This window comes from Nocardiopsis quinghaiensis (assembly GCF_008638365.1).
GTDB classification, from domain to species: domain Bacteria; phylum Actinomycetota; class Actinomycetes; order Streptosporangiales; family Streptosporangiaceae; genus Nocardiopsis; species Nocardiopsis quinghaiensis.
Map to the genome: position 1 here is coordinate 1 of NZ_VWVU01000017.1, position 115343 is coordinate 115343.

The 115343-nt window shown below is 70.7% G+C and carries 88 protein-coding genes, 2 tRNA genes and 1 pseudogene (1 of these 91 running past the window's edge); 52 read left to right on the forward strand and 39 right to left on the reverse strand.

Annotation, left to right across the window (positions count from 1 at the left end; translation table 11 throughout):
* Nucleotides 1-133: 133 nt before the first annotated feature.
* Complete coding sequence (locus FYX01_RS18820) at nt 134-940, reverse strand: SanA/YdcF family protein (RefSeq protein WP_223830538.1); 807 nt, start codon at nt 938-940, stop codon at nt 134-136.
* Between the two features lie 135 nt (nt 941-1075).
* Here FYX01_RS18820 and FYX01_RS18830 point away from each other — a divergent pair, with 135 nt between their 5' ends.
* Entirely contained in the window at nt 1076-2644 is a 1569-nt protein-coding gene (locus FYX01_RS18830) for a DUF885 family protein (protein ID WP_150243221.1), read from the forward strand.
* Nucleotides 2645-2737: 93 nt separating this feature from the next.
* On the opposite strand, the gene FYX01_RS18835 is transcribed toward FYX01_RS18830, so the two are convergent.
* Nucleotides 2738-3775 (reverse strand): N-acetylmuramic acid 6-phosphate etherase, encoded by a 1038-nt coding sequence (locus FYX01_RS18835; protein WP_150243223.1) that lies wholly within the window; start codon nt 3773-3775, stop codon nt 2738-2740.
* A gap of 96 nt (nt 3776-3871) precedes the next feature.
* Nucleotides 3872-4861, reverse strand: a complete 990-nt coding sequence (locus FYX01_RS18840) for a MurR/RpiR family transcriptional regulator (protein WP_150243225.1) — start codon at nt 4859-4861, stop codon at nt 3872-3874.
* 201 nt (nt 4862-5062) lie between these two features.
* Between FYX01_RS18840 and FYX01_RS18845 the strand changes: the two genes are divergently transcribed.
* The 6 genes from FYX01_RS18845 (at nt 5063) to FYX01_RS18870 (ending at nt 9525) form a co-directional block, all read left to right on the forward strand.
* Nucleotides 5063-6748 carry an AfsR/SARP family transcriptional regulator gene (locus FYX01_RS18845; protein WP_394350485.1) on the forward strand — a complete coding sequence of 562 codons (1686 nt, stop codon included), beginning with the start codon at nt 5063-5065 and terminating at the stop codon, nt 6746-6748.
* A gap of 223 nt (nt 6749-6971) precedes the next feature.
* Nucleotides 6972-7157 carry a hypothetical protein gene (locus tag FYX01_RS18850; protein WP_150243227.1) on the forward strand — a complete coding sequence of 62 codons (186 nt, stop codon included), beginning with the start codon at nt 6972-6974 and terminating at the stop codon, nt 7155-7157.
* 156 nt (nt 7158-7313) lie between these two features.
* A tRNA-Lys gene (locus tag FYX01_RS18855) sits at nt 7314-7387 on the forward strand.
* A gap of 196 nt (nt 7388-7583) precedes the next feature.
* Nucleotides 7584-7657: transfer RNA gene (locus FYX01_RS18860), tRNA-Lys, on the forward strand.
* A gap of 420 nt (nt 7658-8077) precedes the next feature.
* Nucleotides 8078-8581: a septum formation family protein gene (locus FYX01_RS18865; protein ID WP_150243228.1), complete on the forward strand. Its 504-nt coding sequence runs from the start codon at nt 8078-8080 to the stop codon at nt 8579-8581.
* 341 nt (nt 8582-8922) lie between these two features.
* Nucleotides 8923-9525: a septum formation family protein gene (locus FYX01_RS18870; RefSeq protein WP_150243230.1), complete on the forward strand. Its 603-nt coding sequence runs from the start codon at nt 8923-8925 to the stop codon at nt 9523-9525.
* Nucleotides 9526-9595: 70 nt separating this feature from the next.
* On the opposite strand, the gene FYX01_RS18875 is transcribed toward FYX01_RS18870, so the two are convergent.
* Nucleotides 9596-11284, reverse strand: coding sequence for an alpha/beta fold hydrolase (locus FYX01_RS18875; protein ID WP_223830539.1), 1689 nt, complete (start codon nt 11282-11284; stop codon nt 9596-9598).
* A gap of 273 nt (nt 11285-11557) precedes the next feature.
* On the opposite strand from FYX01_RS18875, the gene FYX01_RS18880 reads away from it, so the two are divergent.
* The 18 genes from FYX01_RS18880 (at nt 11558) to FYX01_RS18965 (ending at nt 46213) form a co-directional block, all read left to right on the forward strand.
* On the forward strand, nt 11558-12649 hold the full coding sequence (locus FYX01_RS18880; RefSeq protein ID WP_150243232.1) for an ABC transporter permease: 1092 nt from the start codon (nt 11558-11560) through the stop codon (nt 12647-12649).
* 92 nt (nt 12650-12741) lie between these two features.
* Nucleotides 12742-13620 (forward strand): ABC transporter permease, encoded by an 879-nt coding sequence (locus tag FYX01_RS18885; protein WP_150243234.1) that lies wholly within the window; start codon nt 12742-12744, stop codon nt 13618-13620.
* Nucleotides 13621-13625: 5 nt separating this feature from the next.
* Complete coding sequence (locus FYX01_RS18890; RefSeq protein WP_150243236.1) at nt 13626-14684, forward strand: ABC transporter ATP-binding protein; 1059 nt, start codon at nt 13626-13628, stop codon at nt 14682-14684.
* Entirely contained in the window at nt 14677-15723 is a 1047-nt protein-coding gene (locus tag FYX01_RS18895; RefSeq protein ID WP_150243238.1) for an ABC transporter ATP-binding protein, read from the forward strand. The genes FYX01_RS18890 and FYX01_RS18895 overlap by 8 nt, the downstream gene beginning before the upstream one ends.
* Nucleotides 15724-15726: 3 nt before the next feature.
* On the forward strand, nt 15727-15915 hold the full coding sequence (locus FYX01_RS18900) for a hypothetical protein (RefSeq protein ID WP_150243240.1): 189 nt from the start codon (nt 15727-15729) through the stop codon (nt 15913-15915).
* Nucleotides 15912-17714 carry an ABC transporter substrate-binding protein gene (locus FYX01_RS18905; RefSeq protein ID WP_150243242.1) on the forward strand — a complete coding sequence of 601 codons (1803 nt, stop codon included), beginning with the start codon at nt 15912-15914 and terminating at the stop codon, nt 17712-17714. Before FYX01_RS18900 ends, FYX01_RS18905 begins: the two co-directional genes overlap by 4 nt.
* Nucleotides 17715-19218: 1504 nt before the next feature.
* Nucleotides 19219-21714, forward strand: a complete 2496-nt coding sequence (locus FYX01_RS27080; RefSeq protein WP_263363769.1) for a sensor histidine kinase — start codon at nt 19219-19221, stop codon at nt 21712-21714.
* A gap of 99 nt (nt 21715-21813) precedes the next feature.
* Complete coding sequence (locus tag FYX01_RS18915; protein ID WP_073702711.1) at nt 21814-22239, forward strand: roadblock/LC7 domain-containing protein; 426 nt, start codon at nt 21814-21816, stop codon at nt 22237-22239.
* A gap of 45 nt (nt 22240-22284) precedes the next feature.
* Nucleotides 22285-22644, forward strand: a complete 360-nt coding sequence (locus tag FYX01_RS18920) for a DUF742 domain-containing protein (RefSeq protein WP_082768466.1) — start codon at nt 22285-22287, stop codon at nt 22642-22644.
* Between the two features lie 22 nt (nt 22645-22666).
* Nucleotides 22667-23224 (forward strand): GTP-binding protein, encoded by a 558-nt coding sequence (locus tag FYX01_RS18925; RefSeq protein ID WP_150243244.1) that lies wholly within the window; start codon nt 22667-22669, stop codon nt 23222-23224.
* 60 nt (nt 23225-23284) lie between these two features.
* Nucleotides 23285-24547, forward strand: a complete 1263-nt coding sequence (locus tag FYX01_RS18930) for a styrene monooxygenase/indole monooxygenase family protein (RefSeq protein ID WP_150243246.1) — start codon at nt 23285-23287, stop codon at nt 24545-24547.
* A 502-nt stretch (nt 24548-25049) separates the two neighbouring features.
* Entirely contained in the window at nt 25050-33176 is an 8127-nt protein-coding gene (locus FYX01_RS18935; RefSeq protein ID WP_150243248.1) for a type I polyketide synthase, read from the forward strand.
* On the forward strand, nt 33166-36492 hold the full coding sequence (locus tag FYX01_RS18940) for a type I polyketide synthase (RefSeq protein WP_223830540.1): 3327 nt from the start codon (nt 33166-33168) through the stop codon (nt 36490-36492). The genes FYX01_RS18935 and FYX01_RS18940 overlap by 11 nt, the downstream gene beginning before the upstream one ends.
* Nucleotides 36493-36527: 35 nt before the next feature.
* Nucleotides 36528-42773 (forward strand): type I polyketide synthase, encoded by a 6246-nt coding sequence (locus tag FYX01_RS18945; protein WP_150243250.1) that lies wholly within the window; start codon nt 36528-36530, stop codon nt 42771-42773.
* A 52-nt stretch (nt 42774-42825) separates the two neighbouring features.
* Nucleotides 42826-43716: a 3-hydroxyacyl-CoA dehydrogenase family protein gene (locus FYX01_RS18950; protein ID WP_223830541.1), complete on the forward strand. Its 891-nt coding sequence runs from the start codon at nt 42826-42828 to the stop codon at nt 43714-43716.
* A complete protein-coding gene (locus tag FYX01_RS18955; protein ID WP_150243252.1) occupies nt 43713-43994 on the forward strand; it encodes an acyl carrier protein in 282 nt (93 codons plus the stop codon). Before FYX01_RS18950 ends, FYX01_RS18955 begins: the two co-directional genes overlap by 4 nt.
* Complete coding sequence (locus tag FYX01_RS18960; RefSeq protein WP_150243254.1) at nt 43987-45096, forward strand: acyl-CoA dehydrogenase family protein; 1110 nt, start codon at nt 43987-43989, stop codon at nt 45094-45096. The genes FYX01_RS18955 and FYX01_RS18960 overlap by 8 nt, the downstream gene beginning before the upstream one ends.
* Before the next feature lie 31 nt (nt 45097-45127).
* The gene (locus tag FYX01_RS18965) at nt 45128-46213 is read left to right on the forward strand and encodes an HAD-IIIC family phosphatase (protein ID WP_150243256.1); all 1086 of its coding nucleotides are present in this window, start codon (nt 45128-45130) and stop codon (nt 46211-46213) included.
* A 46-nt stretch (nt 46214-46259) separates the two neighbouring features.
* Here FYX01_RS18965 and FYX01_RS18970 read toward each other — a convergent pair whose 3' ends face one another.
* Nucleotides 46260-46922, reverse strand: coding sequence for an O-methyltransferase (locus tag FYX01_RS18970; RefSeq protein ID WP_150243258.1), 663 nt, complete (start codon nt 46920-46922; stop codon nt 46260-46262).
* 212 nt (nt 46923-47134) lie between these two features.
* On the reverse strand, nt 47135-47710 hold the full coding sequence (locus FYX01_RS18975; RefSeq protein ID WP_150243260.1) for a TetR/AcrR family transcriptional regulator: 576 nt from the start codon (nt 47708-47710) through the stop codon (nt 47135-47137).
* 200 nt (nt 47711-47910) lie between these two features.
* Here FYX01_RS18975 and hrpA point away from each other — a divergent pair, with 200 nt between their 5' ends.
* On the forward strand, nt 47911-51918 hold the full coding sequence (gene hrpA / locus FYX01_RS18980) for an ATP-dependent RNA helicase HrpA (RefSeq protein ID WP_150243262.1): 4008 nt from the start codon (nt 47911-47913) through the stop codon (nt 51916-51918).
* Between the two features lie 232 nt (nt 51919-52150).
* Here hrpA and FYX01_RS18985 read toward each other — a convergent pair whose 3' ends face one another.
* On the reverse strand, nt 52151-52411 hold the full coding sequence (locus FYX01_RS18985; protein WP_150243264.1) for a type II toxin-antitoxin system RelE family toxin: 261 nt from the start codon (nt 52409-52411) through the stop codon (nt 52151-52153).
* On the reverse strand, nt 52408-52593 hold the full coding sequence (locus FYX01_RS18990) for a hypothetical protein (protein ID WP_150243266.1): 186 nt from the start codon (nt 52591-52593) through the stop codon (nt 52408-52410). Before FYX01_RS18990 ends, FYX01_RS18985 begins: the two co-directional genes overlap by 4 nt.
* A gap of 246 nt (nt 52594-52839) precedes the next feature.
* Here FYX01_RS18990 and FYX01_RS18995 point away from each other — a divergent pair, with 246 nt between their 5' ends.
* From FYX01_RS18995 to FYX01_RS19025, 7 genes are all read left to right on the forward strand, one after another.
* On the forward strand, nt 52840-53916 hold the full coding sequence (locus FYX01_RS18995) for a lactonase family protein (protein WP_394350486.1): 1077 nt from the start codon (nt 52840-52842) through the stop codon (nt 53914-53916).
* 604 nt (nt 53917-54520) lie between these two features.
* The gene (locus tag FYX01_RS19000; protein WP_150243268.1) at nt 54521-55219 is read left to right on the forward strand and encodes a glycoside hydrolase family 11 protein; all 699 of its coding nucleotides are present in this window, start codon (nt 54521-54523) and stop codon (nt 55217-55219) included.
* A gap of 673 nt (nt 55220-55892) precedes the next feature.
* Nucleotides 55893-56171, forward strand: coding sequence for a hypothetical protein (locus FYX01_RS19005; protein WP_150243269.1), 279 nt, complete (start codon nt 55893-55895; stop codon nt 56169-56171).
* Between the two features lie 231 nt (nt 56172-56402).
* Nucleotides 56403-57038 (forward strand): biotin transporter BioY, encoded by a 636-nt coding sequence (locus FYX01_RS19010; protein ID WP_150243271.1) that lies wholly within the window; start codon nt 56403-56405, stop codon nt 57036-57038.
* The gene (locus FYX01_RS19015) at nt 57038-57718 is read left to right on the forward strand and encodes an energy-coupling factor ABC transporter ATP-binding protein (protein ID WP_150243273.1); all 681 of its coding nucleotides are present in this window, start codon (nt 57038-57040) and stop codon (nt 57716-57718) included. Before FYX01_RS19010 ends, FYX01_RS19015 begins: the two co-directional genes overlap by 1 nt.
* Entirely contained in the window at nt 57715-58329 is a 615-nt protein-coding gene (locus FYX01_RS19020) for an energy-coupling factor transporter transmembrane component T family protein (RefSeq protein ID WP_150243275.1), read from the forward strand. Before FYX01_RS19015 ends, FYX01_RS19020 begins: the two co-directional genes overlap by 4 nt.
* A gap of 137 nt (nt 58330-58466) precedes the next feature.
* Entirely contained in the window at nt 58467-59441 is a 975-nt protein-coding gene (locus FYX01_RS19025; RefSeq protein ID WP_394350487.1) for a serine hydrolase, read from the forward strand.
* Between the two features lie 80 nt (nt 59442-59521).
* Here the strand turns inward: FYX01_RS19025 and fabG are convergent, their stop codons facing one another.
* Nucleotides 59522-60280, reverse strand: coding sequence for a 3-oxoacyl-ACP reductase FabG (gene fabG, locus FYX01_RS19030; RefSeq protein WP_150243277.1), 759 nt, complete (start codon nt 60278-60280; stop codon nt 59522-59524).
* Nucleotides 60281-60605: 325 nt separating this feature from the next.
* On the opposite strand from fabG, the gene FYX01_RS19035 reads away from it, so the two are divergent.
* Both FYX01_RS19035 and FYX01_RS19040 read left to right on the forward strand, forming a co-directional pair.
* Nucleotides 60606-61103 carry an ATP-binding protein gene (locus FYX01_RS19035; protein WP_150243279.1) on the forward strand — a complete coding sequence of 166 codons (498 nt, stop codon included), beginning with the start codon at nt 60606-60608 and terminating at the stop codon, nt 61101-61103.
* 260 nt (nt 61104-61363) lie between these two features.
* Nucleotides 61364-62206 carry a helix-turn-helix domain-containing protein gene (locus FYX01_RS19040; RefSeq protein ID WP_150243282.1) on the forward strand — a complete coding sequence of 281 codons (843 nt, stop codon included), beginning with the start codon at nt 61364-61366 and terminating at the stop codon, nt 62204-62206.
* 297 nt (nt 62207-62503) lie between these two features.
* Here FYX01_RS19040 and FYX01_RS19045 read toward each other — a convergent pair whose 3' ends face one another.
* The 5 genes from FYX01_RS19045 to FYX01_RS19065 all read right to left on the reverse strand — a co-directional run bounded on the left by FYX01_RS19045 (nt 62504) and on the right by FYX01_RS19065 (nt 67364).
* Entirely contained in the window at nt 62504-62737 is a 234-nt protein-coding gene (locus FYX01_RS19045; RefSeq protein ID WP_150243284.1) for a DUF397 domain-containing protein, read from the reverse strand.
* Between the two features lie 298 nt (nt 62738-63035).
* A complete protein-coding gene (locus FYX01_RS19050) occupies nt 63036-64037 on the reverse strand; it encodes a metal ABC transporter substrate-binding protein (protein ID WP_190394390.1) in 1002 nt (333 codons plus the stop codon).
* Between the two features lie 80 nt (nt 64038-64117).
* Complete coding sequence (locus FYX01_RS19055) at nt 64118-64789, reverse strand: potassium channel family protein (RefSeq protein WP_150243286.1); 672 nt, start codon at nt 64787-64789, stop codon at nt 64118-64120.
* A 27-nt stretch (nt 64790-64816) separates the two neighbouring features.
* On the reverse strand, nt 64817-66277 hold the full coding sequence (locus FYX01_RS19060) for a TrkH family potassium uptake protein (RefSeq protein ID WP_150243288.1): 1461 nt from the start codon (nt 66275-66277) through the stop codon (nt 64817-64819).
* A 172-nt stretch (nt 66278-66449) separates the two neighbouring features.
* On the reverse strand, nt 66450-67364 hold the full coding sequence (locus tag FYX01_RS19065) for a cation diffusion facilitator family transporter (RefSeq protein ID WP_150243289.1): 915 nt from the start codon (nt 67362-67364) through the stop codon (nt 66450-66452).
* Between the two features lie 119 nt (nt 67365-67483).
* On the opposite strand from FYX01_RS19065, the pseudogene cmtR reads away from it, so the two are divergent.
* From cmtR to FYX01_RS26265, 4 genes and pseudogenes are all read left to right on the forward strand, one after another.
* A pseudogene (cmtR, locus tag FYX01_RS19070) lies at nt 67484-67792 on the forward strand (Cd(II)/Pb(II)-sensing metalloregulatory transcriptional regulator CmtR); the annotation flags it as partial.
* Nucleotides 67793-68443: 651 nt separating this feature from the next.
* Nucleotides 68444-71635, forward strand: a complete 3192-nt coding sequence (locus FYX01_RS19075) for an efflux RND transporter permease subunit (RefSeq protein ID WP_190394395.1) — start codon at nt 68444-68446, stop codon at nt 71633-71635.
* Nucleotides 71636-72202: 567 nt separating this feature from the next.
* Entirely contained in the window at nt 72203-73051 is an 849-nt protein-coding gene (locus tag FYX01_RS19080) for a SigB/SigF/SigG family RNA polymerase sigma factor (RefSeq protein WP_150243293.1), read from the forward strand.
* A 128-nt stretch (nt 73052-73179) separates the two neighbouring features.
* Nucleotides 73180-73350 (forward strand): hypothetical protein, encoded by a 171-nt coding sequence (locus FYX01_RS26265; protein ID WP_190394391.1) that lies wholly within the window; start codon nt 73180-73182, stop codon nt 73348-73350.
* A 64-nt stretch (nt 73351-73414) separates the two neighbouring features.
* Here the strand turns inward: FYX01_RS26265 and FYX01_RS19085 are convergent, their stop codons facing one another.
* Nucleotides 73415-73879, reverse strand: coding sequence for an ATP-binding protein (locus tag FYX01_RS19085; RefSeq protein WP_150243295.1), 465 nt, complete (start codon nt 73877-73879; stop codon nt 73415-73417).
* A 685-nt stretch (nt 73880-74564) separates the two neighbouring features.
* Here FYX01_RS19085 and FYX01_RS19090 point away from each other — a divergent pair.
* The 6 genes from FYX01_RS19090 (at nt 74565) to FYX01_RS19115 (ending at nt 84018) form a co-directional block, all read left to right on the forward strand.
* Entirely contained in the window at nt 74565-76172 is a 1608-nt protein-coding gene (locus FYX01_RS19090; protein ID WP_223830544.1) for a family 2 glycosyl transferase, read from the forward strand.
* Between the two features lie 634 nt (nt 76173-76806).
* The gene (locus FYX01_RS19095; protein ID WP_150243297.1) at nt 76807-77787 is read left to right on the forward strand and encodes an ABC transporter permease; all 981 of its coding nucleotides are present in this window, start codon (nt 76807-76809) and stop codon (nt 77785-77787) included.
* A gap of 94 nt (nt 77788-77881) precedes the next feature.
* Nucleotides 77882-78811, forward strand: coding sequence for an ABC transporter permease (locus FYX01_RS19100; protein ID WP_150243299.1), 930 nt, complete (start codon nt 77882-77884; stop codon nt 78809-78811).
* A complete protein-coding gene (locus FYX01_RS19105) occupies nt 78801-80999 on the forward strand; it encodes a dipeptide ABC transporter ATP-binding protein (RefSeq protein WP_150243301.1) in 2199 nt (732 codons plus the stop codon). The genes FYX01_RS19100 and FYX01_RS19105 overlap by 11 nt, the downstream gene beginning before the upstream one ends.
* Before the next feature lie 75 nt (nt 81000-81074).
* Nucleotides 81075-82775, forward strand: coding sequence for an ABC transporter family substrate-binding protein (locus FYX01_RS19110; RefSeq protein WP_150243303.1), 1701 nt, complete (start codon nt 81075-81077; stop codon nt 82773-82775).
* A gap of 205 nt (nt 82776-82980) precedes the next feature.
* A complete protein-coding gene (locus tag FYX01_RS19115; protein ID WP_150243305.1) occupies nt 82981-84018 on the forward strand; it encodes a pectate lyase family protein in 1038 nt (345 codons plus the stop codon).
* On the opposite strand, the gene FYX01_RS19120 is transcribed toward FYX01_RS19115, so the two are convergent.
* From FYX01_RS19120 to FYX01_RS19130, 3 genes are all read right to left on the reverse strand, one after another.
* Nucleotides 84011-84862 (reverse strand): hypothetical protein, encoded by an 852-nt coding sequence (locus tag FYX01_RS19120; RefSeq protein ID WP_223830553.1) that lies wholly within the window; start codon nt 84860-84862, stop codon nt 84011-84013. The genes FYX01_RS19115 and FYX01_RS19120 overlap by 8 nt on opposite strands.
* A gap of 221 nt (nt 84863-85083) precedes the next feature.
* A complete protein-coding gene (locus FYX01_RS19125; protein WP_223830545.1) occupies nt 85084-85440 on the reverse strand; it encodes a hypothetical protein in 357 nt (118 codons plus the stop codon).
* Between the two features lie 96 nt (nt 85441-85536).
* Nucleotides 85537-86634, reverse strand: coding sequence for a VldE C-terminal domain-containing protein (locus FYX01_RS19130; protein WP_150243309.1), 1098 nt, complete (start codon nt 86632-86634; stop codon nt 85537-85539).
* A gap of 419 nt (nt 86635-87053) precedes the next feature.
* Between FYX01_RS19130 and FYX01_RS19135 the strand changes: the two genes are divergently transcribed.
* Entirely contained in the window at nt 87054-88046 is a 993-nt protein-coding gene (locus tag FYX01_RS19135) for a hypothetical protein (RefSeq protein ID WP_150243311.1), read from the forward strand.
* A gap of 82 nt (nt 88047-88128) precedes the next feature.
* Here the strand turns inward: FYX01_RS19135 and FYX01_RS19140 are convergent, their stop codons facing one another.
* From FYX01_RS19140 to FYX01_RS19160, 5 genes are all read right to left on the reverse strand, one after another.
* Entirely contained in the window at nt 88129-90555 is a 2427-nt protein-coding gene (locus FYX01_RS19140) for a glycosyltransferase family 4 protein (protein WP_150243313.1), read from the reverse strand.
* 379 nt (nt 90556-90934) lie between these two features.
* Nucleotides 90935-91609: an aggregation-promoting factor C-terminal-like domain-containing protein gene (locus tag FYX01_RS19145; protein WP_150243315.1), complete on the reverse strand. Its 675-nt coding sequence runs from the start codon at nt 91607-91609 to the stop codon at nt 90935-90937.
* Nucleotides 91610-91636: 27 nt separating this feature from the next.
* On the reverse strand, nt 91637-92161 hold the full coding sequence (locus FYX01_RS26780) for a hypothetical protein (RefSeq protein ID WP_223830546.1): 525 nt from the start codon (nt 92159-92161) through the stop codon (nt 91637-91639).
* Nucleotides 92162-92173: 12 nt separating this feature from the next.
* Nucleotides 92174-93196 carry an OmpA family protein gene (locus tag FYX01_RS19155; protein WP_223830547.1) on the reverse strand — a complete coding sequence of 341 codons (1023 nt, stop codon included), beginning with the start codon at nt 93194-93196 and terminating at the stop codon, nt 92174-92176.
* 87 nt (nt 93197-93283) lie between these two features.
* Entirely contained in the window at nt 93284-93514 is a 231-nt protein-coding gene (locus FYX01_RS19160; protein ID WP_150243317.1) for a hypothetical protein, read from the reverse strand.
* A gap of 543 nt (nt 93515-94057) precedes the next feature.
* Between FYX01_RS19160 and FYX01_RS27085 the strand changes: the two genes are divergently transcribed.
* Nucleotides 94058-95197 carry a TIGR04222 domain-containing membrane protein gene (locus FYX01_RS27085; protein WP_150243319.1) on the forward strand — a complete coding sequence of 380 codons (1140 nt, stop codon included), beginning with the start codon at nt 94058-94060 and terminating at the stop codon, nt 95195-95197.
* A 144-nt stretch (nt 95198-95341) separates the two neighbouring features.
* Here FYX01_RS27085 and FYX01_RS19170 read toward each other — a convergent pair whose 3' ends face one another.
* Complete coding sequence (locus FYX01_RS19170) at nt 95342-96349, reverse strand: LLM class flavin-dependent oxidoreductase (protein WP_150243321.1); 1008 nt, start codon at nt 96347-96349, stop codon at nt 95342-95344.
* A 180-nt stretch (nt 96350-96529) separates the two neighbouring features.
* Between FYX01_RS19170 and FYX01_RS19175 the strand changes: the two genes are divergently transcribed.
* The 3 genes from FYX01_RS19175 (at nt 96530) to FYX01_RS19185 (ending at nt 100601) form a co-directional block, all read left to right on the forward strand.
* Nucleotides 96530-96880, forward strand: a complete 351-nt coding sequence (locus FYX01_RS19175; protein ID WP_150243323.1) for an ArsR/SmtB family transcription factor — start codon at nt 96530-96532, stop codon at nt 96878-96880.
* 296 nt (nt 96881-97176) lie between these two features.
* Nucleotides 97177-99267: a serine/threonine protein kinase gene (locus FYX01_RS19180; protein WP_150243325.1), complete on the forward strand. Its 2091-nt coding sequence runs from the start codon at nt 97177-97179 to the stop codon at nt 99265-99267.
* A 407-nt stretch (nt 99268-99674) separates the two neighbouring features.
* Nucleotides 99675-100601: a nitroreductase/quinone reductase family protein gene (locus tag FYX01_RS19185; RefSeq protein WP_150243327.1), complete on the forward strand. Its 927-nt coding sequence runs from the start codon at nt 99675-99677 to the stop codon at nt 100599-100601.
* Between the two features lie 147 nt (nt 100602-100748).
* On the opposite strand, the gene FYX01_RS19190 is transcribed toward FYX01_RS19185, so the two are convergent.
* The 8 genes from FYX01_RS19190 to FYX01_RS19225 all read right to left on the reverse strand — a co-directional run bounded on the left by FYX01_RS19190 (nt 100749) and on the right by FYX01_RS19225 (nt 108300).
* Complete coding sequence (locus tag FYX01_RS19190) at nt 100749-101660, reverse strand: type II secretion system F family protein (protein WP_150243396.1); 912 nt, start codon at nt 101658-101660, stop codon at nt 100749-100751.
* Between the two features lie 28 nt (nt 101661-101688).
* Nucleotides 101689-102621 (reverse strand): type II secretion system F family protein, encoded by a 933-nt coding sequence (locus FYX01_RS19195; protein ID WP_150243329.1) that lies wholly within the window; start codon nt 102619-102621, stop codon nt 101689-101691.
* A gap of 52 nt (nt 102622-102673) precedes the next feature.
* Nucleotides 102674-103999, reverse strand: a complete 1326-nt coding sequence (locus FYX01_RS19200; protein ID WP_150243331.1) for a TadA family conjugal transfer-associated ATPase — start codon at nt 103997-103999, stop codon at nt 102674-102676.
* A gap of 48 nt (nt 104000-104047) precedes the next feature.
* Nucleotides 104048-104416, reverse strand: a complete 369-nt coding sequence (locus FYX01_RS19205) for a TadE/TadG family type IV pilus assembly protein (RefSeq protein ID WP_223830554.1) — start codon at nt 104414-104416, stop codon at nt 104048-104050.
* A 110-nt stretch (nt 104417-104526) separates the two neighbouring features.
* Nucleotides 104527-104964: a pilus assembly protein gene (locus FYX01_RS19210; RefSeq protein WP_394350488.1), complete on the reverse strand. Its 438-nt coding sequence runs from the start codon at nt 104962-104964 to the stop codon at nt 104527-104529.
* The gene (locus tag FYX01_RS19215; RefSeq protein WP_150243333.1) at nt 104948-106369 is read right to left on the reverse strand and encodes a CpaE/TadZ family protein; all 1422 of its coding nucleotides are present in this window, start codon (nt 106367-106369) and stop codon (nt 104948-104950) included. The genes FYX01_RS19210 and FYX01_RS19215 overlap by 17 nt, the downstream gene beginning before the upstream one ends.
* Nucleotides 106366-107145 (reverse strand): RcpC/CpaB family pilus assembly protein, encoded by a 780-nt coding sequence (locus tag FYX01_RS19220; protein WP_150243335.1) that lies wholly within the window; start codon nt 107143-107145, stop codon nt 106366-106368. Before FYX01_RS19220 ends, FYX01_RS19215 begins: the two co-directional genes overlap by 4 nt.
* Nucleotides 107146-107214: 69 nt before the next feature.
* Entirely contained in the window at nt 107215-108300 is a 1086-nt protein-coding gene (locus tag FYX01_RS19225; RefSeq protein ID WP_223830548.1) for a hypothetical protein, read from the reverse strand.
* 604 nt (nt 108301-108904) lie between these two features.
* Between FYX01_RS19225 and FYX01_RS19230 the strand changes: the two genes are divergently transcribed.
* The gene (locus FYX01_RS19230) at nt 108905-109330 is read left to right on the forward strand and encodes a YkvA family protein (RefSeq protein WP_150243337.1); all 426 of its coding nucleotides are present in this window, start codon (nt 108905-108907) and stop codon (nt 109328-109330) included.
* A 186-nt stretch (nt 109331-109516) separates the two neighbouring features.
* Here the strand turns inward: FYX01_RS19230 and FYX01_RS19235 are convergent, their stop codons facing one another.
* Nucleotides 109517-110119: a TetR/AcrR family transcriptional regulator gene (locus FYX01_RS19235; RefSeq protein WP_150243339.1), complete on the reverse strand. Its 603-nt coding sequence runs from the start codon at nt 110117-110119 to the stop codon at nt 109517-109519.
* A 102-nt stretch (nt 110120-110221) separates the two neighbouring features.
* Between FYX01_RS19235 and FYX01_RS19240 the strand changes: the two genes are divergently transcribed.
* Nucleotides 110222-110650, forward strand: a complete 429-nt coding sequence (locus FYX01_RS19240) for a VOC family protein (protein ID WP_150243341.1) — start codon at nt 110222-110224, stop codon at nt 110648-110650.
* Between the two features lie 61 nt (nt 110651-110711).
* Here FYX01_RS19240 and FYX01_RS19245 read toward each other — a convergent pair whose 3' ends face one another.
* The 6 genes from FYX01_RS19245 to FYX01_RS19265 form a co-directional block, all read right to left on the reverse strand.
* A complete protein-coding gene (locus FYX01_RS19245; RefSeq protein ID WP_150243343.1) occupies nt 110712-111008 on the reverse strand; it encodes a YciI family protein in 297 nt (98 codons plus the stop codon).
* 147 nt (nt 111009-111155) lie between these two features.
* The gene (locus FYX01_RS19250; RefSeq protein WP_150243346.1) at nt 111156-111845 is read right to left on the reverse strand and encodes a class F sortase; all 690 of its coding nucleotides are present in this window, start codon (nt 111843-111845) and stop codon (nt 111156-111158) included.
* Entirely contained in the window at nt 111842-112612 is a 771-nt protein-coding gene (locus FYX01_RS19255) for a hypothetical protein (protein ID WP_150243348.1), read from the reverse strand. Before FYX01_RS19255 ends, FYX01_RS19250 begins: the two co-directional genes overlap by 4 nt.
* A gap of 853 nt (nt 112613-113465) precedes the next feature.
* Entirely contained in the window at nt 113466-114077 is a 612-nt protein-coding gene (locus tag FYX01_RS19260) for a hypothetical protein (protein WP_150243350.1), read from the reverse strand.
* A 580-nt stretch (nt 114078-114657) separates the two neighbouring features.
* A complete protein-coding gene (locus FYX01_RS26270; protein ID WP_190394392.1) occupies nt 114658-114831 on the reverse strand; it encodes a hypothetical protein in 174 nt (57 codons plus the stop codon).
* Nucleotides 114828-115343: the final stretch of a TRAFAC clade GTPase domain-containing protein gene (locus FYX01_RS19265; RefSeq protein WP_223830549.1), read on the reverse strand. It continues 1095 nt past the right edge of the window; only the last 516 of its 1611 coding nucleotides appear in the window; its start codon lies beyond the right edge, outside the window; it ends in the stop codon at nt 114828-114830. Before FYX01_RS19265 ends, FYX01_RS26270 begins: the two co-directional genes overlap by 4 nt.

The following is a 115343-nucleotide window of genomic DNA, read 5'->3' on the forward strand; positions in this document are numbered from 1 at the left end:
TGGATCTGGACCCGCTCATCTCGATTCAGTCGCTTCCCTGCCACAACCCTCTCCCCTGACCAGGAACGTTGCAACAAACACTAGAAACCACCCCGTCGAGCACGCCGGTACGGGCAAGATCATCGGGGAGGGGTCATTCGCGCTCTAGGGCCAGGGCGTCGTCCACTCCCGTCTCGTAGTCGCCCAGGAACGTCGGATCCGGCCGCAGCACCACCGTGCCCAGCGCCGCCACCGCCGCCGGGACCTCCCGGAACCACCCGTACACGGTGGCGAAGGTGCGCTCCCGCAGGCTGGAGTCGGCCACGCCCACCGCGTCGATCCCCGCCGCCCGGCACAACCGCACCGCCCGGGGCAGGTGGAAGTCCTGGGTGACCACCGTGGCCTCCTCCACCCCGAACACCTCGTGGGCCCGCACGCACGAGTCCCAGGTGGAGAACCCGGCGTAGTCGCCGACGATCCGCTCCCGCGGAACCCCGGCCGCCACCAGGTAGGCGCTCATCGTGTCGGTCTCGTTGTAGTGCTCGACGCTGTTGTCCCCGGTCACCAGAACGGCGTCCGCCTTCCCGGCGAAGTACAGTCCCGCCGCGGTGTCCAGGCGCCGTGCCAGCAGCAGGCTCGGTTGGCCGTCGGGTCGCACCCCCGCGCCCAGCACCAGTGCCACCGGGCGCTCGGGCACGCTCTCGGCGGTGTGGCGGTGGTCGGAGGTGGAGGAGAGCACCCACAGGAACGGCGCGCACCCCGCCACCATCGCGAACACGGCCAGCAGGGCGAGGCGCCGCGGTCGAGGTCGGCGCCGACGCTTGCCGGAGCCGCTGGAGCCGCTGGAGCCGCTGGAGCCGCTGGAGCCGCTGGAACCGCCGGAGCCGCCGGGATCGTCGGGGTCGCTGGAACCGTCGTCGGGAACGGAGGGCCGGGGGCCGTCGGAGTCTGAGGTCGTCACGCCAGGGAAGACGCCCGGACCCGCTCCGGAGTTCCGGCACGGCACAGGGGAGGTGCCGGAACCCTCCGTCCACCGCCGGCCCGGAGACCGGAAACCGGCTGTTCTCCCGGCGCACGACGCGGCTAGAGTCGCCGCATGTCCTTCCAGCCACAGCACGACGACCTGCCCGCACGGCTCAGGGCCCTCGCCGACCTCATGCCGGGGAACATGCGCGACGGCTCCGGCATGCACGAGTACGACGGGAAGGTCGCCGACATGTCACCGGACGGAGTCCGGGACGCACTGTCCCGCCTCGGCGGCGAACCCCTCGACGACCCGCACGACGAGGCCCACCTGGCCGCCTTCGAGAGCGCGCTCCGCTACGAGCTGGGCGAACTCCTGCTCCACCGCGTCAACCCCCTCTACCACCTGGGCGAACTCGACCTCTCCGGTTACGACCGCGGGTACGCCCCGAGGGTCGACCGAGACGCCGCGCGCACCGCCCACCTGGTCGAGTGGCCGCGTGTGGCCGACAACGCGATCGCGGCCCTGGACCGCGTGCCCGCGCCCGTCGCCGAGGCACTCCTCGGCGCCGTCCGGGGAGTCGCCGACGGACTCCCCGACGACCTGTCCGCCGACGTCCGCGAGGCCGCCCTCGCCGCGCACGCACGGCTGGTCGCCCACATCGAGCGGGCGGCGGAGGAGGGGCCCGAGAGCGCCGGGCTCGGCGCCGAGGCGCTCGGCCGCCTGATGGGCAGCGGTGAGGCCGTCGAGGTGGACCTCGAAGACCTGGCCGCACGCGCCGACGCCGAACGCGACCGTCTGCGGGCACGCCTCGCCGAGGCGGCCGGACGCCTCGCCCCCGGCCGCGACACCATGGAGTTCGTCCGCGAGCTCACCCGTCAGCACCCCGGCGCCGACGGCGTTCTGGACGCCGCCCGCCGCTGGACGGAGCTGGCACTGGAGTTCACCGCCGAGCGTGACCTCGCACCCCACAGCGACGGCGAGTGCCGTGTGGACGTCTCCCCGCCCTCCCAGCGCTGGGCCACCGCGATGATGGCGTGGTCCGGCCCGTGGGAGGCCGACACGCCCTCGTTCTACTTCATCACCCCGCCCGACGCCTCCTGGACCAAGGAGGAGGCCGACGAGTGGCTGGAGATGTTCAGCCACACCACCCTGCCCGCCGTGAGCGTGCACGAGGTCGCCCCGGGCCACTTCTCCCACGGCCGCGCCCTGCGCCGGGCACCCGGACCGGTGCGCCGCGCCCTGCACTCCATGACCTTCGCCGAGGGCTGGGCGCACTACGTGGAGGAGATGTGCGCTGAGGAGGGCTTCGGCGCCTACGCCGCCGAACGCCTGGGCGACGCCGCATGGACCGCCGACCACTACGAGGCCGGCGTGTGGGTGGAGGCGCTCATCCGGGTCACCCGCCTGTCCGTGGCGATCGGTGTGCACAGCGGCACCATGACAGTGGAGGAGGCGGCCGCCCGCTTCGCCGAGGACACGCCGCTGCAGGGGCCCGCGGCCCTGTTCGAGGCGCGCCGCGCCACCTTCGACCCCACCTACGGCCGCTACACCTGGGGAAAGCTGGAGATCCTGCGGCTGAGGGAACAGGCACGTGAGCGCTGGGGCGACGGGTTCACCCTCGCCCGCTTCCACCGGGCGCTGCTCGGCCTGGGCTCCCCGCCGCTCGGCCTCATCGACGCCGTGCTCGACCACGGCTGACCCGGCGGCCCGGGCCGGTGGACCGCCCCCTCCGGCCCGGGCGGCCGCCGGACGGCCCCGCTTCCTCCCGGAGGCGGGGCCCCAGCGCCCGGCCTACTCCGGGGCGGCCGGGCCCGCCGCACCCAGACGGGCGAGCGCGGCGCGTACCCGGCCCCGCGCCGCGCCCAGCGCACGCGAGGCCGAAGCAGCGTCCACGTCGGCCAGCAGCGACACCAGCGCCACCCGGGTGTCGCCCCCCGCAGCGTTCAGCGCCTTCGCGCACACCGCCTCGTCCATCCCCGTGGCCTGCGTCAGGATGGTCACCACCCGGCCGCGCAGCTTGCCGTTGGTGGCGTCCACCCCCACCATCAGATTCGAGTACGTGCGCCCCATCCGCACCATCACCGCGGTGGAGAACGCGTTCAGCGCCAGCTTCTGCGCGGTGCCCGCCTTCATCCGGGTGGACCCGGCGATCACCTCAGCGCCCGTGGACATGCCCACGTGAACGTCCACGCTCCCCGCCAGCGGCGCCCGCGGGTTCGCGCTGATCAGCACCGTCGACGCCGAGCGCTCCCGCGCGGCCTCCAGGGCGCCTCCCACGTACGGGGTCCGGCCGCTGGCGGCCAGCCCCACCACCAGTGAGCCCGGAGCGATCCCGGCCGCGTCGGCGCGCCCCGTCTCCCAGTCGTCCTCGATCCCCTCCACGGCCCGCGCCAGCGCCTCCCCGCCGCCCGCGTGGTGGGACACCACCCAGTCGGCGGGCACGCCGTAGGTCGGCGGCAGCTCGGCGGCGTCCTGGGCGGCGATCCGCCCCGACGTGCCCGCGCCGAAGTAGTGAATGCCCGCACCGGCCTCCAGGGCGGCCACCCCCAGCTCCACGGCCCGCGCCAGCTCCGGCAGGACCGCGCCCACCGCGGCGGGGACCGTGACGTCCTCGGCGTTGATCTGACGCAGTACGTCCAGTGCCGGAAGCAGGTCGATGTCGTGGGTACCGGAGTTGCGGGCCTCGGTGGGCGCGCGCACGATCACGGCCCCGTCGTCCTCCGTCCGTCCGGAGGAGGACGGGGCCCCGTCCTCCCGCGGGGTGTTTCCGCCGTTCGGCGGGGCGTCTCTCCCGCTGTCGTGCACAGCGCTCTCCTGTTCGATCCGCACCCGTGCCGTTCCTTTCCGCCGGTCCGTCGGACGAGCCCGAACGCGTCCGGTCCCGCCGTCGGACGGATCCGGACGGCGGGACCGACGCGTACGGGGTCAGCCGTCGTCTCCGTCCGTGCTCCTGCCACCGGAGCCCTCGCCCCTGCGGCGCCTGCGGTCGTCGCTGATCCGCAGCCCCCGCACCGCCTCGAAGGTGGTCTCCAACGCGGTGCGGCTGTCGGTGTAGCGGCTCTGCGCCAAGCCCACGAACAGGCAGTCCACCACGGTCAGCTGTGCCAGCCTGCTCGCCGTGGCCCCCGAACGGAACGTGGTCTCGCGCGCCGCGGTGGTCAGCACGTGGTCGGCGAACCCGATCGACGAGCGGGGGAAGTTCGTGATGGCGACGGTCCGCGCGCCGCGCCGTCCCGCCTCGGTCAGCGCCTGCACGGTGTCTATGGTCGTGCCGCTGTGGGAGATGCCGACGGCCACGTCGCGCTCGTCCAGCAGCGCCGCGCTGGTGAGCATCACGTGCGCGTCCGACCACGCGAACGAGGTCAACCCGATCCGGTGCAGCTTCTGCTGCAGGTCGGCGCCGACGAACGCGCTCGCGCCCACCCCGTACACGTCGATGCGCCGGGCACCCGCCATCGTGTCGATGACCGTGCGCAGCACCTCCACGTCCAGGGAGGCGCCGGTCTCCTCCACCGCGCGCGCGTCGGTGTAGGCGATCTTCTGGACCACCGTGACGAGGGTGTCGTCGGGGTTGATGTCGCTGGACAGCTCTGGCGAACCGGAGCGTGCGCCGCGCGCCTGACCGGCCTCGGTGGCCAGCGCCAGGCGCAGCTCCCGGTAACCGCTGAAGTCGATGGTGCGGCAGAACCGGATCACCGTGGCCTCGGAGGTGGCGCAGTCCTTGGCGAGCTGGGTGATGGAGGAGGCGGCGGCACGCTCGGGATCGTCGATGACGTGCTGGGCGACCCGCCGCTCGGCGGGTGCGAGGGAGGGCAGGAGCGACCGTATGCGCAGGACGGTCGTGGGAACGGGCGGCGCGGAGACATCCTGCTTGGTCTCCGGCCGGCCGTCCGCAGCCTTCGGAATTTCCGCCATGGAGGAAAGTTTCTTTCGGTCGTGGTGCAGAGTCAACGAGGTGGTGGGAAAAATCGGGAGAATCCAGGATTCCAAGGGACGGCCGCAGCGGCAAGTACCTAAGCCCGATTGCGCTACCCCAGCTCAGACGGCACCCTGGCACCAGGGGGCGCCGCGGTTCACCCGCATCACACACGCCCGCCTCGCAGGGGGGATGGTGCCGTGCCGCTGAGCGACCCGGCAGGGCGGCGCGACGCGGCCGCCGGGGCCGGACACGCCGCCCCCGGGCTCCGTGTCGGACTGCTCGGACAGTTCGGCGTCGAGATGGACGGCGTCCCGCTGCGCCTGCGCGGGGGCAAGCGCCGCGCCATGCTCGCCGCCCTGCTGCTCAGCGCCGGACGTACCGTCACCACCGCCCACCTCATCGAACGCGTCTGGGGGACCCCGCCCTCCCCGTCCGCGCGCAGCGCCCTGCAGGTCCACGTGGTCCGCGCCCGCGCCATCCTGGACCACCACTGCGGCACCCCGCTGATCAGAGGCGGGGACGGCGGCTACCGGATCGACCTCGCCGAGGAGCAGTCCGACCTGCTGCGCTTTCGCTCCCTGGTGCGCAGCGCCGCCGACGCCGCCTCCCGTGGGGACACGGCCGCCCGTGCCGAGCTGTTCGTCCGCGCTCTGGGACTGTGGCGGGGACCGGTCCTGGCCGACGTCGCCAGCCCCGTCCTGCACGAGCGCGACGTCGCGCCCCTGAACGGGGAGCTCCTCCGTGCCGCCGAGGAGGGGTTCGGCGCCGCCCTGGCCCACGGCGACCACGAGCGGGTGGCCGACCGGATCGGCCCCATCGCCACCGACCACCCCGAGCGCGAACCCCTCGTCCGCGTCCAGATGGTCGCCCTCTACCGGGCCGGCCGCCCCAGCGAAGCGCTGCGCGTGTACGCCCGCACCCGCGACGTCCTGGCCGAGCGCCTCGGGGCGGATCCGGGGCGCGAGCTCCAGGAGACCTTCCACGGCGTCCTGCGCGGAGACCTCGACCGCGCCCGTGTCCCGCACCAGCGCGCCCCGGCCGAACTGCCCGCCGCGCCCGCCGCCCTGGTGGGACGCGAGGAGGCCGTGGCCGAGCTGGACCGGCTGGTCGACCCTCGGGGCGCCGCCCCCGGCAGTGTCCTGGTGCGCGGTCCCGCCGGTGCGGGCGCCAGCGCCCTCGCCCTGAGCTGGGCGCACGCGGTCGCCCCGTACTTTCCCGACGGACAGCTCTACGTCGACCTGCGCGGCGGCGACGGCACCCCGCGCGATCCCGTCGAGGTGCTGCGCCGCCTGGTGCGCTCCCTGTCCTCCCGCGCACACGACGTCCCCGCCATGGACGCCGAGGAGGCGGCCGCGCGGGTCCGCACGCTCCTGGCGCACCGGCGCGTCCTGCTGGTCCTGGACAACGCGGCCTCCTCCTTCCAGGTGCGCCCCCTGCTGCCCGGCGGGACCGGCTGCGCGGCGGTGGTCACCAGCCGGTACTGGCTGACCGACCTGCTGGTACGCGACGGCCTGCGGGCCGTACCGGTGGGGCCGCTGCCCCCGGACGCCGCGGTGGAGCTGCTGCGCGCGCACGCGGGCCCGGGCCGCTGCGCGGAACCGGTGCTCCGCCGCATCGCCCACCAGGCAGGACTCCTGCCCCTGCCGCTGCGGATGGCGGCGGTCTGGCTCGACACCCACCCGCGCCGGTCCGCGACCGACCTGGTGCGGCTCCTGGAGGGGGTGGACCCGGCACGTGGAGGCGCTCCCACGGCTCGTATGGCCGCCGTGCTGCGTGCCGGGCCCGAGGAGGGCCGACACGGCCGCGGGGAAGTACCGGCCGTATCCCGTCCTCCTGGCACGAGTGTCGGCCAGGGGTCTTACGTTCGGCTTTCACCCGGATGAGGAGCGGTGACATGCCCGAGCGCCCCCGCGCGCGGGACCGGGACGAGGGGCGGGCGGTGTGAGCGAGAGGATGGCCTGCCCCGATCGCCCCCGCGCGCGAGGGACGAGGGATACGGCTCCCTCTGACGCGGATGCCCGCGCATTCTCACTACAAGGTCATGAAATCGGTCGGATCTACCTACGGGGGTGCTCATCACCCACAGGAGTCGCTAGTGTCAACCCCATGACACAGAACAACGATCCCAACATGGACCCGGCGGGCAACACCCAGCACTTCCGCCGCTTCGTCGACGAGAACCCGGAGCCCGAGGAGCCCGCGCGCCGCCCGATCCTGCCGATCCTGCTCGCGGCCGTCGGCGTGGTCCTGGTCATCGCCGTGATCGTCGCGCTGTTCCTGGCCTTCGCCTAGGCCTCCTCCCAGGGAGGTCCTCTCCCGGAAGGAGAACGCGCGGCATGGGACCGGCTTCCCGGCCGGCCCGAAGCGGTTCGCGGCTACCTCGTGGTCCTGCTAGAGTTAACGACGTCGCCAGGTACGGCCCACGGGGCCGACACCGGCGAGCGGCGGGCGCCATTAGCTCAGTTGGTTAGAGCAGCTGACTCTTAATCAGCGGGTCCGGGGTTCGAGTCCCTGATGGCGCACAGCGGGAAGGCCCCGGGAGAGGACATCCTCCTCTCCCGGGGCCTTCTTCGTGTCCGCCCCGCCGCGAGCCCCCGGTGGTGCGGGGGCGTCCCCGGTGGCGTGCCCCACATCGGGTGCTTCGCGGCATCGGTGGCTCCACGGTTCGGGTAGAGTGACACCGTTGCCGCCGGCGAGCAGCCGTGCGGTGAACGACAGGCGTCATTAGCTCAGTTGGTCAGAGCAGCTGACTCTTAATCAGCGGGTCCGGGGTTCGAGTCCCTGATGACGCACACGAGGCGAAGGCCCCGGTCGATCGGACCGGGGCCTTCGTGCTGTCCGGACGTATTCCGCTGGAAATCTCCTCCGAGTCCTTTGTCCCACCCCGTTACCCAGCGCATTTCGGCGGGAGCATTCTGTTTCCTTTTCGGAGGGGGAGGAACGGGGTCCCGCGCATGCGGGGCGGTTGCCCTCCGTGACGTCCGGAAGGGAGGTGTGCCGCGGCGCGTAAAGTGTCGTAGCCGTGTGGTGTGCTGATTCGCGCCACGGAGGCGGGGCCCGAGCGGGTCCTGGCACGGTGAGTGACTGCGGCGTCGCATTTCGCATTCCGTGAATGAGATTGACATAAACCCCCGAATGGTGAACCGTTACCTTTCCGCCACCCCCACCTCATGCAGGTGGCAATCCCCATGCATAACTTCCGGAGTATTCTCATGTCTTCTGTCTCCCCCGTCCTGCGCACCGTCGGTGTGTCGGTGCTCGCCGCCGGTGCCGCGTTCTCCCTCAGCGGCTGCGGTGTCCTCCTGTCCGCTCTCGGCGGCGGCAACGTGATGGAACTCAACGTCGGCGAATGCTTCAGCGAGGCCGAGATGAACGCCGCGCTCGGGAGTGAGGAGGAGGTCAGTGACGTCCCGCTGATCGACTGCGCCGAGGAGCACGACTCCGAGTTCTTCTTCTCCCACGAGATGACGGGGGACGAGTTCCCGGGCGCTGCCGCGATCAGCACCGAGGCGGAGGAGGTCTGCTACGGGGACAACTTCACCGACTTCGTCGGGGTCTCCTATGAGGAGTCGGAGATCTTCGCCGCCTACCTCGCCCCGACCTCGCAGACCTGGGACCAGCTGAACGACCGCGAGATCCTCTGCTACGTCACCACCGTCGCGTCCGGCGAGACCGGCGAGCCGGTCACCGGCACCCTGGAGGGCGCGAACCGCTGACCGCGGGTCGTCCGGCCCGGCGAAAGGCCCTGCCCCGCCTCGGTTCTCCCTGTTCCCCCGCACCCCACACCTGCGGCGACGCATGACGCGTCGTGCCCGGGACGCACGGGAGGACCTGATTCGTCCGGGCCCCGGGTGAAACCTTCTCCGTGCCCCGTGCATCTGGAACAGGTGTCGCCGACGTTGTCCCCCGAGTCGGCCTGAGTACCCCAGCGATCCAGTGGAGTCCCCATGTTGTCCGAAACGCGTCGTCCGCTGCGTGCCCCGTGCATCTGGAACAGGTGTCGCCGACGTTGTCCCCCGAGTCGGCCTGAGTACCCCAGCGATCCAGTGGAGTCCCCATGTTGTCCGAAACGCGTCGTCCGCTGATCGGCCGTGTCGCCCCCGGAGCCCTGGCCGTCGGCGCTGCCCTGGCACTCACGGCGTGTGGTCCCCTGCCCCTGCTGCCCCCCGCCTTCACCGACGCCGGGGAGACGGTCTCGCCGGAGCCCGTGGACACCGGGACGCCGACCGAGCCCGTGGAGACCGAGCCCGTCGAGCCCGTGGAGACCGAGCCCGCCGAGCCCGTCGGCCCCGAGGACACCGACGTCTTCTCGTTCTTCGTCGGCGACTGCGTCAACGAGATCACCGCCGAGGGCGAGTTCTCGGAGGCGCCCAAGATCGACTGCTCCGAGCCGCACGACCAGGAGGTCTACCACTCGGAGGACCTCCGGGAGAGCGGTGCCTACCCGGGCCTCGACCAGGTCTCCGCGATGGCCGATGACGTGTGCCACGCCGCGTTCGAGGGCTTCGTCGGTACCGCCCCTGAGGGCTCCGGCCTCGGTTTCACCCCCTGGTTCCCCACCGAGGAGGGCTGGACCGGCTACGACGACCGAGAGGTCCTCTGCCTGGTCTTCGACCCGGCCGGCCAGACCACCGGCACGCTGGCCGGTTCCGCGCTCTAGACTCCCTCCCACGGGCGGCGGCCCGCACCACCGGAAGCCGGTCGGTGCGGGCCGCCGTTGTCCGCGGGGCTCAGATCCCCAGACCGCTCGGACCGGTCGTGTTCCTCAGGCGCACGAGCTCCTCGGCGTCCAACTCCGGTTCGGTCTCCGTCAGGACCTCCGGAGTCACCTCCGCCGGGGGGCGCCCCTGGCAGGTGAGGTCCTCGGGACCCTTCCCGTCCACCAGGTAGGCGTCCACCGCTTCGGTCACGCAGTCCAGGCCCTCGGGGACGTAGAAGCCGTGGCCACCGGAACCGGCGACGGTGAGCAGGGCACTGTCCAACCGCTCGGCCATGGCCACACCGCCCTCGTAGTAGGTGTTGGCGTCGAACTCACCGGCGATGACCAGGGCCTCGGAGTAGCCGTCGCGCTCCAGCTCGACCGGGGGCTCGGGCCGGTCGAGGGTGCTGAAGGTGCACGGCTGGGGAACGGCCCAGTAGGCGCCGCTGCCGTACGGGTGCTCCTCCCGGTACTCCCGCGCGTCCGCGTGGTACTGGCTGACGCGGGTGGGCCACTCCGCCTCGCACAGCACCGCCGTCTGGAGGCCGACGGTGGAGATTTCGCGCTCGACGGGAGCGAAGAGGCTGATGGACGCGAACCCCTCGGGTACGGGCTGGTCGTTGACGAAGAAACCCAGGTAGGTGGCGAGGAAGTTCCAGGAGGCCTGGAAGCGGGAGTGGTAGCCCACCTCCATGTCGAACATGTGGTTGTCGTAGAGCTCCACTGCGGGATGACTCCGACTCGGCTCCTCACGCAGCCGCTCGGAGGTCGCGTCGATGGTCGCGTACACCTCCTCCTGGGTCGCCCCGAAGCCGAAGGTGTCGTCGTGCTCCGCGAGCCACGCGGTGTACCGGTCCATGTTGGCGCTGTAGGCGGGCGCCTGTTCCAGGAAGGCGTCGCGCCAGATGCCGTCGGGGGACACCGCCGAGTCCAGGACGCTGCGGTCCAGCCGCTCGGGGAACAGGCTGCCGTAGACCGCGCCCAGGTAGGTGCCGTAGGAGTAGCCCAGGTAGTTGGTCTGCTCCTCGCCCAGCGCGGCCCGGATGACGTCCATGTCCCGGGCGGTGTCGGCGGTGGTCATGTGCGTGAGCAGGTCACCGTACTCCTGCTCGCAGGAGCGCTGGTAGTTGATCGCGGCCCGGGTGGCCCCGGAGATCTCCTCGTCGTTCGGGCGCGGGTACAGGGGCGGGGGCAGGGTGTCGCAGACGATCCGGGGTGAGGAGCCGCCGGTGCCGCGCGGGTCCATGCCGATGACGTCGTACACCTCGGAGGCCCGCGAACCGCCGAGGAACCCGGTGCCCGTCTGCGGGTCCAGCGGGAGGGGCATGTAGCGCCCGTGCCCGCCCGGTCCCCCGGGGTTGGTGAGCAGGATGCCGCGCCGCCGGTCGGGGTCGCTCGCCCTCGCACGGCTGATGGCCACGGTGACGCGCTCACCGCCGGGGTCGGAGTAGTCGAGCGGGACCTCGACGCCGGCGCACTCCAGGCCCTGGAGCGCCTCCTCCGTACAGGGCGCCCACGCGAGTTCCTGTTCGTGGAACCCGGCGAGGGCGGATTCGTCGGCGGGGGAGTCCGGGGGGTCGGCGGCGGCCGGGGAGGCCGCCGCGAGGGATACGGCCAGGGCTGTCACGAGGACACCCGAAGCCATGGGGATCACGCGTGCTGTGCGCACGTGGGTCGCCTCCGCGATCTCGGCCCGTTCGGGGAACGGGGACGTGTGCATCGGAGCAGCAAACGTACGAATCACCCGTGCGAGCACAACACCAACAAAAGTCATGTATGTGCGGAGGTGGCCGGATGCGGCCAAGCACTGGCAGCTTTATGTGATGGTTTATCGATTTTTGTTCTTTTTGTGATGCCGATCCTGTCGCGCGCAGGATGCCGTTTGGTCACGGGGGTGGCGTGGGCCACAGAAGGCGGGCTACCGTGCTCTTCTATTAGGAAACTTTACTAATAGAAACGTGGTTCCCCCAGCCGTACCTCCCGAAGGAGCCCCGTGGCCACCGAAATCGCGGCCTCCCCGCCACCGCCGGAAGCCGGGAACGCCCCGTCGGCCCGCGCCGACGCCCGCGAGCCCCTACCGCTGCGGATCTGGCGACACCACGCGCTCGTCAAGGTCCGCAAGGCCGTCGTCGTGGTGTTCGTCGTCGCCAACGTGACCTTCTTCCTCGGCCGCGCCATGCCGGGCGACCCGATCGACGTGATGGCCGGGCGCCTCACCCAGGGCGGCATGACGATCGAGGAGGCCCGCGCCATCGCGGCGAGCTCGTTGGCCTACGATCCCGACGCCCCCCTGTACCAGCAGTGGTGGGACTTCCTCGTCGGCCTGGCCACCCTCGACATGGGCATGACCATCAACCGGCCGGGCCAGAGCGTCATGGAGGCCATCGGCGCCTACCTGCCCTGGACGCTGTTCAGCATCGGCGTCGGCACCGTCATCGCCATCTCCCTCGGGCTGGCCCTGGGCATGGTGATGGCCTACCGGCGCAACCGCTTCCTGGACCACGTGTTCAGCGTCCTCGCCTCGGTCCTGGGGGCCGTCCCCAACTACCTCATCGCGATGGTCCTGGTCGTGGGCGGCGGCATGTACCTGGAGTGGTTCAACCCCATCGACCTGCGCGGCACGATCAGTCCGGGTGTCGCCCCCGGCCCCACGGCGGAGTTCGTCGGCGACGCCCTCTACCACGCGGCCCTGCCGATCCTCACCTACGTGCTCGCCATCATCGGCACGTGGATGCTCATCATGAAGGCCTCCACCACCGAGGTGCTCAGCGAGGACTACGTCACCGTCGCGTACGCCCGGGGCCTGCACGACCGCCGCATCGCCCTCTCCTACGTCGGACGCAACGCGGTCCTGCCCCTGGTCGCCCAGATCGCGATCTCCTTCGGCACCCTCGTCGGCGGCGCGATCTTCGTCGAGCAGGTCCTGGTCTACAAGGGCGTCGGCGGCCTGCTCCTGGACGCGGTCAACTACCGCGACTACCCGCTCCTGCAGGGACTGCTCGTCATCATCACCTCGTGCGTGGTGATCGCCAACCTCGCCGCCGACCTGCTCTACAGCCGCCTCGACCCGCGCATCCGGAACTAGGGCGTGTCCGGCGGACACGCCCCGGGGCCCACTCCGCGGACACCGGACCCGCCGGGTGACGCTCGCGGAACAGACCCCGAGGAGCCCCTCACATGACAGCCACCACCACCGCCCCCGCAGCCGGGGTCTGGGGAGCCATCTGGCAGGGCGTCACCCGCAGCACGAGCGGGTTCGTCGGCCTGTGCCTCGTCCTCAGCGTCCTGGCCTTCTCCTTCGTCGGACCGTTCCTCGTCGATTCCCACAACCCCACGGACGTCACCAGCATCTGGGGTCCGATCAGCGCCGAGCACTGGCTCGGGACCAACCACGAGGGCAAGGACACCTTCGTCCAGCTCGTGCTGGGCGGACGCGAGCCCATCTGGGTCGGCTTCGTCGCCGCCCTGATCACCGTGGCCATCGCCGTCGTCCTCGGCGGCGTCGCCGGGTACGTCCGCGGGCGCGTCGACCACTTCCTGCTCCAGGTCACCGACATCACGATGACCATCCCCTTCATCGTGCTGATGCTGGTCATCGCGTCGTTCTACCGCACCGCCTCACCGCTGACGGTCTCGCTCATCATCGGCCTGGTCACCTGGCCCTACCTCATGCGCTCCATCCGCGCCCAGGTGCTCACCCTCAAGGAACGCGAGTTCGTCGAGGCCGCCCGCATCCAGGACCTGGGCACCGCGCGCATCCTCTTCGTCGAGGTGCTGCCCAACATGGCGGGCTACGTCTTCATCAACTTCATCATCGCCGTCACCAACGCGATCTACGCGGTGGTCGGCATGTACCTGCTCGGACTGCTGCCCAGCACCGCCGACAACTGGGGCCTGATGATCCAGCAGGCCTGGGACAACAACGCCTTCCTGCTGCCCCGGGCCGCGCCCTTCCTCATCGCCCCGATGGTGATGATCATGCTCTTCCAGATCGGCCTGGTCACCATGACCCGGTCCCTGGAGCAGGCCCTCAACCCACGACTCCGGGACAGGTGAGCCACGTGACCGACCATCCCGCCGCCCCACCCGCCGAGAGGGCGCTGCTCTCCGTACGCGGTGTCGACGTCGGCTACCGCACCGGCCGCAGGAGCCGGGTCACCGCGGTCCGCGACGTCTCCTTCGACCTCTACCCCGGCCAGTCCATGGCCCTGGTGGGGGAGTCCGGCTGCGGCAAGACCACCCTGGGCCTGGGCCTTCTCCGGCTGCTGCCGCGCAACGGTGTCGTCTCCGCCGGGGAGATCCTCTTCCGCCGCAAGGACGGCCGCCTCGTCGACGTGCGCTCCCTGGCCCGCGAGGAGCTGCGCCGCTTCCGCTGGAGCGAGGCCGCCATGGTCTTCCAGGGCGCCATGAACGCCTTCAACCCCGTGCTCAGGGTGCGCGACCACTTCCTGGACACCTTCCGAGCCCACGCCGGCGGCCGCCGCCCCCGTGCGCAGCTCCTCGAACACTCCGCCGAGCTGCTCCGGATGGTCCGGCTCGACCCCGTCCGGGTACTGGACAGCTTCCCGCACGAGCTCTCCGGCGGCATGCGCCAGCGCACCCTCATCGCGCTCGCCCTGGCCCTGGAACCGCAACTGCTCATCCTGGACGAGCCCACCACGGCGCTGGACATCCTCACCCAGCGCTCCATCGTCGAGCGCCTGGCCGAACTGCGCGAGGAACTGCGCTTCGCGATGGTCTTCATCACCCACGACCTGGGGCTGGCCGCCGAACTCGCCGACCGGGTCGGCACCATGTACGCGGGCCGGATGGTCGAGACCGGCACCACCCGCGACATCTTCCACCGCGCCCGGCACCCCTACACCTCGGCGCTGATCAACTCGGTGCCCCCGGTCACGGGCGACCTGAGGATCCCCGAGTCCCTGCCCGGCGGTCCCCCCGGCATCGGAGCCCTGCCTCCCGGATGCTCCTTCGCGCCGCGCTGCGCGCACGCCGTCGATCGGTGCGCCTCCACCCGGCCCGCACTCGACGTGCTCAGGACCCGCCCCGAGGGCATGAGCCACGCCGCCGCCTGCCTGCGTTCCCACGAACTCTTCGCCGAGGGGGTCACCCGTGATTGACCGGACCGTCCCAGCCGACCAGCAGCCCGCCCCCGGACCCCCCTCCGCTCCCGACCCGGGCACCGGGGACGCCGTGCTCAGCCTCCGGGGCGTGCACCAGGTGTTCCCCACCCCGCGCGGTGACGTGTCCGCCGTCTCCGGGATCGACCTGGACGTGCGCCCCGGACGGGTGCTTTGCCTGGTGGGGGAGTCCGGCTGCGGCAAGACCACCAGCGCCCGCGTGGCCGCGGGGCTGGCCGCCCCCACCCGCGGCTCGGTGTCCTTCCGGAGCGGGGACGTCGCCGCGATGGACGGGAAGGAGCGCGCCCGCTTCCGCCGCTCGGTCCAGTACATCCACCAGGACCCCTACGCCTCCCTCAACCCCGTGCGCACCGTCTACTCGACCGTCTCGGCCGGGCTGCGCCGCCACAAGCTGGTCCGGGACCGCCGCGAGGCCCGGCGCGCCACCGCCGAACTGCTGGAGAGGGTCGACCTCACCCCCGCCGGGGACTACCTCGACAAGTACCCCCACCAGATGTCCGGCGGCCAGCGCCAGCGCGTCGCCATCGCCCGGGCCCTGGCGATGGAACCCGAGGTGATCATCGCCGACGAGTCCACCTCGATGCTGGACGTGTCCATCCGGGTCAGCCTGCTCAACACCCTCGGCGGGCTGCGCGACGAGCTCGGCGTCGGCTTCCTGTTCATCACCCACGACCTGGCCGTGGCCAAGTACTTCGCCTGGGACGGCGAGATCGCCGTCATGTACCTGGGCAGGATCGTCGAGCACGGATCCACTCCGCGCGTGGTCAACGATCCCCGGCACCCCTACACCCGCGCGCTCGTCTCCGCGGTGTGCGAACCCGACCCCGACCTCGCCCGGACCCGCGACCGCGTCAGGCTGCGCGGCGCCGACATCCCCGATCTGACCGACCTGCCGCCCGGGTGCGACTTCCACCCGCGCTGCCCGCTCTACGAACAGGGTGACTGCGACACCGTCCGGCCCCCGCTGGTACCCGGTCACGACCGGCTGCTCGCCTGCCACGTCGTCGGCGGGGGGTGAGGGGTGCTCCTCGTCGTCGGCCGCTTCGGGCTCCTCGCCGGAGCCTTCCTCACCCTGGCCAGCGCCCTCACGACAGTTCTCACTCCCCCCGGCACAGCCGAGTCCGTCATCAGCGCCCTCACCGTCGTGATCGGCCTGGTGGTGTTCTCCCTCGGTCTGCTCGCCGTCCTACTGGAAAGGAAGCGTCAATGACCTCCACCCCCCACCCCCTGATGCGCGGCCTGAGCCGCAGGCGCCTGCTCCGAGCGGTCGGCTTCGGCGCGGCGGGCGCGGCCGGAGCCGGTCTGCTGTCGTCCTGCGCGGGCGGCGACACGGGCTCCGGCGGGGCCCGCCAGTTCACCGGCGTCTTCGACTTCGACCTGGACGCCCAGACGCGCAACGTGGCCGTGGAGGACGGCGCGCTGCTGATGAACTCCGTCTACGCCGACCTCTTCCTGCCCGCCGGCGCGTTCTACAACTGGGAGACCCACGAGTGGGACTACCTGCTCCTGGAGAGCAGCGTCTGGGAGGGCGACGACCTCATCGTGACCCTGCGCCCGGGCCTGAAGTGGAGCGACGGCACCGACCTGACGGCGGAGGACCTGCACCAGAACTACGCCATCCGGGTCCTGGAGGCACCCGCGTGGTCGGTGGGCTTCCCGCAGGTCACCGAGCTGGAGCAGCTGGACGGCCTCAGCGTCCGCGCACGCTTCGACAACCCGTTCCCCGGTATCGAGCTCCAGGTCGTCAAGCACCGCATCTTCTCCAAGTCCACCTACGGGGACTTCGGCGAGCGCGCGATCGCCATGGTGGCCGACGGGGTCCGCCAGGGCGACGACGAGCACACCGTGTTCAACGCCGAGTTCATCGAGTTCAACCCCGAGAACATCATCACCAGCGGCCCCTACAAGTTCGACCGGGCCCAGATGTCCGACGCCCGGATCACGCTGGTGCGTGACGAGACCGGCTACCAGGGCGCGCAGGTCGGCTTCGACGAGGTGGTCGTCCACAAGGGCGACAACCGCCAGGCCTCCCTGCTGGTGCAGCAGGGCGAGGTCGACTACTCGACCCTGGCCACCTCCGCGGCCGACCAGCAGGCCTTCCAGGGCGTGGAGGGGTTCCGCTGGATCGAGCACCCGGGCTACGACGGCTGCGGCCTGATGTTCAACTACGAGGCCAAGCCCGAACTGAGGGACGTGCGGGTGCGCAAGGCGCTCAAGCACATCCTCGACAGCGACCAGATCGGCCAGGTGGCGCGTGGTGAGGCCTACAGCCGGGTCGACTACTACGCCGGGCTGGTCGACCTCCAGGCCGAACAGATCTTCACCGCCGACGAGCTCGCGGAGTTCGAGACCTACGACCAGGACCTGGAACGGGCCGCCGAACTGCTGGAGGAGGCGGGCTGGACCAAGGAGGACGGGATCTGGCACACCTCGGATGGGGAGGAGGCCGGCTACGAGATCATCGGCGTCGCGGGCTGGGGCGACTTCGAGTTGACCGCCACCCAGGTCGAGGAGGCCTGGAACGGCTTCGGCATCAGGACCACCGCCCGCAACGTGCCCGCGGACAACCCGTGGGGTATCTGGGCGGCCGGGGACTTCGAGGTGGCCGTGCGCCACTGGGGCAACCCGGAGATCCCCAGCTACTGGGGCGCCTTCCAGATGAACTACCTCGTGGAGAACGCGGGCACCGACGACTCCCCGGGCCAGTCCTTCGACCTGCGGGTGGAGAGCCCCAGCCAGGGGGAGGTGGACCTGGCCGAGCTCGTCGAGACCGCCAAGACGGCGCGGAGCGAGGAGGAGCAGACCGAGGCCCTGAAGACGATGGCCATCGTCTTCAACGAACTGTTGCCGCGTATCCCGATCTGGACGTACAAGTACCTGGCACCGGCCCTGGAGGGGGCCCGGGTGGAGTCCTTTCCCGAGGAGCACCCCGCCGACCAGAACCAGATCTACATGGACAACCACATCATGCTGGCACTGATCCGGGGCGGCCTGAAGCCGGTCGAGTAGTACGCGGGCGGAAACGGTCGCCGACCAGGGACGTTTCCCCATGTGAGGGGCGGGGCCGCATGGCCTCGCCCCTTCCCTTCTTGTGCGCGCTCTCTCCTTTCGCCGGAACAGCGCCCGTTCATATCGGTGGGGGATGTGGGCAGGTATTCCCTGCCGCATCACGCGGACTGGGGGCGGCCACCGTCCGTTTCGGCGGAAAAGCCTCCCCCCTGGAACTCCCGAATCCGTCCCCGGTGGTGCGGAAACGCCGTGTCTCCCACCGCCCCGGTGGTTTGTCGGTGCGTCCGATTTCGGTCTGGAAAGGCCGGAGAGTGTGTTGGGTTCCCAGCTCAGCGCTGGTTTCGGAACGCATCGGACACGGCGAGGAGCAGGGGTGGCGGGAAACCGGCGGGAGAACCGCGCCCCCTGCTCCCCGCGACGCCTTCTCCCGTGGGGCCGTCCCCGTGCCCGGGGCCCGGTCCGGACGCGTCCCCGTCCACACGGTGGCCGCGGGTACCGACCACGACAACGCCTGGGCGGCCAGGGGCCACCCGGTCGACGTCATCGCCGCGCGCGAGGGGGCCGGGGCCGCCGGGGCCCAGCGGCAGCGCGGAGACGGTGGTCGTCTGCGGAGCGCCCCCGGATTTCCGGGCCGGCGTGGACCTGCGGTTCCTGTGGACGGGTCTCAAGCGCCTACGGGGGCCGCACTTCGCCTCCCCGAAGCAGTGCCGGATGGTGGTCGGCCTCGCCGGAGGCGGCCGGCTCGTCCCGTGTGTGACAAGAATCGTGGAATTCGACGAGATCGGGGACGCGCACCAGCCGATCCGGGACGACGCACGGCCGTCGGAAAACATGTTCGCGCTGGTCAACACACATGTCGGACGGGCGGGGTTCGACCTGCAGTACCGGAAGTACGGGTTGCTGACACGAGACCGTAAACAGACACGACTCCATAAAACTCACAAAAGGAGCTGTATACTGGTCTCTCTCGTGAGGGTGTCCGCGCACGTCAGAGGGGTTTCCCCAGATGCTTTGCCGGTGCTTCCCCGATTCGTCTGCCAAGTCCGCCGTCCTTTGTTAGTCTGACGAACCGAACGACGGTTCTCGGTGGAAGTACAGGAATTGTGCGGGACAAGGATGCTTGTCACCGGATGGGGTGTCATGTCCGTCTGGTCCCCGCCCGCGCGGGGGCGCGCAGTCCCCGCAGAGGCGTTCCCCCGGCGTACGGGGCTCCCGGCTGCCACGGGCCCCGCCGCGGTCCCCGAGAAGGCCACCGCCACCTCCCAGGTCAGGGCGGTGGTGCGGGACCACCGCCGATCCGCCCACCCGCACACGAGGAGACGAGATTGTGGCAGAGGCGCCGTCGCCGCGAGACAGCTCCGCTCCCCGCCCTCGCGGGGACGGGTCGAGACCATCGGCGGAGGACGGGCAAGGAGCCAGACGAGAGGGCAGGTTTCGCCGGGCCATCTCCCGCATGATCAGGGCCCAGGAACACCTCTCCCCGGAGACCGAGCAAGGAAATCCCGTGCATCATCCCGTGCATCCGCACTCTCAGGACCCCGGCCGTACCTCGGACCGGGAAGGCGGCCAGCACACGGCCGGGGACGCTCCCGAGGCCAGTGCCACGGAACGTGGCGGAGACCCCGTCCCGCCTGCCACCGGTCCCTTCTCCGGCTCCGCCGAGAACGGATACCGCCCCTCCACGAGGGCGAGCGTTCCCAACCCCTACACCACCCGGCGGGTGAACGTCGACGACGTCGACACCGGAACCACCCCGGTCGGCCAGTGGCGTGGCGTTGGCCTCGACGAGCCCGAACCACGCCCCTCGCCCATCCCCGCCACCACGGACGCCATGACTGACACTCCTTCCCAGCCGGAGCGCGCGGAGCGGCCCGAGGCCCCCGCGGCGCACACACAGCCGTTCGCGGCGGCTCCCGCCCCGGAGCCCCCGCAGCCCCAGGACCGGCAGCCCCAGGGCCAGGGGCCGCAGCCTCAGGGCCGGCCCCAGGCTCAGCAGCCCCAGGGCCCCGAAGCGCCGACCGCTTCCCAGCGGCCCGGCTCCCAGCAGGAACCGGGCGGAGCACCCCGAGGAGGAGAGACGTACCAGCAGCCTCCGCGGGCGGCCGCGTGGAACGGACAGGAACACGCGCCCCAGCCCTACCAGGCGCCTGGGGAGCGGCCCGCGGCTCCCGCGCCCCCGCAGGTCCAGGGACAACACGGGTACGCCGCCTCGCAGCCGCCAGGCGCCGGCCAGATGGGCCACGACCCCTACGCGGTGTACGGAGGTCCCTACCAGCAGGCTCCGGGCGCGCAGTACGGCAACCCCCACGAGCAGCGCTGGCAGGAGCAGCACTACCACCCCCAGCAGGCGCCCCCTCCGCAGGCGCCCCGTCCGGAGGGATACGCGCCCGCGCCGCCGCAGTACGGCGGCTACGCCCCCTACCCGGCTCCCTACCCCCAGCAGGCTCCCTACCCGCAGGGGCAGCCCGGCCCCTATCCGATGCCGTACCCGCCCCAGCCCCAGCCCCAGCCCCTGGTCACCTACCAGGGCGCCTACCCCGCGCCCTTCCAGCCCCCCGGCTACGTCTTCCAGGGGCAGCCGGTCTTCTACCCGGGCCAGCACAACCCCTACGGCCAGCCCGTCCAGCACGTCATCGTGCTCACCGCCGGACAGCCGCCGAAGGTGGTCAGCGCCGAGTCGGCCAGCATGCTGTTCGCCGAGCACGCCGAGACGACCGGATCGGAGCCGGAGGACGCGCGCGAGGACCGGGCCCTGACCCGGGCCGAGCCGGACGACGAGGCCGACACCGGAAGGAAGCGGGAACTCGAGAAGGCCGCCGACCCCCGGTCCGAGCCGGAGGAGCCCGCCGCACCCGGACCCGTCACCGAGGAGCCCGCGACCGAGGCAGCGCTCTCCGAAGCGGCGGAGAAGAAGGAGGAGCTCCAGGCCGCGCTCTCCGACGGGGGGCACACCCTTCTGAACGAGGCCCTCGCCGGCCTGGCCATGCGCGACCTGTCGCTCGTGGACGCCCTGCTGGAGATGGTCGAGGACCTGGAGACCGACTCCCAGGACCCCGATCTGCTCGACAAGCTCTTCCAGATCGACAACTTCGCGACCCGTATGCGGCGCAACGGGGAAAACTTCCTGGTGCTCACAGGACATGACGGTGGCGAGTCCGACGCCCACGACGAGATCGTTCCGCTGCTCGACGTGGCCCGCGCCGCCACCTCCGAGATCAAGGACTATCCCAGGGTCCGGATGGGCAAGATCCCCCAGACCTCCATCACCGGTATGGCGGCCGACGACATCAGCCACCTGCTCGCCGAACTCCTGGACAACGCCACCGCCAACTCGCCCGAGCACTCCCAGGTCGTGATCAGCGCCCAGGAGATGGACGACGGACGGCTCATGGTCGTCGTCGAGGACGAGGGCGTGGGCATTCCCGATGCCCAGCTCGTCGAACTCAACAAGCGCCTGGGCGGCGAGCCGGTCCTGGACGACGAGGTGCCCCGCCACATGGGCCTCTACGTCGCGAGCCGGATCGCCAGGAGACACGGGCTGGAGACCAGGCTCGAGTCACGCTCCTTCCGAGGGGTGAACGCCTACACGATCATCCCCAAGGAGCTGCTGCGCGTGGCCACTCCGCGAACCCCCGGACAGGCCCGCACGTCGACCGTTCCGGCGAGTGCCCCGATCGCTCCGGCTCCGGTGGCCCCGGCCGCTCCCAAGCCCCCCCGCCCCTCCGTCAACGGATCGGCCAAGCCGCCCGCGGGCGACTCCTCCGCGGTCACCTCCGCCGGTCTGCCCCGGCGCAGCGCCACCCCGCACGGTTCCCCCCTGCGGATGATGCCGCGTCCCGGGCAGGGCCCGGACGAGCCGCCCAAGGCCCGCGGCAACACCCCGCCCAGACTGAGCGGTGACGCCAGGGCCGAGCAGATCCGAGACGAGCTCGGCGACTTCTTCGACGGGGAGCGTGAGGCGCGCGAGGGCACCGACGAGCCGGAGGACGACAAGAAGTGACGGACCTCCCGACCCCGTTCGGGGGTGCCCCTCCCGGTGCGCCCCCGCAATCCGACCTCAGCGAACACCACACTCGTCCCAGGCAGGTAAGGCACAGCGATGACTGAATCCGTGAATGACAGTGTTGAGAACTTCTCCTGGCTCATCGACCGGTTCGTCCGGGACGTGCGCGGTGTCGAGCACGCCGTCGTGGTCTCCTCCGACGGCCTGGTCCTGACCCACTCCAGCGACTTCCCCGAGGAGCACGCCGAACAGCTCGCGGCCATCGCCAGCGGGCTGCACAGCCTGGCCGTCGGCGGGGCCAGCCTCTTCCAGCGGGGTGAGTGCGAGCAGCTCCTCGTCCGCTTCAACCACGGGCACCTGTTCATCATGGCGATCAGCGACGGCTCCTGCATGGCGGTCCTCACCGCCCCGGGCACCGAGCTCAAGATCGTCGGCTTCCAGATGACCAAGCTCGTCGAGAACGTCGCCCATGTGCTTACGCCGCAGCTGCGCTCGCAGTTGCGCGAGGTCATCCAGAACTGACGACGGTGACCGTAACCGTTCGGGAGGAATGAGGTTGCCTCGGCTATGAGCTTCCGCAGGCGAAGGAGTAACCGTGTCCGCCCGTTCACCTTCACTGGTGGGCGGACACGGTCACGGCATCCGCTGATGGTGCAGACCCTGGTCTCGACGTCCGAGCCCGGGCAGGAGCCTCCTGGCACCCTCATGCCGGAGTCGATCAATATCTACAAGCTGTGCCGGGAGACCCGGTCGCTGGCCGAGGTCTCGGCCGAGCTGAACATCCCCCTGGGCGTCACCCAGGTCCTGGTCAGTGACCTGGCTGAACAGGACCTGGTGTACATTCACCCGACCATCACCGGCAGCAGTCCATCGGAAAACCAGGTTCTGGAGAGGGCTCTTCGTGGTCTCGAACGACTTTTCCAGTGACAAGCGGTCGAATCGCAAGAAGATGTCGAGCAAGATCGTCATCGCCGGTGGCTTCGGTGCCGGCAAGACGACCTTGGTGCACTCGGTGTCGGAGATTCCGCCTGTCACCACCGAGGCGATCATGACCGAGGCCAGCATCGGTCATGACGACAACTCGATCACACCCGACAAGACGACCACCACCGTCGCGATGGACTTCGGTCGCATCACCATCGACGACGAGCTGGTCATGTACATGTTCGGCACACCGGGCCAGGCGCGCTTCTGGTTCATGTGGGACGATCTCGTCCGGGGCGCAGTGGGCGCCGTCGTGGTCGTCGACTGTCGGAGGCTCGCTGACTCCTTCGACGCCGTCGACTACTTCGAGACGAACAAGCGCATCCCCTACATCGTGGCGCTCAACAAGTTCGAGGGCCAGCTCGACTACACCTCCGATCAGGTCCGTGAGGCACTGGAGGTCAGTCCGGAGGTACCGATCATCGACTTCGACGCCCGGAGCCGCCTGTCCGGAGGTGAGGTGCTCAAGGCGCTGCTCAGGTACGCATTGGAGCACAACCGCACCAGCGAGCCCGTCGCCTGACGGACGGGGAGACCCAGCCTTCCCCACCGCCCCGCAGATTCCCCAGGAAAGTTAGCGACAATGCGCAAGATCCTTATCGTCGGCGCGGGTCACGCCGGCCTGCACCTGGCTCACGGGCTCCTGACTCATGGTTACGACGTCACGGTGATCACGGGGCAGTCCTCGATGGAGATCCGTACGGGCAAGCCGTCGATCTCGCAGTTCACCTTCCCGACGGCCCTGGATTACGAGCGGCAACACGACCTCGACCTCTGGAGCGCCCTGGCGCCGCAGATCAGGGAACAGACGGTGCATCTGTACCCTGGCCAGGACGAACTCATGGCCTTCACGGGTAGGACGGGTGAGGGAAACGACTACGCCGTGTCCGTCGACCGGCGCGTGAAGATGGCCGACTGGCTGGAGTACTTCGAGGACCGCGGTGGCAAGGTCGTGATCCACGGCGTCACCGTTACGGACCTGGACTACTTCTCCCGCATGTTCGACCTGATCATCGTCGCCGTCGGGCACGGAGAACTCGGGCAGCTCTTCGACTACGACGAGAGCAGGTTCTCCGGGGCCAGGCCGCGCTCGATCGCTCAGGCACACGTCTACGACGTCTGGCCGGCCGAGGGGGAGGACGAGAACGTCAGCTGGGCCGCGTCCGCGGCGGAGGCGGGCAACATCATCCTCCTGCCGGTCCTCAGCCAGGACGGTCCCTGCCACTCGCTGGTCATGGTGGACAAGCGTGGCGGTCCCATGGACACGTGGCCCGACCGACCCGGTCCCGAGGAGCAACTGCGGCGGATGAAGGACCTTCTCCGCCGGTACGCTCCGGAGTACTTCGAGCGCACCAAGGACGCGGTCCTGATCGACGGCAGGAACAGCACCCTGGTCGAGGACCTGACTCCCCAGGTACGAAACCCCGTGGGCGTGCTTCCGTCCGGCGGACGCGTCCTCGGCATGGCGGACGTCGTCGTGACGATGGATCCCTACGTCGGTCAGAGCTGGAACAACTCCACGCGGTGCGCCAAGGCCTACCTGGAGGCCATCATCGAGCACGGTGACCAGCCCTTCGACGAGGGGTTTTTGGTCGACACCTTCGAACGCTTCTGGGAATTCGGTCTGTACAACCAGCAGTGGTCGGAGATGTGCTCGACTTGGTGGGACCAGGGGGACATGTCCCCGGAGATGGTGGAGCTGCTGTCCGCCGCCACTCAGTACCGCGAGATCTCGGACCGCTGGATCCGTGGGTGGGACTATTCGCCGGACTACGGAAAGTGGCTGCTGGACCCGGACCTGGCCACCCAGTATGTGGCTGAGGTGCGTGCGCGACACGGTGGGTGAAGTGCGTGCGCTCCAGCGTCCTGAGCCCGATGTCCACTGGACATCGGGCTCAGGTGTTTTTCGGAGGAGTTGTCAACCGGTTACGTGTCGGGCCGGAATTCCGGAGGACAATGTCCGAAAAGCAAGGCTCCGTTGTCACGGGATGCGAACTGTAGGTACTATCCTTCGGGTTGATGTCCGAAAGTGTGACATAGTAAGTGGTGGGGCATTTGTTTTCTGGGGTCCAATCTGTCTTTCTGTGGACTGATTCGTTAGCGTTGCGGTAAGCCTTCCGGTGACGGCGAGGCGCGCGACGTCCCCGCGGTGCCCTTCCTCTCTTCCCGGCCCCTAGGGAAACCTCGGCTTCCTGAGCAGTTGCGCGAGGGCGCGGACCACTAATCGATCATTCCTGACCTGCATAAACAACGTAGTGGCCCGTGCATTTGCACCGGAAGATCGCTGGGCGGCGGCTCCTGGACGCTGTGAACGGAACGGGGGCAGGTGACATGAGATCGGAGACACGATGGTGACGGGTGCGTGGACGACTCCTGAGGCCGGTGAACTGATCGCTGTGGTGGGGGTCTCCTGCCGCCTCCCCGGAGCCTCGACCCCCGATGCCTTCTGGCGTCTGCTCTGCGAGGGCCGCGAGGCGATCACCGCACCACCCGAGCGTCTCGGCGGGCCCTCCAAGGGCCGTGACGAACGCTGGGGCGGGTACCTCGACAGGGCCGAGGACTTCGACGCCGGCTTCTTCGGGGTCTCCCCGCGAGAGGCGCTGGCCATGGACCCGCAGCAGCGCCTCATGCTCGAACTCAGCTGGGAGGCCGTGGAACGCGCCCGCATGTCTCCGGCCTCCCTGCGGGACACCGACACCGGCGTGTTCACCGGTGCGGTCGCCTCCGACTACACCCTGCTGCAGCAGCGCGCCGCGCGGGGCGGCATCACCCACCACACGTTCGCGGGCACCCAGCGCAGCATGATCGCCAACCGGGTCTCCTACGCCTTGGGCCTGTCCGGGCCCAGCCTGACCGTGGACAGCGGGCAGTCCTCGTCCCTGGTCAGCGTGCACATGGCCATGGAGAGCCTGCGCCGGGGCGAGTGCGGTATGGCTCTGGCGGGTGGGGTGAACCTCATCCTGGCACCGGAGAGCACCGAGGGTGTCCTCCAGTTCGGCGGGCTCTCCCCGGACGCGCACTGCTACACCTTCGACGCGCGGGCCAACGGCTATGTACGGGGTGAGGGCGGCGCCGTCGTGGTGCTCAAACCGCTCGACCGCGCCCTGGCCGACGGTGACCCCGTCCACGCCGTCCTGCGCGGCGGCGCCATGAACAATTCCGGTCAGACCTCCTACCTCGCCCGTCCCGACGCGCCCAGCCAGGAGGAGGTCCTGCGCGCGGCCCATCGTCGGGCGGTGGTCGACCCCGCGCAGATCGGTTACGTGGAACTGCACGGCACCGGCACCCCGGCGGGCGATCCGGTCGAGGCGGCCGCGCTCGGCGCGGTGTTCGCCGACGGCCGGGAGGAACCGCTGAGGGTGGGGTCGGCCAAGACCAACATCGGCCACCTGGAGGGCGCGGCGGGCATCGTGGGCCTGGTCAAGACCGTACTCAGTCTCTCCCACGGACAGCTCCCGCCCACCCGGAACTTCACCGAGCCCCACCCGGGCATCGACCTGGACGCGCTGCGGCTGAGTCCGCAGACCCGGCGCGAGCCGTGGCCCGTGGACGCCCCGCTCGCGGGCGTGTCCTCCTTCGGGATGGGCGGTACCAACTGTCACCTGGTGCTCGGTCCGCCTCCGCCGGTCCACACGGATCTGTCCGGATCGGCAAAGGGGGAGGGGAGCATCGATCCCGTTCCGTGGGTTCTGTCGGCCCGGTCGGAGGAGGCGCTGCGCGCCCAGGCCTCAGCCCTGCACTTCTTCGTCTCCTCCCGTCCGGGCCTGCGGGTACAGGACGTGGGACTGTCGCTGGCCACCACCCGCGCCGTGTTCGAGTACCGTGCGGTCATCTTCGCGTCGGGCGGTGGCGGTGCGCGGGAGCTGGAGTCGGTCGCGTCCACGTCGGTTCCGGCTGACAGGGCACAGGAGCGGCCCGTCATGGTCTTCCCCGGACAGGGCGGCCAGTGGGCGGGGATGGCACGCGACCTCCTCGACGACGACGGCCCCCTCGCCCAGGTGTTCACCCGGCGCCTGCTGGAGTGCGAGCGGGCCCTGGGCCCCCACGTGGACTGGTCACTGGTCCAGGTGTTGCGCGGCGAGCCCAAGGCGCCGGCGTTCATGGGTCCGGGAACACGGGTGGACGTCGTGCAGCCGGTGCTGTGGGCGGTCATGGTCTCCCTGGCCAGGGTGTGGTCGGCGATGGGCGTGGAACCCGCGGCGGTCATCGGGCACTCCCAGGGGGAGATCGCCGCGGCGTGTGTGGCCGGTGCGCTCTCCCTGGACGACGCCGCGAAGGTCGTGGCCCTGCGCAGCCAGGCGCTGACCTCCCTGGCCGGAAGCGGCGGGATGGCCTCACTGGGGTTGTCCCCCGAACGCGCCGAGGAGCTCGTCGGGAGCGATGAGGACCTGCACCTGGCCGCGGTCAACGGGCCCGAGTCGGTCGTGGTCTCCGGCAGCCCGGCGGCAGTGCGACGAGCCGTGGAGCACTGCGTCGACCATGGTGTCCACGGCGCCCTGGTCGACGTGGACTACGCCTCCCACTCGCCGCACGTCGAGCACATCCGCGAGAACCTGCTCGAACGGCTCGGCGACGTCGAACCCCGCCCCGCCCGGACACCCTTCTTCTCCACTCTGACCGGGGAACGGCTCAGCGGGACCGACACGCCGACGGACGCGTCGTACTGGTACCGGAACCTGCGCGGCACCGTCCGCTTCGCCGACGCGGTGAGGGCGGCCGTGGACGCCGGTCACACCACTTTCGTCGAGGTGGGACCGCACCCGGTCCTGTCCTTCGGTGTCGAGCGCACACTGGACGCGGCCGGGGTGGAGGGTCGGGCGCTGCCGACCCTGCGCCGGGAAGCCGGGGACCAGGCGCAGCTGCTGACCGCGGCGGCCCAGGCGTTCACCGTCGGCGTGGACGTCGACTGGGCGGTGCTGTTCAGGGGCACTGGTGCCCGCCGTATCGACCTGCCGACCTACCCTTTCCAACGGCAGCGCTACTGGCCGGACACACGGACCGCGGTGCCCGACCACCGGGCACCGGCTCCGGACCCCAGCGTGTCCGGCGCCCCGCCGCGGAACAAGGGCCGGAGCACCCGTGCGCTGGTGCGTGAACGCACCGCCCGGGTGCTCGGCCAGGCGTCCTTGACGACCCCGGACACGCGACGCGCCTTCCGTGACCTCGGCTTCGACTCGATGATGCTGCTCCAGCTCGGACGGGTGCTGTCCCGGGAGACCGGGGTCCACCTGGAGGACACCGTCCTGTTCGACCTGCCCACCCCCTCCGCGCTCGCGGAGTTCCTCGTCGAGGAACTGGGGGAGGAGCTGCCCGGGTCCGCCGAACCCTCCTCCGACCCGACCGACGCCCCCGCTCCCGCTCCCGTTCCCACCGCCCCGGCGGCATCCGTCGTCGCGGCACCGGTTCCCGACGACGATCCGATCGCGATCACCGCGATGGCCTGCCGTCTGCCGGGCGGGGTGCGCTCCCCCGAGCAGCTGTGGCGGCTCGTCGAGGACGGCGTGGACGCGATCGGTGACTTCCCCGACAACCGCGGCTGGGATCTGGAGGGCCTCTACGACCCCGAACCCGGCGTGCCCGGCCGCACCTGCACACGTTCGGGCGGATTCCTGTACGACGCTGACCTGTTCGACGCCGGCTTCTTCGGGATCAGCCCCCGCGAGGCCGACGCCATGGACCCGCAGCAGCGCCTGCTGCTGGAGACCTCCTGGGAGGCGGTCCAGCGCGCCGGAATGAGCACGGACGAGCTGCGTGAACGCCAGGTCGGCGTGTTCATCGGCGCCATGCCCACCGAGTACGGGCCGCGTCTGGCGGACCAGGACACGGGAAACGACGGGGGGTACCGGCTCACCGGCAGCACCCTGAGCGTGGTCTCGGGCCGTATCGCCTACGTCCTGGGCCTGCGGGGCCCGGCGATGACCATCGACACCGCCTGCTCGTCCTCGCTCGTGGCCCTGCACCAGGCGGCCGAGGCCATCCGGCGCGGCGAGTGCGAGATGGCCCTGGCCGGGGGCGCCACCGTCATGGCCACCCCCGGTATGTTCCTGGAGTTCTCCGCCCAGCGCGGACTGTCCCCGGACGGCCGCTGCCGTGCCTTCGGAGCGGAGGCCGACGGCACCGCCTGGGCCGAGGGCGCGGGTGTGCTCCTGCTGGAGCGTGCCTCGCGCGCCCGCCGCGCCGGACGCCCGGTCCTGGCGCTGCTCAAGGGAAGCGCGGTCAACTCCGACGGCGCCAGCAACGGCCTGACCGCGCCCAGCCGGGAGGCCCAGGAACGCGTGATCCGGCAGGCCCTGGCCTCAGCGGGGGTGGAGCCCGGCGAGGTGGACGCCGTGGAGGCCCACGGTACGGGCACCCGGCTGGGCGACCCGATCGAGGCCAAGGCGCTGATCTCGGTGTACGGCCGTGCGCGCGACGGCTCCCACGGGGAACTGCGGCTGGGCTCGCTCAAGTCCAACATCGGGCACGCACAGGCGGCGGCCGGGGTGGCCGGGGTGATCAAGACGGTGGAGGCGTTGCGGCACGGGCGACTGCCCCGGACACTGCACGCCGACGAGCCCACCGACAAGGTCGACTGGGACGACAGCGGCGTGCGGGTGCTCACCGAACCCGAACCGTGGCCGGACACCGGGCGCCCGCGCCGGGCCGCGGTGTCCTCCTTCGGGATCAGCGGCACCAATGCGCACGTGGTGCTGGAGGGCGTGGCCGACGAGAGCGCTCCCGTCACCGTTCCCGACGACCCCTTCCAGCGCGAACGCCACTGGGTGGTCCCGTCCCCCCTGGCCGGGGCCGTCCCGGAGGCGGTCGCGGAGCCGCCGCTCGACGAGGGACTGGCACTGGCCGACGGGCGCACCGTGTTCACCGGCCGCATCGACCTCGACGGCCACTCCTGGGTACGCGACCACGGCCTCTTCGGCCGGGTCGTCGTGCCCGGCACGGCCCTGGTGGACATGGCCGCGCACGCGGCCGAACGGGTCGGTGCCGCCGCCGTGGCCGACCTGGTCCTGGAGGCGCCGCTGGTCCTGGCGCGCGGAGCGGGCGCCAGGCTCCAGGTCACCGTGGGCGCCCGTGGCGACCGGGGGCGACGCGAGGTGCACGTCCACGCGCGCCCCGAGGACGCCGCGTCGGACGCGCCCTGGACCCGGCACGCCTCCGGCGCCCTGGCCGAGGGCCCGACGCTCGACGCCGAGCGCTCGCACACGGACGGTGCCGCCCCGGCGGACGCCGCATGGCCCCCGGCCGACGCCGAGTCGGTGACGGTGTGGCCCGACTACGCCCGACTGGCCAGGCGCGGCTACACCTACGGTCCGCTCTTCCAGGGGCTGCGGGGGGTGTGGCGGTACGAGGGCGACCTCCTGGCCGAGGTCGAACTGCCCGACGCGTCCCACACCGGCGGCCCCTTCCACGGCCCCCACCCGGCCCTGGTGGACGCCGCCCTGCACGGGGTCCTGCTGTACGGCGGTGCCGACGAGCACGCCCTGACGGTCCCCTTCGCCTGGTCGGGGGTACGGGTGCGTGCCACCGGCGGCGGGGCGGCGCACGGCCGCCTTCGTGTCCGCGCCACCGAACTGGGGCCCGACCGCTACCGCCTGCGCGTCTGCGACGATGCCGGAAACCCGGTCGTGGCCGTGGACGAGCTGGTCATGCGCCCGCTGGACGCGGACGCCCTCCCAGAGCGCGACCCCTCCGAACTGCCGGGCCTGTACGAGCTGGTGTGGGAGAAGGCCGTCGCACCCGACCCCGCCCCCTCCGTACCCACCGGACTGCCCGACCTGGACGGGATCGACCTGGACGGCACGGTGCCGCCGGTGGTCTACACCGAACTGCCCGCCGCGGCCGTCTACTCCGAGGACGCCTCGGTGCCCGCGTCCGTCCGCCAGGGGCTGGACTCGGTCCTGGGGACCGTCCGCGCCTGGCTGACCGATCCGCGTACCGACCACGCCCGGCTGGTGGTGGTGACCTGGCGTGCGGTGGCCACCGATGCGGGCACCCGGCTCACCGGGCTCGCCGCGGCTCCGGTGTGGGGCCTGCTGCGTGCGGCCCAGCGGGAGCACCCCGGGCGCCTCGTGCTCGTGGACTCCGACGGGTCGGAGGACTCGCACCGGGTACTGGCCGAGGCGGTCGGACTCGACGAACCGCAGATGGCACTGCGCTCGGGCACGGTCCTGGTGCCCCGGCTGGTCAGGGCCGACGACGACCAGCGGCTGACACCCCCCGACGCACTGTGGCGGCTGGACACCCGCCGTCCCGGCTCCCTGGAGGACCTGGAGCTGCTGCCCGCGCCCGAGGCCGGGGGAGAACTCGGCCCTCACGAGGTTCGCGTCGCCGTCCGTGCCGCCGGGGTGAACTTCAAGGACGTCGTGGTGGCGCTCGGCCTGGTCGAAGGGGAGACGGGAATCGGCCTCGAGGGCTCCGGGATCATCCTGGAGACCGGTGCCGAAGTGGCGGACCTGGCCCCGGGCGACCGGGTGGCGGGCATGTTCCACGGCGCCTTCGGGCCGATCGCGGTCGCCGACGGCCGCAGAATCGCCCGTATTCCCGACGGATGGACCTTCGAACAGGCGGCGGCCGTTCCGGTCGCCTTCCTGACCGCCTACTACGGGCTGGTGGACCTGGCCGCGGTGCGTCCGGGGGAGAGCGTCCTGGTGCACGCGGCCGCGGGCGGTGTGGGAACGGCGGCCGTTCAGCTCTCCCACCACATGGGGGCGCGCGTGTTCGGTACGGCGAGCCCGCACAAGTGGGCGGGGCTGGCCGGGTACGGGCTCGGCGAGGACCGGCTGTCCTCCTCCCGCGACCTGGAGTTCGAGCAGCGCCTGCGTGACGCCAACGGCGGGCGCGGGATGGACGTGGTCCTCAACTCGCTCAGCGGCGAGTTCGTGGACGCCTCACTTCGGATGCTGCGTTCGCCGGGCGACGGTGAGGGCCCGGGCGGCCGGTTCGTGGAGATGGGGCTGACCGACATCCGTGACGTGCGGGACGTCGCCGAGGCCTTTCCCGGACGAGGCTACGAGGCGTTCAAGCTGACGGACGTGGCTCCCGAGCGGGTCGGCCAGATGCTGGGACGGATCATGGAGCTGTTCACCAGCGGCGCGCTCCAACCCCTTCCGGTCACGGTCCACGACCTCCGCGAGGCCAGGACCGCCTTCCGCGCCCTCCAGCGCGGCGAGAACGTCGGCAAACTCGTCCTGACCGTTCCCGCGCCCTTCCCACAGGAGCGCACCACGCTGATCACGGGCGGCACGGGCACCCTGGGGCACCGGGTGGCCCGCCACCTGGTCACCGGTTACGGGGTGCGCGACCTGCTGCTCATCAGCCGGGGCGGCCCGGCCACCGGGGGCCAGGACGCGCGTACCGCCGAACTGGAGGCCCTCGGGGCCCGGGTGGAGGTGGTCGCCTGCGACGCCGCGGACAGGAAGGACCTGGAGCGGGTCCTGGACGGGATTCCCGAGGACCGCCCCCTCGGCGCGGTGGTGCACACCGCCGGCGTGCTCGACGACGCCACCGTCACCTCGCTCACACCGGAACAGGTCGACAGGGTGCTGCGGCCCAAGGTCGACGCCGCGTGGAACCTGCACGAACTGACCTCCGAGGCGGATCTGGGAGCGTTCGTACTGTTCTCGTCGGTCGCCGGGGTCCTGGGCAACGCGGGGCAGGCCAACTACGCCGCGGCCAACGTCTTCTGCGACGTACTGGCACACCACCGCCGTGGGCACGGGCTGCCCGCCACCTCGCTGGCGTGGGGTCTGTGGGCCGGCGCGAGCGGTATGACGGGCCACATGGACGGGACCGACCTCGGCGTCCTCAGCCGGGGCGGCCTGCTCCCGATGCCCGCCGAGGAGGCCCTGCGGCACCTGGACACCGCGCTGCTGTGGGACATGGTCAACGGCGTTCCCGCCCTGTTCGACACCGCCGCAGACACCGGTGCCAGCGTTCTGCGGAGCCTGGCGGGACCGCCCGGGCAGGGTACCCGGGGCGTCCAGGACGCCCCGGCGGACGGTGCGGGGGCGGACGCCGCGGCCGAGCGGTTCGCATCGCTGTCCGGGGCCGAGCGGGACCGCGCCCTGCTCGCCGAGGTCCGCGCGCACACCGCCGTGGTCCTCGGACACGGTCCCGACACCGGGCCCTCCCGGGTGGGCGCCGACCGGCCCTTCACCGACCTGGGGCTGGACTCGCTCACAGGGGTGGAACTGCGCAACCGGCTCAGCGCCGCCACCGGTGCCCGGCTTCCGGCTACCGCGATCTTCGACCACCCGACCCCGCGTGCCCTGGCCGCGCTCCTGCTGGAACTGCTGTTCCCGGAGAAGCCTCCGCGCCAAGGCGGGGACGCGGCCGAGGAAGACGGCGGCGGAACCGGCGACGAAGCCGAGCACCGGGACGCCAGCATCGATGCGATGGAGGTGGACGAACTCGTCACCCTGGCCCTCCGAGGGCGGCAGGATCCTCATCACGCTGGACAGGAGACGGCAGTTGACCACTGAAGACGCACGCCTGGTCGCGGCCCTCAGGGCCGCGATGAAGGAGAACGCACGACTGCGAGAGGAACTGGACCACTCGCGTCCGCCCGAACCGGTCGCCATCGTCGGTATGGGGTGCCGGTTCCCCGGAGGAGCCGACACGCCCGAAGAACTGTGGGACATCGTCTCCGAGGGCCGCGACGTGGTGCGCACCTTCCCCACCGACCGGGGTTGGGACCTGGAGGATCTTCTCGGCGGGCGGTCAGGAGAGCCGCGTTCGTCGACCAGCGAGGGCGGGTTCCTCGACCGCCCCGCCGCCTTCGACGCCGAGTTCTTCGGGGTCTCCCCGCGTGAGGCGCTGGCGACCGACCCTCAGCAGCGGCTTCTGCTGGAGACCGCCTGGGAGGCGGTCGAACGGGCCGGGATCGATCCGGTGTCCCTGGCCGGATCCGAGACCGGTGTGTTCGTCGGCACCATGCCCCAGGAGTACGGACCCCGGCTGGTGGACGCCTCCCCCGACGGCTTCGCGCTCACCGGGTCGTTGCCCAGCGTCGCCTCCGGCCGGGTGTCCTACACCCTGGGCCTGACCGGCCCGGCGGTGACCGTGGACACGGCGTGCTCGGCCTCGTTGGTCGCCCTGCACCAGGCGGTCCAGAGCCTGCGCCTCGGTGAGTCCTCGCTGGCCTTGGCGGGGGGCAGCTGTGTCATGGCGGCCCCGGGGGTGTTCACGGAGTTCTCGCGGCAGGGCGGGCTCGCGCCCGACGGCCGTTGCAAAGCTTTCTCCGCGGACGCCGACGGCACCGGCTGGGCCGAGGGCGTGGGCATGGTCCTGTTGGAACGGCTCTCCGACGCCCGGCGTAACGGGCACGCGGTTCTGGCGGTGGTGCGCGGCAGCGCCGTCAACCAGGACGGAGCCTCGAACGGGATCATGGCTCCGAACGGGCCCTCACAGCAGCGTGTGATCACGCGGTCCCTGGAGGAGGCGGGCCTCACCCCGGGCGACATCGACATGGTGGAGGCGCACGGTACCGGTACCAGGCTGGGCGACCCGATCGAGGCACAGGCACTCATCGCCGTCTACGGCCGGGGCCGTGCTGAGGACCGCCCCCTCTGGCTGGGATCCCTCAAGTCCAACATCGGCCACGCGCAGACCGCCGCCGGTATCGGGGGAGTCATCAAGTCCGTCATGGCCCTGCGCCATGGCGTCCTGCCCCGGACCCTGCACGCGGACGAGCCCTCGCCCCTGGTGGACTGGTCCGAAAGCGGGGTTCGGCTGCTGACCGAGGCCAGGCCCTGGCCCGAGACCGGCAGACCGAGACGCGTCGGTGTCTCGTCGTTCGGGATGAGCGGTACCAACGCGCACCTGATCCTCGAACAGGCTCCCGAGGAAGCGCGGTCGGAGGCACGGCCGACGGGGGCCACGGCCCCCGTCCCATGGGTACTGTCGGCGCGTACCGAGGCCGCGCTGCGGGAACAGGCGGCCCGGCTCGCCGACCGACTGCGTCGACTCCCCGAAGCCACGCCCGAGGACGTGGGCTGGTCGCTGGCCACCGTCCGGTCCCGGTTCCCGCAGCGGGCGGCTCTCCTGGTCGGTGACCGGGACGAGGGGCTGGAGGCTCTGGACGCCTTCGCGGACATGCGTTCGACGCCGGGCGTGGTCCGTGGCCGCTCCGTGGCCGAACCCCGTACCGCGTTCGTCTTCCCTGGGCAGGGAGCGCTCGACGAGGACCTGGACCTGGGCGCCGTCATCGACGCCTACCCGGACTTCGCCGAGGCTGTCCACGAGTGCGAGAAGGCGCTCGCACCCTACCTCGACTGGTCGGTGACAGCCGCGCTGCGCGGCCGCCCCGACGCCCCTGACACCAGTCGTCCCGACGTGGCCCAGCCGCTGCTGTTCACGGTCATGGTCTCGCTCGCCCGGCTGTGGCGGTCCCACGGCGTCGAGCCGTCCGCCGTGGTCGGCCACTCGCAGGGGGAGATCGCCGCCGCGTACGTCGCGGGCGTCCTGAGCCTGGAGGACGCCGCCTCGGTGGTGGCCCTGCGCAGCAGGCTCGTCGTTCCCCTGGTGGGCGGTGGAGGGATGCTGGCGTTACAGCTGCGGCCCGGGCAGGAGCCTCCCTCGCTGGAACGCTGGAGGGACAGGCTGGACGTGGCCGCTCACAACGGACCGAACACGGCCGTGGTCGCTGGGGAGGACGAGGCGCTCAAGGAGCTCTCCGAGCGGTGCGCCGAGGAGGGGATCCTCGCCTTCCCCGTCGCCGCCAACTTCGCGGCGCACTCTCCTCAGGTCGACGCTTTGAGAGGGGAGCTCCTGACCGCACTCGACGGAGTCCGGCCGGGTCCGGGGAGTATCCCGCTGTACTCCACGGTGCGCGGTGCCCGGATCGACGGCACCACCATGGGCGCCGACTACTGGTACCGCAACATCCGCCAGACCGTGCAGTTCGAGAAGTCCGTGCGTGCCATGGCAGGCGACGGGTTCACCACGTTCGTCGAGATGGGTCCGAGACCGGTCCTGACGGTCGGTACTCAGCAGACCCTGGAGTCCGTCGACGGTAACGGCGGTGAAGCCGCGGTCCTCGGTGCGTTCCACGGTAAGGCCAGCGACCCCCGGGGGTTCCTGGCCGCCATCGCCGAGGCGTGGGTGTGCGGGACCGAACCCGACTGGGCGTCGGTGTGCGCGGCGCACGCTCCACGTGTGGTCGACCTGCCCACCTACCCCTTCCAGCACCGGGACTACTGGCTGGATTCCGCTCCGCGCTCCGCCGCGCACACCTCGGGCCACTGGCCGGAGGCGGAGCCCGCAGTGGTCGGGGGACCGTCGCGGGGAAGTCTGTCCGTGTTGTCGGAACCGGCCGACCGCGACCGCGAGGACGCCGTGGTCGCACTGGTTCGTGAGCACGTGGCGGCCGTGCTCGGTTTCACCGCGCCGGAGCAGGTCGACATCCGGCGGGGATTCCTGGACGCGGGTGGGACCTCTCTGGGGGCCGTGCGCCTGCGCAACGCCCTGAACACGGCGACGGGGCTGGAACTCCCGGTGACCGTCGCCTTCGACCACCCGACACCGTTGGCACTCGCCCGGCACCTGCTCTCCTCGCTGCCCTCTTCCAGGGACGGTGACACCGCCGACCCGGTCACCGCGCTGGACCGGCTCCGGTCCGCGGTGGAGACCACGTCGCTGGAGGGAGCCGAGCGGGACGAGGTGGTGACGGGGCTCCGTGCCCTGTTGGACGCGCTCTCCGACGGCCGGGGAGCGGCGACGGGCGGCACAGAGGAACTGGAAGGCGCGAAGGATGACGATCTCATCGAGCTCATCGGCAGGGAATTCGGAATCTCGTAGTCGGTGTACGCTCCTGAATCCGAAGTTGGTCACCCATGACGCATGAGGACAAGTTCCAGGAACTGGCCCGTCGGCTCGCGTTCGACCTACGCCACGCGCGTGGCCGTATCGACGAACTGGAGGGACGGCGGCACGAGCCGATCGCCGTGGTCGGCATCGGCTGCCGCTATCCGGGAGAGGTGGGTTCCCCCGACAGCCTCTGGGAGCTCGTCGAGCGGGGCGGGGAAGGACTCACGGAATTCCCCGCTGACCGGGGATGGGAACTGGACACCCTGTTCGACAGCGACCCCGGCGTCCCGGGGACGAGCTACCTGCGAAAGGGCGGTTTCCTGCACGGGGCCGGTGGGTTCGACGCCGAGTTCTTCGGGATCAGCCCCCGCGAGGCCGTCGCCATGGACCCGCAGCAGAGGATCGCACTGGAAACCTCCTGGGAGGCCGTCGAGCACGCGCGCATCGACCCCACCACCCTGCGCGGCACCTCCACCGGGGTGTTCCTGGGCATGGTCGGCCAGTCCTACGGCCCCTCCATCCGGCAGGCGGGGGAGGAGCTGGAGGGATACCTGCTCACCGGTGTCATGCCCGCCGTCGCGGCCGGCAGGGTGGCCTACACCCTCGGTCTGGAGGGACCGACACTGACCCTCGACACCGCTTGCTCCTCCTCCCTGGTCGCCCTCCACCTGGCGGCCCGCTCCCTGCGGGAGGGGGAGTGCGACCTGGCCCTGGCCGGCGGGGTCAGTGTGTACACCAACACCGGCCCCTGGGTGGCCTTCAGCCGCCAGCGCGGACTGGCTCCCGACGGCCGCTGCAAGGCCTTCTCCTCGGGTGCCGACGGCACAAGCTGGTCGGAGGGGGCGGGCATGCTCCTCCTCGAGCGGCTCAGCGTCGCCCGGAGCCGTGGCCACCGCGTCCTGGGGGTGCTGCGCGGCAGCGCCGTGAACCAGGACGGAGCCAGCAGCGGACTGTCGGTTCCCAACGGCCTGGCCCAGCAGCGCGTGATCCGGGAGGCGCTGGCCGACGCCCGGCTGGCCTCTGGTGACGTCGACCTGGTGGAGGCGCACGGAACGGGAACGACGCTGGGCGATCCCATCGAGGCCAATGCTCTTCTGGCCACCTACGGGCGGGGGCGACCCGCCGACCAGCCCGTCGGCGTGGGCTCGCTGAAGTCCAACATCGGTCACGCCGGAGCGGCCGCGGGTGTGGGCGGCGTGATCAAGGCGATCATGGCGATGCGGCACGAGACCCTGCCCCGCACCCTGCACGTGGACGAGCCCAGCGCGCACGTGGACTGGGAGTCCGGGGCGCTGGCGCTGCTGACCGAGGCCGCGCCGTGGCGGCGGACCGACCGCCCGCGCCGCTCCGCCGTGTCCTCGTTCGGTGTGAGCGGGACCAACGCCCACGTGGTCCTGGAGGAGGCTCCTGACGACTTCGCCCCCGTCCCTGAACCGAGGACCGGTGGTGACTCCGCCCCCCTGGAGACGCGCACGGTTCCGTGGCTGCTGAGCGGACGGTCGGAGCCGGCTCTGCGTGCTCAGGCCGCACGCCTGCACGATCACCTCGTGGAGCACCCCGGGTTCGACCCCGCCGACGTCGGCTGGTCCCTGGTCACCAGCCGCACGGTCTTCGAACACAGGGCGGCCGTGACGGCACGGGACCGGGACGGCCTCCTCCGGGGCCTGGAGTCCCTCGGCCAGGCCGTTCCGAACGCCGCCGTCTGCCAGGGCACCGCCGCCGCTCGGGAGCGAGCCGTGTTCGTCTTCCCCGGCCAGGGCTCCCAGTGGGAGGGCATGGCCGTCGACCTGATGGCCTCCTCCCCGGTCTTCGCCCAGAGGATGGTCGACTGCGAGCGTGCGCTGTCGCCGTTCGTGGACTGGTCGCTGACCGCCGTGCTCAGGGGAGAGGACGGGGCACCGCCGCTCGACCGCGACGACGTCGTCCAGCCGGCGCTGTGGGCCGTGATGGTCTCGCTCGCCGCTCTGTGGCGGTCCCACGGAACCGAGCCGTCTGCCGTGGTCGGCCACTCACAGGGGGAGATCGCGGCGGCGTGCGTGGCCGGAGCGCTCTCCTTGGAGGACGCGGCCAGGGTCGTGGCGCTGCGGAGCCAGGCGATCCTGGAGCTTGCCGGTACCGGGGCGATGGCCTCGGTCGCACTTGGTTCCGACGAGGTGGGCGAGCGCCTGGCCGAACTCGACGACCATGTGTACGTCGCCGTCGTCAACGGCCCCGCGGCCACCGTGGTCGCGGGGGAACCGGAGGCAGTGCGGCGCCTGGTCAAGGAGTACGAGTCCCAGGGGGTGCAGGCCCGCCTCGTCCCGGTCGAGTACGCCTCCCACACACCACACGTGGAACGACTGCGAGAGCGGATCGTCACCGCACTGGCGGGTGTCACGCCCCGACGACCGGACGTTCCGGTCTACTCGTCACTGACGGGAGGCCCCCTGGGCGACACCCCCATGGACACGGATTACTGGTACCGGGGCCTGCGCCACCAAGTCCGGTTCGAGGACACCGTCCGGGCACTGCTGGGCGACGGACACGGCACGTTCCTGGAGGTCTCTCCGCACCCGGTGCTCGGCATGGCCATCCAGGAGACCTGTGAGGACGCGGGCGCCGACGACGCCGTGGTCCTGAGCACCCTGCGCCGGAACGAGGACGGTGCCGACCGCTTCCTCACCTCGCTGGCACGAGCGCACGTGCACGGGGTGCCGGTGGACTGGTCCCGGCTGTTCGGCGGCCATCGGGAGGTCGACCTGCCGACCTACGCGTTCCAGCACCGGCACTACTGGGTCTCCGAGGGTACCGAGGGCGCGGACGTCACCCGTGCGGGTCTCAGCGGCGCCGGCCACCCCATGCTCGGCGCCGCCGTCTCGCTCGCCACCGGCGACGAGCACCTGTTCACGGGGCGGATCGGCCTGGACAGCCACCCCTGGCTGGCCGACCACGTCGTGTTGGACATGGTCCTGGTCCCCGGAACCGCCTTCCTCGAACTCGCCCTGCACGCCGGCGAGCACGTCGGTTGCCCGCGTGTGGAGGAACTGATCCTGCACACGCCGTTGCGGCTGCCACCCCGGGGCGGTGCGCAGATCCAACTCAGGGTCGGGCCACCGGACGCGAGCGGTGGTAGGCCGCTCGCCGTGCACTCCCGGCCCGGCGGGGACGACAGCGCTTCCTGGACCCAGCACGCCAGCGGACGGATCGCGCGGACCGGAGCGGGCCACGGGACACCGGGCCACGGGACGCCCTGGCCACCCGCCGGGGCGGTTCCGGTGCCGGTGGACGACTTCTACCCCCGCCTCGCCGAGATGGGCAACGCTTTCGGGCCGGTCTTCAGCAGCATGCGCGCGGTGTGGCGGGACGGGGACGACCTGTACGCGGAGGTCCGGTTGCCGGAGGGGACGGAGACCGACGCCGCCCGGTTCGGTATGCACCCGGCCCTGATGGACTCCTCACAGCACCCCCTCGCCCTCGCCCATCTCTCCGGCCCCCCTGGTGGACCGAGCCTCGCCGAGACGGCCGGGCTTCCCTTCGCCTGGTCCGACGTCACCCTCCACGCCACCGGGGCCTCCCATGTCCGGGTCCACCTGTCCCGAACGGCGGAGGACTCGGTCTCCCTGGAGGTCACCGACCCCTCGGGCCGTCCCGTCGCCACCGTCGGTTCCCTGGTCATCCGCCCCGTCAGCCCCCAGCAGTTGGCGGCCGCCACCCGCACGGGAGGGGACGACCTGTTCCGTGTCGCGTGGACCCCGCCCTCCGGGGCGCTCCCCTTCGCCGGTGACCCCCCACCCGTCGCGGTCCTGGGCCCCGACCCCCTGGGCTTCGCCGACGGCATCGCCGCGGCGGGACACACGGTCGGGTCCCACGACGACGCCGACTCGCTCCATGCCGCCCTGTCCGCCGGAGCCCCCGTTCCCTCCGCCGTGGTGGTGCCGTGTATGGTCCCCGAGCCCGAGGGAACCGCCGAGGCGGCCTACACCGCCACCTACCGAGCACTCGCCCGGCTCCAGGGCTGGCTCCTCGACGAACGCTGTGAGGACCTGCCCCTCGTCCTCCTCACACGGGGGGCCGTCAGCACGGGGGAGGCCGACGACGTTCCGGACCTGGACCACGCACCCCTGTGGGGGCTGGCCCGCACCGTCCAGATGGAGTTCCCCGGCCGGTGCGTCATCATCGACGTGGACGACGCGGAGGCCGCACCGGCGCTCCTGGGCACGGTACTGGCCAGCGGGGAGCCCCAGGTCGCCCTGCGCGATGGTGCGATGCTGGTCCCGCGGCTGGTCCGTACCGCGCCGGAGAAGAGGGAACCGCTGGATCTGGGGTCGGACGGTACCGTGCTCGTCACCGGGGCCAACGGAACGGTCGGCGGCGTGGTCGTCCGACACCTGGTCGCCGAGTGCGGGGCACGCCACCTGCTCCTGGTCAGCCGGAGGGGGCGGGAGGGCACCAGCCCCGAGCTCCAGACCGACCTGGCGGAGCTCGGCGCCACCCTCTCGTTCGCCTCCTGCGACACCGGTGACCGCGACGCCCTGCGCGAGGTCATCGCCTCGATCCCGGGGGAGCGGCCGCTGAGATCGGTCATCCACATCGCGGGCACCGTCGGCGGTGCTGTCTTCACCGCGCTCACCACCGAACACGTCGATCACGTGATGCGTCCCAAGGTCGACGCCTCGCTGAACCTGCACGAGCTCACGCGCGATCTGGACCTGCGGGAGTTCGTCCTGTTCTCCTCGGCGGCCAGCACGCTGGGCAATCCGGGGCAGGCGAACTACGCCGCGGCCAACGCCTATCTCGACGCACTGGCGCACCGGCGCCGTGCCCAGGGGCTTCCCGCCACCACCATCGGGTGGGGCATGTGGGCCGAGCGCAGCCAGCTCACCGTGCGGTTGGACGACACCGACCTGCACCGTTACGCACGGATGGGCATGGTGGAACAGATCGCCACCGAGCGTGGGACGGAGCTCTTCGAGGAAGCCCTGGCCGTGGACGCGCCCCACCTCCTGGCGGTACCGCTGGACATCGCGGCGGTGTCCGAGCGGAGCATGAAGGGCGCCGACGTCCCGACGATGTTGCGCGGACTGGTGCGCCAGCCGCGGCGCAGGGCGGCGGGCCACGCGGCCGACTCCGAGGGCCTGCGCCGCCGCCTTGCCGGAGCAGGCACCGAGCAACGGCAACGAGTGGTCCTCGACCTTGTCCGGGAGGCCACGGCCGAGGTACTCGGGCACTCGACTCCTGAGGAGGTGGCGACCGACCGGGACTTCCTGGAGATCGGCTTCGACTCGCTCACCGCGGTCGAACTCCGCAACCAGCTCAGTTCCTCGACCGGCCTGCGGCTCCCCGCCGGGCTGGCGTTCAAGCACGCGACCCCCACCGCTGTGGCGCGTTTCCTGCTGGAGCGCCTACCCGGTTCCGGCGAGCCGGCTCCGAGGGCGCGAGCGGTGACGGACGCTCCTGAGGCCGACGGGCCGGAGACGCCGGACAGCCTGGTCACGCTCTTCGAGGAGTTCTGCCGCCAGGGCAGGACCGCGGAGGGGATGCGGCTGCTGGACACGGCCGGGCTGGTACGTCCCGTCTTCTCCGAGGGCGAGGGCTATGCTTCCGCGCGCGGTCCGGTCGTCCTGTCGAGCAAGGAAACCGATACCTCCCTCCTGATCTGCCTACCGTCCATCGTCCTGGCCTCGGGTCCCCAGGAGTTCGCGAGGTTCGCCGGCGGCGTGCGTGGGCTGCGGGAGGTCACGGTCATCCCCCACCCGGGTTTCCGGGACGGCGAACCACTGCCCGACACGCTGGCGGCGGCCCTCGCGGCACAGGCCGACGCCGTCACCCGCTGCGCCGACGGACGCCCCTTCGTCGTCGTCTCCCGCTCCTCCGGGGGGCCGGTCGCGCACGCCGTGGTCGAGCTCTTGGAGAAGCGCGGCGTGCACCCGGCGGCCGTGGCGCTCCTGGACCCACCCCATCCGGACGATGACGCGGTCCTGCCGACCACGGAGGCCCAGATGCTCCAGCGGGGCGGCGCCCTGGGAATCGTCGACAGCGCCCGCCTCACCGCGATGGGCCGGTACATGCGACTGTTCGCCAACGTACGGCCCGGGGCCGTCGTGGCGCCCTCGGTGGTCCTGCGTCCGGAGGACCCCATCACCGACCGGGACGGGGTCCCCATCCCCCCGTTCAGCTGGGAACCTCCGCACGAGCGGATCACCGTTCCCGGCGATCACTTCACCATGCTGGAGGACCACGCCGACATCATCGCCCGAGTCCTGCACGACTGGCTGGTCGAACGAGGACTGTGAGCAGTCCCCCCGCCCCCGCCCCTGATCGCTATTCGCACAGACACAGGAGAGCATGATGCCCACGGAAGCGGCACCGCCACGCTCCGACGAGCACCGGATCACGGTGCTCGGGGCCGGCACCATGGGTGCCGGGATCACCTCCCTCGCGCTCGGCCACGGCGTGCCCGTGACACTGGTCGACGTCGACCAGGCCGCCCTCGACAGGGCACGCGCCAGAATCGACCACCAGAAGCGTGTCGCCCAGTTGATGGGAGCCGTGCCAGAGGGGGCGGCCCCCGGGGAGCTCAGTACCACCACGTCACTGGACTCCACAGCTGATGCCACGGTCGTCGTCGAGGCCGTCACCGAGCAGTACGACCTCAAGTCCGTCCTGCTCACCGAGGTGGGGGCCAGGACCAAGCCGGGCACGGTCCTGATCACCAACACCTCGTCCATCCCCGTGGACGACCTCGCCGGATATCTCGCCCGCCCCGGCGAACTGGTGGGCACCCACTTCATGAATCCGCCCTACCTGATTCGCACCGTCGAGGTCGTCCAGGGGCCGCGGACCTCCCAGCACGTCCTGGACGTCCTCGACGACCTGCTGCGCACACTGCGCCGGGAGTCCGTGGTCGTGTCCGACGCCCCGGGGTTCGTCACCAGCCGCCTGTTGCACCCGATGATCAACGACGCGGCCCGGGTGGTCCAGGAGGGCACCGCCAGCGCGGAGGACGTCGACGTACTCATGGTCGGCTGCCTCGGCCACCGGACGGGGCCGCTGCGGACCGCGGACATGATCGGTCTGGACAACCTCGTCGATTCCCTGTGGGTTCTGCACGAACGCACCGGCGACGAACGCTGCCGCCCCTGCGACCTTCTCCTGAAGAAGGTCGAGGCGGGAGACCACGGCCGTAAGAGCGGCCGCGGGTTCTTTACCTACGAACGGACGGAGCAACTGTCATGACCACGCCCGCTCAGACGCCCCAGAGCCGCGGGGAGATCGAGGCCGGTCTCATCGCCTTCCTGGAGGGCCGGACCCGGGTGTCGTGGGACGAGGACGTCGACCTGTTCGCCACCGGCGGTCTGTCGTCGATGTTCGCCATGGAACTCGTCGTGCACTTGGAACAGACCTACGGGGTGTCCATCCGCGGCGGTGACCTGAAGCTCGACAACTTCCGTACGGTCCGGACCATGGCCGGCCTGGTTCGCCGCCTGAAGACCGACAAGGACACCGATGGCTGATGACCTGAGGAAACTGGCGGCGCAGGTGCGCGAGGTCGTCGGAGACCGGGCAGCCGAGTGGGACCTCACCGGGAAACTGCCCGGTGAGGTCCTGCGCGGGCTTGCCTCCGGTGGGCTGCTGTGCCCGCAGGTGCCCTCCCGGTACGGCGGACCGGGCCTGGGCAGTCGCGACGGCGGGGAACTCACCGCGCACGTGGGCAGCCTGTGCAGCTCCCTGCGCAGTGTGATGACCTCGCAGCAGATGGTGGCGGGCAGCATCGAGCGGCTCGGGGACGAAGACCAGCGCGACCGCTACCTGCCGCGTCTGACAGGTGGGGAGATCGCCGCGGCGGCCTTCAGCGAACCCGGCGCGGGCAGCGACCTGTCGGCTATGGCCACCACCATCCGGTCCGAGGGCGACACCGTCGTGGTCGACGGACGCAAGTCGTGGATCACCACGTCCGCCTACGCGGACCTGCTTTTGGTGTTCGGCCGGTTCGGTGACGCGGCCGCCGCGGTCGTCGTCCCCGCCGACACCCCCGGTGTCACGGTCGAGAGGATCCCGGAACCCCTGGGCTGCCGGGCCGCCGGGCACGCCGACATCACCTTCGACGGTGTCCGTGTGCCGGCCGACGCCGTGCTCGGCGGCACCGGGCTTCCCCTGCCCTTCCTGGTCACCGCCGCCCTGGCCCACGGCCGGATGTCGGTGGCCTGGGGGTGTGTGGGCATCCTGCGGGCCTGCCTGTCCGAGGCGACCCGGCACGCCCGCACCCGTGAGCAGTTCGGAGTGCCGCTCTCCCGGCACCAACTGGTGGCGCGCCACCTGGCCGAGATCTACACGGCCGAACAGATCGCCGCCCGCGCGTGCGAACACGCCAGTGCCTGCTGGGAGACCGGTTCGCCGGACATGGTCACCGCCACCGTGCTGGCCAAGCACGTCAGCGCCACCCACGCCGTCTCGGGGGCGAGCGCGGCGCTGCAGGTCCTGGCCTCGACCGGGGCGCACGACGGACACACCGTGGCGCGCGCCCACCGCGACGCCCGGATGATGGAGATCATCGAGGGCAGCAGCGAGATGTGCACACTCCTCCTGGCCGACCACGTCCTCGCCACCGTCGACTGAACCATTCCCGACGCAGACAGGAGAACAAACGGTGAGTGCAGACAGAGGCGGACGGGGCTCCGCGCTGGTGAAGTGCCTGGTGTGGGACCTCGACAACACACTGTGGAAAGGGACCCTTCTGGAGGGGGACGAGCTCCTCCTCGCAGACGAGGTCCGCGACGTGGTGGTCGAGCTGGACTCCCGCGGCGTCCTCCAGTCGGTCGCGAGCAAGAACGATCACGACCTCGCCTGGGCCCGTCTGGAGGAGCTGGGGATAGCCGAGTACTTCGTGCTGCCCCGTATCGGGTGGGGGCCCAAGTCGGAGTCGGTGCGGGTCATCGCCGACCGGCTCAACTTCGCCCAGGGCGCGGTGGCCTTCATCGACGACCAGCCCGCCGAACGCGCGGAGGTCAGGTTCTCCCTTCCCGACGTCCGCTGCTACATGGCGGAACAGGCCGCGTCACTACCGGAGCTGCCCGAGTTCAGCCCGTCCGTGGTCACCGTGGACGCGCAGCGCAGGCGCAGGATGTACCAGGCGGGGTTCGCGCGGGAGGAGGCCCGAACGGACTTCACCGGTCCCGACGAGGCCTTCCTGCGCTCCCTGGAACTGGTCATGGGCATCGGTAGGGCCGGCGGGGAGGATCTCTCCCGAGTCGAGGAGCTGACCGTGCGGACCAGCCAGATGAACGCCACCGGCGTGCACTACTCCGACGCCACCCTGCGCTCACTGCTCTCGGATCCCGGGCACGAGGTACTGGTCGTCACCCTCACGGACCGCTTCGGCCCCCACGGGGCCGTCGGCGTGGTGCTCCTGGAAAAGCACGCGACGGTGTGGCACCTGAAGCTGCTGGCGACCTCCTGCCGGGTCGTCTCGTTCGGCGCGGGCACCGCGATCCTGAACTGGCTGGTCGATCAAGCGGCGCGTCGGGGAGTTCACCTCGTCGCGGACTTTCGTCCCACGGAGCGCAACCGGATGATGGAGATCGCCTATCGGTTCGCCGGCTTCACCGAGGACCCCTGCTCGTGCGCCGAGGCGGTGACCGGGGCGCCCGAGGACGGCGTCCAACGTCTGCACCTGGTGACCGAGCGCCGCGAACCGGCCGCCACGCTCAGGATCGAAGCCCTCGAACTGGGGTGAGCCCCGGAGGGCCCGCTGGGTGGAGGGGCCACCCGGCGGCGTCCGGCTACCGCTTGCGGGCCAGGGTGATCCCGTCGGCCATGGTCAGGAGGGAGACGTCCACGCGCTCGTCACCGTGCAGGGTGGCGTTCAGTTCACGGATCGCCACCGTGTCCGGATCCTGGGCCCCCTCGTCGGCCACGCGGCCGGAGAGGAGGGTGTTGTCCACGACGACGAGTCCGCCGGAACGGACCAGTGAAACGGCATGCTCGTAGTAGACCGGATAGTTCTTCTTGTCGGCGTCGATGAAAACCATGTCGAAACGGTTCTCCTCCCCTTTATCGACGAGTTCCGAGAGCGTTTCCGTGGCGTCTCCGACGCGTAGCTCGATACGGTCGCGCACGCCGGCCCTCTTCCAGTAGGGGACACCGATGTCCGCCCAGCGGTCCGTGATGTCGCAGGTGACGATCCTCCCCTCGGGAGGAAGCGCACGGGCCATGCACAAGGTGCTGTATCCGGTGAAGGTGCCGACCTCCAGTACCGAGCGGGCGCCGGACAACTGGGCGAGGAGCGCCAGTAGCTGTCCCTCCTCCGCCATCACCTGCAGCGATTCTCCGCCGGGTAGTTCGGAGGTCTCCTCCCGTAGCCCGGACAGGATGTCGTCGTCGCGCAGAGAAGTGTTGCGCACGTAGTCCAGGAGGCGGGGAGTCATTTCGGTCTGATGAGCCATGGGGTGAATACTAGGGGGAATAAGTGAAGGGGGCCGAAGCGGTGCTGAGCGGAATCGTGGCGCGGACGTTGCGGCATCGTCTTTTTCCCGGGGCGGTCCCGAAGGCGTCTGTGCCCGTCCCCGGGCGGCACCGGGTCCGTCCTCGGCACGGCCGCGTGCCGGCTGACCGTTTGCGCGTGGCGGGCGGGGGAGCATGGCGCGGCCCCGCCCGCCTACCGCTTCCCGGCGGCGGAGCCCAGCAGCTCCAACAGGTCGTCGACGACGTCCTCGGGGCCGGCGCCCCTGTCCGGCCCCAGGTGGCCGGTCAGGGCCAGGCTCACCGCACCGTGCGCGGCGGCCAGCAGCAGCGCGGTGCGCCGTTCCGCGTTCCCGTCCGGAACGACCCCCTCGGCCTGGCACTGCCGGACCACCGCGGCCAGGGAGGCCCGGGTGCGCCGGGCCGCGGCCCCGGGTTCCTCCTGGGGGCCGGACCAGGCGCCGAAGACGAGGGAGAACCGCTCCGGATGGTCCATGGCCCAGGCCGTGTAGGAGTGCAGCACCGTCCGCAGGGCCTCCCGCGCGGTGAAGGCCTGCCCCGCCGCGCGGTCGATGATGCCGCCCAGCCGTTCCAACTCCTTGGCCGCCACCGCGGCCAGGAGGGACTCCTCGTCCGCGAAGTGCTCGTGGGGCGCTATGCGGGAGAGCCCGCTCAGGCGTCCGACCTCGCGTAGTGTCACCGCCTCGGTCCCGCCGGAGTCCAGCAGCCGCCGCGCCGAGGCGACGAGGGAGCCACGCGTGTCCTGGGGCATGCGGACCATCTTGGCATCCGAACGGTCCGGGACGGACGACCGCCTCGGCGGGCCTGCCGGGGCCGCGTTCGGAACAACCCGGGCCCGGCGGGCGTTGGCCCGTACGTGCCCAAGGCCCCACAGGCGCCGGAGCACCGCGCCGCGTCGGCGCGGCCCCGGCGGCGAAAACCGGTTGCCGCCCCTTCTACCCTTGACTACTGATGAGCACCACCACGCCCGCGCCCGCCGCGGACACACTCCGAGCCCGGCTGCGCGACCTCATGCCCTCGGACCGCCACCGGCTGCGTCGGCGTATCGACGGCCTGGCCAAGATCAGTGACGAGCGCCGCCGCGCCTCGGTCACCGCCCAGATCGCCGGGGACATCGACGAGGCCGCCCTGCGCGTGGACCTGCGCCGCGAGACGGTCCCGGAGCTCACCTACCCCGAAGAGCTCCCGGTCAGCGCCCGGCGCGAGGACATCGCCGAGGCCGTCCGCGACAACCAGGTCGTCATCGTCGCCGGTGAGACCGGTTCCGGCAAGACCACCCAGCTGCCCAAGATCTGCATGGAGCTGGGGCGCGGCGTCATGGGCACCATCGGCCACACCCAGCCCCGGCGGCTGGCCGCCCGCACGGTGGCCGAGCGCATCGCCGAGGAGGTCGGCACCCCGCTGGGCGAGACCATCGGCTACAAGGTCCGCTTCACCGACTCCTCCAGCGACAGCACGCTGGTCAAGCTGATGACCGACGGCATCCTGCTCGCCGAGATCCAGCGCGACCGCATGCTGCGCCAGTACGACACGCTCATCATCGACGAGGCCCACGAGCGCAGCCTCAACATCGACTTCCTGCTCGGCTACCTCAAGCGGCTGCTGCCCAAGCGGCCCGACCTCAAGGTCGTCATCACCTCGGCCACCATCGACCCCGAGCGCTTCTCCCGCCACTTCGACGACGCCCCCATCGTCGAGGTCTCCGGCCGCACCTATCCGGTCGAGGTCCGCTACCGGCCCATCTCCGAGGAGATCCTCGACCCGGAAGAGAACAACCGCGGCCGAAGGCCGACCTTTGAGGGTGGTGGTGGTGGGCTGACGGGTGGGCAGAACCCGGGCGGCGGCACCGACCGCGACCAGACCCAGGCCATCCTGGACGCCGTCGACGAGCTCGGCCACGAAGCCCCCGGCGACGTGCTGGTCTTCCTCAGCGGTGAGCGCGAGATCCGCGACACGGCCGAGGCCCTGGAGAAGAGGAAGCTTCCGGGCACCGAGATCCTGCCGCTCTACGCACGCCTGTCGGTCTCCGAGCAAAGACGCGTGTGGTCCTCCCACAGCGGACGCCGCGTCGTCCTGGCCACCAACGTCGCCGAGACCTCCCTGACCGTCCCCGGCATCAAGTACGTCATCGACCCGGGCACCGCGCGCATCTCCCGCTACTCCCACCGCACCAAGGTGCAGCGCCTGCCCATCGAGGCGGTCTCCCAGGCCTCCGCCAACCAGCGCAAGGGCCGTTGCGGCCGTGTCTCGGAGGGCATCTGCATCCGGCTGTACTCGGAGGAGGACTTCCTCTCCCGCCCCGAGTACACCGACCCCGAGATCCTGCGCACCAACCTGGCCTCGGTCATCCTCCAGATGGCCTCCCTGGGGCTGGGCGACGTCGCCGCCTTCCCGTTCGTGGACGGCCCCGACCACCGCCAGATCAAGGACGGCGTCAACCTCCTCGAAGAGCTGGGCGCCCTGCACCCCGACGCCTCAGGCGGCAAGCGCAGGCTCACGCGGACGGGCCGACGCCTGGCCCAGCTGCCCGTCGACCCGCGCCTGGGCCGGATGGTCCTGGAGGCGCACGAGCGCGACTGCCTGGGCGAGGTGCTGGTCATCACCGCAGCCCTGTCCATCCAGGACCCGCGCGAGCGCCCCGCCGACAAACAGCAGCAGGCCCAGCAGGCGCACGCCAGGTTCGCCGACAAGGAGTCGGACTTCCTGGCCTTCCTCAACCTGTGGAACCACCTGCGCGAGAGGCAGCGGGAGCTGTCGGGCAACCAGTTCCGCAGGCTGTGCCGCGAGGAGTACCTCAACTACCTGCGCGTACGCGAGTGGCAGGACATCCACAGCCAGCTCCGACAGGTGCTGCGCTCCATGGACATCGACGCCCCGCGCCCGCGCGAGGAGGCCGCCGACCCCCGCGGCGTGCACATGTCCCTGCTGGCCGGACTGCTTTCGCACGTGGGGCTCAAGGATCCCGACAAGCACGAGTACCTGGGCGGGCGCGGCGCCCGCTTCGCGATCTTCCCCGGATCGGCGCTGTTCAAGAAGCAGCCCCGCTTCGTGATGGCCGCCGAGCTGGTGGAGACCTCCAAGCTCTGGGGCCGCATGGTCGCGAAGATCGAGCCGGAGTGGGCCGAGGAGCTGGCCGGGGACATCGTCAAGCGCCACTACAGCGAACCGCACTGGGAGCGCAAGCGCGGCGCCGTCATGGCCTTCGAGCGCGTCACCCTCTACGGCGTGCCCATCGTCGTGCAGCGCAAGGTGTCCTACGGGAGGATCGACCCCGAGCTGTCCCGGGAGCTGTTCATCCGCCGCGCCCTGGTCGAGGGCGACTGGGAGACCCGCCACCACTTCTTCCACGACAACCGCAAGCTCCTGGACGAGGTGGAGGACCTCGAACACCGCGCCCGCCGCCGCGACATCGTCGTGGACGACGAGACGCTGTTCCAGTTCTACGACGCGCGCGTGCCGGACTCGGTGGTCTCGGCCGCCCACTTCGACTCCTGGTGGAAGAAGGCCCGCCGCACCGAGCCCGAGCTGCTGGACTTCACCCGCGAGGAGCTCATCAACGAGGGCGTCGACGTCGTCAACGAGGACGACTACCCGGACGTGTGGCGCCAGGGCGAGTTCACCTTCCCGCTGACCTACCAGTTCGAGCCGGGCAGCGACTCCGACGGGGTCACCGTGCACATCCCGGTGAAGTTCCTCAACCAGGTGGACAACACCGGGTTCGACTGGCAGATCCGGGGCCTGCGCGACGAGCTGGTCACCGCGATGATCCGGTCCCTGCCCAAGCCGCTGCGGCGCAACTTCGTGCCCGTCCCGGACCACGCGGCCCGGGCGAGGGAGGGACTGGACCCCTACTCGGGTCCGCTCACCGAGGCGCTGGCCGCCGAGCTCACCCAGATGGCGGGCGAGCGGATCACCCCCGCCGACTTCCAGCTCGACCGTGTGCCCGACCACCTGCGCATCACCTTCCGATCGGTGGACGAGCGGGGCCGCACCCTGGCCGAGTCCAAGGACCTGGAGAAGCTGCGTACCAAGCTCAAGCCGCGCCTGCGTGAGGCGATCTCCGCCGAGGCCAAGGGCGTGGAGAAGAAGGGGATCACCTCCTGGGACTTCGGTTCGCTGGAGCAGACCCTGGAGCGCAAGTCGCTCGGCCCCGGGGTGAAGGGCTACCCGGCGCTGGTGGACGAGGGCGACAGCGTCGCGATCCGCATCTTCGACACCCGGCCCGAGCAGCGCGCCGCCATGTGGGCGGGCACCCGGCGCCTGCTGCTGCTCACCGTGCCCTCGGTGGCGCACGTGGTCAGCAAGGGCCTGAACAACCCCGACAAACTCGCCCTGGCCGACAACCCGCACGGCTCGGTCGGGAAGATGCTGGCCGACGCCGAGTCGGCCGCGGTCGACCACCTGCTCGCCCGCGAGGGCGGCCCGGTGTGGAACGGCGAGGACTTCCACAAGCTCTCCGAGCGGGTGCGCGCCGACCTCGGCGACACCCTCGCCGAGGTCCTCGACAAGAGCGCGCGCGTCCTGGTGCTGTGGCGCAAGGTGTCCAAGAAGGTCAGGGGCACCACGTCCCTGGCCGTGCTGCCCTCGCTCAACGACGTGCAGGGCCAGCTCGCCGACCTGGTCGGGGACGGGTTCGTCACCGCGGCGGGCCTGTCGCGACTGGACGACCTCCACCGCTACCTGCGCGGGGTGGAGTACCGGCTGGGCAAGCTGCCGGAGAACCCGCGCCGCGACCAGGTGAACATGGCCAAGGTCGAGCAGATGCGCCAGGCGGTGGCCAGGCTGCGCGGGAGCCTCGGCCCCGGCCGCGCGGCCGACCCGGACGTCGTGGAGCTGCGCTGGATGCTGGAGGAGTACCGGGTGAGCCTGTTCGCCCAGGAGCTGCGCACGGCCTACCCGGTCTCGGACAAGCGCATCATGAAGGCCGTCGAGGCCGCCAAGGCGGCGAACCGGAGGTAGGAGCGGTCTCAGACGGAGAACCGTCGCCGGGGCCAGGCCCCGGCGACGCCGTCAAACCGTTCTCACTGCGGAGCGGTGCTTGCGTACTGCTGAAGCCAGTTCCTCGATCGGTTGCGCGGGCTAGCCAAGCAACGCCACCATGGCGTCGAAGTATGTGGTGGGGACCGTTACGGTCTGCGCGCGTTCCACGACCTTCCCAACGTCTCCAATGACGGCTTGGTGGTCCGGACACTCATCGATCATAGACGTCACCTCGGGCACCGACTTTGACGACGACCACGATGATCTGACCATCGTCGATGGTATAGACCACTCGGTAGTCGCCGACACGGATGCGGTAACCGTCCCTGGCCTTGAGCTTCTTACAGCCGTCTGGGCGCGGGTCGTCAGCAAGGTTCGCTACAGCCTCGACGATGCGTTTAAGCACCGGTCCGTCGAGCTTGCGCAACTCCTTGCGGGCCGAGGCCTTGATTTCGATCGCGTAGCGGCTCACGTGTAGTCCTCGAGCCGGAAGGGGACGGTCTCTTCATCGGCGCGGGCGTTGATCACCGCGCTGTCAGCGGCGTCCTCCAGCTCTTCCAGATACGCGGCGCTCACCAAGACCAGGCCGCGGTCGGCCAGCGCCTCGGCCAACTCAGCCGCCATCCGGCCCGGGTCGACCGGTTCAGCTGTCATTCGCTTCTCCTCGGGGCGCCCGACCGCCTGTCCACGAACGGTCGCGGACCGTGCGCTTGTACGCGGTCCATGAACTCAGGTCCTGACCAGCCTAGTCTCAGGGAGCGGAGGAAGGGGGAGTTCGACAAACCGAGCCGGTACCAGGTCCCCGGGTCCGTGGCGGTCCCGCCCCGGCCTGTAGCATGCGCCCTGTGGTTTAGACCACTGACGGTGCGAGGCACAGGCGCGAGCGAAACGGGGATCCTGGTGGGCGAAGCGGTGGACGGACGGCGGCTCCTGCTGGTGGGCACCTACACCCCCGACTCCGACCCGCCGGGGGAGGGCGCCGGGATCTACCGGATCTGGTTCGACCCCATGACGGGGGAGATGGCCGACGGCGGCGTGGCCGCCCGCACCCCCGGCCCCTCCTTCCTGGCCTTCCACGAGGACCCGGCCACGGTCTACGCGGTCAACGAGCGCGCCGAGGGCACCGTCGCCGCCTTCCGTGTCGACGGGGAGGCCCGGCTCACCGAGCTGGGCTCGGCCCCCACCGGCGGCGGGTCGCCCTGCCACGTGCTCGCGGTGGGCTCCCGGCTGGCGGTCACCAACTACGCCAACGGGGTGGCGACCGTGTACGGACTGGAGGAGGACGGCACGTTCACCGACGCGACGGAGTTCACCCACGCCGGGAGCGGGCCGGTCACCGAACGCCAGGAGGGGCCGCACGCGCACAGCGCCGCCGCTCCCGACGACCGTCACGTGCTCGTGGTCGACCTGGGCACCGACGAGCTGCGCGTCGTCCGCGACGGCGAGCAGGTCGGCGCCGTCGCACTGCCCCCGGGCACCGGTCCCCGGCACACGGCGGTGGCGGGGGAGTACCTCTACGTCGCCGGCGAGCTGGACTCACGGGTGCACGTCCTGCGCTGGGACCCGGGCACCGGCACCGCCGAGCACCTCGGCTCGGTCCACGCCACCGGCGAGGAGGCGGCGGGCGACAACTTCCCCGCCGAGATCCTCACGAACGCCGACCACGTGTACGTGTCCAACCGGGGCGCGGACACGATCTCCACCTTCGCCGCCCGCGACGGCGGCGCGCGCCTGGAGCACATGGCCAACACCCCGGCAGGGGGAGCGTGGCCGCGTAACTTCACCGTGGTGCGCGGCCATCGCGAGGAGCCCGACCACCTGGTCGTGGCGGCCCAGAACGGTGACTCGCTGGCCTCCCTGCTCATCGACCCCGGCACGGGTGTCCCCGCCGACACCGGCCACCGGCTGAGCGTCCCCGTTCCCGTGTGCGTGCTCCCGGTCCCCATCACCCGCATCCGCCGCGCCGAGGGATCCTGACCCGAGGCCGTCGCGGAGACGCGGCCTTTCCCGGTCGCACCCGGAGAGGCCGCGTCTCCGGCTTCCCGGGGCACGGACCGTTCCGGAAGCCTGTGGGACACCGACCCGGGACGGTGGACCCCGCGCCGTGGTGGGCTGCTGCCGCAGTACTTCGACGCCTGCCGTGAGCGTCCCTGGTCCGCACGGGACCCTCGCCTGGACCCACCCGTCCGTCCGTTTCATCGGCCGCGACGGGCTGGTCGCGGCCATGCCCCGCCCCTCGTGTGCCGCACGGCAGGGTTCGAAACTATCCGAAAAGTTTCGGCCTCATTGGCCTGGCATCCGCGCCTCGAATCACGGTACTCCGTGTCATTTCCGGATATGCCGATCAGATCGCCCTGATGACCAGGGAGGATGCTTCCTTGGTGCGGGTCAACCTCACCGAAATTTTCCGGAAGCCATTGACAAGCGGGCGGAGTCGGACAAATACTCTCACTCACGGCAATCAGCCGAACCCGCCGCGTGATGCGGGGCCGAAGCGCGGTGGCCATCCCCTGGCCACCGGCGCCCCCTCCGGCCCGTATCGCGCCGGCTGACCCCCTGTCAGCCTTCGCAAGGAGGAAACATGTCAACGGAAGACACCCCCACCCCCCACCTCCCCCAGATCAGCCGCAGAGGACTCATCGGCGGCGTCGGCGCGCTGGCGCTGACCGTGCCCGCGATCATGGCGATGCCCGGCACCGCCCACGCCCTGCAGACCATCACCCAGAACCAGACCGGCAACCACAGCGGCTACTACTACTCGTTCTGGACCGACGGCGGCGGCTCGGTCTCCATGACCCTGGGCAACGGCGGCAACTACAGCACGTCGTGGAGTAACACCGGCAACTTCGTCTGCGGCAAGGGCTGGAGCAACGGCAGCCGCAGGAACGTGAACTACTCGGGTGGCTTCAACCCGTCCGGCAACGGATACCTGTGCCTGTACGGGTGGACGTCGAACCCGCTCGTGGAGTACTACATCGTCGACAGCTGGGGCACCTACCGGCCCACGGGAGAGCACCGGGGCACGGTCTACAGCGACGGCGGCAACTACGACATCTACCGCACGATGCGCTACGACTCCCCCTCGGTGGAGGGCACCCAGACCTTCCCCCAGTACTGGAGCGTCCGGCAGTCCAAGAGGGTGGGCGGGACCATCACCACCGGCAACCACTTCGACGCCTGGAACAGGGCCGGAATGAACCTGGGCAACTTCAGCTACTACATGATCATGGCGACCGAGGGATACCAGAGCAGCGGCAACTCCAACCTCTACGTGGGCTGACGGGCCTCCGGCTCCCTGTCACGGTCGTTGGCTCCCGGAACGTCAACGACCCCCGCGTGAGCCGGTGACGCCCCCAACCCCGCACCCGTGGCGGGGGGGGCCCCCCCCCCCCCCCCCCCCCCGCCACACTGCTGTCCGGGGAGTCCCGCCGAGCCCGATCGCCCCAGGGTGCGGCGAGCACCGCCCGGCTCGCGCGCACCCAGTTCCGTTTGCTCCGCGCCCAGCTCTCGACCCGCGCCCAGGGCGTGTCCTCGGGAACGTGCAGGAGCAGCGACCCGTCACGGTCCACGGTGGTGCCCACCGTCCTGCGCCGCGACGACGGGCAGGCCGAGGACACCAGTTCGTCGAGAACGAGCCGGTCGGGGACTCGGGCCGTCAGGGTCGCGGGCATGGTCACCAGGCTGGACCGTTTCCGACCCGTCCCACCTGGGATGATCTTGCCCGTAGCGGCGTGCTCGACCGCCGACATTGCCCCTGCGGGCAAGATCATCGGCGGGAGAGTCCCACACGTCACACCGTTAACGGTCTTGGTCATCCCACGATGACGGGGCAGCAGGGAGGGCCGACCCGTGCCCGCCTGCGTGGATCTCCACTCACACTGGAGGCCCGACCGCCGCAGTACCAGGGTTTCCCCAGTACGTCTCCTCCGCCCCCCGACCCCGAGAGAGGCATCGTGCTCTTCGCGGCTCCGGTGCTCGCGATCGCCGCGACACTACTGCTGATGACGGTTACCGGGCAGGTTTTCCAGGTGCTCACGTGGGGCGCTCTCATGACCCTGGTCGCCGCGGCTCCGATCGCCGTGCCGACGCAGTACCGGCGCACCGCGATCTGGGTGTGCGCCGCCCTGTTGCTCGTGGCTGTCGTGCTCAGCGTCCTGTCCATCGGAATGTTCTTCGTCCCGGCGCTCATCGCGCTCGCCGTCGCGGGCCTCACGCACGGGCCGAAGCGGTAGGGAGGGCCGTGGAGGGTACGGGGAGCGCGCAGCCGCGAAAGGGTCCCCCCGCGCCCCCCGGCGTGCTTCCCCTGGTCCGGGCGAGGGCGGGGCCGCGTTGTGACCCGTGTCTCAGGACGATCCCCACAACGACCGGGCGCGCGGAACTGTGCGCCCCGGCCCCTGTCCCGGTCACCGGCATCACGGACAATGGGAGGTGATCAGCTCCCACACCCCTGAGGGAATCCACCCATGCCCACGACCAGGAACGTCGTCCGCTACAAGGGCCTGACCGCCCGCGACCTCGCGCTCATCGCCGTGTTCGCCGGGCTCATCGCCGCGCTCAGCGTCACCGTCGCCATCCCGCTGCCGTTCTCGCCGGTGCCGATCACCCTCCAGACCCTCGGCATCATGCTCGCCCCCAGCCTCCTGGGCTGGAAGCGCGGCACCCTCGCCGTCGCCGCCTTCCTCGCCCTGGGGCTGGCCGGGCTCCCGCTCTTCGCGGGCGGCATGGGCGGCGTCGGAGTCCTGGCCAGGCCCTCGGCCGGGTTCATCGTCAGCTGGGTCTTCGCCGCCCTGGTCATCGGCGTGCTCACCGACCTCATGATCCGCGGCAGCCGTGGCCGCTACCGCTTCTGGGCGGGCCTGGGCATCAACGCCGTCGGCGGCATCCTCGTCATCTACGCGATCGGCGTCCCCTGGATGGCCGTCGTCGCGGGCAGCGGGGTGCTGGCCACCACCTACTCCATGCTGGCCTTCCTTCCGGGCGACCTCGTCAAGGCCGTCGTCACCGCCCTCATCGCCAGCACGGTCTTTCGCGCCTACCCCGTCCCGCCCGCCGGGCACCCGGTCGTCGAGGCCGGCGAGGACGACGGCGGAGCCGCCTGATGCTCCGCATCGAGGGGGTCTCCCACTCCTACGACGACCGCGCCGTGCTGCGCGACGTCACCCTCGACCTCGCCGAGCACCGCATCGGCGTGATCGGGGCCAACGGATCGGGCAAGTCCACGCTCGCCCGCACCCTCAACGGCCTCGTCGTCCCCGACGAGGGCCGGGTGACGCTGGGGGAGTGGGACACCCGGCGCCACGCCAGACACATCCGGCGCAGGGTCGGCTTCGTCTTCTCCGACGCCGCCAACCAGATCATCATGCCCACCGTCGCCGAGGACGTGGAGATCGGCCTGCGCTCCCTGAAGCTCGGCCGCGAGGAGGCCGCACGCCGGGTCGAGGACGCCCTGGTCCGCTACGGCCTCGACGGCCACCGCGACCACCCCGGGCACCTGCTCTCCGGCGGCCAGAAACAGCTCCTCGCCCTGGCCTCGGTCCTGGTGACCGAACCCGAGGTGCTGGTCTGCGACGAGCCCACCACCCTGCTCGACCTGCGCAACACCCGCATGGTGCACCGCACCCTCGACGGCCTCGAACAGCAGGTCGTGCTGTTCACGCACGACCTGGACCTGCTCGGCGACTTCGACCGGGTCCTGGTCATGGACGCCGGACGCGTGGTCTTCGACGGCGTGCCCGGCGACGCCGTGCCCCACTACACCAAGCTCATGGACGAGCGGTGAGCACCGTCGGCCTGTACGTCCCCGGCGACAGCCCTCTCCACCGGGCCCCGGCCGGGGCCAAGCTCCTCGCGCTGCTGCTGGTCGGGATCGGCCTCGTCGTCTGGGCCGACCACCGCGTCGCGGCCGGCGCCCTGACCGCCGCGCTCGTGCTCTACCCGGCGGTGGGACTGCCCCTGGGGCGGGCCTGGTCCGCGCTGCGCGCACTGTGGCCGTTCCTACTGGCCATCGGCCTGTTCCAGGTCCTGTTCGCCGACTGGCAGACGGCCCTGCGCCTGTGCGCGCAGCTGGCCGCCCTCGTCCTGCTCGCCAATCTCGTCACCCTCACCACCCGCGTGCGCGAGATGCTCGAACTCTTCGAGCGGTTGGTCCGGCCGCTCCGCCACGTGGGCGCCAACCCCGACCGGATCGCGCTCGTCCTGGCGCTCACCATCCGTTCCATCCCGATGGCCGCCACCGCGTGGCAGGCGGCCCGGGAGGGATACCGGGCTCGGGGCCTGTCCGGCCGCCCCCACCTGTTGGTGGTCCCGGTGATCGTCCAGCTGTTGCGGATGGCCGACGCGACGGGAGAGGCGCTCGTGGCCAGAGGGATCGACGAGGACACCCGGCACTGATGTGCCCACCGGGCCGCGCTCCCGGGAACGAAACGAGGGATTTCGGTACCGATTGGGTATCGGATAGTCGGCTTCCCGCGCATTTCGGTGGATAATGACGGTCCAGTCCATCCGAAGTACCGTGCGCCAACGAACCGGTGATCAGTGTGCCCCGGCGTCGTCCCCCCGCCGAGATCAGGACCTGGTCCGTCGTCACCACGGCGGTCGTCCTCGTCGTCCTGATGTCCTTCGCCCTGCCCGGCGCCACCTCGGTCGCCGAGAGCGTTCCCCCCGAACCGGACCCGGCCCTGGTCCGCGTCCTGCTCTCCGAGAACGTCCTCCCCCTGGTGCCCTTCGCGCCCCGCACCGGTCCCGCCACCGGCGGGCAGGGCCTCACCCCCGTCCAGCGCCAGGAACTCACCGCGCGGATCGAGGCGCTCTCCGGGGAGCGGGCCGCCGACTTCGGCGTCGCCGTGCAGGACCTGCGCACCGGCGCCACCTTCAGCCACAACGCGCACCAGCAGTTCCCCACGGCGAGCGCCGTCAAGCTGACCATCCTGACCATGCTGCTCCTGCGCGCGCAGGAGGAGGGGCGCGACCTCACCGGGGCCGAGCGGGACCAGGTCTCCACGATGATCCGCTACAGCGACAACGAGGTCACCGACGGTCTGTACTCGCGGATCGGCTTCACCGACGGCTTCGTGCACGGTGCCGAAACCCTCGGCTTCACCAACACCGACCCCCATCCCCGGGGCGTGTGGGGCGCCACCATGACCACCGCCGCCGACCAGGTGCGGCTGCTGCGCGCGCTCTACTGCGACGGGGGTCCGCTGTCGGAGGAGAGCCGCGACTACGCGCGTGAACTGATGGAGTCCGTCGCCCCCGAACAGGCCTGGGGCGTCTCGGCCGGTGCCGACCCCGCCGACGCCGTGGGCCTCAAGAACGGCTGGACGCCCCGGGAGAGCAACGGCGGCCTGTGGAACGTCAACAGCGTCGGCTACGTGGTCGGTCCCGGACACGAGTACCTGGTCGCGGTCCTCACCGACGGCAACAGCGACTACGCCACCGGCGTCGCCCTGGTGGAGGAGCTGGCGTCCACGGTCACCGGCGCCCTGGAGGAGCCCGTCCGCTGACCGCCGGTCCCGGTAGGCCCGACACACGTGTGCCCCGTCCGTGTGGGGCCGGACGGGGCACGAGGGATGGGAGGCCGGAACTAGTCCAGCGGCCCGCCTGCGACGTAGACGACCTGGCCGGACACGAACCCGGCGTCCTCACCGGTGAGGAAGGCGACCGTGTTGGCGATGTCCTCGGGGACACCCGCCCGGCGCACGGGGATCTCGGCCTCCTTGAAGGCCTTCATCTCCTCGTACTTGATGCCGATGCGCTCGGCGGTCGCCTTGGTCATGTCGGTCTCGATGAACCCGGGCGCGACCGCGTTGCAGGTCACGCCGAACTTGCCCAGCTCGATGGCGAGGGTCTTGGTGAACCCCTGGAGGCCGGCCTTGGCCGCGGAGTAGTTGGCCTGGCCCCGGTTGCCCAGCGCCGAGGAGCTGGACAGGTTGACGATCCGGCCCCAGCCGTTCTTGGTCATGTGGGCCTGGGCGGCCTTGCTCATCAGGAACGAGCCCCTCAGGTGCACGTTCATCACGGTGTCCCAGTCCTCCACGGACATCTTGAACAGCAGGTTGTCGCGCAGGACACCGGCGTTGTTCACCAGGATCGCGGGCGGTCCGAGACGGTCGGCCACGGTGTCGACGGCGGCGGTCACCTGGTCGGGGTCGGACACGTCGCAGCCCACGGCCAGGGCGGTGCCGCCCGCGGCGGTGATGCGGTCCACGACCTTCTGGGCGTCGGACTCCTTCAGGTCCAGCACGGCGACGGCCCGACCCTCGCGCGCCAGGCGCTCAGCCGTGGCGGCACCGATCCCACGGGCCGCGCCGGTCACGATGGCCACACGGGGCGTTGGGGACATGGTGTTACCTCCAGAATTAACGTGGTGGGCGCGAGGGAATCCTATCCGCATGCCAACCGGTCGGTAGGTGGTCGGGGGTGGGTTCGAGGAGGCGGCCCGACGGCGGGATCGCCCCCTGGCGACCGCGCTTCACGGGCCAGCCGAAGTTGGTCTCCCCGTTTTCCTGCACATCGCCGAGGGTTGGCCTACGATTGCCGCAAGACCAAGATGCACGTGCATTCGAGCCGTGCAGCGGCACGCGCCCGCCTCGTACACGGACACCGCGTACCCTCGGAAACGTGCCACTGCCGCTTACGCTGCGGTGCGTCAGTGAGGAGTGGAAGGCATGGAGTGTGCGGAGGCGGTGGCGGAACCGACCGGTGGTTGGTGGCTCAAGGTGCTGACGCACGGTTCCCGTCGCTGGAACACCCCCGTCTGCGGAGACAGGCACGACGCCGTCACGTGGAGCTTCGAGCCCCGGCCCCACGCGGTGGGTGCCGCACGTGAGATTTCCGAGGCCCTTCTCCACGAATGGGAGATGCGCTACTTGTCCAGCGATGTCGCGGTGGTCGTTTCCGAATTGGTTACCAATGCGGTCAGACACGGTGGCCCCCTGCCCTTGACCAGATGCGGCCAGGGAGGTATTCAGCTGTCGCTGATGCGCAGCGGCGGTGAATTCATCTGCGCGGTCCGCGACGGCGGAGATCGGCTCCCCCACAGAAGGGAAGTCGCTCTCGACCTGGAGGGCGGCCGGGGGCTTGCCCTGGTGAGCGCTTTCGCGCAAGAGTGGGGTGTGATTCCCACACCGCCCGGTGGCAAGTTCGTTTGGGCGCAATTCGTGTGAGCCGGTCGAAGGGCCCGGGCCGGACGACCGGCCGGCTCTCCCCCCGATCGGCCGCGGAACCTTCCCCGAACCTCGACAGGTCGTCTGACCGAGGACCTGGGACGTGCGGGCGCGGTGGCTCTATCGTGTACATGTAGTGTCTTGACCGCATGGCAAAGGTGTCCCGACGGCCCGGATACCCTTGTTCGAGGAATGACGGAGAGGCGGCGAACGTGGATATCGCTCGGTTGCGCCAGGGGAGCGGCCCCACTGTGCGCCGCATGTTGATCGGACACGAGCTGCGCCAACTCCGCGAGGCTCGCGGTATCAGCCGTGAGGACGCCGGGAACAAGATTCGGGCGTCGGCGTCCAAGATCAGCCGTATGGAACTCGGCCGGGTCGGTTTCAAGTTGCGCGATATCGAGGACCTCCTCAAGATGTACGGGGTCACCGACCGCAAGAGGATCAAGGAAATCCTCGAAGTCGCGCGCGAATCCAACAAGCCCGGATGGTGGAAGGAGTACGGGGAGTCACTGCACAAGTGGTTCATCCGTTATGTCGGCTTTGAGGAGGCCGCCGACCACATCCGCATCTACGAGTCCCAGTTCGTCCCCGGCCTGCTGCAGACCGAGGAGTACGCGCGGGCGATCATCTCCGGCGGCGTGGAGACCGACCAGGTCACCGAGCAGCGCGTGGAGGCCAGACTCAAGAGACAGCGCCGTCTGCGCACGGACAAGAACATGCGCATGTGGGTCATCCTCGACGAGGCCGCGGTGCGCCGACCGATCGGCGGCCCCGAGGAGGGGCGCGAGATCATGCGCGGCCAGCTGGAATGGCTCATCCAGCTCAGCGAGGAGCACGACAACATCACCCTCCAGATCGTCCCCTTCTCGGTGGGCGCGCACGCCGCCGAAGCCGGTTCGTTCACGCTCCTGCGCTACTCGGAGTTCGAACTGGCGGACATGGTCTACCTGGAGCAGCTCACGGACGCCGAGATCATCGACCGCCGTCCCGTGGTGGAGGCCTACACCAAGGCCATGACCCGGCTGAGCGTCGCCGCGGCCACACCCGACGAGACGCTGGACATGCTCAAGGAGATGCTGGAGGACCTGGACAAGGAGTGAGAGCACGCCTCGCGTCCGGGAGGGGTCCGGGACGAGGAGGCCGGGGATCGAGACAGGCTCGCCGAGGCGGGCCTTTCTGGTTTTCCGGCGCGGCTCGCCTCGGGGCCGGCCCCGAGGCGAGCCGCGCCCGGTGTCCACCGTGGGGTCCCTGCCAGGGACACCCCACGGTGGACCGTCTTCGGCCGACCCGGACGAGGGCGTGGCAACCGGGGCGGCGTGCGGAGAAGGGATCGTCGCCGGGCGACGATCCCTTCCTCGTGTGCCGAGGACATCGATGTGCCCAGTGGAGAGGTCTCCCTAGCTGAGGAGATTGTCGAAGTCGCCGTCCTTGGCGCCCAGGATCATGCAGTCGATCTCCTCCTGGGTGTAGACCAGGGCCGGCCCGGACGGGAAGCGGGAGTTGCGCACGGCGATGGAACCGTCGCCGAGGCGGGCCATCTCCACGCACGCTCCCTGGGAGTTGCTGCGCCTGGCCTTCTGCCACGCGGCGTCGGTGAGGTTGGTCGCGGGGATGCCGTTGTGTGCGGTCATGCTGTGCTCCTTCGTTCCTTGAGGGGAGGTGTCCGTGCTGATGCACTCACGGATGCACGTGCATTGGCACTGACATATTCACAAGCATAGCGTGACCTCCGCCACTTGTCCGAGGGTTTCGCGGTATGTAAGCGTCATGTAACCCGCCGCCGGGGAGGTGCGGTCGCGGTGCCGCGAGGCGGCCCGGCGGCGGGGCCGGCCGGTGACCCGCGGAGGAGGCGGGGACGGGAAGGACGAGAGCCCCGCCGGGCGCGCGGCGGGTGCCGCGGGCCCGACGGGGCTCGAAGGACCGGGTCGGTCAGGAACAGGCCAGAGCGGTGGTCAGCGCGTCCAGGTTGCCGCGCATGATCGAGGGATAGTCGTCGCCGGGGGAGTCCTCGGTGACGCCCTCCAGGGGGTCGAGCACCTCCACCCGCGCGCCGGTCTCGGAGGCGATGGTCTCCGCGGTCGCCGCGGGCATCAGCGGCTCGGTGAAGACGGTGGTGATGTCGTGCTCGCGGACGGTGTCGGTGATCGCCGCGATCTGCGAGGGCGAGGGCTCGGTGTCGGGGTCCACCCCGCTGACGCCGACCTGTTCCAGACCGTAGTCCTCGGTGAGGTAGGTGAAGGCGGTGTGCCCGACGACCACCTCGTCGTGCTCGCAGGAGGACAGGCCCTCCTCGTACTCCTGGCCGATCGCCTCCAGTTCGGCGGTCACGGTCTCCACGTTCCGCGCGTAGCGGTCGGCGCCCTCGGGGTGGGCCTCGGCCATGCGGTCGCCGAGCGACTGGGCCACCTGCGCCATCAGGTCCACGTCCAGCCAGAAGTGGGGGTCGTGCTCGCCGTGGTCGTGGCCCTCCTCCTCGCCGTGCTCCTCCTCGCCGTGGCCCTCCTCGTCCGCGTGCTCGTCCTCCGCGTGCCCGTCCCCGGCCTCGTCGGCGGAGCGCAGCCGAACGAGGTCGGCGACGTCGAGCGCGTTCTCGGAGGCCTCCTGCTCGATCGCCTCGTCCACCGCGGGCTGGAGGCCGCTCACGTGGAAGGCGATGTCGGCCTCGCTGACCTCGGCGACCTGGCGGCCGGTGAGCTCCAGGTCGTGGGGTTCGGTGCCCGGTTCGGTGAGCTGGACGACCGCCACCTGCTCACCGCCGATCTCCCGGGCCAGCCATTCCAGGGGATAGACGCCGGTGACCACGGTGATGTCGGCTTCGGCCGGGGAGACACCCGAGTCGTCCGCCCCTTCGTCGCCGCTTCCGCAGGCGGTGATCGTCATGAGTGTCGCGGCGCCGAGGGCGGCGACCCGCAGGGTTGTCCCAGTTCGCATGGGTCAATTCTCGGGAAAATGAAAACGGTTGTCAATTTGTCCGTTTGGTGGGGACCCGCCGGGTGCCGGACCGCGCCGGCTCAGGTGGACTCGGAGAAGCGCTCCACGTCGTCGGTTTTGCCCGCCACCACGATCACGTCGCCCTTGTTCAGCACCGTCTCCTGGGTGGCGTAGGTGAACTCCTCGTTCAACCGCTTCACCGACACCACGGTGATCCCGTACTGCTGGCGGACCCCCGTCTCCCGCAGGGTCTTGCCGATCAGCGCCTTGGGGGCCTTGGTCTTGCCGAGGGAGAAGCCCTCCTCCAGTTCCACGTAGTCGAGCATCCGGCCCGACAGCAGGTGCGCCACGCGCTCACCCATGTCGTGCTCGGGCAGCACCACGTGGTGGGCGCCCACCTGCTCCAGGATCCGCCCGTGCCGACGGCTCGTCGCCTTCGCCCAGATGTTGGACACCCCCATGTCCACCAGCTGCGAGGTGGCCAGGATGCTCTCCTCCAGGTGCGTGCCGATGGCCACCACCGCACGGTTGAACTGGGACGCGCCCACCTGGTGCAGTGCCTCCTCGTCGGTGGCGTCGGCGATCACCGTGTGCGTGAGGGCGTCTGCGTAGGTCTGCACCATGCGCGGGCTGGAGTCGACGCCCAGGACCTCCCATCCCCGGCTGACCAGCTCCAGCGCCAGCGAACTGCCGAACCGGCCCAGGCCGATGACCAGGACACGCCTGTCGGTGGGTCTCCTGTGCTGCTGCACGGGTCTCTCCTTCTGTGCCGAGGCGCCTCAGCCGATGATCGGCCGCGCCTTGGCGAGATCGTAGCGACGAGGGCGGTTACGGAACGCGAGCGCGGTCACGAAAGTGATGGGGCCGATCCGGCCGGCGACCATGAGCACGGCCAGCAGGCACTGCACCCAGGGGGCCAGGTCCGCGGTGATGCCGGTGGACAGGCCGACCACGCCGACGGCGGACACCACCTCGAACATCACGGGCAGCGTGTCGTAGGGGGTGGTGCGCACCAGCAGGATGGTGGTGAACGCCACGACCGTCGCGGACAGGAACACCAGGCTCAGCGACTGCCGGATGACCTCGGGCGAGAGCTGGCGGTCGAACACGTGCACCTTGTCCTGGGCGCGGACCTCGGCCAGCACCACCAGGAAGATCACCGCGAGGGTGGCGACCTTGATCCCCCCGGCCGTTCCGGCGCTGCCGTTGCCGACGAACATGAGCATGATGGTCGTCAGCAGCGTGGCGTCCTCCATCTGGCCGGTGTCGACGACGTTGAGGCCGCCGCTGCGGGGCATCACACCGTGGAAGAAGCCGTCGGTGAGCCGGGCCGACCAGTGCAGCTGGCCCAGGGTCGCCGGGTTGTTCCACTCCATCACGATCACCAGCAGTGCTCCGGCCGCGTAGAGGATCATGGTGGTGGTGAGGGTGAGTTTGGTGTGCAGGCTCCACAGGCGTGGCGTGCGCAGCTCGCGCCGCAGTTCCAGCAGGACCGGGAAGCCGATACCGCCGAGGATGACCGCGACGGACACGGTGACCAGGATGAGCGCGTCGCCGGAGAAGCGGGTCATGCTGTCGCCGTAGAGCGACAGGCCCGCGTTGTTGAAGGCCGAGATCGAGTGGAACAAGCCCGAGTAGACGGCCGTCCCGAAGGACATGTCGTAGCCCAGCCACATCCTCGGTGTGATCAGCAGGAACGTGCATCCCTGGAGTATCAGGAAGACCACCGCCACCCGGCTGACCACGCCGCGCACGTCGCCCACCCACAGGCTCCGGGTCTCGGCCTGCACGTTGAGCTGCATGCGCAGCCCGAACCGGTGGATCATCGCGGTGCCCAGCAGGGAGGCCACGGTCATGATCCCCATGCCCCCGGCCTGCATGAGGACCAGGATGATCCCGTGTCCGAAGGCGTTGAGGTCGGCGCCGATGTCGATCACGCTCAGCCCGCACACCGCCAGCGACGTCGTCGCGGTGAAGAAGGCCTGGACGAACGTCAGCCCCTCGCCGTCGGGCGTGGCCAGCGGGGTCATCAGCAGACCCGTGCCCGCCAGGTCCACGGCCATGAACATCATGAGGAAGACCCGCGCGGGCTTGCGCCACCCGCGGGGCTCACGTGTCGACCCCGAGTCCAGCCGCATCCGGCGCCTCAGCAGGGACGCTCTCCGGGGGAGGAACGACGCCCCGCCGCGGACCGGTCGGAGAAGGGCGCGCATGCCCGCTCTCGGCGGCTTCGCGCTCATCGTCGGTCGGGGGTTGGGAAGGGTGCCACGGTTCCTCCTTTTGCATGGCCGCGAGGAATTGTGCCAGAAGGCCTCGATCGTGGCACGTCGACCGGCCCGTCCAGCATCGTAAACCCGCTGGAAGGCGGCGCGGGCCGCTCGGAGGAACCCCCTCGGACCAGGAGGTGGCGGGTCAGGCGTGGCAGGTGCCCTCGTGGTCGGCGTGGCCGGGCGGTTCCAGCTGCAGGGTGGAGTGCTCGACGTCGAAGTGGCCCGTCAGGCACGCGTGGAGTTCGTCCAGCATCCGGCCGCTGTCGCCGAGGTACTCCTCGGCGACCACCACGTGCGCCGACATCACGGGCACCCCGGAGGTGATGGTCCAGGCGTGCAGGTCGTGCACGTCGAGCACGGCGGGGTGCCCGAGCAGGTGGTCGCGTACCTCGCCCAGGTCCATGCCCCTGGGCGTGGCCTCCAGCAGGATGTGCACGGCCTCGCGCAGCAGCGCCCAGGCGCGGGGCACGATGATCACGGCGATACCCAGTGACACGAGGGTGTCCACCCGTGTCCACCCGGTCATCCAGACCACGGTTCCGCCCGCGATGACGCCGACCGAGGCCAGGGCGTCGCCCATGACCTCCAGGTAGGCGCCCTTGACGTTGAGGCTCGACCGGGCGCCCGACCGCAGGACGAACAGCGCGCCGACGTTCATGACCAGGCCGAACGCGGCGACGACGACCATGCCGGGGCCGGACACGTCAGCGGGTCTCTGGAGCCGCTCGACCGCCTCCACCACGATGAACCCGCACAGGACGAACAGCACCAGCGCGTTGACGGCGGCGGCGAGGATCTCCGCGCGCTGGTAGCCGAAGGTGCGCCTGTTGGTGGCGGGCCGCGCGGCGATCCACACGGCGGCCAGGGCGAGGGCCACCCCGAGGGAGTCGGTGACGGTGTGCCCGGCGTCGGCGAGCAGGGCCAGGCTGCCGCTGAGCGCGGCGCCGACCACCTGGACCACGGCGACGGCGAGCATCATCCCCAGGACCACCGCCAGCCGCCTGCTGTTGGCCGCCCCCGCGGTGACCGCGTGCCCGTGCCCGTGTCCCACACCCATCGGTGCCCCCTGACCTACTGACCTACCGTCCCGTACCCGGGCGCCGCGGAGGGCGGCACCCATGGTTCAGCCACCACTGTTTATACAGCCTGGGATGTCTATACAGCAAGCTATGTACAATGGTTTTCATGTTGACCTCCGAGCAGCGCCTGTCCGCCATCCACCGACTCGGCCGCGCTCTGGCCGACCCCACCCGGTGCCGCCTCCTGCTGGCGCTCCTCGACGGTCCCCACTACCCCGCCGGGCTCGCCGAACAACTGGGTCTCACCCGCCAGAACGTCTCCAACCACCTCGCCTGTCTGCGCGACTGCGGCCTGGTGCGCACCTCCGCCAAGGGCAGGCAGGTCAGCTACGAGCTCGTGGACGCGTCCCTGACCCACGCCCTGGAGGACCTCCTGCGGGTGGTGTGGGGCACCGCGCAGCCGCACGCGCCCGTGGACCGGGCGGGCGGTCCCACGGACCGGACGAGCGGACTCACGGGTCGGCCGGACGAGTCCGCGGGGAGCGCCGGGCCGTCTGGCGCGGTGAACCGGGAATCCCTGATGTGACGTGCGCCACGTGCCACGGGCGCCCGGAGCGCGGAGTGGGAGTGCCCAGCCGCCCTCGGGCTCCGACTTTGGGATGAGGACGTCGACTTTGGTCGGGACCGGCCCTGACAGAAGGCTGACGTGTCCCTGAGAGTCCCCCTGAAACGGGAGGGAAAGCTCAACTCCAGATATAACGCGACGTATGGTGAATGGTGCGCCCGGCGGATGCGTGAGGCCCGGCGAACGAGGCTGACACAGGTGTCCCGCCCCTCGCGGACGAACACCGGCATCCCCACCACCACACGTCCGAGAAAACGGCTGCCGGACCGACGGCCGGCGCCAGAGCCGACGGACGACGTGTGTGCTCGGACGGGCGCCGACAAGCGCTGGACGACCCGCACGCCACGGCCCGCCCCCGTGGTCCGCAGTGAACTAGGAGCGAGAACCTCTCATGTCCAGATCGGCCGCAAGGGCCCGCGCCGAGGGCCTCCCCCAGCCGGGGACCGCCGCCAGGGGAACGGAAGGGGCGAACACGTGAGCCGCCTTTCGGTCATGTCGCTCGGCAACCGGGCGCTGGTCCTGCTCATCACCCTGGCGGTCCTCTCCTTCGGCGCCATCGCCGCCGTGACGGCCAAGCGCGAGCTCTTCCCCGAGGTCTCGCTTCCGATGGTGATGGTCACGGGGAACTACTCCGGCGCCACGCCCCAGGTGGTGGAGGGACAGGTCACCGAACCCCTGGAGCAGGCGCTCCAGGGCGTGGAGGGGGTCAACACCGTCACCTCCACCTCCAGCACCGGCTCCGCCCAGATCATGGCGGAGTTCGACTACGGACGCGACCAGGACGCCCTGGTCCGCGAGGCGCAGGTCGCCATCGACCAGATCTCGGGCGTCCTCCCCGAGGACGTCGACACCTCCGTCATGTCCATGAGCTCGGACATGATGCCCGCCATGCTCATGGCCGCCAGCTCCGAGGAGGGCGACGAGCAGGCGATGATCTCCACCGTCGAGAACGTCCTCATCCCGGAGCTGGAGTCCGTCGACGGCGTACGCTCGGCCAACCTCTCCGGAGTGCCCGAGGAGAGCGTCGAGGTCGTTCCGGACGAGGACGAGCTCGCCTCCGCCGGGATCACCTCCGAGGACATCGCGCAGGCCCTGGAGAACAGCGGCATGCTCATGGCCGGAGGCTCCATCGACGAGGACGGCCGGACCCTGAGCGTCACCACCGGTGAGCAGCTCACCTCCCTGGAGGAGGTCGAGGACCTGTGGGTCCGGCCCTCGCAGGGCGTCGACGAGTCCGCCGCCGTGCCCGGAGCACCGCCGGCCGCCCCGTCCCCGCCCGTCCGGATCTCCGAGGTCGCCGACGTCGAGCTCGTCACCGACGAGTCCAGCAGCATCGCCCGTCTGGACGGCGACCCCAGCATCGCCCTGGTCATCATGGCCACCCCCGACGGCAACACCGTCGACATCTCCGACGGCGTCCAGACCGTCCTGGACGAGCAGGCCGACCTGCTGGGCTCCGACACCAACGTCACCGTGGTCTTCGACCAGGCGCCCTTCATCAACGACTCCATCACGGACATGTTCGAGGCGGGCGCCTACGGCCTGGTCGCCTCGGTCATCGTGATCCTCGTCTTCCTGCTCTCCATCCGCTCCACGCTGGTCGTCGCCGTCTCCATCCCGGTCTCGATCCTCATCGCCTTCGTGGGCATGCAGGCCTTCGGGTTCACCCTCAACATGCTGACCCTGGCGGCCATCACCATCTCGATCGGCCGCGTGGTGGACGACTCCATCGTGGTGCTGGAGAACGTCCGGCGGCACATGGACTACGGCAAGGAACGCATGAGGGCGGTCAAGGACGGCGTGAGCGAGGTCGCCGTCGCCGTGGCCTCGTCCTCCTTCGCCACCATCGCCGTCTTCCTGCCGCTGGCCTTCGTCGGTGGCATGGTGGGCGAGATCTTCCTGCCGTTCGCCGTCACCAGCGCGCTCGCCCTGGGCGGATCGCTGCTTGTGGCGCTCACCATCACCCCGGTGCTGTGCTACTGGTTCATGCGCCCGAAGGACGTCGGCGAGGCCACCCAGGAGGAGGTCGAGCGCGAGCAGAACGAGCGCGAGCTGCACTCCCCGCTGCAGCGCGCCTACCTGCCGGTCATCCGCTGGATCACGACCTGGCGCAAGACCGCCACGGTCGTCACCCTGGTCTCGACCCTCGCCATCTTCGGCGGGACGATCGCCATGGCGACCAACTCCGAGACCGACTGGATGGGCGAGGCCGAGCAGAACACCTACACGGTCGTGCAGGAGCTGGAGCCCGGCACCTCCCTGGAGGCCGCCGACGCCGAGGCCGCCAAGGTCGAGGAGCTCCTGGGCGGGATGGCCTGGATCGAGACCTACCAGACCAACATCGGCGGCGACCCGCTGATGGGCGGTGGGCCCGACCAGATCGACTACACCATCACCGCCGACCCGGAGAGCGACCAGCTGCGCAACCGCGACGTGCTGCGCGAGGAGTTCGCCGACCTGGACACCGAGTACGAGCCGCGCCTGGACTCCAGCGGGGGCATGGGCGGCTCCGGTATCGAGGTGCGGGTCACCGCCGAGGACCAGGACACCCTGGCCGAGGCCGCGCGGATGGTCGAGGACGCGCTGAGGGGCATCGACGGCGCCGACGACGTGGTCAGCGGCACCACCGAGTCGCAGGCCTCTCTGGAGGTGCGTGTGGACCGCGAGGAGGCCGCCGAGCACGGTATGAGCGAGGCCATGGTCGGCCAGGCGGTCTCGGCCGCCTTCAACGGCCGCGACGCGGGCACCGTCACCATCGACGACATCCGCCGCGACGTGGTCATCCGCGTGGAGGAGGCCCCGCAGACGGTCGCCGAGCTGGAGGAGCTGCCGGTGGCGGCCCCCGGCGGGCAGACCCTCGACCTGGTCGACGTCGCCGAGGTGGAGGAGGTGCGCCAGCCGCCGGAGCTCACCCGCATCGACGGGGTCACCAGCACCACGGTGTCGGCCACCGCGACCGCCTCCGACCTGGGTGGGGTCAGCGAGCGGATCGGTGAGGCCCTGGACACCATGGACCTGCCCGAGGGCGCCGACGCCAGCCTGGGCGGGGTGAGCCAGGACCAGACCGAGGGCTTCACCCAGATCGGCCTGGCCATGCTCGTCGCGATCGTCATCTGCTACCTGATCATGGTGGCGACGTTCAAGAGCCTGGTCCAGCCGCTCATGCTGCTGGTCTCGGTCCCGTTCGCCGCGACCGGCTCGCTGGGTCTGCTCATGCTGACCGGCACCCCGATCGGTTCCGCCGCCCTGATCGGCATGCTGATGCTGATCGGCATCGTGATCACCAACGCCATCGTGCTGATGGACCTGATCAACCAGAACCAGAACAGGGGGATGCCGCTCGGTGAGGCGATCGTGGAGGGTGCCCGGCACCGTCTGCGACCCATCCTCATGACGGCGGCGGGCACCATCGCCGCCCTCGTGCCGATGGCCACCGGCCTGGCGGGCGGCGGGGAGTTCGTCTCCGGCCCGGTCGCGATCGTGGTGATCGGCGGCCTGGTGACCTCCACCCTGCTCACGCTGGTCCTGGTCCCGGTCCTCTACCAGTTGGTGGAGTGGGGCAGGCAGCGCGGCGCGGCCCGCAGGCACGCGCGCGGTGAGCGCCGCCGCGAGCGCCGGGCGCGGAAGGGCGCCGCCGACAAGGGCGGTCCCGGGGCCGAGCGCGCCAGGCCGCGGGGCGGCTGACGCCGCGCGGCCCACCCGGCCGGGGGGGCGACCCGCGCCCGGCGGGGCACGCCCCTCCGTCGTCGGTGGGAGCGGTCGTACCGCCGTGGTTCGGGCCATGCTTTTGGTGGGGGATGGCAGAGCTTTACCCAGCCGAAATAAGTCGAACAAAAGTTCGATGTGTGAATTGCACGACAAATACGTTTTGTTGACCATTCGGGCGGTATGGAGGGAGTGCCTGTGGGCAAGGCGTTCAGGCGGGAAGAGTGCGGTCGTCGTGCCACACGAGTCTTCGGGGAGAGGTCCGGGTGTGGCGGACGAAGTTTTCTCTACCTCGTATGTGCAGGTCAGCACGGGCAAGCGAGGCAGATAGTTGCCGTGTGACAACAAAATTTTGCTCTGCGGCTTTTGAAGCCGTTTCTGAGGGAACGTACTCTGCGCACCACGGTCGTTACCGCCGAACCGGAGGGTTCCCGACACCAGTCGGGAGCGGGACGCGCCGCTGGGGCCTGCCACCCAGGCAGTAACACCAGAAACACACAGGACAGAGCACCGGGGGGTTTTCTCTTGTCCGCTACAACTTTCAACGTGTCCCAGAACACAACCGTGTCCCAGAACACAACGGAGTACACGCCCGCGATCCCCAGGCCGCGCAGGTCGTCCGAGGGCGCCTCCGCCGAGGAACTCCTGTCCGAACTCCGGAACCTGAGCGAGGGGGATCCCCGGGCCAACAGACTGCGCGAACGTGTCGTGGTCCTCTACCAGCCCCTGATCAACAAGATCGCGCGCCGCTACGGGGGACGCGGCGAACCGCTGGAGGACCTGAAGCAGACCGCCATGGTCGGGCTCGTCAAGGCCGTGCACGGGTACGACCCCGACCGCGGCAAGCCGTTCATCTCCTATCTCCTGCCCACGGTCACCGGCGAGATCAAGCGCCACTTCCGCGACCACACCTGGGCGATCCGGGTGCCCCGACGGCACCAGGAGAACAGGGTGAAGCTGCGGCGCATCACCGGCGAGTTCCAGCAGACTCACGCGCGCACCCCCACCATCGCCGAAATCGCCGAGGAGATGGGGATCTCCGAGGCCGAGGTCAGCGAGCTGGCCCAGGTCTCCGAGTCCTACCGCTCCCTGTCGCTGGACGCGCCGGACTCCTCCGACTCGGAGGGACAGGAGGGCGCCCGTCTGGAGGACCACCTGGGCAGCGAGGACAAGGGCCTGGAGCGGGTGGTCGAGCGTGAGTCGATCAAGCCCGCCCTGTCGCGCCTGCCCGAGCGGGAGCGCAGGATCCTCATGCTGAGGTTCTTCGGCGACCACACCCAGTCCGAGATCGCCGAGCGCATGGGCTACTCCCAGATGCACGTGTCCCGGCTCCTTGCCGGCATCCTGGAGCAGCTGCGCGAGGAAGTGGGATCGAACGCTCCCTCCCGCCGCTAGGACGGGTTCGGCGGGGGCTCCGGTGGGACCGCGACCGCGGTCCCACCGGAGCCCCCGCCGTCGCGACGCCCCTCCGCCGCCGGAGAGTCGATTTGTGCTATCCGCGCACTCCAGGCAGGCTTCGGAACATGGAAGAAACGAACAAGAGCCTTGACGACCTGGTCCGCGACGAGCTGGGCGAGGAACCGTCACAGGAGGCCAAGGACTACGCGCGCGAACTCTACGAGCGTTACCGGCTTCACACACCGACCGACGACAGTGACGGCGCGACTCCCCCGGCGGCCGCCGCCGAGGAGTGAGGGGAACGCTCACCTCGGACGCGGCGGCGTACCGGGGCGGTCACGGTACCGGCCCCGGAGGCGGTCAGTCCGGGTCCGCCGCCACCGGGTCGCCGTCGCGGTCCCACACCAACTCGAACCAGACCCTGCGGCCCATCCCGTCGCCGCGCGGCTCGGTGCCCCACTTGCTGGAGAGCGCCTCGACCAGGTCCAGGCCCCGACCGTGTTCGTCGGTGTCGTAGGGGCCCCGGTGCTGGGGTCGCGGTGCCTCCGCCATGTTGCCCAGGTCCCGCACCTCCACCCGCGCCCACCCGGGCGCCAGGTGGACGCACACCTCGAACTTGCCGGTGGCCGTGCCCGAGGCGCTGTGCGTGATGGCGTTCGTGGCCAGCTCGCTGGTCAGCAGCGTCGCCGTGGTCAGTTCCGGTGACGCGGCCAGCTGGCGGGCGACGAACCTCCTCGCGTAGGCGATCTGGCTCGGCAGGCCCGGGAACCGCCGTCGCGCGCGTCCGGATGCGGTGTCTTTGCTGTGAGAGGTTCGCTCTTCCATGGGATTCGCCGGACGTTGGAACGGACTGGACGAGGGGGTCGAGTTCCGGAGCGTGTCCGGTGGCGGGGGGCCGAGTCTGGGAACGGGCTCGTGCGCGTGACGTGGTACGGGGGAACTGTGGGGTGCTGCGGTCTCACACATTGGGTTCACTCCCCGAGGACGTGTGTTCGCGGCGGGCATGGCAACGAGGACGTCGAGCCCTCGACAGGCGTCCGTGCCCGTGCAACGGGTCACGGCGCGCGGTGGCCACACAGGTCGGAGCCCCCGGGAACAGGGAGGGAGGCGGTACCGTACCGCGGGGTGCGCGGTCCGAGAGCGGCGACAGGGGGATGAGGAGAAGCCGCAGGACTTCACCCTGGATGGTGGTGGGGCCTGGGAGCGGGCCGAAGCGGTCGGTCATGTCTGGTGGTGGAAGTGCCCTACGACACTGAAGGGCGTATTGGCGCTTAGCATACGCTCCGTGCCTCCCCGGAAACCCAGTCGACCTGGCCCGGTCAGGATAACCCTCCCTGAACTGGGCAAAGAGAGTCCCTCGTCTGGTTATGCGGTCGGTCAGGGGCACATATCGTCCGGGTTCGGGAACTGGTGGGGCCTGTGAGGTTCGATAACGATTAGGTAACCCCCTTGGGGTCCTGGTGCCTTCCGCGGTCTTGCGTCGCCATGCCGGACGCGACAGGGTGTGGGCATGGTCTCCCGCTCGCCCATGCCCCCCGGCCTCGGCATCGAGGTCGACCGCGCGGTACGCCTCACCGACGAGGGGCACGTCCTCGTCGGAGGATGTCCGCCACGGGCCGCGCGCCTCTCCCCGGAACAGGTCAGCACCCTGATCCGATGGCTGAGCGGGTCCGCGCCCGGGGGAGCGGACGAGGGCCTGCTCGCCCGCGACCTGATCCGGGCCGGGTTCGCCCACCCGCGGCCCTCGCTTCCGGTCCCCACCGACACCGTCGAGGTGGCCGTCGTCGGACAGGCGGGTCCCATCGCGCTGGGCGTCACCCTGGACCACCTCACCCGGTACCACCCGGAACTGCGGCCCGTGGTGGTCGGCGCCACCGGCCCCGACGCCCGGGTGGCCCGCGACCGAGGCGCCCGAGTGGTTCCGGGCCCGGCGGGGGGAGCCGAGGCCCGAGCGGTGGCGCTGCGCCTGTGCTCGGCGGACCTCGTGGTCCTGGTCGAGGCGGGCACGCGCCCCGCCACCGGGTGGCTGGAAGCCGCCCTGGGACACTTCGCCGACCCCGCCGTGGCGGCCGTGGTGCCCCGCGTCCTGGCCGACCGCTCCCACTGCCTCGGCCACACGCAGATGACCGTGGCCGCGGTCGCCGCCGACCGGGCGGGCGCGGACCGCGGCGCCGACCCCGCGCCCGTCCTGCCCTGGGGACACGGGACACCGGAGCAGGCGCGGCCGGGGCCGGCCAACGAGCACACCGACCCCTTGCGGCCGGTCCCCGCCCTGGTGCTGCGCAGCGCCGCCGCCGACCTCCGCCCCGGCCTGGGCGCCGCCGCCGAACTCGACCTGCTGTGGCGGCTGGCCGACGACGGCTGGTCGGTGCGCTACGAGCCCCGTTCCCGGGTGTGGGCTCCCCCGACCACCGACCTGGGCGGCTACCTGCTCGCCTGCTTCACCCTGGGCACGGTCGCCGCTCCGCTGGCCCGACGCCACGGCCGTCGCGCGGCCGGTCCCGAGCTGTCCTGGGCCGGTGCGGCCGGACTCGCCCTGGCGGCCTCGGGCCGTCCCGGGGCCGCCCTGCTGGCCGGTGCGCTGGGCGGCGCGTCGGTGGCGGGCACGCTCATGGCCGGGGCGCGGACCCCGCTGTCCGAGGCGGTGCGGCTGGCGGGGCAGGACCTGGCGCACAACGTACGGACGGGAGCGCACGCGGTTCGCACGGCGTGGTGGCCGCTGGCCGCCGCGGCGGCGGTGGGCGGCGCGGCCGTCTGGTCCCGGGGGCCGCGCTCCGGCCGGTCAGGCCGGTCGTCGGTTCGAGCGGGCCGGATCGCGGTGGCCGCGGGCGCGGCCCTGGTCCTGCCGCACGTGGCCTCCTGGTACCGGGGCAGGGGAGCGGCCCTGACCGGTCCCGTGACCTGGACCGTCCTGGGGATGGCGGGAGACGCCGCCCGCTCCCTGGGCACCTGGTGGGGGATGGCGGGATCGGGATCCCCGGCACCGCTGGTACCCCGGCTCAGACCTGCGGCGGTGGCCGGTCCGGCCCCGGTCGCGCGGAGAGCGAACCGGTCCGCGCGGGCACCGGGGCGGGCGGAGGACGAGGCGAGGCCGCGGGGGACCGTGAGCGCCTCTTAGGGCGTGTCCGGCGGACACGTCCCAGGCGTTGGACGGGGCCGTCACCAGTGCGGCGGGGAGGGCCTCAGACGGGTGCGGAGCCACCGCACCGGTTCGTCGCCGCTCCGCTCGGTGAACGGTTTCGTGACCGTTACATGGGGTTTTGTGTAGACATTTCCGCGTCAGTGCGGAACCACCTCTGGTGATGGTATCCGTGAGTGTCAATGTCCTCACATGAGGGATATAAGGCCTTTTGCTTCTGTGTGCGGATATCCTTCTCCCAGGTCATGCCGCCTGTGGCCGCCGGGTGCTCTGGTGACGTTGTCATGTGTACAAAACTTGACAAATCGATTGATATTCGATGGTGTAATGGGTTCCATTGTTTTTTCTTGGCGGACTGGCTACCGTCTAGTGTCTAATGCTCCCTCGAAATCTTGCTATTCCGGTCAACGATTATGGAACGGGTACAAGTGTGTTTTGGTAGCCACCGGGGACCACCCCCGCCGGTGGTCGCCGGGTCGCGAAGGCTCGACTTCGCCAACCACCGTCGGCAGTCCGTAGAGCACTCCGAACCGTGGACCGCAGGCGCCGTCCGGGAACGACCGCGCACAAACGGGACCAGGCGCGGGCTCGGCTGTGAGGTTCGGAGATAGTTTTGGGCAAGTTCCTGGTCAGGCGGCTGCTGAACTACGTCGTGCTGATCTTCCTCGCGACGAGCTTCGCCTACCTGCTCGCCGCGACCAACCTGTACCCGCGCGGCTACTTCGAGCAGATGCAGCCACCGCCCCCGCCGGAGGCGGTCGACTCCCAGCTGGACGCGCTGAACCTCAACGACAGGACGCCCCTGGCCCAGCGCTACGCCACCTGGATCGGCGGCGTGGTGACCGGTGACTTCGGCAGGACCGTCCAGGGCGGTGACGTCACCTCGCAGATGTGGACCAAGGCCGGCGTCACCCTGCGCCTGATCACGGTCGCCACCATCCTCGGCAGCGCCCTCGGCATCGCGGTGGGCGCCTACGCCGCCGTGCGCCAGTACCGCCGCTTCGACAAGGCGGCCACCGCCGTGTCGTTCTTCGTGCTGTCGGTGCCCACGGTCGTCATCGCGATCGTGGTCCAGGTCCTGGCCGTCACCCTCAACGACGGCCTCGGCCTCCAGCTGCTGCGCTACTCCGGCGAGTACTCGGCGGGCTTCGACGGAGCGTGGTGGGAGCTCCTGGGCAACCGGATCCACCACGCGATCCTGCCCACCCTCGTCCTGGCCGTCGCGCTGTTCGCCTCGTTCGCCCGCTACCAGCGCAACATGATGCTGGACGTGCTCGGCTCCGACTTCGTGCGCACCGCCATGGCCAAGGGGCTCACCCGCCGCCGGGCGCTGTTCAGGCACGCCCTGCGCACCGCGCTGATCCCCACCGTCACCTACTTCACCTTCACCTTCGGCGCGCTGGTGTCCGGCGCGACGTTCACCGAGAAGATCTACGGCTGGCACGGCATGGGCGCGTGGCTGATCGACTCCATCGCCCGCCAGGACGTCCACGTGGTCGCGGCCGTCTCCTGGTTCATGGCGATCACGATCATGGCGGCGTCCTTCCTCTCGGACATCCTCTACGCCTGGCTCGACCCCCGGGTACGGGTGTGACCGCGCCCGTACCCCGCGCCGCCTCCGGCGCGTTCCGCCGCCATGTTCCACCCCTTCCGCGCGCAGTCGCGGCAGTCCAGCTGGAGGGCACGCCATGAGCACGACCGAAGAGAGCACGGCACCGGTCAAGGCACCGGCCGTGCCCCCGGCACCGAACCGGCTCAAGGACATCACGCGCCAGCTGCTCGGGACCCGGCGCGTCATCGTCGGACTCGTCCTGCTCGCCGTCCTCGCCGCCCTCGCCTTCACCGGCCCCCTCCTGACAAGCTGGGACGTGGGCGGGCGCGACTTCTCCTCCATGCTGGAGGGGCCCTCCCCCGAGCACTGGATGGGCACCAACCGCACCGGCCAGGACATCTTCACCCAGGCCACCGCGGGCCTGCAGAAGTCCCTGCTGATCGGTCTGCTGGTCGCCGTCGCCTCCACCGGGGCCGCCGCCGCCGTCGGCGCCTTCGCCGGCTACTTCGGCGGAGTGGCCGACAAGGGCCTGATGTGGACCGCGGACCTGGCGCTGGTCCTGCCCAACTTCGTCATCCTGGCGATCCTGTCCAAGCACTTCGCCGGCCAGGGCGGCTGGATCGTCCTGGCCATCCTGCTGGCCGCGTTCAGCTGGATGGTCACCTCCAAGATGGTGCGCGGCCTGACCGTCTCGCTGCGCGAGCGCGAGTACGTCCACGCCGCCCGCTTCATGGGCGTCCCCCCGCACAGGATCATCCTGCGCCATATCCTGCCGAACATGTCGTCGCTGCTCATCGCGGACGCCACGATCATGGTCAGCGCCGCGGTCATCGGCGAGACCGCGCTCAGCTACTTCGGCCTGGGCGTGCAGTCGCCCGACATCAGCCTCGGCATGGTCATCGCCGAGGGCTCCTCGTTCGCCACCACGGCGCCGTGGGTGTTCGCCTTCCCCACGGCCCTGCTGATCGTGATGGTGCTCGCCGTGAACATGGTCGGGGACGGTCTGCGCGACGCCCTCGACCCCTGCTCCAAGTCGCGCCGCCGGGGGGAGCACCATGAGCACTGACACCGTCGCGGCCACCGAGTCCGCGCACACCGAGAACACCGGAGACACCCCGGTCCTGGAGGTCACCGACCTCGCCGTCACCTTTCCCGGACTGAACGGCAACCCCGACGTCCACGCCGTGCGCGGCGTCAGCTACACCGTCAGGCGCGGCGAGGTGCTGGGCATCGTGGGCGAGTCCGGTTCGGGCAAGTCCGTCTCCTCCATGGCCGCCATGGGGCTGCTGCCCGAGCACACGAGGATCACCGGGTCGGTGCGCCTGCACGGCGAGGAGATCCTGGGCCTGGACGACCGCGCGATGGCGCGCAGGCGGGGCAGGGTCATCTCCATGGTCTTCCAGGACCCGCTGTCCGGGCTCACCCCCGTGTACACCGTCGGTGACCAGCTCGCCGAGGCCGTCCTGGTCCACGGCCCCCGGACATCCAAGGCCAGGGCACGGGCCCGCGCGGTCGAACTGCTCGAACTGGTCGGCATCCCCGACGCCGAACAGCGGTACCGCTCCTTCCCGCACGAGTTCTCCGGCGGTATGCGCCAGCGCGTCATGATCGCCATGGCGATGGCCAACCGCCCCGACGCCATCATCTGCGACGAGCCCACCACGGCCCTGGACGTCACCATCCAGGCGCAGGTCCTCGACCTGCTGCGCACCGCCCGGCGCGAGACCGGCGCCGCCATCGTGATGATCACCCACGACCTCGGCGTCGTGGCCGGGTTCGTCGACCGGGTCCTGGTCATGTACGCGGGCCGCCCGGTGGAGACCGGCGGCGTCGACGACATCTACTACCGCAGCCGCATGCCCTACACCATGGGCCTGCTCGGCGCCGTGCCCCGCGTGGACCTGGAGCACCAGGGCGCCCTGGTGCCCATCAAGGGGACCCCGCCGTCCCTGTCGGACCCGCCGCCCGGCTGCCCCTTCGCGCCGCGCTGCCCCATCGCCCGGCCCGAGTGCGACATGGCCGAGCCCGCACTCCTCGCGATCGGCTCCCAGCCCTCCGAAGAGGAGATCCGTGCCCGGGGACCGGAGGCGGGCGCCGCCGGGGGAGGAGACGGCGACACCGGCACGCAGCGGGTGGCGTGCATCCGCTCCGGCGAGATCGCCGACCGGGAATGGACCGCCCAGGACATCTATCCGGTACCGGACATCCCGGAGTCCTCGTTCTCCGACGTGCGCCGGGAGGACCGTCCGGAGACACTGCGGGTCACGGACCTCGTCAAGCACCACCCCCTGATGAAGGGCGCGGTGCTCAGGAGGCGCGTGGGCACCGTGTACGCGGTCGACGGCATCGACTTCGACATCCGCGAGGGCGAGACGCTCGCCCTGGTCGGCGAGTCCGGCTGCGGCAAGTCCTCCACCCTCATGGAGGTCATGGGACTGGAGAAGCCCCAGCGCGGCAGCGTCTCCGTCATGGGCCGGGACACCGCGGGCCTGGGCCGGGCCGACCGGTTCCGGCTGCGGCGCGACATGCAGATCGTGTTCCAGGACCCGATGGGTTCGCTCGACCCGCGTATGACGGTGTTCGACATCATCGCCGAACCCCTGCGCACCCACGGCAGGTCCCCGGCCGACGCCACCCGCCGGGTGTACGAGCTGATCGACCTGGTCGGCCTCAGCACCGAGCACGCCACCCGGTTCCCCGCCGAGTTCTCCGGCGGCCAGCGCCAGCGCATCGGCATCGCCCGGGCCCTGGCGCTGGAGCCCGGACTGCTGGTGCTCGACGAGCCGGTGTCGGCCCTGGACGTCTCCGTCCAGGCGGGCGTGGTCAACCTGTTGCAGGAGCTCCAGGCGCGACTCGGACTGTCCTACCTGTTCGTGGCCCACGACCTGTCCGTGGTCCGGCACATCGCCGACAGGGTCGCGGTCATGTACCTGGGCCGGATCGTGGAGATCGGCGACACCGCCTCCGTCTACGCCCGGCCCGCCCACCCCTACACCCAGGCGCTGCTGTCGGCGATCCCGTTCCCCGACCCGGAGAGGGAGCGCACGCGCACGCACATCGTCCTGGACGGAGACCCGCCCAGCCCGGCCGACCCGCCCTCGGGCTGCAGGTTCCGCACCAGGTGCCAGAAGTTCGTCGCCCTCTCCGGGCCCGACCGGGAGCGGTGCATGGGCGTCGAGCCGCGGGTCGGGGCCACCGGCGGTGGCGACCAGGCGGCCGCCTGCCACTTCGCGGAGCGGCGGGCGGGCGCCTGAGCCCGGCGGCCTGGCAGGCACGGCCAGCACCGCCCCGCGTGCTGGTCGCACCATCCCCACAGGAGGAGAACCCCCATGCGAATCGGGAAGGCGCGTTATCTCGCCCCAGCCGCTGCCCTGGCCGTGCTGACCAGCGCCTGCGGTGCCGGCGGCGACCACCGGGGAGACGCACAGGAGCAGGCGGCGTCCCTCGCCGCGGAGGACCTGAACCCCGCTCCCCGCGAGGACCTCCGGAAGGGCGGCACCTTCGTGTGGGCCCTCAGCGCCTACGACGAGCAGCACAACATGTGGCACACCCAGGGCAACCTGGCCAACGTGCGCCGTGTGGCCGCCGCCGTACTGCCCAACCCGACCCGGTACGACGCCGAGGGCACGGCGTCGCCCAACACCAGCTTCGTGCTCGACTACGGGGTCAGCGACGACGGCCTCCAGGTCTCCTACGAGCTGAACCCCGACGCCGTGTGGTCCGACGGCGGGTCCATCACCTTCGAGGACTACGAGGCCCAGGTCGAGACCCTCGGCGGCTCGCGCGAGGGCGACTGGGAACTCGGCGGCACCGCCGGGTACGACCAGATCACCGGGTTCGTCCCGGGCGAGGACGAGTACGCCTTCACCCTGGAGTTCGACGAGCCCTACTCCGAGTGGCCCTCCCTGTTCTCCCCGCTGTACCCCGAGGAGTACATGGAGGACGAGAGGCTCTTCAAGGAGGGCTACGTCAAGGACTACCCCGTCACCGCGGGACCCTTCGGGGACGTGGAGTTCGACGACGTCGCCGAGCGCGTCACGATCACGAAGGACGAGGACTGGTGGGGCACCGAGCCCCTGCTGGACGAGATCGTCTTCGACGCCATGGGCCCGGACGCCATGGCCGGCGCCTTCAACAACGGTGAGATCGACGGCTTCTACCTCGGCTACGACGCCGCGGGCTACGAGCTGCTCAAGGGCGACGAGGGCGCCTACTTCACCAGGGCCGTCAACCACGGCCACCGGTTCGCCTCCCTCAACGGCGCCAGCCCGGACCTGGAGGACGTCCGCGTCCGCCACGCGGTCGCCCTGGGCCTGGACCGCGACGCCCTCGCCGAGGTCGCCCTCGGCGCGATCGACTGGCCGATCACCGGTGAGGTCAACCGCCTGCTGCGCTCCAGCCAGCGCGGCTACCAGGACAACAGCGAGGGGTACGGCGAGTACGACCCCGAGCGCGCCGAGGAACTGCTCGACGAGGCCGGGTGGACCCTGGAGGAGGGCGGAGAGTACCGCACCAACGAGGACGGCGAGACGCTGAGCCTGGACTGGGTGGCCGCCGACGACATGGCCATCGCCCTGGACGAGGCCGAGATCGGCCGCGACATGCTCTCCGAGATCGGTGTCGAGGTCAGGGTCCAGCAGGTGCCGACCAACGCCCTGTTCTCCGAGTACGTCATCCCGGGCAACTACGAGGTCGCCACGTACGTCCTGGTGGGCGAGAACCCCTACGCGGGTGACGCCAAGGAGAACTACGGCATGCCCGGCGAGGACGGCGAGTGGGGCAACAACCTCGCCCGGACCTCGACCGAGGAGATCGACGCGGAGTTCGACGAGCTGCGGGCCGAGACCGACCCCGACCGCTACGCCGAGCTGGCCAACGAGATCGACCGCCTGCTGTGGGAGGAGGTCGTGACCATCCCCTTCTTCGAGCGTCCGGGCCTGTACGTGGTGAACGAGGACCTGCACAACTGGGGCGAGTTCGGTCTGGCCTCCGACTACGTCTACGAGGACATCGGCTGGGCCGCCGGGTAACCGCGTGACGACACCGCACGCGGCGCCCCCGGCATCGCGTGCGGGACGGCCCACAGGGCTGGGTTGGGACCGGGAACCGGGCTGTGGCAAGGTCTATGCGTGCTCTTCGAACACTGCTTCCCGTCGCGTGAAGTTCGCGACGGCGGCGTTCGCAGGGCGCGCCCCCGCCCCCGCACCCCTCGCTCCACTCGCTGGAAAGCCCCCGATGAGAATCCATCCGCTCGCCGCCGCGGCCGCGGCGGCGCTGTTGTGCGCCGCCCTCACCTCCTGCTCCCCGGAAGAGGGGGGAACCGCCACGCGACCGCCGGTCGACGAGGCCGCTGACCCGGACAAGGCCGAAGCCGACGAGGCCGGCTCACCGCAGCAGGAGCAGGAGACACCCGGGGAGGGGGTCCCGGCACCGGTCGGCTGGGCGGGAGAACCCCTGGAGCGCGACGGGGAGGAGTACCCGGGCGTGGTCGGCGGAGACAGGGGGGAGACCGTCACCGCCTCCGACGCCGACGAGCTGTCCGACCACCTGGCCGCCGAGGAGCCGCTCACCGTCGAGGTCAGAGGCCGGATCGACCTGGACGGCGAGGTCGGGGTCGGCTCGGACAAGACCCTCGTGGGCGTGGACGGCGCCGAGCTGACCGGGGGCCGCCTGGTGGTCGACGGCTCCAGCGACGTCGTCCTGTCCAACCTGAGCATGGAGACCGGGGGGACCGCGATCGCCGTGCGCGGAGGCGCCCACCACGTGTGGGTGGACGGCTCCACGTTCGCGGGGGGCGGCGACTCCTCCCTGGTCTCGGTCTCCGACGGCGCCGACAACGTCACCCTGTCCTGGAACCACTTCACCGACGCCGAGTCGGCGGTCACGATCGGCGGAGGCGAGGACGCGCCCGGGGCGTTGAGGGTCACCGTGCACCACAACTACTTCGACGGCACCTCGGGCCGGCACCCGAGCGCCCGGTTCGCCGAGCACGTGCACGTGTTCAACAACTACTTCCGGGCCAACCCGGGCTACGGGGTGCAGTCGGCCCACGACTCCAACGTGCTGGTGGAGGGCAACTACTTCGACGGCACCCGCCTGTCGGTGACCACCGGGGAGGAACAGCCCGGAAACGTGGTCACCCGGGACAACCTGCTCCTGGACGCCGAGCAGCCCCACCTGCGCGGCGACGTGCCGGAGCCGCCCTACGCCTACGAGCTGGACGACACCGTCAGCGTGCCCGACCTGGTCGCCGAGGGGGCCGGGGTCAGCTGAACGAGTGGTACTCGTAGCTCTCCCCGACGCCGTTCGCGGCGCGGTAGTCGAGTCTGCGCGGATACCCCCGCTCGTCGATCCACAGCTCGAACCCGGCGTCCTCCACGATGGTGAGCGTGTTGCTCTCCGACTCCGAGTCGTAGCCGCCCAGCATCGTCGTGAAGGTGCCGGTGTAGCGGTAGGCGCTGTGGGTGTCGCGTAGTCCCGCTCTCTCCAGAGGCACCTCCTCCGGCCCGGCCAGTGCCAGGTCGGTGGAGGTGTCGAGCACCTCGCGCAGCTTGGCGGAGCCGAAGTCGCGCGAGCACAGGTAGCGGTCGGCCGTGCTGGGCGGGTCGAGCAGCTCCAGGCCCCGGTCGGCGGTCATCATGAGCTGTCCGCCTCCCATGTCGTAGCGGTACACGCTCCGGTCCTCCGCGGTGGTGAAGGTGTGGTCGAACTCCGGATCGGCTCCGGACGCGTACACGGCCTGTCCCCGGCCGGACGTGTACGGCTCCGTGCCGGTCGGGGAGGTGTCGGCGGGGGCGTCCCCGTCGGCGTCGTACACGCGGAAGGTGATGTGGAAGGCCGAGGAGCCCTCCACCAGCTCCGCCGCGGTCTCGACGTAGGCACCGGCGTCCTCGGGGTCGGCCCCGGCCGCCCCGGGCCGGGGGAAGGGGGACTCGGGGGTGTCAGTGGTGTCGAACGGGTGCGGGGAGTCTCCCACGGCCAGCCTGGCCACGCCCCATCCGCTCGCGACCACGGCCAGGCAGGCCAGCACCAGGAGAGTGGACACCAGCCAGTTCGGCTGCTCCCCGGGGGAGGGGGACTGGTCGTCGGGGTCGGAGCTGTGCGGCATCGACGGCATCGCCACGGCCTCGGGCCTCGTTTCTGCTGATCTTCGCGCGACCGGGGGAACGGGATCGCGGGGGGTGTGCTGATCGTCTTGCTCTGGTACCGGACGTGACGGATGGTACGACGCGGTGACGCAGTGTTCCGTTCGATGGTCGCACGCACATGATCGCCGCCGACAACCACGAGGACGGGCACCCGGCCGCCGCGGGGCGGGTACGTGAGCGGCGGCGGGCGTCAGTCCGAGCGGTGGTCGAGCAGCCGGGGCGGGTTCCTCTCGTGGGCGCGCGTGCGGCCACGTCGGCGGTGCGCGCAAGTGCGGTGATCCGCACGCCCCACCACGGTGCGGTCGGCGGCGGGCACCGGATCGTGGCGCGCGGCGACCGGCATGCCACCCGTCCGCACGCCCCGGGGGACCGACACGTGCGATCGGGTCCGGGTGGCGCGGCTACCGGCCGGGTACAGGTCTACGCCCCACACGTGGGAGGCGGTGACGTCGCGGACGACCGCGTCGGGGGAGATCGGGCCCACGATGGGGGCGAGGGTGCGCAGGAGGAGGGAGCGGTCGGGAAGGACCTGATCACGGGCTGCCATGCTCCCCAGGTTCGGGGAGGCCGCGGGGCCCGGACAAGACCCTCTCCGAACCTGGGGACGACCCTCCGGGCTCCGTGGACGGAGCGGGACGGAGGGTCAGAGCATGGGCCCGTCGCCCGCCGCCAGGTGGATGTGGTCGATATGGTTCTGGGTGTTGCCGTCCCTGTCCCCCATGGGGCGCCGCACGCTCGCCCACGGGCCCACCGGGTCCCCCTTGGTCGCGTTCCAGATGTGCTGCTCGTAGATGATGCCCTTGATCCCGAGCCGGTGGGCGTTCTGGATCGCCCAGTTGATCACCACGATGGCGTTCCCGTGCATGTCGTCGGTGGGCACGCCTCCCAGCTCCGCCAGCATGTAGTCCACGGCCTCGCCGCTGCCGTGGTCGCTGCCCGGCTCGTCGCGCCGACCGCCCGCGGAGAGGAAGAAGCTGCCGAACTCGCTCTGGAGGCGCTGGTGGACGGCGCACATGGTCGGGTGCAGCGCTCCCAGGGACGAGCAGTCCACCATGGGTCCCCCTCCTCCGACGAACTGCGGATCGAACCTGTAGCGGCCCTCCTGGTCGATCAGGTGCACGTCGATCAGCCGCTTGGCGTCGGCGGCCCCGGTGACGGGACCGCCGTCGCAGACCAGGTCGCCCCCGTCACGTCCGCACTGGTGGGGGATCCGGACGATGGCGATGGCCGACGCGTTGCCGACCACGGTGTCGGTCTCGTCCTCGGCCCCGTCGCAGACCACGTCGTTCCAGTGCCGGGAGCCGTCCTCCTCCAGTTCCTTCTGGCATATGGCGTCGCGCACCTCCACGCGCACGATGTTGCCGTTGCGCCCCATGACGTTGTCGCTGGCGCGGAGGTCGGTGAGCACCGCGCCGTTGGCCCTGGCGTACTCCTCGGCGCGCTTCTCGGCGACATCCTCGTCGAACCACGGCATGGGGTACACGCCGTCGACGATGTCCTGAGCGGCCTGCTCCTGCAGGGCGCTCACCGCGGCCAGCGCCGCGGCGTCGGCCGCGGTCTGGGTCTGCGAGCGCGAGTCGTTGGCGGCACCGATCCGCACGAACAGCAGGGTCAGCGCCAGCAGGGCCAGGGTGAGCCCGAACAGGAGCAGGATGTTGGCCTGCCCGTCGTCGCCACGGCCCATGAGGCGCCGTCGCGGTCGTGGAGCCGGGTGGGAGGAGGGGGTCCGTCGCAGTCCCATGCCTTGTCCGTGGGGAGGGGGTGCTTCCAGGCGGGAAGCGGGGGGTCGTCGGCGGGCGGGGAGACGCGTGTGTGGTCGGTGTGTGACCACATTCGGACAACACCCCGCTCGGCGCAGCTTATCCGGGCATGCCGATAAGCGGTAGGGCCTGTGGACGGCCGCAGGGCCCCGTGGACCGGGCGGAGGAGCGTTTACCCTGCTGGTGTACGCGTGGCACGACGGCGGGGCGAGGGCCCTGTCCGTATCGGGCCACACGGTCGTGTGGTTCGGCGGAGACCGATTCGTGTGTTTCTGCCGAGTTGTCCATCCGCGGACGGGGCGCACACAGGAGTATGGACTCTGGCCGGTACGCGCCGCGCGGAGAGACCACGGCGCCCGGCCCCAGACCCACCCGCCGCAGAAGAAGCGAAGGCGAGAACATGAGCGCCCGAAAAGCGATGACCCCGGTCGAACAGGACGAGTTCCTCCGCCGGATCGGGACGGACCTGCTCAGAGCGGCCCCCGACGACTGGGTCAAGCTACGGCTCGTGTACTCGGGGCTCGGCGCCTGTGAGACGGCCCGCTTCGAGGTGATGTTCGAGGGAGGGCGCAGCACCGGCTGCGTCCCGCCGCTGTCCGTCGTGGAGTGGATGCGGGAGATGCGCGAGGGGATGTACACCGCCGGAACGGGTACCTGGTACACGGCCTACTACGAGGTCGAGCGGCCCGGGGGCCACCGGATCCGGTACGACTACGAGAACGAGCCCCACTTCGACGAGCCCCGGGACGACGCCAGTTACGCGTTCGACCTCGAGCACTTCCCCCGAGACGACGAGCACGTCCCCGACTGGCTGCGGGAACGGCTGGAGGGGGACCGCGTGCCCGGGGCGGCGTCGGAGGGCGGCTCCCTCTGGAGCCTGCTGGCCGCGGTCCCGCACCCCGGATCGCGGTCGCACATCTCGCCCGGTGACATGACCCCCGAGGAGATGATGGACACCGTCCAGGAGATCGTGGACCGCACGATCGAGCCGGTCCGCGGACGGTGGAGCGAGATCGTCGTCGACTACAGGGGACTCGTCAGGATGTCCTCGTCGCGGGTGATGGTGCGCAGGGAGGACGGCGGAGTCGAGTGGGACCTGCTCCTGCCGGAGGTCGGCCAGCTGCTGGACCGGTTGCGCACGGGGATGTACCAGTCGGGGAAGGGGACGTGGTTCACCGCCCGGCTGACGGTGAGCGAGTCACGGGAGATCGGGGCGCACTTCGACCACGACGCCCCGCCCGAGTTCGACTTCGAGCCCGATCCCCGCAGCTTCCACCAGGACATCCGGTGCTTCCCGCGCAGCTCCGACCACCTGCCGGACTGGCTGCTGGACCGGCTCAGCCTCGCCCAGCGCATCATCCGCACCGGACGCGAGGAGTCGCGTGCGGAGTAGCGGGGGCCGGGGGCGGTGGGCGCGGCGGCCGGGAGGAGCCGCGCGCGGAGCGTGACGGCCGGACGCGGTGGGTCCGGGGAAGTCAGTGCAGCCTCCGGCGGGCGGCCTCCCACACGTGGACGTCGGCGACGGTGACCTGGAGGTCACCGGAGTCGAGCGGCGCCACGGTCACCGAACGTACGTAGGGGCCGTGGTTCCAGCGGCGCGCGGTGCGGACCGGAGCCGCCCTGGCACCCAGGCGGCCCCGGTCCCCGGCGGGTCCCACCAGCAGCCGTAGCTGCCACGACACCCGGATCCCGGGGGTGTCCTCGTGCTCCATATGGTTCAGCAGCGGCAGGATCCCCGTCAGGCGGCTGTCCTCCTCAGCGCGGACGGTTTCGGCACGCAGCGGAAAGCGTTGCCCCGCGTCGCTGCCGCGCACCACCTCCACCGCGCACTCCGCGTCCTCCGGGAGCGGGGAGGCCAGGCGTACCTCGAAGCGGATCCCGCGGCGCCCCTTCGGGCGCACCCGCACATGGTCCACCTCCAGGGCCGGTACCAGCGGGGAGGTCTTCAGGCCCAGGCGGTCGTTGATGGTGTAGTAGGGCCGCACCCGCGAACCGTGTCCGTGCTCCCGCTCCACCTTCTGTGCGGGGTACTCGATGATCCTCCTGTATCCCGCCACGCCGGGCAGGTGCCGGCCCAGCGTGCACTCGGTCCCGTCCGAGAGCACCAGGCGCATCTCCCACTTCTCCGACTCCCCGCCCCGGTCGCGGACCACCTCCGCGGGGTCGACGACCGCGGTGAACCGGCCGTCGTCCCCCACCGGAGCGGAGAACTCCCGCACGGCCCGGGGCGGGGTGCGCAGCCGCACCGCCAGGTGGGCCCGGCCGTCCGGCCCGTGCTGCCCCAGTACCCGGCCCCGCACGGTGATCAGGCCGTCGGCCGAATCCACGTGCTCCACCTCGGCGTGGTGCGCCGACCGCCGCGTGTGCAGCTCCAGCCGTCCCTTGGCCGAGCGCTCGGGCACCACCAGGGCCAGCCGTTCCACGCTGTCGGGGGAGAGCGGATAACCCCGCTGGTGGATCTCCACGTCGTGGACCGGGCTCTCCCGGTCGCCGTCGACCCGCAGCACCTCCCACGTGCACGCGGCCAAGCGGTCGCGTTGGGCGTCCACGACCACGTCGCCGGCGCCGTCCACCTTCAGCGCCACCCTCTGCCCGGGCCGGGTCAGCGCCACCTGGTCGGGTGGTTCGGGAAACGACAGCACCGCGGTCCCGTCCCCGTCGGTACGCACACGGCAGGCGGCGGGCGGCTCCGGGCGCGGCGCGGGCACCAGCGGTTCCGTCGACGGCACAGGGCGGCCGCTCAGGTCCGAGAACAGCTCCTCGTACCGCCGCATGACGTTGGCCGGGTCGAAGCGTTCGGAGTCCCGCAGGGCGGCGGACGACATCCGGTGACGGAGTTCGTCGTCGGACATCAGCTCGGCCAGGCCCTCGGCGATCCCCGAGGCGGACCTGTTCGGCACCAGCAGCCCGTCCTCGCGGTCGCGGATGATCGACGACGGTCCGTGCGGGCAGTCGGTGCTCACCACCGGCAGACCGGACCGCATGGCCTCCACGATCGTCATCCCGAACGGCTCCTCGCTGGAGGTCGACGCCGCGAACGCGCCCTGGGCCCAGACCTCCTCCACGCGCGGATGCGCGCCCATCAGCCACACGCGGTCCTGGAGCTCCAGCGAACGCACCAGCCGGGCCAGCGAGGCGCGCCGGTTGCCGCGACCGTAGATGCGCAGGGTCCAGTCGGGGAAGTCGTCGCTGACCATGGAGAACGCCTGTACCAGGAGGTCGTGCCGCTTGCTGGGGGCGAGCCTTCCCGCGGAGACGATGGTGTGGGTGTTGCGGCCGTCGGCGGTGAACGGGGGCGCGGGCACCGAGTTCGGGATGGACAGCACGTGTACGCCCGGCAGAGACGCCCGCTCGCGGTAGGTGCGCGCGTCGGCCTCGGTCACCGTCACGAACGCGTCCAGGTGCGGGTACTCGGTCTCCATCACCCTGCGCAGTGACTCGGAGTGCTGGTCGTAGGTCAGGTGTTCCTGGCCGACCTTCACCACCCGCTGCGGCGCGGCCCGGGCGATCACCACGTTCAGCCCCGGCCTGGTGCCCACGACCACGTCGGCGTCGGTGGTGGCCAGGTACTCCTCCAGCCGGTCGTCGGTCAGGCGGCTGTGGGTGGGCCCGCGCGTGTCCTCCGGCGGGAAGAGCAGCGGGGGCACGCCGGCCCGCTGCGAGCCCTCGTACAGCGGGCGGCCCTCGACCCCCGTGCCGTAGCCGCTGTCGTAGTCGCGCACGTCGACGAGCGGGCGCAGGCGTACCTGGTCGGGCACGGGGAGAACGGGTTCCGAGCGGTGCCGGAACACCGAGACGATCTCGACCTCGTGCCGGTCGGACAGCGCGGTCGCCTGGTTGGCGACGGTACGGACGGTTCCGCCGATGCCGTACATGTCGTTGATCAGATAGGCGATCTTCATGGAGCCCCCGTGTCCCGTGTCCTTGGTCGCGCCCCGTCGTGCCCCACGGGACGGTAGCGGTGCACGTTCCTCGCTCCCGGGTCCCTGTCGGGACAAACCGGGAGAACGAACGCACAGGCTACAAACGTCGCCTAGAGGGAAATGCCCTCTATGTCGGATAAGTCCACAAGATTTACCGGCCTCTGTTGGGGTTTTGCGGAAATTTCACGCGACGCGAAAACGACACGCCCGGAGCCGGGGGCGGCGTTCGTGTAAGGGGTGCGTGCCGTCCGAAGTGGGCGGGCGCGCCGACGGCGGGCGGGCCTACGGGCAGGCGTGCGTGCGGAGGGAGGGTGCGGCTGGTAGTGGGCCGGCGGGCGACCGCGGAGCGGCGGGCCCGTCAGTAGGTGTGGGTGCCCTCCCACTGCACCCAGGCGGCGCAGGGAGAGCCGTAGGTCTCCTCGATGTGGTTCAACCCCCAGGAGATCTGCTCAGACGGGCTCTCCTGGAATCTGGAAGGCATGGGGCCGTGCTGGGCCGGGTTGAATCCGGAGATGCCGTGGGCACCGGTCTCGGGGTTGACGAACGTGTGGTCCCAGTGGGAGATGGTGCTCCAGAGGTTCTTCAGGCACTCCCGCTCGTTCTCGTTCCAGTCCCTGGCCGCGGCCAGGTCCATGGCGAGGGACTCGTTCTCCAGGGCGTTGGAGTTGCCGCCGCCCCACTCGTACTCCTCGGGCTCCTCCGGCCGGTCGGCGTCCACCCACGTCTCGTCACCGCAGCCGGGTCCCTCGACCAGGCAGACCATCTGCCGTACTCCGTTGTTGAAGGTCCGGCTGAGTTCGAGCTGGTAGACCGCGACCATGATCGCCGCGACCAGGATGGTGACCGCCGCCAGTTCGACGAACGCCGCGCCGCGGTCCCGCACGGCTCCCGTGGCAGGGTGCAGCCAGCGGAGGGCCCGCTCAGCCCAGCGCCGGACCCGGGGCGGCCCGTTGCGGTCGTCGGACCGTCCGGGCGGCCCGGTGGGGGAGGGCCGTCGGGTGTTCCCGGAGTCGGGACGGTGGGGGGTGGGCAACGCCGCCTCCTACGGATCTGCGGAGGTTCAGGAGATGGGGATGTCTTCGATGGGTTCGAAATTGGGGATCTCGATCGTGATGGACTCAAGATCCTCTGGAACCGAGTACATGGACCAGTAGGTGACCTTGGCCCCGCTAGCCAGATTCTGGACAAGATCGTTCGAAGCGCTACCAGAGCAGAGGCAAGTTCCATTTCCATCCATGATCGGATGGTATCTGAACACTCCATCTGGGCTCACGGCAGTGACGCCAGCGAAATTTTGACCAGAATACGAGTAAGAACGATCCCTAAGCCACAACATAGATACTTGATCGTCGCCAGTGTTCTCAATGCTCCAAGCGACGGAGAGGAGGACTCCTGAACTATCTCTCTTTGCCTGGTGGACTTCTGCTGTCAGGGGGTTTGATTCTTTTGCGTTCCCTGGTGCGGTTCCCAGGGATTCAAGGTCGCTTTGGTAGGGGTTAATGGTAGCCCTGGCTCCCGCTGATGTGGTGAGCGGAATTAATGCGGCAAGTATCATTATTCCGAAGGATCGAAGTAGCATTCTCATTTCTCTCCCCCGTTATTTCTCGAACGTGATGCTGACCCGTCGGTTGCGCTCGCGTCCTTCTTCCGTGTCGTTGCTAGCGATGGGATCTTTTGATCCATAGCCCTCGACTTCGAAAGTTACACCTTCTCGATTTACCAGTTCAGAGAGAACAGATTCAACAGATTTTGCCCGCTCTTCCGAAAGGGGAAGGTTGACTGAGTCGCTGCCGGTATTGTCGGCATGTCCATCAATTTTCACTACGGTGGAGCTGGCGTCATTAACTTCTATGGCAACCTGCTCAAGGATTTCTTGCGCGTCCGAGCTGAGCTCTGCATTGTTTGTTTCAAACAGCACGTCCGAAGAAAGAATGATGCTAACTTCCTCTCCGCTTTCAGTGCGGCCTGTCTGGTCTTCGAGGTCGTCGGTAATTATGACCAGATCAATGATCCTGGGTTCTGCGAGGCCTGTGTTTTCTACCGTCTCGGAAGACTGGCTAATGGGAACGTCGAGTATGGGCGGAGTCAAGGGGGTTGTGATTGTCATGGAATCTACATCGGTGGAGGGTGCCGGATAGATGATCCACATTTCTAATGTATCGCCACTGGCGATGTTGCCGCTGGTTGGAGAGCAAAAGCAAGAGCCGTTGCTTTGCTCATAATTCAGATATCGTTTTCTGTTTTTTGAGTCCAGGAGTGTAATGCCGCTCGCGGTGCGGGGGTCGTCGGGGACACCTAGGCCGCTGTAGAGGTGAAAGGAAGATCCTGAATCGTTGGTGACTCCAAAGCGGAGTCTGAGTCGCCCCTCTCCGACATTCTCGAGTGCATAAACGTCAATCTGGAGCTTCTGGCCGATGCTTGTTGCCGAAATGGTGCTGCTTGCTATAACCCCATGACCTTCAGGATCTCTGGAAGGGGGAGGAGGAGTGCTGGATGCGCTCGGGCTAATTTCTTCGTCGCCCTGAGCTGAGTTATCCGGGTTGACTACACAGCCAGTTGTTGGGAGTAACAGACAGGCCATGATTGCTGCTGTCGTCAGAGGTTTTCTTGTGGCTAGCATTAGAGATTTCGAGGGTGTTGTAGGAAAAATCTCATCGGCTTCTCTGTTTGTATATCTGCGATTTTTAGTCTAGATGGATAATGCTGATCATGGACCCTCTGATGAAGATCCTGGTCCCTGAAGAATTTCTGTGACAGCAGCGCCGATTCCGTCGCTTATTCTTTGCGCCAGGCCGAGAGAAAAGACCGCGGCGGCTATGGCCGCAACGAGGATCAGGATGGCGGCGTACTCGATGATCCCGGCGCCCTTGTCCTCCTTCTTGGAGGTTGGCACAAGGAAGGCGCTGAGCGTCACCCAGAGCCTGGTCAAGCTGTTCACGGGGTTAACTCCTTGGGGGAGGGGGCTTGCGGCACCACATCTCTGCGGCCTCTGAGCAGGTGAAACCTCGCCCGGATTCACCAGGGGTCTGTACGGACGGTAGGTGTTCACGGAATCCCACTATCCGTCATGAACACCAACACCATCCTGCCTTCTGACCGGATGTGGCCATCTCTCTTCAGGATGCCCCATGGGACCCGATGCCACACGCTGCCCACAGGGCTGGATGAATGCCCAGGTGAAAGGCGGTGGTCGGGTGGATACGTGGTCACGTTTCCTCGCCGGTGGAGTCACGTTCGGTGGTCGGCGAGTCACCATGATGGCACGTGTGCTACCGGGGCGCCATGGCCGGGTGGGAAATGCCAGGCCGCCATGTAGACGCCCGACCTGCCTGGTGTTGGATGGTGCCTCTGTTTCCACAGGGGCCCAAAGGGACTCAGGGGCCCGAGGGGCTCATGGGAGAACTTCGCTCGGACACCATCTCCGACAATCCGACACCCCGACATCCCCGAACCCCCGAGACGGAAGACGAGAGGTGGCGGTGTGGACAGCAGTACGGCTCTCTACCTGGTGGTGGCCGCGGCCGTGGGACTGGTGGTCGGATCCGTCCCGCTTCCGGCCGTCCTACGCGGCAGGTTCGCCCTCAGCGCGGCACTCAGCAGGGTCGCCCGCTCCCGTCGGACCCCTCCGGACCCGGACGCCCTGCATCCCAACGAGCTGGCCCTGCTCTCCGGCGGCCCGGTCCGGGTGGGGGAGACCGCGGTCATGGACGCCCTCCTCCACGGCCGCGTCCGCCAGCGGTCCGAGGGCGGCTTCCTCACCCTGGTCGGCCGCTTCCGCCCCCACCCGCACGAGAAGGACCCCGTCCGCCGGGACCTGGTGGCCGCCTTCAGGAACCGTGTCGGCGTCAGTGCCCGCGAGATGCTGCGCAGGGTCGTCACCGGCCGGGGCGTGGAGAGGCTGCGCGACGACCTCGCCGTGTCCGGTCTGATCGTGGACTCACCCCGGCTCCGCCAGGCACTGCGGCGCCGTGCGAGGACTCCGGGAACGATCAGGGGGATGCGAGTGGCCTCCCTGCTGGTCGCCGCGGGCGGCGCGGGCGTGTTCTTCTTCGTGGAACCCGGCAACACCGCCCTCGCCCTCCTCGCCGGAGGGCTGGCCTCCGCGGCCGTCCTGGCGATCGCACAGGTGGTTCTGGCGGCGACCGGGGGACCGTCCCTGAGTCCCAACACCCCCGCCGGGAACGCGGTGGTCGAGCTGGCCGGGCAGAGGTACGGCGTCCCTACGGCCCAGGCCGACGACCCGTGCCCCGCCGACAGGATGACCTGTGACCGGGCTGTCCGCTACACGGCCGTCACCGGGTTCCGCGCACTGCGCGAGGCCGCGTCACGGAGTCAGGGCAGTAGGAACTCCTCGGCCCGGCGTTCCCCGGACGCCCACCAGGACCTCTCCCCTCCGGTTGTTCACGCGGGCGGCACAGGGGACCCGGGCGGCACGGACGCCGGCCCCGTGCTCCTGGAGGACCTGTGGGCGTTCGCCGAACTCTGCCAGGGCCCGGACCCCTCCGGCGGGGGCTCGGGGAGAGGCGCCTCCGGCGACGACGGCTGGGGAGGTGGTCTCGGCTCCTCCGGTGACGGCGGCGGTTCCGGTGGAGGCGACGGCGGTGGGGGCGGGGGAGAGTGACACCCGCCTGTCCCGGCTGAACACGACGCCGGTCAGGGTTCTACGCGACCCTGCCCGGCGTTCCCGAGCCGGGAAGGCGGCGCCGCTGTCTGCCCGCAGATCGGCACCGCCACCCTTGGCCGTCTCCCAGCCCGGGAGGTGGGATCAGCCCTGTTCGGGACGCTTCAGCTCGGCCAGCTCCGCCAGCAGCTCGAACGAGCGGAGGCGAGCCGTCTGGTCGTAGATCATCGACGACACCATCAGCTCGTCCGCACCCGTGTCGGTGACGAACAGTTCGAGCTTGCGGCGGACCGTCTCGGGCGAACCCACGAACGAGTAGCGAAGCATGTGGTCCAGTCGTTCCTTCTCCCCGGGACGCCACGCGGTGTCCAGGCTCTCCACCGGTGCGCGGAGCCGTCCCCGCGCCCCGCGCAGGGTGCCAAGGAACGCCTGCTGCATGGTCGTGAACAGGCGCTGGGCCTCCTCGTCGGTGTCGGCGACGAAGGCGTTCACCCCCGCCACGGCGTAGGGCTTGTCCAGCTGCCCGGAGGGCCGGAAGCCCTGCCGGTAGGCCTTCAGCGCCTCGTACAGCGCGTCCGGGGCGAAGTGCGACGCGAACGCGTACGGCAGGCCGAGCTGCGCGGCGAGCTGGGCGCCGAAGAGGCTGGACCCCAGGATCCACAGCGGCACCCGCAGTCCCTCGCCGGGGATCGCGCGGACGGGCTGGCCCGGCTCGGCGGGCTCGAAGAACCCCTGGAGTTCCTGCACGTCGTTGGGGAAGGTCGCCGACGCGCTGTGGTCGCGGCGCAGCGCCCTCATCGTGCGGGGATCGGTGCCCGGCGCGCGGCCCAGGCCCAGGTCCACCCGGCCCGGGTAGAGCGACTCCAGCGTGCCGAACTGCTCGGCGATCACCAGCGGTGCGTGGTTGGGCAGCATGACGCCGCCCGCGCCGACCCTGATGGTGGAGGTCCCCTCGGCGATGAACCCCAGGGAGACGGACGTGGCGGCGCTGGCGATGGCCTGCATGTTGTGGTGTTCGGACAGCCAGAAGCGCTTGTAGCCCAGCCGCTCCACGTGCTGGGCGAGCTCCCTCGCGGAGCGGAGCGCGTCACCGGGAGTGGCCCCCTCGGCGATGCTGGCATGGTCGAGCACCGACAGCGCGACGTTGGACATGGTGGCTCTTCCCCCTGCTGCGTAGCGGATCCGGCGGCGAGGCCGGGACGGGGGTCCTCGTCACCGACTGGCCTGCACGTTCGATATTCGACGAACATCGAATTACGAAGGTACACTCGCGACTGTCCACGAGCCAAATCCCGTCTGGTCCAGGCCAGGCCCCATGCGAGGAGGACCGCCTTGGCTCCCAGGGAGCACGCGCACCCCGACCTCCACGAGGTGGAACTGGTCACGGTCCTCGCCGCGCTGGCCGAGCCGACCCGGCTGCGGATCGTGCGGATGCTCGCCGCCCTGGAGGGGGAGCGGGCGTGGAAGGACATCGACCTGCCCATCGCGCAGTCGACGCTGAGCCACCACCTCAAGATCATGCGCAACGCCGGTCTGGTGCAGAACCGGACCGAGGGGACGCGGTGCTTCATCTCGCTGCGCGACGAGGAGTTGGAGGGGCGCTTCCCCGGACTGCTGGAGTCGGTCCTCTCGTGCGGGGACCCGGTGCCCGCCCAGGCGGCGGAGGAAGGGCTCCGGCGGTAACGGCTGGTGCCGCGGCCCCGTGGGCCAGCGCCCGGCCAGGGCCGGACGGTAACCGCAACCGGGCGCTGCCCCCCACCGTAGCCGCGGCGACCGCGGGTGGCGGGGGTCGCGCACGTCTGCGGGGCAATCTGTCCGCAACCGGCCTTGTGTGATCGTGAATCGATCCGACGCGGAGTATGTCCAGGAATGTGTACGGTCAGTACTCAACAGATTCGCGTACCCGTGGGTCGATGGTCCGGACCGGCAGGCGTTCCCCGATCCAGGACCCGATCCAGGAGAGTGGAAGGCGTCCCCCCATGGCCCCACACCCGTTGGCCCCCCTTCCGCCGCGTGTGCGCCCCCTCGCCGCCGACGACCCCGCCGAGATCGGTGGCCACCGGCTGGTCGGGCGCCTCGGAGACAGCGGCATGGGAGTCGTGTACGCCGCCGTGGCACCGTCCGGAGAGGCGGTCGCCCTCAAGGCCGCCCACGCCGAGTGGGCCCCGGCCGCGGCCCCCGGCCGGAGGGCCGTCCCCGCCCTTCATGACCAGGGTGTGTGCGCCGTGGGCGCCCGTGCCAGCGGTTCCCTCCAGGGGCGGCCGTGGACGGCGGTCCGCTACCTCCCCGGTCCCGACCTCGGCCGCCACGTACGCGAGACCGGGCCGCTGTCCGGACCCGCTCTCCTGGCGCTGGCCGCCGGGACCGCCGAGGCACTCGCCTCCATCCACGCCGCGGGCGTGCCCCACGGGGACGTCGAGCCCGGCAACGTGATCGTGACCCCGGACGGCCCCAGGCTGGTGGACCACGGCATCGCCCGCCAGATCGACGACGGGGACTCACGGACCACCGCGGGCAGCCCCGGCTGGCTGGCTCCGGAGCGCTACACGGGTTCCCAGCCCGACACCGCCTCCGACGTGTTCTCGTGGGCGTGCCTGGTGGTGCTGGCCGCGACGGGGCGGGAGCCGTTCGCCGCGGACGCGTCCTCACGGACGGCGGCCCGCCGGATCCGCGAGGACGGCGTGGACCTCACCGGCGTGCCAGAGGGGCTGCGCCCCGTGCTGGCCCGAGCGCTGTCGGCGGACCCGGCGCCGCGCCCGCCGGCGGAGGACGCCTACCTGGAGTGCCTGCTGCTGTCGGGCGTGGATGACGGTGCGACCCGGGACATGTGGGCGGAACGGCTGCTCGCGATCATCCGCGCGCACTGGCCGCACGTGGACGTGGCCCGGTACCGGCCCGAGGAGTGGGACAGAGCCGTTCCGGGCGCCGAGGAGACCGGGGAGGTCCAGGAGGTCGAGGAGCGGTCCACCGGGCCCGGGGAGTCCCCGGGCGGTGCCGGGCACGCAACCGGCGGACGTGTACGCGGGCGCCGCCGCAGGACCCGCATGGGCGGGATTCCGGCCCTCGCGGTCACCGCGGTCGTGTTCCTGGCCGTGGCCGTCGGTGGTGGACACCTGCTCATGGACGCCCTGGCCGGTGAGCCCGACGCCATCACGGCCGGTTCGGAGTCCGGGGCGTCCGAGGAGGGTGCCGGGCTCGGACAGGAAGAGGCCCCCGGGCAGGGGGGAGGCCCCGAAGAGGAGGAGCCCCGAGAGGAGGAGCCCGGAGAGCCGGGAACCGCGCCCCTGACCGGCATGGAGCTGGTGTCGGCTTCGCTGGACACCCTCAGGGCCGCGGAGTCCTTCGAGCTCACGTTCCTCACCTACGCCGGAAACGGTGGGGGATACGGCCAGCCGCTGCCCGCCGACACCGCCGTCACACCCACCCTCTTCGACCGTGTGCTCTACCGGTCGGGGCCGCAGGAGGTGCTGCGCTGGACCAGCACCGTCAGCGGCGCCCGCACCAGCGACCTGATGACGGTCGACGGAGACCTGCTGCGCGCGGAGAACACCGCGTGGAACGGAGTACCGAGCTGGTACGGGGCGGAACCCGGGGTGCTCGGCTCGGCGGAGGGGTTCGCTCCGGACAAGGTCGTCGAACCCCTGGTCCGCGCCGTGGAGAACGGGACCGTCCTCCACGAGGACGAGGTGGTCTTCACGGCGCCACCGTCCGTCGAGGACGCCTACGGCCACCTGGGCGGCGAGGCGCCCGACGACGTGCCCGCCGTCCGGGTGGAGGGCGAGTTCTCCGCATCCGACGCCCCGGGCGGGGCGGACACGGTGTTCGTGCTGGTCGCCACGGAGGACGGGGTTCCGCTGGGCTTCGCCACCGAGGGCGGCGGCGGTTCCGTCCTCAACGGCCGTCCCCTCTCCGAAGGCGTTCCGGTGTCCTTCCTGGACCCCGCCGCACCGGAGGCGGAGCGGTGGTACACCCGGTACACGTTCGTGGAGCTGGACGGGGAGCCGGACCTGGGCGTCCCCGACCCGGGACAGGTCCAGCCTGCGGAGGCCCTCCAGCCGCCCAACGGCTGACCCGAGGTGATCCCCCCGGGCCCGCTCTGGGCGCGACGGCCCCGGGTCTCCCGGTGCCCGCGGCCCGGTGGTGCCCGGCCGTCGGGTGGCGTAGGGTGACCCCCGTGTCGCGTGCCGCCGACCAAGAGAAGTGGGCCGGTCGGTCGGTATGGAGGCACCTTGAACCACCGGGGAGCGCACTGTGAGCACACACACCACGGACACCGCCTAGCCGTTCCCGTGGCGCCGGCCTGAGCCGCGCCCGAACGCGCCGAGATCCATCGCGACCTCCCCGGACCCTTTTCCGGCCATCCGGCCATCCGGAGTTCTCCGCCATGTCCACCCGCCACCCGTGCGCGCACGCTCCCGGGCCGCGACGGGTGCCCTCGGGGACGGTCGCGCCCACGACCGCCATCCCAAGGAGGCACATGAGCGAGAACCCGCATGTCCGGCCCGAACCCCACGTCAGCGACTTCAACGTCCCGGTGGTGGAGGAGTTCCGCGCCAACGGCGGCCGCGTCGGCGGCATGTCCGAGGGCGGCGACCTGCTGCTGCTCACCACCGTCGGCGCCCGGTCCGGCCGCGAGCACACCACCCCGCTCGGCTACGTCCGCGTCGGGGACCGACTGCTGGTCGTGGGCTCGGCGGGCGGCTCGGACCGCCACCCCGCCTGGTACCACAACATCCTCGCCCACCCCGTGGCCGCCGTGGAGCTGGGAACCGGGGAGTTCTCCGCCGTCGCCGTGCCCGCCGAGGGAGCCGAACGGAACCGGCTGTTCGACGAGATCGTGCGCCGGGTACCGGGCTATGGCGACTACCAGGCCGGGACCGACCGGATGCTGCCCGTCGTGGCCCTGGAACGCGCCTACGTCGAGAGCGCCGAGGTCGCCAACCTCGCCGACAAGCTCGTCGAGGTGCACACCTGGCTGCGCGGACAGCTCGGGCACGTGCGCACCGAGGTCGAGGCCCACCTCGCGGAACGCGCCTCCCGGGCGGACGCCGACGGCCCGCCTCCGCTGGGGATCAACCTGCAGCTGCGCCAGCACTGCCTGGCCTTCTGCGAGTCCCTGCACTTCCACCACACCAGTGAGGAGTTCATGTTCCCCCGTCTGGGGGAGCGCGAGCCGCACCTGGAACAGACGCTCGACCGGCTGCGCGAGGAGCACCGCGTGGTGGAACGGCTCCGCGGTGGACTGGAGGCGCTCATCGCCGACCTGGCCAGGGCCGACCCCGCACTGCTGCGCGAGGAGTTGGAGCGGATGACCACGGAGCTGGAGGCCCACCTGGACTACGAGGAGGCCGAGCTGTTCCCGGCCCTGGCCGCCGTCCCGTTCCCGCCCGCCGCCCCCGCCTAGTGCGCCGGCCGCGAGCCTTCACCGGATGATTGCTCTTGGTGGCACCCTCGATCGCCGGCAGTGCCACCGGGAGCAAGACCATCGCTGTCGGGAGCCTGACCGGGAAGCGCCGACGCCTCGGCCCCGTCCCCCGGGGACGGGGCCGCCTCAGCCGCCGAGGATGACACCGAGGTTGACCTCGGTGCCCAGGAACATCGACCCCACGATGAGGATGAGCAGTCCCGGCAGCAGGGTCACCGCGGTCACCATCGTCACCCTCGGGTTCATCCGCTGGGCCTTGCGGCGCATGTACTGGGCGTCGGCCCGCCGCATGTCCCGGCTGATGTCCACCAGGGTGTCGCTGAGCGGGGAGCCCAGCTCCTCCGCCTGCTGGATCGCGGTCACGAACTTGCTCAGCGACTCGTTGCGGTTGCGGCGCCGCAGCAGCTCGAACGCCTCCCGGCGCGACGTGCCCAGCTCCATCTGCCGCAGGGCCAGCGTGAACTCGTCGGCGAGCACGCCCGGCATCGACTCGGCCACCCGTGCCACCGCCGCACGGAAGGACATCCCCGCGCTCACCGTCACCGCGAGCACGTCCAGGAAGTCCGGCAGCTGCGACTGCACCCGGTCGGCCCGCTCCTGGCCCTGCACGTACAGGCTCAGGTCGGTCAGACCGGTGAAGGCCAGCACCACCACCCCGACCACCGGGTTGCCCGTCACGAGCATCAGCAGCCCCAGGGGGCCGTACAGCGCCACCTCGCCGACCTTGCGCCGCAGGTAGCGCTCCAGGGTCAGCCCGTCGGGCCGTCCCGCCGCGTCGATGCGCTCGACGACGGACACCCGTACGCGCCGGCTCAGGGAGGCCTCCAGCGAGCGGGCGAACGGCCGTCCGACCGCCTCGGTGATCCGGTGCAGGACGAACGTGTCGTCGGACCTGGTCCGAGCCGGGCGCGCGGCCGGGTCGTTCACCGCCACCCGGGTCCGCGACATGGTCAGGTGCAGGCCGTAGCACGCGACGAGCACGACCAGCGCGCTGGCCAGCGCGACGGCGAGCGGCACCAGGGACAGGAGGTCGTTCATCGGGGGCAGGTCCATCGGGAGCAGGTCCTCACAGGTCGAACTTGGTGATGCGGGACACCAGCACGAAGCCGATGGCGAACAGCGCGGCCACCACCAGCAGCACCGTCACCCCCGCCACGGACGTGGTCATGACGCGCATGATGCCCGGCTCGATGGCGTTGATCAGGAACAGCGCGCCCACCGACATGAACCCCAGCGCCCACACGGTGCTCGTGGTCTCGCTGAGGATCGTCTGTACCTCGCGCCGGGTCTCCTTGCGGTTCTCCAGGGTGGTGGAGATGTTGCGCAGTGCCGTGACCAGGGAGCCGCCCGAGCGCGAGGCCACCACCAGCGTGGACAGCAGCACCCCCAGTTCGCGGGAGGGCATCCGCTCGCGCAGTTCCCGGACGGCCTCCTCGAAGCTGGCTCCCAGCTTCATCGACTCGGCCATGCGTCCCAGTTCCTCACCGGCGGGCCCGTCCAGTTCGTCGGCGGCCATCGCCACGGCCGTGGGCAGGGCCAGACCCGCCGAGGTCGCGTTGCCCAGCACCCGCGCCAGGTCCGGCAGCTGGGAGGTGAACTCCTCGCGCCGCTTGGCCTCGGCCCGGTTCAGGTAGGAGAAGAACAGGAACGCCACCCCGGCCGCCGCCAGCAGGCCGAAGAACGGCGCCAGCACCTGCCAGACCACGACGACCGCCAGCAGCGCCCCGCCCACCAGTGAGAGCACGAACGTGGACAGGCGCATCTCCGCGCCCGACCGCGCGATCCTGCGGTACAGCCGCGCGCCCCACTGGGTGCGGTAGATGGCCGTGTCCAGCCGTGCCATGAGCGTGGACGCCTCGTACTCGGCCTGGTCCAGGGCGCTGCGGGCGGCGATCAGCCGCCGCTGCCGGGCGCTGGCCACGAACTCCCACAACGCCCACAGCGCCAGCGCCAACACCGCGGCCAGGCCGCCGAGGATCGCCACGATCTGCCAGTTCACCGGGACTCCAATACGGTCGGGGGGCGCGCCCTCCGGGGCGCGGGGGAGGGGTTCACCAGTCGCTTCGGGGCCGTTCCTCGGAGACCACTCCGAAGGCCGCCGGGATGGCCTCGCCCACGTGGTAGATCCGCCCGGCGATGTGCCGGGGCAGCGGGAAGTGCCGGAACTCGCCCTCCACGGCCCGGTTGGGCCCCATGGGCATCGCCGCGAACCGCATCACCGGGTCCAGCCGGAACTCCTCGCGCCGCTGGGAGGAGACCACCGCGATCTCGCTGACCCGCCGCGACCCGTCCGGCCAGCGGCCCAGGTGCACGATGGCGTCCACCGCGTTGTTGATCTGGTCGCGGATCGCTTCGTAGGGCACGTTGCTCTCGCTCATGGTGGCCAGGGTCTGCAACCGGTGGATGGCGTCGTCGGCCGAGTTGGCGTGCACGGTCACCAGCGAGCCGTCGTGGCCGGTGTTCATGGCCTGGAGCATGTCGATGGTCTCCGAGCCGCGCACCTCGCCGACGATGATGCGGTCCGGACGCATCCGCAGCGCGTTGCGCACGAGGTCGCGGATGGCGATCTCGCCCCGGCCCTCGATGTTGGCCGGCCTGGACTCCAGCCGCACCACGTGCTCCTGCATCAGCTGCAGCTCGGCCGAGTCCTCGATGGTGACGATGCGCTCGTCGGAGGGCACGAACGCCGACATCGCGTTGAGGAAGGTCGTCTTGCCGGTACCGGTGCCGCCCGAGACCACGATGTTGAACCGGGCCCGCACCATCGCCGCCAGGAGGATGCCGGTCGGCGAGTCCAGGCTGCCCATCCGCACCAGTTCGTCGATCGGGTACGGCTTGGGGAACCGCCGGATGGTCAGGACCGGGCCCGACAGCGACAGCGGCGGGATGATCACGTTGACGCGCTCGCCCGTGGGCAGCCTCGCGTCCACCATCGGGGAGGCCTCGTCCACACGGCGGTTGACCAGCGACACGATGCGGTCGATGGTCTGGTACAGCTGTTCCTCGCCGTTGAACGCCGCGTCCACCCGCTGCATGCGGCCGCCGCGCTCGATGAACACGTTGTCGGGCCCGTTCACCATGATCTCGGTGACGGTCTCGTCGGCCAGCAGGGGCTCCAGCACGCCCAGCCCCAGGGCCTCGTCCACGACCCGGCGGATGAGCATCGAGCGCTCCCGGTCCGACAGCACCGGTCCCTCGCGGGTCAGGATGTGCCCCACGACCTTCTCCAGGCGGACCCGGCGCTGGGCCAGGGTCAGCCTGGTGAGGTCCTCCAGGTTGATCTCCTCCAGCAGACGCCGCCGCCAGTGCGTGACGCTGCCGCGGTCGGCGCGCCCCTCGACGACGCGGTCCTCCTCCAGGCGGTCCTTCAGGCCCATGGCTCCGGTCTCCTTCCCCCTGGGCGGTCGCGGCGCGCCGCTCCCGCCTCACACATCGGGCATCTCCACGCGCCGGGTCAGCGTCAGGTCCAGGCCCACCGACGAGAACACGATCGGCAGCGGGTACGACACCTCCACGTAGAAGCCCCCGTGGTCGTTGCCGCCGCTGGTGACGGCCGCCTCGTCCAACCACGACGGCAGTGCGTGGCGGGCGGCGGCCTCGGCTCCCTCCAGCCGCTCGGTTCCGGCCACCCGCGCCCCGGCCCGGGCCGCGGACTCCAGCCGCTCGGCCGCGACGAAGGCCAGGAAGGCCTCGATCGCCAGGACGGCGACCATGAGCAGCACCGGGAAGATCGCGGCGAACTCCAGAAGCGGGCCGCCCCGGTCGCCGTCCCGTCCGGGCCGGCCGCCGAACAGGAGCCGTCGCGGTCCCCGCCGGGGCCCGGTGTCCCGCCGCTGCCCGGCGCCCCGGCGCACGTACGGTCGACCGTTACGGGACGGGCGGTGGCCTCCGGTCGGATATGTGCTCACGGCGCCACCTCCCGGGGCTCCACCTCGGTGACCACTCCGGCCTCCCCGGTGACGTCCCACGGCCCGGACGCCCCGGGCAGGAAGATCGGCATGGCCAGGGTCACCCGCGCGACGCGGGAGCCGTCGCGTTCCGCGATCTCCACGGTCATCACCTCCTGGCCGTCCCAGGGCGCCCGGACCCGTTTGCGCGCCTCCTCGTCCACGCGCGCCATGTCGTCGGGGGTCACGGCGGCCTGGCGGGCGGCCTCGGCGGCACCGTGTGAGGCGTACATGGCGGTGATGCCGAGCAGGAGGACCTGCCACACCAGGGCCAGCGCCAGCATCAGGAACGGCACCGTGGCGGCGAACTCCACGATGATCCCGCCGCGGTCGTCCCGGCGGGGGGAGGAGGCGCCCAGGGCCGGACGGCGGCCGGACTCAGCCACCGAACCCACCGAGACCTCCTCCGCCCCCGTGCGGGCCGGGTCCCCGAGGGTCGCCGTGGGACGGGCCCAGCGGCGGGACCGGGGAGTGGCCGTTGCCCGCCACGCGGGCCGAGTCGGGCCCCGAGGCGTTCAGGAAACCGGACACGTCGTGGGTGGAGGGCCTGCTGTCGCGCCGGTCGGCGCGGGAGGCGAACCCGCGCAGCCCGCCGGGCGGGGTGGACGCGCCCCCCTTGCCTCCCTGCCCCTGTGACGGGGGCGGGCTCAGCAGGTCCAACTCCGCGGCCAGGCGCGCGAAGGCCTTGCGCAGCCCCTCGTCGGTCACCTTGGTGGGGTCGCCGTTGTTCTCTCCCGGCTCCAGCGCCCGGTAGGCGGCCGGGACCGGGGTGCGCAGCACCCGGGTGCCCAGCAACTGCTGGAGGAAGTCCGGCTGGATCTCGTTCTTGCGGCTGTGCCGGGTGACCAGCGAGTACACGTCCTCGTGCGCGCGCACCTGCAGCCGCTCCCACATCCCCATCAGCCGCTGGGCGCCGCGCATCGCGGGCACGTCCGGGGTGACGGTGACGACCGCGCTGTCGGCCAGCTCCACGGCCATCGCGGTGGCCTCGTTCATGGTGGACCCGCAGTCCACCACCACCAGCTCGTAGCGGGAGCGCAGCGCACCCAGGATCCGCCGGACGGCGCGGGCGCCGACGTCCTCGCCGCGCTCGCCGTGCTCGGGGGCGAGCAGCACGTGCGGTCCGCGCGGATCCACGTACAGGGTCTCCGAGAGCATCCCGGGCGTGATGTCGTCTCCGGCCTCCACCAGGTCGCTGATGGAGCGGCGGTGCCGCAGGTTGAGGAACGCGGGCAGGTCACCGGTCTGCAGGTCCAGGTCGACCAGGCACACCACCCGGTCGGCGGCGGCCGCGACCATCGCCAGCTGTACCGCGCACGTGGTGGTGCCCACGCCCCCCTTGGCGCCGCTGATCGCCACGATCCGGCCGCGCACGCCCGACGCGGGCAGGTCCAGGGACGCCGACTCCAGGTGGCGGCGCAGCGTCCGCGACCACTCGGCGGCCTTGGTGATACGGGTATCCAGCTCGGCGATCCCCGAGTCGTGGGGCATCACCCCGCGCGCACCGGCCTCCATGGCCCAGGTGAAGGTGTCGGGGTCCATCGTGGGCGATACCAGCAGGATCGCCAGCTGCGGGTGGCGGTGGGACAGGTCGCGGATGGCGTCGAACACCGGGGCCGGCCCCAGGTCCTGGTGGATGAGGACCACGTCGATCTCGGGAAACTCCCCGGCGGCGTCGATCAGCGCCGACGTGGTGGGCCGGGAGGCCACCAGTTCGGCGCTGCCCAGCTCCTCGAAACGTGCGGCGAGCACCATCTCCGACTCGGAGGTGGGCATGCCCGCCAGGACACGGAAGTTCAACGCTTACCCCCATGCGGCATACGCCGCCCGTTGGTCGTCTCGCCCTCGTCCGGCGACCCGCCGTCGACGAGGGTGTCGAAGTCCCCGCTGCAGAACTCGGAGCTCCCGGGTGATCCGCCGCCGTCGGCGCTCACCAGGGCCAGCCGCAGCTTGGTGGAGAAGTCCTCCGCGTAGGCGAGCTGGAGCGCGGATTCCGAATCCAGCCGGAAGGTCACCGGGACCACCCCGGAGACCCCGCCGCCCTCGCCCTCCTGGGTGCGCAGCTCACCGATGTCGAGGACCTCCACCTCGGTGATGACCCGCACCGCACACGCCTCGCCGTGGTCGCGCGGCTGGAAGGTGCCGTAGATGTCCACGAACGACCCGCGCCGCACCTTGCCCGCCACACCGGTCTCGGCGTCGACCATGATGGCGATCTCGCGCTCACCGGCGGTCAGGGTGGGCTGGGGCCGCACCATGCCGCGCTGCAGGTACACGCCCTCCTCCAGGTGTGATGCGGCGACGAGCTCCTGGTCGGAGGGGGTGTCGACGTCGGACAGGTCGGTGAGGAAGACCTCCGGGTCGAAGTACGTGCTCGGTACCTGGACCCTTTCCACGGAGTCCTCTCCGACGGGCTGGTAGGCGTCGACGGCCTCGGTCAGCCGCAGGACCGTGGCGAAGCCGCCGAGGCGCTCCTGTTGGCTGCTGAGGTAGGTGAACACGGAGGCGAACACGGCGACGGCGCCGATAGCGGCAACGACCATGAGCAGGACGCCGCGTCGCTGACGGGGGTTCATAGGGGTTGCTTTTCCGTTTCCAGTGTCGGCGCGGGCCGTCCGCCCGTTTCGGGGGCGAGGTGGCGGTCCCTAGCGGGAGTAGGTCCTGGGTGTCTCGGGACGTGGGGCGGGGCCCGGGAACGACGGGCCCTCCGGTCCGTCGGTGGGCGGTGGGGGCGGGTGTTCCCGTGCGTGTCCCGGCCCGGCGGGGGGAGGGTGCGCTGGTCCGGGGGAGGAGGGCGGGGCGCCGCCGGGGGGACGCGGGGCACCGTGCGGACCACCGTGCCCGGGAGCCGGCCGTGGCGTGGGGGGTCTGGCGGAGGCCCGGGCGGCGTTGGCCGAGCAGAAGGGACAGTACCGGGCCGACACGGGCTCGCCGCACCAGGAACAGCTGGAGGCGCGGATGGAGCTGGCGGCGTAGGCGAGGGCCTGGGGATGGGCGCTCAGCGCCACGAACTCCACGTACCTGGTGGTTCCCCAGTACGCGGGACCCAGGGGCTGTGCGGGCAGGGTGCGGGTCGCCACCGGCTGGACGGCCTGCGGGAGGTGGTCGTCGAAGACCCCGGTGATGCCGGGATCGGGTGTGGAGCACAGCAGCTGGACCGGTTGCACGGGTCGGAAGGGGAGGTCGCCGGCGACGTCGGCCGGGCGCATGCGTCCCACCTGGCGGGTGGGCGCGCAGTAGGCGAGGAAGGACACCGTCGGGGCGTAGGAGCCCACGTGCTGGCGCATCGAGGTGGGAATGGTGGACAGGCCGGAGACCGTCTTGAGCCAGGCTCCGGCGAGCAGGTGCCGTGGCAGTTCGTCGCAGAGCGCGGCGACCATCCCCGGCGGCAGGTAGGGGGCGAGGTAGGCGAGTTGGTCGGCGACGAGGGACAGGGCCAGGGGCGAGAGGTCGACGCCGATCCCGGCGATGTGGTCGGTGCGCATGGCTCCGCGGGCGAAGTTGACCGCCCGCTCGGCGTCCGAGGACCGCCACGCGGGATAGAGGGCCACGACCTTGCGGCCCGCGTTGGTCTCCGCCCTGGCGAAGGCGACGAACGCGGCGCTGCGCTCGCCGATGCCCTCTCCGCGCATCGCGAACCGCCGGGCCCCGGCCTCGCCCACGTGGCCCGTGCTGGGGATGTCCGCCAACAGGGCGACGGTCGTCGCCGACCGAGGTAGGGCTCTGGACACTGGGCAAGCTCCATCGGTTCTGCGCACTGGGGGAGACTGCTGAGCGGCCTTCCGAAGGTGCCACTCGGACGCATCGTAACGAATGTGTGGCGGAGCGCGGGAGACCTCGCATTTGTCGCCCTTGGAGGCGAGGTGTGAGGTGGTGGAGGGGTTGGGGAGCGTGAGATCGGCGGACGTGACTCGGGTGGTGGGACTTCCGCGCTGGCCGAAGGGGATCGGATCGTGTCCGTGTGCGTCACCGCCTCTCCGGGGAACCGTCGTGCGGGTTGGCCACATGCGGCCAACACGTGGACAGACTGGTATGTGACCGTTTTTGAGCTGTTTGCGTTTTGTGTTGGCTTTTGGTCGTCGGGTGGTCTCCTGCGGCTGTTTTGCACCTCCCGTCCTTCCCTCTCCAAGGATGCCCTTCCTCTCCCCGTCCCACCAGTGCCTTCGGTCAGGTTGTGGACGACTCTTCCCGGAAGGGGGCGCCCGCCCGGGCGGTGCGGGCGCGACGTGGCGACGGATGACGTCCGTCCGTGGTTGGAGCGGTGGCGCACGGGAACGAATCAGACGGGTTTCGCGTCATATCTTGAGAAGCCACACGCCCCTGAGGAGACCAACGATGCGCAAGGCAAACCGCGCCGCGGCCGGAGCCGCCGCCTGGCGGGTCATCCAGAACACCGACGGCGACGTCTCCGTGTGGAAGCGCGCCGGGGCGGTCCCGCGAATGATCGGCGCCAAGCTGCGCGGGCGCTACCCCGAGCTGAGCACCACCAAGCTGCTCGGGATGCTCGTGCTGGCGGCCTACATCCTCTCCCCGATCGACTTCGTTCCCGAACTGTTCTTCCTGCTGCCCGGACTGGCCGACGACGTCGGTGCCGCCGTGTGGCTGGCCACCATGGCGCTCGGCGAGAGCGAGCGCTTCGTCCGGTGGGAGCGTCAGGACCAGGCCCAGCAGGCCTTCCGGCAGGCCAACGAACCCGGCCGGGACGAGGCGGCTCCCGGGAGGGGCGCGCACGCCCACGACGGCGATCACGGAGCACGGTAGAGGCGCCGGGCTTCCCGCGCCACCTTCTGGCGGTCCGGGCCCGGGCCGCCCACGGATTCCGAACCGGCCCCGGGCCCCGCGTGCGAACACGCGGGGCCCGTTCCGTCGCTGGGCCGCTTCGGCGGTCGGGAGGGGCGGTGGCCTCCAACCGCGGGGACCGCTGGGGCACCTGCTGGGGGAAGCCGGTCAGGGCAGGGACGGGTCGGGGGAGGGCGGGTCCTCGGGGACGATGACGCGCACCATCCGGTCCACCAGGGAATCCGGACCGTCGTCGCTGAGCACCTCGGGCAGGGTCAGATGCTCCACGAACAGGCCGGTCATCGCCAGGTAGAGCGTGACCACCGTGCCCCGGTCCCCGGGGAAGCCGCCCTCCAGGTGCCAGCGCACGTTCTCCTCCAGGGTGTCCCGGATGGTGCGCGTCAACTCCTCGCGGATGCCCGGGTGCCGGTTGGCCTCCAACCGCAGCTCCAGCAGCGCGAGGTAGCCGTTGCGGTCGGCCTCCACCCGTCGCAGCAGGTCGCGCATCGCCAGACGGGTCTGCTCACGCGAGGGCGCCGCGTTCAGGAAGCGCGTCACGAACTCCTCGGCGGGGGTCAGCCGTACGTGGACGCGCGCGCCCGCCTGGAGCAGGAGCTCGGCGCGGTTGGCGAAGTAGTTCGACGCGGTGCCCCTGGGCACCTCCGCACGGGTGTCCACCGCGCGGAAGGTGAGTCCGCGCGCGCCCTCCTCCGCGAGCACGTCGATGGCCGCGTCCAGTAGTGCGCGCCTGCGCCCGGGGTTCTGCCGCATGGCCCGTGGCCTCCTCTTTCGTCCTTCGTGAGATACACGCTTGTGATACCACTTCGAGTGTAGTACTTTGCCCGTATTGGTAATCACCCCCCTGGAGGAAGCGTGGACATCGAACTCGTCGGTCTCGCCGTGCTCTGCGACGACCCGGGTGCCAGTGCCGGGTGGTTCACCGAGCACTTCGGCTTCGAGGTCGGCATCGACCTCGGCTGGTACCTCAACACCCGGCACGGGAACCACCCCAAGCTGTCCGTCGACTTCGTCCTGCGCGACCACCCGTCCACGCACGAGGTCCTGCGCGACGGGAGGGCGAAGTCGCTGGTCGCCTTCCTGGTGCCGGACGTGGACGCCGAGGAGAGGCGCCTGCGCGAGGCGGGGGTGGAGGTGGTCATGCCCCTGGTCAGCGAGCCCTGGGGGCAGCGCCGCTTCCAGGTCTCGGGCCCGGAGGGGCTCTACGTGGAGCTCCTGCAGATGGTCGCCCCCGATCCCGAGTGGATGAGGGACAACGGCTCCGCCGTGGAGGCGGAGCGGTGAACGGGCGCCGGGGCCGGTCGGTGCGACCGGCCCCGGTACGGGCGTGCGGGTTCCGGGCGGCTCAGAAGTGCTCGGCCAGCGGCCCCAGGACCGGAACCCACTCCCGGATCCCGACCTCGCTGACCAGGCCCCGCAGGCGGAAGGGGTCCTTCTCGGTCAGGGCGAGGGCCTCCTCCTCGGAGGCGGCGCGAAAGAGCAGGAGCGCGCCGGGGGCCTCCCCGGGGCCGAAGGGGCCCGAGCACAGGTTGGCGCCCTGCTCGGAGAGCCCGTCCAGGTACTCCCGGTGGGCGGGCCGGTGCTCGTCGCGCGCGGCCGCGCTGTCGGCGGCGTAGGTGTAGGTGATGGCGAAGACCGCCATGGTGGTTCCTCCCTGGGTGTGCGGGTCCGGCGGCGGACCGGGACGCCGCCCGCTCGCGCCGGCGGGGTGCGCGGCCGCCGCCGCGATGGCCGACACTGTGCCACAGGAGGGCGGGGAGGCGCGGGCCAGGGGCCGAGGAGAGGCTGGTCACACCGGGGAGTCCAGCTTGGCGTAGACGACCACGTTGCCTGTGTAGTTGCCGCTGCGCCGCTCGAACTCGCCGCCGCAGGTCACCAGGCGCAGCTCGGCCCGGTTGGCCGTGGAACCGTAGACCCGGTCGGTGGGGAAGGCGTCCTTGTCGTACTCCCGCACCTCGTACACGTGGAACACGGCCTCGGTGCCGTCGGCGCGCCCGACGGCCACCTCGTCCCCGGGGCCCAGCTCCCGCAGTCGGAAGAAGACCGCCGGGCCGCTGAGGGAGTCCACGTGCGCGCCCAACACCGCGGGTCCGGCCTGGCCGGGCCAGGGGCCCGACCCGTACCACCCGACCGTGTCGGCGTCCTCGGGAGCCTCCAGCATCCCGGCGGTGTCCACGTTCAACGCGACGAGGTCCGTGACGTCCACGTCGATCGCCGGGATGGTGAGCCGGACGGGCCTGGCGCGTGCCAGGACGGGTGCCGTTCCGGCCTCCGGGGCCTCCGCGGACGGGACGGCGGACAGGGATCCGACGGAGCCCGGGAACGTACCGCCCTGCCACAGGCCGGCGGCCATGAGCAGTACTCCGAAGGAGGAGACGAACCGGGCGGCCGCTGAGCGGACCACCCGGCGCCCGCCCGGTTCGTCTCGTGCGGTGGCCGTCACGGCCGCTTGGCGGCCGGTGTCCGGAGGCACCGTCATGTCCGGGCGCGCAACAGTTGGCGACCGGCGACGGCCACGGCCCCCGCCACCGTGACGAGTGCGGCGCCCAGGCCGATCATCGCGGCGGTGGGAGCGCCGGCGGTGCCGCCGAGACCGGTGTCCATGCCGCTCTCCGGGGCCGCCGTGAGCGAGCCGCAGGCCGCGGGGTGGGTCGCCTCGGCCGGAACCGACTCGTCGAGGTCGCTCCTGCCCGCACCGTTGAAGTCATACGACCCGTCGCCCCCGGCGTCGATGCCGCGCTGGACGAGCACGGCCTCGCCGTCGCCGATCCGCTCGGCGACGTCCTCGTCCACCTCGAAGGTGCGGTGGTATTCGAGCTTGCCGTCCTCGTCGGCCACCGCCATGTGCTCCAGGGCAAGCTTGTGCTCGGCTCCGGTGCCGCCCTCGGTGGTCAGGGACACGGCCTCGGGGCCGTAGGAGGGCATGCCCTCGACCGTGCTGACGAACCCGTCGCCGTTCTCGTCGGAGTCCATCCCGGACGGGCACGTGTTCCTCCCGCCGATGTGGAGGTGCTGTGCGTGCGGAAGGCCCGGTGCGAGCCCGGTCGCGTGGACCTGGACCGTCACCCTCGTTCCCCGGAGCTCGACGGTGCTGGTTCCCCCGGCCCCGTGCTCGTTCAACGGCTGGATCTGCGTGTGCAGGGCCGTCGTGTCGCCGGCGGGAGCGTCGGCCCGCGCGGGAGCGGCGGCCAGTACCAGTCCCATGGGAAGCGCCAGAGCGGTCGTGGCGGCGGTTGCCTTGTGCATGCGAGAGTCTCCTCTGCGATCCTCCCCCGTCCCGATGACGTGGAGTTGTCCGGAAAGATGCCCCTTCGCACCAGCAGAGTAACCGCATGTAACGACTTAATTACGTGTAGTTGTGAACCGTTTTTGCGTGGCATGGGCGGTTCGAGGTGGATTCAGGGATATGGACCCGGAGTCGTGGAGGGCCGCGCGGAGGGGGTGGGGGCGGGCGCGGCCCACGTCTCACGTCTGTGCGGGTCCCGCGGCGAGCGTCACACTCTCATCCGCCTCGCGCCACGAGGTCCTCGCGGATGCCGGGGGAATTGCTGGTGTCGCTGGCCATGGATGCGTGGGCACTTGAAAAAAGGTTGCAATAATTTCTCTGAATAAGAAAAAGGCCCCTTCTTGTCTCTTTTTTGGCGTGGCCGTATGTCTCCTGGTCTGGGGATATGCCCAGGTGTGGGCGTGTGTTGAAGGTGGATGTTCCTTCGTGTGCTCTGTGGCGTGATGTCCGGATGCTTTTCTCTGTCTGGACTACCGGAAAGAACTATTGACTTGTTCTGACTGGCATGCGATCTTTACCCAGTGTGCATGCGCCTCGGATAGCGTGAACCACATGGGAGTCCGTGCTGTGATGGGTATGGGGGAACATCTCAACCCGACGGCCCTACTGACCTCGACGGTCAGCATCGGGTGCGCGCTGTTGCTGGGCGCGTATCTGATTGAGGCCACGGGTCTCCCCGGGTTACCCGTACTCCTCCTCGCCATGCTCGTGGGCATGGCGGTGGGTAGGTTCACGGCGGCGGTACTCAGCCCGCGCGATGACGGGGATGCCCTCTGACGGAGGTTCGCCCCAGGGGAAGCGGCGTTGAGGACACTAGCCTCCCTCCTCCTGCTGGTCGTTCTCCCCGTCCTCCTCGCCTCCGGGCGGGCCTTCCTGTACTGCTTCTGCCGGGTCCTTCGGCGCCCCCGTGCTCTTGGAAGACCGTCCCCAGCGCCAGAAGAGGCTTGCGAAGAGTGTTCCCGAGGCCCACCCCGCCGTGATGACCAAAGGGTCGACGCCACTCTTCTCGGCGGCTGTCACCACCACCCAGGCCATGATGGCCAGGCAGGCGAACAGCGCACCCAGCACGAGGATGAACAGGAAAGAGGCGAACAGCGCCCGTTTCCCCGGCGAGAGCTGGCCGAAGAACAGGTACAGGACGTTCTGGGTGAGGTGGTGACCGTTTCGAGGAGCCTTACCAGCGAAATCGCAGCTGGCGTTGGCGCCACCCCCTGTGGCGGGCGTCGGCGCGCCGTTCGGCGGCGGCGAATGGTCGGGCTCTGTTCGCGGCGTTGGGGAGGACCCGACCGTGGAATCGGCGGAAGGAGGGTCGTCGTCATCTGCGGTGTGGGCGTCAGCAGCTCCATTGCTGCACGGAGGGGTCTGTTCAGAGTCCCGCCGGTCCGGAGCCTGCTCCTGTTCGTCGTCGTTCTGGGACAGTGTCATGCGGTTGTCCTCGTCACTGCCTGGATATCGGCGTGGGTGAGGCGGGGAAGACGGTCCCCGGCTGAGCGGTCGTTCGGGGTGGGGTCCCGGGACAATCGTGGAACCCTCGCATCACGTGCGACGCACGTGTGGGTGGCGGGCGCGTGTCTCGCGTCGGCTCACTGTACGAACAGTGTTCCTTCTATCAGAGCTTCACACGTACTCGCATTATGGTGATAGGCGTCACAGTTGGGCAACATGGCGCAAATGTGGCAAAAAACCTGACATTTCCACCGAGAAGCGGCGTTCGCGTGAGCGGACTGAGGGTCACCGCCGTTGAATCAACACCAGAATAACGTTCGGTGTGTATGCGCTGAGCGGCAAGAGTCCTGGTCAGGGCGTTGAGTGGGGGTGCGGAGGCTGCCATGGCTTCACAAAGGGCCGTTTGTCATGTTTTGGTCAGTCTGTTATCCGAGTAGTCCCCTGCGCCTTACGTCAATTTCTACTTGCCGGTACAAGAGGACGCGCGGTATCCGACTCAGCCGCCCGTGTTCGGATTCCAGGCGCAACCGGTTCAGACACAACCCGGCCGAGCGGAACGTCACAGGCCCCCGGCGATACGGGTGAGGGCGTAGGCCCACACGCCCTGCACGACGGTCACGCCCAGCCACACCAGCGCGGCGACCGCGGCCGCGGTCAGCGCCGCCGTGAGCGCGTAGGTCACCACGGCGACGGTCCGGCGGGCGGCGCGGTGTTCGGGGCCCTGGTAGGTCATCGGGTTCCCTCCACGTACTCCGACTCCGACTCCGGATGTGCGGGCCGAGGGCCGTCGGCGGCGGGTCCCGGCGGCCCCGGGGGCTCCGTGGGCCCCGGATCGGCCAGCATCGCGGTGAACGCGTCGTCCTCCCCGGCCAGCAGCCACCGCAGCAGGGCGCCGAGGCTGGGATCGGCCAGCCCGGAGCCGTCGATGACGGCCGAGGTCAGGAACACCCGCGTCTCTCCGAAGTCGGCCTCCGCGTCCCGCAGCAGGTTCCCCAGCCCCAGGGTCCGCTCCGCCCACTCCCGGGGCCCCGCCCCGCCGGGCGCGACGGCCGTTCCCCGCACCAGGTCGCCGCGCGTGACCACCACCGCCAGGCGGCTCCGGCGCCACCCGGACCGGCGGTCGTGCCCCAGCATGCGGTACTGCCGCCGGATCTCGTCGCGCACCGCCCCGTACGCCAGTTCCGGGTCACGGGTGTGCGAGCGGTCCCCGGCCAGCCGGGACCGTTCCCGCCCGGTCAGCGAACG

Bases quoted from the DNA above. Each gene is read 5' to 3' on its own strand.
- FYX01_RS26265 (WP_190394391.1), top strand. From the start codon at position 73,180: ATGGAAGAAACGAACAAGAGCCTTGACGACCTGGTCCGCGACGAGCTG.
- FYX01_RS19040 (WP_150243282.1), top strand. From the start codon at position 61,364: ATGTTGATCGGACACGAGCTGCGCCAACTCCGCGAGGCTCGCGGTATC.
- FYX01_RS19010 (WP_150243271.1), top strand. From the start codon at position 56,403: ATGCCCACGACCAGGAACGTCGTCCGCTACAAGGGCCTGACCGCCCGC.
- FYX01_RS26780 (WP_223830546.1), bottom strand. From the start codon at position 92,161: ATGAGAATGCTACTTCGATCCTTCGGAATAATGATACTTGCCGCATTA.
- FYX01_RS18975 (WP_150243260.1), bottom strand. From the start codon at position 47,710: ATGCCCCAGGACACGCGTGGCTCCCTCGTCGCCTCGGCGCGGCGGCTG.
- FYX01_RS19075 (WP_190394395.1), top strand. From the start codon at position 68,444: ATGTCGCTCGGCAACCGGGCGCTGGTCCTGCTCATCACCCTGGCGGTC.
- FYX01_RS19170 (WP_150243321.1), bottom strand. From the start codon at position 96,349: ATGTCCAACGTCGCGCTGTCGGTGCTCGACCATGCCAGCATCGCCGAG.
- FYX01_RS18850 (WP_150243227.1), top strand. From the start codon at position 6,972: ATGACACAGAACAACGATCCCAACATGGACCCGGCGGGCAACACCCAG.
- FYX01_RS18920 (WP_082768466.1), top strand. From the start codon at position 22,285: ATGAGCTTCCGCAGGCGAAGGAGTAACCGTGTCCGCCCGTTCACCTTC.
- FYX01_RS18870 (WP_150243230.1), top strand. From the start codon at position 8,923: ATGTTGTCCGAAACGCGTCGTCCGCTGATCGGCCGTGTCGCCCCCGGA.
- FYX01_RS19060 (WP_150243288.1), bottom strand. From the start codon at position 66,277: ATGAGCGCGAAGCCGCCGAGAGCGGGCATGCGCGCCCTTCTCCGACCG.
- FYX01_RS18935 (WP_150243248.1), top strand. From the start codon at position 25,050: ATGGTGACGGGTGCGTGGACGACTCCTGAGGCCGGTGAACTGATCGCT.
- FYX01_RS19130 (WP_150243309.1), bottom strand. From the start codon at position 86,634: ATGGGACTGCGACGGACCCCCTCCTCCCACCCGGCTCCACGACCGCGA.
- FYX01_RS18905 (WP_150243242.1), top strand. From the start codon at position 15,912: ATGACCTCCACCCCCCACCCCCTGATGCGCGGCCTGAGCCGCAGGCGC.
- FYX01_RS19200 (WP_150243331.1), bottom strand. From the start codon at position 103,999: ATGGGCCTGAAGGACCGCCTGGAGGAGGACCGCGTCGTCGAGGGGCGC.
- FYX01_RS18955 (WP_150243252.1), top strand. From the start codon at position 43,713: ATGACCACGCCCGCTCAGACGCCCCAGAGCCGCGGGGAGATCGAGGCC.
- FYX01_RS18930 (WP_150243246.1), top strand. From the start codon at position 23,285: ATGCGCAAGATCCTTATCGTCGGCGCGGGTCACGCCGGCCTGCACCTG.
- FYX01_RS19035 (WP_150243279.1), top strand. From the start codon at position 60,606: ATGGAGTGTGCGGAGGCGGTGGCGGAACCGACCGGTGGTTGGTGGCTC.
- FYX01_RS19120 (WP_223830553.1), bottom strand. From the start codon at position 84,862: ATGCCGTCGATGCCGCACAGCTCCGACCCCGACGACCAGTCCCCCTCC.
- FYX01_RS19050 (WP_190394390.1), bottom strand. From the start codon at position 64,037: ATGCGAACTGGGACAACCCTGCGGGTCGCCGCCCTCGGCGCCGCGACA.
- FYX01_RS19140 (WP_150243313.1), bottom strand. From the start codon at position 90,555: ATGAAGATCGCCTATCTGATCAACGACATGTACGGCATCGGCGGAACC.
- FYX01_RS19220 (WP_150243335.1), bottom strand. From the start codon at position 107,145: ATGAACCCCCGTCAGCGACGCGGCGTCCTGCTCATGGTCGTTGCCGCT.
- FYX01_RS18840 (WP_150243225.1), bottom strand. From the start codon at position 4,861: ATGGCGGAAATTCCGAAGGCTGCGGACGGCCGGCCGGAGACCAAGCAG.
- FYX01_RS18990 (WP_150243266.1), bottom strand. From the start codon at position 52,593: ATGACAGCTGAACCGGTCGACCCGGGCCGGATGGCGGCTGAGTTGGCC.
- FYX01_RS19255 (WP_150243348.1), bottom strand. From the start codon at position 112,612: ATGCACAAGGCAACCGCCGCCACGACCGCTCTGGCGCTTCCCATGGGA.
- FYX01_RS18960 (WP_150243254.1), top strand. From the start codon at position 43,987: ATGGCTGATGACCTGAGGAAACTGGCGGCGCAGGTGCGCGAGGTCGTC.
- FYX01_RS19230 (WP_150243337.1), top strand. From the start codon at position 108,905: ATGCGCAAGGCAAACCGCGCCGCGGCCGGAGCCGCCGCCTGGCGGGTC.
- FYX01_RS19045 (WP_150243284.1), bottom strand. From the start codon at position 62,737: ATGACCGCACACAACGGCATCCCCGCGACCAACCTCACCGACGCCGCG.
- FYX01_RS18830 (WP_150243221.1), top strand. From the start codon at position 1,076: ATGTCCTTCCAGCCACAGCACGACGACCTGCCCGCACGGCTCAGGGCC.
- FYX01_RS19115 (WP_150243305.1), top strand. From the start codon at position 82,981: ATGAGAATCCATCCGCTCGCCGCCGCGGCCGCGGCGGCGCTGTTGTGC.
- FYX01_RS19110 (WP_150243303.1), top strand. From the start codon at position 81,075: ATGCGAATCGGGAAGGCGCGTTATCTCGCCCCAGCCGCTGCCCTGGCC.
- FYX01_RS19125 (WP_223830545.1), bottom strand. From the start codon at position 85,440: ATGGCAGCCCGTGATCAGGTCCTTCCCGACCGCTCCCTCCTCCTGCGC.
- FYX01_RS19135 (WP_150243311.1), top strand. From the start codon at position 87,054: ATGAGCGCCCGAAAAGCGATGACCCCGGTCGAACAGGACGAGTTCCTC.
- FYX01_RS19100 (WP_150243299.1), top strand. From the start codon at position 77,882: ATGAGCACGACCGAAGAGAGCACGGCACCGGTCAAGGCACCGGCCGTG.
- FYX01_RS19180 (WP_150243325.1), top strand. From the start codon at position 97,177: ATGGCCCCACACCCGTTGGCCCCCCTTCCGCCGCGTGTGCGCCCCCTC.
- FYX01_RS18970 (WP_150243258.1), bottom strand. From the start codon at position 46,922: ATGGCTCATCAGACCGAAATGACTCCCCGCCTCCTGGACTACGTGCGC.
- FYX01_RS18875 (WP_223830539.1), bottom strand. From the start codon at position 11,284: ATGCACACGTCCCCGTTCCCCGAACGGGCCGAGATCGCGGAGGCGACC.
- hrpA (WP_150243262.1), top strand. From the start codon at position 47,911: ATGAGCACCACCACGCCCGCGCCCGCCGCGGACACACTCCGAGCCCGG.
- FYX01_RS18925 (WP_150243244.1), top strand. From the start codon at position 22,667: ATGTCGAGCAAGATCGTCATCGCCGGTGGCTTCGGTGCCGGCAAGACG.
- FYX01_RS26270 (WP_190394392.1), bottom strand. From the start codon at position 114,831: ATGACCTACCAGGGCCCCGAACACCGCGCCGCCCGCCGGACCGTCGCC.
- fabG (WP_150243277.1), bottom strand. From the start codon at position 60,280: ATGTCCCCAACGCCCCGTGTGGCCATCGTGACCGGCGCGGCCCGTGGG.
- FYX01_RS19000 (WP_150243268.1), top strand. From the start codon at position 54,521: ATGTCAACGGAAGACACCCCCACCCCCCACCTCCCCCAGATCAGCCGC.
- FYX01_RS19260 (WP_150243350.1), bottom strand. From the start codon at position 114,077: ATGACACTGTCCCAGAACGACGACGAACAGGAGCAGGCTCCGGACCGG.
- FYX01_RS19105 (WP_150243301.1), top strand. From the start codon at position 78,801: ATGAGCACTGACACCGTCGCGGCCACCGAGTCCGCGCACACCGAGAAC.
- FYX01_RS18945 (WP_150243250.1), top strand. From the start codon at position 36,528: ATGACGCATGAGGACAAGTTCCAGGAACTGGCCCGTCGGCTCGCGTTC.
- FYX01_RS19155 (WP_223830547.1), bottom strand. From the start codon at position 93,196: ATGCTAGCCACAAGAAAACCTCTGACGACAGCAGCAATCATGGCCTGT.
- FYX01_RS19090 (WP_223830544.1), top strand. From the start codon at position 74,565: ATGGTCTCCCGCTCGCCCATGCCCCCCGGCCTCGGCATCGAGGTCGAC.
- FYX01_RS19015 (WP_150243273.1), top strand. From the start codon at position 57,038: ATGCTCCGCATCGAGGGGGTCTCCCACTCCTACGACGACCGCGCCGTG.
- FYX01_RS19065 (WP_150243289.1), bottom strand. From the start codon at position 67,364: ATGGGTGTGGGACACGGGCACGGGCACGCGGTCACCGCGGGGGCGGCC.
- FYX01_RS19190 (WP_150243396.1), bottom strand. From the start codon at position 101,660: ATGAACGACCTCCTGTCCCTGGTGCCGCTCGCCGTCGCGCTGGCCAGC.
- FYX01_RS19235 (WP_150243339.1), bottom strand. From the start codon at position 110,119: ATGCGGCAGAACCCCGGGCGCAGGCGCGCACTACTGGACGCGGCCATC.
- FYX01_RS18950 (WP_223830541.1), top strand. From the start codon at position 42,826: ATGATGCCCACGGAAGCGGCACCGCCACGCTCCGACGAGCACCGGATC.
- FYX01_RS18915 (WP_073702711.1), top strand. From the start codon at position 21,814: ATGACTGAATCCGTGAATGACAGTGTTGAGAACTTCTCCTGGCTCATC.
- FYX01_RS18865 (WP_150243228.1), top strand. From the start codon at position 8,078: ATGTCTTCTGTCTCCCCCGTCCTGCGCACCGTCGGTGTGTCGGTGCTC.
- FYX01_RS19185 (WP_150243327.1), top strand. From the start codon at position 99,675: ATGAGCGAGAACCCGCATGTCCGGCCCGAACCCCACGTCAGCGACTTC.
- FYX01_RS18885 (WP_150243234.1), top strand. From the start codon at position 12,742: ATGACAGCCACCACCACCGCCCCCGCAGCCGGGGTCTGGGGAGCCATC.
- FYX01_RS19245 (WP_150243343.1), bottom strand. From the start codon at position 111,008: ATGGCGGTCTTCGCCATCACCTACACCTACGCCGCCGACAGCGCGGCC.
- FYX01_RS19250 (WP_150243346.1), bottom strand. From the start codon at position 111,845: ATGACGGTGCCTCCGGACACCGGCCGCCAAGCGGCCGTGACGGCCACC.
- FYX01_RS19085 (WP_150243295.1), bottom strand. From the start codon at position 73,879: ATGGAAGAGCGAACCTCTCACAGCAAAGACACCGCATCCGGACGCGCG.